Origin of the sequence: Streptomyces sp. T12 (assembly GCF_028736035.1) — a bacterium.
In the GTDB taxonomy this organism is placed as follows: Bacteria; Actinomycetota; Actinomycetes; order Streptomycetales; family Streptomycetaceae; genus Streptomyces.
Genome location: NZ_CP117866.1, coordinates 9462711 through 9576733, shown reverse-complemented (window position 1 = coordinate 9576733; position 114023 = coordinate 9462711). Strand labels below are relative to the sequence as shown.

Genomic DNA, 114023 nt, shown 5'->3' with positions numbered 1-114023 from the left:
TCTGGTGCGGTACCGCTGGGTGGACCATGATCTGCCGAGCCTGCTGGACGCGCTGATCATCACCGCGGGGCTCGCCCTGCCGGTCTGGGTGTATCTGGTGCAGCCGCTCGCCCGGCTGGAGGGCCTCACCTGGGAGCAGCGCGCGATCAGCATCGCCTACCCACTCGGGGACATCCTGGTGCTGGCGCTCCTCGCGCGGCTGCTCGCCCCCAGCCCCGTGTCCGGCTCCAACCGCGCCGTCCAGCTGCTCGTGCTGGGCACGCTCACGCTGCTCTGCTTCGACATCGCGTACGGGATCCTCCAGCTCAACGGCACATGGCAGGCCGGCACGGTGCTGGACTCGGGCTGGATCGTCTTCTACACGGCGTGGGGACTGGCCGCGCTGCACCCCTCGATGGCGGAGCTGACCGCGTCGGAATCGCAGCCGCAGTCTCTGCTGCCGCCCTGGCGCCGGCTTGTGCTGCTCACGGCGGCCACGCTGATCCCGCCCACGGTCCTGGTGTACGAGGAGCTCGCGGGCCGCGTGCGTGACGCGGCGGTACTGGGCGCGTTCTCCAGCGTGATGTTCCTCCTGGTGATCCTGCGGCTGGCGGTGATGGTCGTGGCGCACCGCAAGGCCATGGCGCGGGAGCAGGCACTGCGCACCGCGGCCGCCTCACTGGTGGCCGCGTTCTGGCCGGAGGAGATCGCCCGGACCTGCGACACCGCGGTCGCCACGCTGTTCGGGCCGAAGGCCCGGCATGTGGCCATGCTCCTGTCGGCCCGGGACGCCCAGAACCTGTACACGCGCCTTGCGCGGTCCCCCGTCCGGATCGGCGGGCGATGGATCACGGATCGTGCCGTGCCCTCGGGGGACGGGCCGGCCGATCCCGTCCGCCACCACACCCTCGTTCTTCCCAGTGACGTGTTGGGGCCGGTCATCGCCGCCCGGCTCGGGGATCTGCCGACGGCCCTGGTCTGCCCCATGGTCCAGCGCGACCGCCCGGGCGGCGGCGAGCTTCGGGGCGCCCTGGTGGCGGCCGGCCCCGACCGTCAGCTCGCCGAGATCCGCGGCTCACTGGAGATCCTGGCCTCGCACGCGGGGCTGGCGACGGAGCGCGTCACGCTGCGGCGGGAGATCATCCGCACGGAGAGCGAGGCGTACTTCCGCACCCTGGTGCACAACGCCACGGACGTCATCCTCATCGTCAACGACGACGCAACCGTCCGCTACGCCACTCCGTCCGCACAGGCCGTGTTCGGCAGCGGCGTCGAGCTGCCCGGGAGACAGCTGCCGGAACTGCTCGATCCGCGGGACCGGGACCGGGTGACCCGGACCCTGACGGCCCTGCTGAACAGCGGGCGCCAGGAGGCGCACGACCACTGGTGGGTGGCGCGGGGAACGCGCCGCATCGAGGTGGAGGCGCGCTGCCGTGACCTGCGGCAGGACCGGACCGTGGGCGGTCTGGTGGTGACGCTGCGGGACGTCACCGAGCAGCGTCAGTTGGAGCATGAGCTCACCCAGCGGGCCTTCCACGACTCGCTGACCGGTCTGCCCAACCGGACCCTGCTGCTGGAGCGGACGGAGCGCGCACTGCTGCGCAGCCGCCGGGAATCGACGATCACCTGTCTGCTCTTCATCGACCTGGACGACTTCAAGATCGTCAACGACACGCTGGGCCACTCGGTCGGCGACCGGCTGCTGCGCGCCGTGGGAGAGCGCCTGTCGGGGACACTGCGCCGTACCGACACGGCGGCCCGGCTCGGCGGCGACGAGTTCGCCGTGCTGATGGAGGACGCGAAACAGCCTCTCGACGCCGAACTCCTGGCCGCGCAGGTGATCCAGACGCTCAACCGGCAGTTCCAGCTGGCCGATGAATCGGTGAGCATCTCCGCCAGCGTGGGGGTGGCCACGGCCAGGGACAGCGCGGACGCCGAGGAACTGCTGGCCCTCGCCGATCTGGCCCTGTACGCGGCCAAGGCCTCCGGGAAGCGCCAGTGGCGCCGCTTCCAGCCGCAGCAGCGCGCCCGCGTGATGGAACGCCAAGACCTCCAGGCGCGCCTCAACAGTGCGATCGCCCACCAGGAGTTCACTCTGCGCTACCAGCCGGTCGTGGACATCACCGCGAACGAGGTCGTGGGCTTCGAGGCGCTGGCCCGCTGGCCGCGCATGGGAGGCGATCCGGTGCCACCGGGGCAGTTCATTCCGCTCGCCGAGGAGACCGGCCACATCTCGGAGCTGGGCACCTGGGTGCTGCACCACGCCACGGCCGACATCGCCCGGCTGCAGCACCGCGCCGGACTGGCCAGGGCGCCGTACCTCAGCGTCAATGTCTCCGCGCGGCAGTGGCGGGACACGGGCTTCCTGCACGAGGTGTGCGGGGCCCTGGACACCGCTGCCCTGGTCCCGGGCACGCTGCTGCTGGAGCTCACCGAGTCGGTACTCATGCAGCGGACCGAGCAGATCGACACGCTCATCCGGGCACTGAAGGACCTCGGTGTGCGCATCGCGGTGGACGACTTCGGCACCGGATACTCCTCGCTGCGCTATCTACGGGACTTCCCCATCGACGTACTGAAGATCGACAAGACGTTCATCGACGACGTACCGCAGGACCCCCGACAGGTCGCCCTCGTCGAGGGCATCATCCGCCTCGCCGACACGCTCGGGCTTCAGGTGATCGCCGAGGGTATCGAGAAGCAGCAGCAGTGGGAGCTGCTGGCGGACATCGGCTGCCGGTACGGGCAGGGCTACCTGTTCGCACGGCCGATGACGGTGGAGCAGTCAGAGGCCGTCCTGCAACAACACGGCGGTGTCCGGCCGTCTCCGCAGACCTGAACGCGAGGGAGCGCCACCATGCGCACGATCGGCACCCACGTCGAAGTCCCGGGAGACCGGCGTGACCCACGGTTGGACGACCTCGACCACCTGCGGCGGACCTGCCCCATGAGCGACGCCGTGCTGGACGAGGTGCGCGGCCGGCACATCCGCAGCGGCGACCACTGGCTGATCGACTTCGCGTCCTGCAACTACCTGGGCTTCGACTGGGATCCCGAGATCATGGACCAGATCGAGCCGGCCGTACGGCGGTGGGGGACGCACCCCAGCTGGTCGCGGCTGCTGGGCAGCCCACGGCTCTACACGGACATCGAGGAACGGCTCGCCGCACTGCTCGGCGCACCGGACACGCTGCTGCTGCCCACCGCCACCCTCATCCACGCCTCGGTGATCCCGGTCCTCGCCGGTGCGGGCCACGTCTTCGTCGAGGCCAGGGCGCACAAAACGGTGTACGACGGCTGTGTGTCGGCCCGGGGCCAGGGCGCGCGTGTGCAGCGCTTCAGCGCCGAGCGGCCCGAGGAGTTGGACGCTGCGCTGCGGGCCCTGCCGTGCGACGGGCCCCGGCTGGTCTGCCTGGACGGTGTCGACAGCATGAGCGGGAACATTCCCGACCTTCCGGTACTGGCCGGGATCTGCCGGGACCGTGGCGCGACGCTGTACGTGGACGACACTCACGGTTTCGGTGTCATCGGGGAGCGGACAGCAGCCGAGCCCTGCCCGTACGGATCGCGCGGCAACAGCGTCGTCCGGCACACGGGTGAGACCTACGACGGCATCGTCCTCGTCGGCGGTTTCTCCAAGGCGTACTCGTCGCTGCTGGCCTTCCTCGCCCTGCCCTCCCGGCTCAAGGACCACCTGAAGACCGCCGCCGGCCCCTATCTCTACTCCGGTCCCTCGCCGACGGCGTCCCTGGCCACGGCGCTCGCCGGTCTGACGGTCAACGACCGCCGTGGGGACGCGATCCGCGCCGACCTGTACCGCAAGACCGCGTGGGTCCTCCGGCATGTGCGCGGCCTCGGCCTGGCCACCCCGAGTGTCCGCGAGTTCCCGATCGTGGAGATCCCGCTCGCCGACGCGGCCGATCTGGAAGCGGTCGCCCGCTTCCTGTGGGATCGCGGCATCTACGTGACCCTCGCGGCCTATCCCCTTGTCCCCCGCGACCGGGTCGGCTTCCGGATCCAGGTCACGGCGCTCAACTCCGACGAGGACATCGACCGGCTCAACGACACGCTGAGTCTGCTGGCCGAGCACCGCGTCCTGAGGCGCAGGAGGTGAGCCAGGCATGCCTACGTCCAAGGCCCCGGGTGCCGTGCCGGTCCGCAACGACGACGTGGACTGGGACAGCTGGCCCGTCCAGGACTACCTCGCCGAGAACTACCGCGAGCTGCACCCGTCCGACGCGGCGGTCATCGCCCACCACGCGGGGCTGTTCCGGGAGTTGGTGCCCGGGAGCATCGCACGGTCCGTGGAGTTCGGTGCCGGACCCAACCTGTACCCGCTCATGCTGGCCGCCTCCGCCGGCCGCCGCGTCGACGCCGTGGAGGCGGGTGCGGCCAACGTCGCCTATCTGACCGGGCAGCTCCACCTCGGCCCCGACGCCAGCTGGCAGCCCTTCTACGCGCTGTGCAGGCGGAATGTCCCGAGCCTTCCGGCTTCCCTCCCGGAGGCACTGTCTCGGGTACGTGTCGTGCACGGTGACGTCCGGGCCCTGCCGCCCGGCATGTACGGTCTCGCCTCGATGCACTTCGTGGCCGAGGGCGCGACCGAGGACTTCACGGAGTTCACCGAGTTCTGCCGCCTCTTCGCCCACTGCGTCGTCCCGGGCGGGTATCTCGTGGCCGCGTTCATGGAGAACATGCCCACGTACCGCATCGGCCGTGCCTCACGCTGGCCGGGCTGCCCGGTGGACCCGGACGCCGTCCGGGAGGTGTTCGCGCCGCTGACCGAGCGGCTCTCGGTGACCCGGATCAACGCCGACCCGACTCTCCCGGACTACGGCGACTCGGGGATGGTCCTGATGACAGGGCGAACGCCGTCTCCACCAAGGCGATGTGGCTGAACGCCTGTGGTGCGTTGCCCAGTTGGCGGCCTGCGTCCGGGTCCCACTGCTCGGCGAGCAGACCGACGTCGTTACGGATGGCGAGGGCCCGTTCGAAGACCTCCCGGGCCTGCCGGGGATGCCCGATGGCGGCGAGGGCGTCTGCATACCACAGGGTGCACGCGACGAACGTGCCCTCGGGGCCGCGCATGCCGTCCACATCGTGCACGCCGTGGCCGGCTGGGCCGTACCGCCGGACGAACCCGCCGTGGTTCAGCCGCTGTACGGCCCGAACGGTGCCGCGCACTCGCTCGTCCCGGGCCGACAGGAAGCCGAGCCTGGGCATCAGCAGGGTCGAGGCGTCCAGGGCCGAGGAGCCGTAGGACTGCACGAAGGAGCCCTGCCGCGCGTCCCACCCCTCCCGGCAGACCTCCCGGTGCACCTCGTCCCGCAGAGCCCGCCACTGGCCCGAGGATCCATTGCGGCCGAGCGACTCCCCCATGCGCAGCGCCCGGTCGGCGGCCACCCAGGCCATGACCTTGGAATGGACGAACTGCCGCCCCGGACCACGTACCTGCCACAGTCCCTGATCGGGTTCGCGCCAGTGCCGGACAAGGTGGCTCATCAGCGCCTCCACCACGCTCCACACCCGGGCGGGCATGGGTATCCCCGCCCGCAGCGACAGGCAGAGAGCGTCCAGGACCTCGCCGTACACGTCGAGCTGGAACTGGCTCTCCGCCGAGTTCCCGAACCGGACCGGCTGCGATCGCTCGTAGCCGGGCAACCAGGGTGCCTCGGTCTCGTGCAGGAGCCGCTGTCCCCCGACGCCGTACACGGTCTGGAGGTGGGCGGGGTCGCCCGCGATGGCCCGCATCAGCCAGTTCAGCCATGCCGTGGCCTCGTCGCGGTAGCCGCTGCGCAGCAGGCAGGAAAGGGTCAGGGTGGAGTCGCGCAGCCAGCAGAACCGGTGGTCCCAGTTGCGTTCCCCTCCGATGCACCCGGGGAGCGAGGTGGTCGGTGCCGCGACGATGCCGCCCGTCGGGGCGTAGGTGAGCGCCTTGAGGGTGATGAGCGACCGCACGACCGCGTCCCGCCAGGGTCCCTCGTAGCGGCACCGGGCGGTCCAGGCCCGCCAGAAGTCACTCGTCTCCTTCAGCGCGGTCTCCGCCGGAACGGACAGTGATGCGGGCGCCCCGGGCAGGTGCGAAGGCGACCACACGAGCGTGAGGGCCAGCCGCTGACCGGCGGGGACCGTGAAGTCGAGCACGGTGGGGTCCTGCCGATCGGGTACGCACACCGGCCCGTCGGCGTGCAGCCAGACGGCGTCCGGGCCGGCGACCGCGACCGTACCGGCCTCGGCGTCCCGGACCCACGGCACGACCCGGCCCTGGTGGAACCGCAGCCGCAGTTCACTGCGCATGGGCACGGAACCCGACACGCCCTCGACGACGCGGACCACGCACGGCAACTGCGTACGCGGAGGCATGAAGTCCGTGACCCGAACCGTGTCGCCCCCGCTGCGCCACTCGGTTTCCAGGGCCAGTGTGTCCTGCCGGTAGGCCCGGCGCGTACAGCGCCCGCCCGTACGCGGAGCCACCCGCCAGAAACCGTTGGCTTGAGTGCCCAGCAAGGCGGCCAGGCACGCGGGAGAGTCGAACCGAGGCAGGCACAACCAGTCGATGGACCCGTCCCTGCCCACCATGGCGGCGGTTTCCAGGTCACTGAGGAGGGCGTAATCCTCGATGGGGGAACTCATGATCGGGATTACGCCGTCGTGCGCTTTGCCGCACTTCCAGGATACAGCGCATACGTTTACGTTGTATACGGATGGCGTCACCCGCAAGTCATCGGGTCGAGCGGTAAGCGGTAAGCGGTAAGCGGTAAGGAGAAGGCCCATGGAGAAGGACCCCGAAACCGGCCCGGCCAGGCGTGCGAGTGACCGCGGGCGGCACGGCAGGCTCAGTCGGGAGCGGGTGCTTGCCGCCGCCCTGGATCTGGTTGATCGCGAAGGTCTCTCCGCCTTGAGCATGCGTCGCCTGGGATCCGAACTCGGCGTCGAGGCCATGGCCCTGTACCGCTACGCGTCCAGCAAGGACGCGCTCCTGGACGGGCTGGTCGAGGCCCTCTACCTGGAACTGGAGGACCGTCTCGCCCCGGCGTCCCCCGAAAGTGCGGCACTGGCCGAGGGCTCTGGTGCCCAGGGACCCGAGTGGCGGGCCGACCTTCACCGCATCGCCCTGATCACTTACGAGGTCTGCTTCGCTCACCCTCAGGTTGTGCCGCTGATCGCCACGCGCATGATGGCGGTTCCGCTGGCCCGCAGGCCGGCGGCGGTCCTCAGAGACCATGAGCGGGTGCTCGCGCTGCTCCGTGGGGCAGGGCTCGACGAGGAGCGTACCGTCGCCGTCTTCCACGCCTTCACCGCGTGGGTCCTCGGATACGTGGCCGTGGAACTGCGGGCCATGGTCGACAACCCCGACGAGCCGGATCCCGCCTTCCGTCTCGGCCTGCACCGCATGCCGCCCCAGGAGCTGCCCACGCTCCGAGCGATCGCCCCGGCCCTCGCCGAGCGGGGCGGGCCGGAGGGCCTGGCCGCCGGGGTGGACGCGGTGATCGACCGTTTCGTCGACGCGGAGTGAGAAAGCGGGGGCGTTCGGCGGGAAGCGGTCAGCCGGCGAACGGGCCCTCCAGCGCCGCCCATTGCAGCAGCATGATCGTCTTGGCGTCGGCGATCTCCCCGGTGCGGATCATCGCCAGGGCCCGGCGGAAGGGCAGTTCGACGATCTCGATGTCCTCGCCCTCCTCGTCCAGGCCGCCGCCCTCGTGGGTGCGGGTCGAGGGGCCGTAGGCGGCGGCGTAGAAGCTGACGCGTTCGGTGACCGAGCCCGGGCTCATATAGACGTCGAAGACGTGCCGGACCTCGCCGATGGTGTGCCCGGTCTCCTCCACCACCTCACGCCGCACCGCGATCTCCGGGTGCTCGTCCTCGTCGTCGAGCAGCCCGCCCGGCGTCTCGACGAGCATCCCGTCGGGGTGGCCGTTGACGTACACCGGGAAGCGGAACTGGCGGGTGAGCAGGACGGTTTCGCGTTCGGCGTCGTACAGCAGCATGGTCGCCCCGTTGCCGCGGTCGTGCGTCTCGCGCTGCTGGGTGCTCCAGGTTCCGTCGGCTTGCTGGAAGTCGAAGGTCGTCGTGCGCTCGACGTACCAGTGGCTGGACAGGAGCTGCACGTCCCGCACCTTGACCCGGGGGTTGCCGGTCAGGTCCCGGCCGGCCTGGTCGAGTCCGGTGCGGCCACGGCGGTCGGGGGTGTCGATGCCGGCGGTCATCGGGCACCGGCCTGATGGATGGGCGAGTTGGTCATGGTCCGCTTCTACCATCCTTCAGTCCTCGATGTCGGCCTCGTCCACCATCTGCGCCGACGCGGGCGGCCGGACGTCCAACGGCTCGTCGAAGGCACTGAACGACCTGGTGGTGACGTTCCCGCCGCCCTTGTAGACGGTCCTCAGGCGCGAGGTGACCGTGCCGTCGTGGTCGTTGTCCGGGGTGTTGCAGACCCAGCAGTGCCTTCGTCATGGGAATCGTTCGCATCGCCCCCCCGGCGTCCCCCGAGACTCTCCGCTTGGTCCCCCGCATGGCCAGCCGGATCCAAGTCGCAGGTGACCGACTGCCAGGCGTTCGACGTGACTACCGTTCAGGGTTCGTGCGGCTCAGAGCCACGGTCCTCCGCGCCGCTTGTGCGGTGGCCATTGCCTAGGAAGACTGCCTGCCCCGCAGCGGGACCTCCCGGATCAGCCAGGACACCGCGAACGCCACAGCGCCCAGTGCTGCCGTGCCGAGCGCGACACCGTGCAGGCCGTCGACGACGCCGGCCCGGAACGCGTCCTGGACCGGGCCGGGCAGGTCCCGCAGCAGCGCGGGAGTGAGCTCCCCGCCGGTCAGTCGCTGCCCGTCGGCGCCGAGCCGGTCCGTGACGGCGGCGGCGAGACGGTTCGTATAGACGGAACCGAGGACTGCGACGCCGAGCGAGCCGCCGATGGTGCGCAGCAGTGTCTGGGTGCCGCTGGCCGCGCCCATGTCGCGCGGTTCGGCGCTGTTCATCGTGATCAGCATCGTCGGCTGCATCAGGCAGCCGATCCCCACGCCGAGCACGAACGCCAGGCCGGAGGCCGCACTCGCGGTCGTGCCGGTGCGGAGCGTCAGCAGGGCCAGGGCACCCACCGTGGTCAGCGCGCCGCCCGCGATCGGGTAGCGGCGGTAGCGGCCGCCGTCGCTCACCCGCCGCCCGATGGCGAGCTGCGCGCCGATCATGCCGAGCATCAGCGGGATGAGCAGCAGTCCGCTCTCCGTGGACGACATGCCCTGCACGAACTGCATGTACTGCGGCAGATAGCTCGCGGCCGCCAGCATGGCCGCACCCGTGACGAAGCTGAGGACCTGCGCCACCGTGAAGTTGCGGTCGCGGAACAGCCGGGGCGGGATCACCGGCTCCGGGGCGCTCCGCTCCACACGTACGAAGGCGGCGAGCGTCGCCACGGACACCAGGCCGAGTCCGATGATCTGCGGTGATGTCCAGGCGTACGTCGTTCCTGCCCAGCTCGCTAGCAGTGTCAGGGCGAGGATCGCAACGGTCAGCAGCCCCGCGCCGGCGAGGTCGATCCGCGCCCTGACGCGTTCGCCGCGCAGTCGCACCCCGAAGCCGATCAGGGCGAGCGCCATGACGCCGACCGGCACATTGACGTAGAACACCCATCGCCAGTCCCACTGGTCGGTGAGGAAGCCGCCGATCAGCGGCCCGCCGATCGTCGCGGCAGGCAGCAGCACCCCGATGAGCGACTGGGCGCGCCCGGCCTCCGCCGGAGCGAGCAGCGTGCCGATGAGTGAGAGAGCTCCCACGAACAGGCCGCCTGCGCCGACGCCCTGCAGCGCGCGGAAGGCGATCAACTGCCCCATGTCCTGGGCGAGTCCGCACAGTACGGAGCCGACGAGGAAGACCGTGATGGATGCGAGGTAGCTGCCCTTGCGGCCGTACAGATCGCCGAGCTTGCCCCATATCGGTGTGGAGACGGCCATGGTGAGCAGATAGGCGGTGAGCACCCAGGACAGCTGGTCGAGACCGCCCAGGTCGCCGACGATGGTGGGCAGTGCGGTGCCGACGACGGTGCCGTCGAGCGTGGCGAGCACGATGCCGAGCAGCAGGCCGAGGATGACGAGTTGGGAAGGCGGGGCATCGCTCTCGTCCGGTGTGGTGGTTCCGGGGTGCTTGTCGTCCGCACGTTGCTTCATGAAGTCGAAGTCCCTGACGGTTTCGGGGCCGGCTCAGGCGACGTACGAGCGAAGGGCCTTGGCGGCACGCAAGGCGTGGCCCCACCAGGCCAGCTGATCGAGCAGCGCCTTCGCGGCGGTGTCGGCGGCCGGGTCCCTGACAGCGCCGGACTCGTCGAATCGGCTCCAGGCTTCGTGGAAGCTGACCGTGTTGCGGATGGTCGTGGCATTCAGCTCGGCCATGACGACCCGCAGATGCTCCACCGCGCGCAGACCGCCCGACAGACCCCCGTACGAGACGAACGCGACCGGCTTGCCGTGCCACTGCTCGTTGTGCCAGTCAATGGCGTTCTTGAGGGGTGCCGGATAGCTGTGGTTGTACTCGGGCGTGACGAACACGAACGCATCGGCGGCGGCGAGCCGCGGCGTCACCAGGGCAAGCGCCTCCTCGGTGCCGGGCGGCGACTGCTGGCCGAAGGCCGGGAACACCGTCGGCAGCGGGGTCTCCGCGAGGTCGACGACATCGGCGCGCATGTCGTGGCGCTGCTCCAGGTGGCCGCTGAGCCACTTCGTCACGACGGGCCCGAAGCGGCCCTCGCGGGTGGAGCCGACGAGTACGGCGACGCGGAGTGGCGCGATTGTGGCAGGCATGGCGGACCCCCTGGTTGTGTACGTTGTATCCGAATGAGTACAACGTACACATCGATGTGTACACCGTCTACTGGAGATACGCTGTACGCGACATCGGCGATGAGGAGCTGTGCCATGGCGGCGCGGAAGCAGGACGAGAGCAAGGGTGTGGAGCCCTCTGTCTGGGAGCGCATGGAGCGGCCCGCCTCCGCACCCCGAGCCTCACTGAGCCTGGAGCGGATCGCCGCCGCCGCAGTCGAGATCGCCGACGAGGAAGGCGCCGCCGCCGTCACCATGCGCCGTCTCGCCACGAAGCTCGGCGTCGCCCCCATGGCGGCCTACCGGCATGTGGCAGGCAAGGACGACCTCTGGGCGCTCATGATCGACCGGGTCTCCCGGCAGCTGGCCGTGCCGGACGACGCGGCAGGCTGGCGGGAGGTGCTGCGCTCCTTCGCCCTGCAGACGCGGGAGTTGATGCTGGCGCACCCATGGATGGGATCCATTCCGCTGATCTCGCTCACGCCGTCGCGGATGGCCGTGGCCGAACGGCAGTTGGCGGCGCTCGCCGCGTGCGACCTGGATGCCGACTCGATGATGGCTGCCTTTAGGACCGTCAACTCCTACGTGCACGGCTCGACCCAGGCCGAGATCGTCCTGCGCGAGTACCAGGAGCGGCACGGCTGGGCCGGCGGTGACGAGACCCGACAGGCGCTCGCCCCGCAGATGAACTACCTGATGAGCACGGGCCGTTACCCGACCTACGAGCGTTACGCCGTGGGGGCGGCGCGCAAGGACGACCACACCTGGGCGTTCGAGTTCGGCCTCGACTGCGTGCTCGAAGGCATCGCGGAGCGCCTCGGCATCTGAACTTCCCCGCGCCCGGATGAGGGGATCCAACGGGGGCGGGGCCCTCCGCCGCATGATGTTCTGTCGCCAAGACAAGACCCCCCTCGGACGAGCGTTCCGAGGAGGGCAAGCCTGCACTGACCCTCGGCCTGGCGCCCTGACCTGCGCCCTGGCAGTGAGTGCGAGTGGGGCAATGAGCCGGTATGACCGGGCGCCAACCGGCGGTCTCTCCCCTCTACCTGAGTGTTCTCATTACCGAGTACTGCGGCGGGAGGGGCGAATCAGTCGGCTCAGTCGGCTCAGACGGTGTCGTTGAGGTCTTGGGCGTATGTCTCGATGGCCCGCCGGTACTGGCGCACGTAAGGGTCCTCGCTGGTGGTGGCGAGTAGCTTGAGCAGGATTTGCATGGCTTCGTGGTGCTGGTTGGTGTTGAACAGGGCCATGGCGAGGAAGGTCTGCAGGGCACCGTCATCGGGAAACTCGGCCGCGCCTTGGCGGAGGGTGTCGACCGCCTGGGTGTGCCGGCCGAGTGTCCGGTAGGTGCTGCCGAGGCCGAGGAGAGCTCCGCGGCGGTCCTCTTGCGACAGCCCTGATTTACCGAGACTGCCTACATAGAAGGGGACAGCCTCCGCCTCCAGGCCGAGCACGTCATGGACCCAGGCAGTCTGGTAAGCCACCTCGGCGTCCTTGATCTCAGCGGAACAACGTGAGCCGTTCATTGTCCGGCCGACCACCGAACAGAGGCAGGCGATCAGCGAACGGACCAGCTCAGGTTTGACGAAGGACATAGAGGCACCCCCCAACCCCGCTCCATCCCCGTTCACCGACTGACCATGCTCATGATCGGAGGCGAGAGCCTGGCTGCCCGCTGCTCCCACTGCCTCGCCTGGGCCACCTGAACGGCTCAGCGCTGCTGGTCCGGAGGAGGCGCGGGTCTGTTAGCGATGTGACCTTGGTGGAAGGGATGGGCGCGCAAACGGATCCGAGGAGGCGGAATGTCGGACGGCCTGATCGAGGGCTGCGCGCCGTGTGCTGTCCCGAGGGGCGGCGAGGACCTGCCACCGGACCTGTCCCGCAGCGGCTTCCAGCAGCTGAGCGCCGTCGCCGACGCCGTCCTCTACGAGGGCTACCTCCTCTACCCCTACCGTCGGTCGTCGACCAAGAACCGCGTCAGGTGGCAGTTCGGGGTGCTCTTCCCCCGCGACTGGGTGGAGGCGGCCGGCCCCGTGGTCCCGGGCGTGTCCGGCTCCGCGGACTCCTGGTACCAGCAGACCGAGTGTCTGCTGCGCGTCCGAGGGCCCGGCGCTGTCGTACGGGTGAGGGTGCGGTACCTGCAGATGCAGCACAAGCAGGTGGAGGCGGCCGGCCGGGACGGCGGCCACCGTGCGGTCGCGTCGCTTCGGACGGACGACGGCGTGGCCCATCTGACCTTCGACGAGGCGGTACCGCGCGAGGTCGACCTCGCCGTCCCCCTGGACGACCTGCTGACGGGTGAACGCACCGCCGCGGTGGGAGCGGCAGCCGGCACGGACATCGAGCCGTTGCCCCGGGGCGCCGGACGGGTCGTACGGCGGCGCGAGGAGGTACGGGCGCACACCACGCTCACGGCCGAGCGGCACTCGGAGGGCGTGTACCGGCTCCGGGTCCTCACCGCGAACACGGGGCCCGCGCCCGAGCCGCACACCCCCCGCGACGAGGCCCTGCGCGGTGCCCTCATCGCCACGCACACGCTCATCGCCGGTCAGGGCGTGGAGTTCGTCTCGCTGATCGATCCGCCCGCACCGCTGGAGGAGCACGCGCGCGCGTGCCGGAACGAGTTCGCCTTTCCCGTTCTCGGTGGGGAACCGCCCGCTGAGGAGACCGGCGCCGGCGCCACCGGAGACCTTCTGCTCGCCTCGCCGATCATCCTCCCCGACCATCCGCAGGTGGCCCCGGAGAGCCCGGGGGATCTCCACGACGCGGCGGAGATCGACGAGATCCTCACGCTGCGCACGATGCTGCTGACGGACGAGGAGAAGAGCGAAGCGCGCGCCACCGACCCGCGGGCCGCCGCGATCCTCGACCGCGTCGACACCATGCCCCCGGAGGTCTTCGCGCGCCTGCACGGCGCCGTCCGCTCCCTGACGCCAGTCACCCCGGCCGCCGAAGGTCCTCCCTCACCTGCCGCCCCGGCCGCCGAAGGACCCCCCTCGTCTGTCCCCCCGGCCGCCGAAGGCCCCCTCCCACCTTCCACCCCCGCCGCCCAACACCCCGACCCACCTGTCACCCCCACCCCCGAACGACCCGCCTGGTGGCACGAGGGCGCCGACGCCGGGCTGTGCCCGAGCACCGACACCGTGCTCGTCGGCGGCGTGCCCGTCGCAGGAGGCAGCCGCGTGCGGCTGCGCCCCCGGGGCCGGGGGGCCGACGCCCAGGACATGTTCCTGGTCGGCCGGACCGCCCAGGTGGCCGCCGTCTTCCACGACGTGGACGGGAGCACGCACCTCGCCGTCACCGTCGACGACGACCCCGCGACCGAACTGCACGCCTGGTACGGCCGCTTCCACTACTTCCGGCCCGACGAACTCGAACCACTGGAGCCGACCGACTCCGACACCCCCCACAGCGGAGGCCGATGACATGACAACCCACAGCGGCACCACCGAGGTCAGCGGCGAACCCAGCCGCGGCGAGGACCGGCAGGGCTTCGACGAGATCCACATCCTCTGGATCTCCGAGGGCATGAGCTGCGACGGCGACACCGTCTCCCTGACGGCCGCCGACCAGCCCTCCATTGAGGATCTGGTGCTCGGTCTGATCCCGGGCCTGCCGAAGGTGAACCTGGTCAACAAGGTGCTCTCCCCGAGCCTGGGCGGCGAGGACTTCCTCGCTCCCTACCGGGCGGCGGCCCGCGGTGACCTGGCCCCGTTCATCCTCGTCATCGAGGGTTCGGTCCCCAACCAGAACGTCATCGAGGGCGACGGCTACTGGACGTCCTTCGGCAACGACCCGGAGACCGGTGAGCCGCAGACCCTGAACCACTGGATCGACGAACTGGCCCCCAAGGCCTGGGCGGTGGTGGCCGCCGGCACCTGCGCCACCTTCGGCGGCATCCACGCGATGGCCGGCAACCCGACCGGATGCATGGGCCTCGCCGACTATCTGGGCTGGGACTTCAGGTCACAGGGCGGGCTGCCCGTGGTGAACGTGCCGGGCTGCCCGATCCAGCCCGAGAACTTCATGGAGACCCTGATCTGGGTCCTCTACCACGCGGCCGGCTCCGCTCCCCCGCCGCCGCTGGACCACATGCTGCGCCCGCAGTGGCTGTTCGGGAAGACGGTCCACGAGGGCTGCGACCGTGGCTCGTACTACGAGCAGGCCAGCTTCGCCGGTGACTACAACTCCCCCAAGTGCCTGGTCAAGACGGGCTGTTGGGGTCCGGTGGTCAACTGCAACGTGCCCAAGCGCGGCTGGATGGCCGGCATCGGCGGCTGCCCGAACGTCGGCGGCATCTGCATCGGCTGCACCATGCCCGGCTTCCCCGACGCGTTCATGCCGTTCATGGACGAGCCGCCCGGCGGAACGCTGTCGTCGATCGCCATCAAGCCGTACGGCGCCGTCATCCGCCGCCTGCGCGGCTTCACCAACGAGCTGGTCAACCACGAGCCCAGATGGCGCCACAACAAGCGGAAGCTCACCAGCGGTTACGACCCGCACTGGCGGCCCTGAACCGCGCGACACCCACCCCACCGGGGACCTACGGACACCGACCGACAGCGAGGGGCAGTAACAGCGATGACCACAACCGAGGCCCGGCCCACGGGACGCAAGCCGGCGCAGATCGTGGACATGTCCTGGGATCCGATCACCCGGATCATCGGCAACCTGGGCATCTACACGAAGATCGACTTCGCCAACCGGGAAGTCGTGGAGTGCCACAGCACCTCGTCGCTCTTCCGCGGCTACTCGGTGTTCATGAAGGGCAAGGACCCCCGGGACGCGGGCTTCATCACCTCGCGCATCTGCGGCATCTGCGGCGACAACCACACCACCTGCTCCGACTACGCCCAGCAGATGGCCTACGGCGTCAAGCCGCCCCGGCTGGCCGAGCACATCGTCAACCTCGGCGAAGCGGCCGAGTACATGTTCGACCACACGATCTTCCAGGACAACCTGGTGTTCGTGGACTTCTGCGAGGCGATGGTCAAGGCCACCAACCCCGGTCTGCTGGCCCGCGCCGAACGCACCGACGCGCCCCGCGGGGACATCCACGGCTACCGCACGATCGCCGACATCATGAAGGCGTTCAACCCGTTCGAGGGCGAGGTCTACAAGGAGGCCCTGAAGGTCAGCCGGGTCACCCGTGAGATGTTCTGCCTGATGGAGGGGCGGCACGTCCACCCCTCCACGCTCTACCCCGGTGGCGTCGGCACGCTGCCGCAGCCGACCGTCTTCACCGACTACCTCAGCCGGCTCATGCGGGTCATCGACTTCGTCAAGAAGGCCGTCGCGATGAACGACGACGTCTTCGACTTCTTCTACGAGGCGCTGCCCGGCTACGAGGAGGTCGGCCGGCGCCGCATCCTGCTGGGCTGCTGGGGCGCCTTCCAGGACCCCGACGTCGTCGACTACCGCTACGAGAACATGAACCGGTGGGGCAGGGCGATGTACGTCACCCCGGGCGTCGTCGTCGACGGCGAGCTGGTCACCAACGACCTCGTCGACATCAACCTCGGCCTGCGCATCATGCTGGGCAGCTCCTACTACGAGGACTGGGTGGGCGAGGAGCCCTTCGTCACCCACGACCCGCTCGGCAACCCGGTCGACATGCGCCACCCGTGGAACCAGACCACCGTCCCGGTGCCGCAGAAGCGCGACTTCGACGGCAAGTACAGCTGGGTGATGAGCCCGCGCTGGCTCGACGGGCGCACCGGGGACCACCTCGCCCTGGACACCGGCGGCGGCCCGCTCGCCCGGCTGTGGTCGACCGCGCTGAGCGGCCTGGTCGAAACCCCGTACATCAAGGCCACCGGCCACAGCGTGCGCATCTCGCTGCCCAAGGGCGAGACGCTGCCGGAGACCACCCTGGAGTGGCGCATCCCGAAGTGGAGCAACACCATCGAACGGGACCGCGCCCGGCCGTACTTCGTCGCCTACGCGGCCGCCATGGCCCTGCAGTTCCTGGAAGAGGCCATGGGGCTGGTGCGGGCCGGCGACACCAAGGTGTTCGAGAACTTCGAGGTGCCGGACGAGGCGATCGGCTGCGGCTTCCACGAGGCGGTGCGCGGTGTCCTCTCCCACCACCTGGTGATCAAGGACAAGAAGATCGCCAACTACCACCCGTACCCGCCCACCCCGTGGAACGCCAGCCCCCGCGACAAGTTCGGCACCCCCGGCCCGTACGAGGACGCCGTCCAGGGGCAGCCGATCTTCGAGGAGAACGGCCCGGACGACTTCAAGGGCGTCGACATCATGCGCACCGTCCGCAGCTTCGACCCGTGTCTGCCGTGCGGGGTGCACATGTACGTCGGCAAGGGCAGGACGCTGACCACCCTGCACTCGCCGACGTACGGAGCGAACCATGGCTGAGGCCGGGGCCCCCGCCGGGCGGCTCGCGGACCCGGCCGTCGAGGCCCGGCTGGCCCGGCTCGACGAGCTGCTGGAAGGCCTCGAGGCCGCCCCGGGCCCCATCACCCGCTCCGCCGTGGAGTCCGTACGGCTGCTCACCGAGGTCTACGGCGAGGCGCTGGCCCGGGTCATGGACCTCGCGGACGGGCAGCTGGCCGAACGCCTCGCCGACGACGAGCTGTTGGGGCATCTGCTGGTGCTGCACGCCATCCACCCGGAGCCCGTCGAGCGCCGGGCGGCCCGCGCGGTCGAACGGCTGCGGCCCGCGGTGCGGGAACGCGGCGGCGACGTGGAGTGGGCGGGCGTGCAGGGTGAAGTGGGCCAGGTCCGGCTGACGGCGGGCGGCGGTTGCGGTTCCGGGTGCGGCGGAGGGTCGGCCGACGTCACCGCCGTGGTCCGGGAGGCAGTGCTCGCCGTCGCGCCGGAGCTCACCGCCGTGGAGCCGGTGCAGAGCGCCGCTCCGGCATTCGTACCCCTGACCACGCTGACCCGCCGAGGTGCGCGGTGACCATGGACGGAGCCCTGGCCCGCCTCATCCGCTCCTCGGCCGACCTGACCGTGGCGGCCGACGCGGAGCGGTGCGACCTGTGCGCCGCGCCGGTGCCCGACGAGCACGCTCACCTGTACGACACCGGGGAGGAGCAGGTGCGCTGTGCCTGCGGCCCCTGCTCGGTGCTGTTCGCCGACAGCGGTGCGGGCGAGGGGCGCCACCGGCTCGTTCCCCGCAGGCGGATCCGGCTCCCCCGGGTGGACACTGAGGTCCTGGGCGTGCCCGTGGGCCTGGTCTTCTTCGTGCCCCGGGCCGACGGCACGGTCACCGCCGAGGGCCCGAGCCCGGCCGGGGCCATGCGATGGGAGGTGGACGCGGCGGCCTGGCAGCGGATGGTCGCGGCGTGTCCGCAGCTGGCCTCCATCGCACCGGACGTGGAGGCCCTGCTCGTGAACACCGTGCACGGCCTCGACCACCACTGGATCGTGCCCGTCGACGACTGCTACCGGATGGTCGCCGTCGTACGCCGGGAATGGCAGGGCCTGTCCGGCGGCGGCCGGGTCTGGCCGGCCGTCGAGCGGTTCTTCGAGGACCTCACCGAGCGTCCGTGAACCCGAGCCCTCCGTGGCACGGAGGCGAGGAAGGAGAGCACCCCATGGGCAGCATCAGGGTCGGCCGACGGCAGGCCAAGCCCGACTCGACCGGGCATGTGCGCGGTATGCACCAGGGCAACAGAGGGCCGTACGAGCAGCAGAAAGGGCACCACAAGGACGGCACCGCCGACGCACGCCGCTCCACCGGGATCCATTGGAAGCGGCACGACGCTCTCCTGGACGTCATGCCGAACATCCCGCCGGGATGAGGAACGACAGGGAGTCGTCTGAATGAAGGTCCAACCAGCAGGGAGAACGGCTGTCGCGGAAGCCGGGAGGACGGGGCAACGGGTGCTGATGGCCGAGGCCGCTCTGGCGGGTGCCGTGGCCGTGGCACTGTTCGTCCGGGAGCTCCCGAGCCTGCGGCGCGAGATGCGGATCTGGCGGATGGCCGGCGGCCTGCGCGCGGGCCGCCGCTACCCGTGAGCCGGTCGTGCACGAGTTGTCGATCGCGACGGCGATCATCGAGCGGGCCGACGAACTCGCCCGGGCGGACGGGACGGACACCGTCTCGGCGGTGACCGTCCGGGTCGGCGAGCTGGCGGGAGTCGTCCCCGACGCGCTGGACTTCGCCTTCGAGGTGGCCCGTGACGGCACCCCTCTCGCTGCCGCCCGGCTCGTGGTCGAGGAGGTCCCCGCGCAGGCCTACTGCGGCCCGTGCGCCAAGGAGTTCCCGGTGGGCATGCCGCCGTTCTTCTGGTGCCCGCGCTGCGACCAGCCCTCCACCGAGCTGCGCAGTGGCCGGGAACTGGAGATCATCGGGATCGACTGACACGGCTGACACAGCGCAGGCCCCGCCGCAGCTCGCTGCTCCGGCGGGGCCCTGGTGTGCACGGATCAGCAGATCCGCGGTAGCTGCTCACCGAGCGGCAGGTCCACCACCCGGGTCCCGCCGAGGCCGGTGGCGACCACGACCATGCCGGGGTGCTCGGCGACGCACTCCCCGATCAGCGTGGCGCCGGTGCCCTGCGGGTGGGCGCGCATGGCCGCGAGGACCTCCTCCGCCGCCGAAGGGGGCACGAACGCGACGAGCCGGCCCTCGTTGGCGACGTAGAGGGGGTCGAGCCCCAGGAAGCCGCAGGCGTTCGCGACGGCGTCCGGCACCGGGATGGCCCGCTCGCGCAACCGGACGCCCGTTCCCGAGGCCCGGGCGATCTCGTTGAGGGACGCGGCCAGACCGCCCCGGGTGGGGTCGCGCAGCACATGGACGTCCGGGGTGACCGCGAGCATCGCCGCCACCAGGTCCGCCAGCGGCGCGGTGTCGCTGGCGATCTCGACGCCGAACTCCAGCCCCTCGCGCACGCTCATGATCGCCACGCCGTGCAGGCCGATCGGCCCGCTGACGATGACGGCGTCACCGGGCCGCGCACGCTGGGGCCGGATGTCCACGCCCTCGGGGACGAGTCCCACCCCGGCGGTGGTGACGTACACGCCGTCGCCGTGCCCGGATTCCACCACCTTGGTGTCGCCCGTGGCCACGACGACCCCGGCCGCCTCGGCCGCGGTCCCCATGGTGCGCGCGATCCGCTCGACGACGGTCAGCTCCACGCCCTCTTCCAGGACGAAGGCGGCGGACAGGTAGGCGGGCCGGGCACCGCTCATCGCCAGGTCGTTGACGGTGCCGTTGACCGCGAGGTCGCCGAGGCTGCCACCGGGGAAGAACAGCGGCCTGACCACGTAGGCGTCGGTGGAGAACGCCAGCCGGGCGCCGCCCAGTTCGAGGACGGCGGAGTCGGCGAGCGCGGCGAGGGTGGGGTTGCCGTAGGCGGGGGCGAAGATCTGCTCCATCAGCTCGGCGGACAGGGCGCCGCCTCCGCCGTGTCCCATCACCACGAGGGGCTGGTCGCGCAGCGGGGCGGGGCAGGTCCAGTTCGCGGGGTCGACGGTCGTGTCGGCGAGTTCAGGCAACGGGGTTCATCTCCTCGCGGGGGGCCTGGCCGGCCTGCGCCGTCGGGCCGTTCATCCGGCGGTACAGGTAGTAGGCGGCGCAGGCGCCCTCGCTGGAGACCATGGTCGCGCCGAGCGGGGTACGCGGGGTGCAGGTGGTGCCGAACGCGGCGCACTCGGTCGGCTTGATCAGCCCCTGCAGCACCTCGCCGGCGCGGCATTCGGCGGGCTCTTCGGTGCGGATGTCGGTGACGTCGAAGCGGTGCTCGGCGTCGTACGCGCGGAACGCCTCGGTCAGCCGCCAGCCGCTCAGCGGGATGAGCCCGATGCCGCGCCAGTTCCGGTCGGTGACCTCGAACACCTCCTCGATCATGCGTACGGCGGCCGGGTTGCCGTCCGCGCGTACGGCACGCTCGTACGCGTTCTCCACCCGGTGCTCACCGCGCTCCAGTTGGCGCACCGCCCGGCGGATGCCCTCGAGGATGTCCAGCGGTTCGAAGCCGGTCACCACGAGCGGTACGCGGAAGCGCTCGGCGAGTTCGGGGTACTCGGCCGTGCCCATCACGCTGCACACATGTCCGGCGGCCAGGAAGCCCTGCACCCGGCAGGCGGGGGCCGTCATGATGGCCTCGATGGCCGGGGGCACCCGCACATGGGACACCAGCAGGCTGAAGTTGGTCAGGCTCAGGCGGCGGGCCTGGTGCACGGCCATCGCGTTGGCGGGGGCGGTGGTCTCGAAGCCGATGGCGAAGAACACCACTTCTCGGTCCGGGTTGCGGCGGGCCAGCTCCAGGGCGTCGAGCGGTGAGTAGACCACGCGTACGTCGCCGCCCTCGCCCTTGACCCGGAACAGGTCGCGGTCGGTGCCCGGGACGCGGAGCATGTCGCCGAAGGAGCAGAAGATCACCCCGGGTCGCGCGGCGATCTCCAGTGCCTTGTCGATGACCTCCAGCGGGGTGACGCAGACGGGGCAGCCGGGGCCGTGGATCAACTCCACCTGTTCGGGCAGCAGTTGGTCGATGCCGTGCCGGATGATGGAGTGGGTCTGGCCGCCGCACACCTCCATCAGGGCCCATGGCCGGGTGGCAGTGGCGCTGATCTCGTCCAGCAGCCGCCGGGCCAGATCCGGGTCGTTGAACTCGTCGATGTATTTCATGCGGTTCCCGCCTCCTTCGCCGCCTGCTCCCAGGCGTCCCCGAACTCCTCCTCCAGCAGCCCCAGTTCCTCGAAGAGCTTCAGGGAGGCCAGAGCCGACTCCTCGTCCAGACGCTGGAGCGCGAACCCGACGTGCACGATGACGTACTCGCCCACCCGCACCTCGGGCACGTACTCCAGACATGCCTGCTTCTGCACACCACCGAAGTCGATCAGCCCGGTGAGCGGATCCGCGCTGTCATCGATGGCCACGACCTTGCCGGGCACTGCCAGACACATGGGTCACTCCTTCTGTCGTTCGTGTGCCGCGACCATCAGCTGGCCGAGGGCCAACCCGCCGTCGTTCGGGGGTACTTCGCCGTGGCGCAGGACCGCGAAGCCGTCGCGGGCGAGCAGCGCCGCGCACTCCTCCTCCAGCAGCGCGTTGGCGAAGACACCGCCGCTCAGGGCCGCGGTGGTCAGGCCGGTGGCCCGGCGTGCGTGCCGGCAGATCTCCGCGACGGCGCGGGCGACGCCGCGGTGGAAGCGCGCGGCCATCACCGGTGCCGGGGTGCCGCGCCGCAGGTCGGCGACGATCGCGCTCAGCACGGGCGCCGGATCGCACGCGCCCGCGGTGACACCGAAGGCGTACGCCGAGGCGTCGGCACCCCAGGCGGAAGCGGCCGCGGCCTCCAGCTCCAGGGCGGCCTGGGCCTCGTATCCGGCACGGTGGCAGACGCCCACGAGGGACGACACGGCGTCGAAGAGCCGACCCATGCTGGAGGTCGGCACGCAGACCAGGCCGCGGTTCAACTGCCGTTCCAGGAGCGCCAGTTCCTGCGGCACGCAGGCGGCGACGCAGGGCAGGTCCGGGTCCCACCGCACGCCTGCGGCCCACAGCCGCGCCAGCGCCAGACGGTACGGGTTGGCCACCCCCGCGTCACCGCCGGGCAGCGGGGCGGGGGTCAGGTGGGCGAAGCGCCGGTAGCCGGTGTAGTCGGCGATCAGGATCTCGCCGCCCCACACGGTGCCGTCGTCGCCGTAACCGGTGCCGTCGAACGCGACGCCGATCACGGGTGTACTGCCGTCGAGGCCGTGCTCGGCCATGGTGGAGGCGAGGTGCGCGTGGTGGTGCTGGACGAACACGGGCGTGGCCGGGGGGAGTTGGAGAGCGCGCTGCCGGGCCCACCGCGACGAGTGGTAGCCCGGGTGCCGGTCGGCGGCGACGAGTTCGGGGCTCACGCCGGTCAGACGCCGCAGGTGCGACTCCGCCCGCCGCGCGGCCTCCAGGGTGGTCAGGTCTCCCATGTCGCCGATGTGCGGGCCGAACCAGGCGTGATCGCCCTCGCCGACGCACGGCGCGTTCTTCAGGTCGCCGCCCACCGCGAGGGCGGGGCGTACCGCAACGGGCAGACGCAGCGGTCGGGGTACGTACCCGCGTGAGCGGCGCAGCACCTGTTCGGTTCCGTCGGGGCGGACGCGCAGCAGGGAGTCGTCGCACGGCGAGGCGACGGCACGGTCGTGGGCGAGCCAGGCGTCGGCCAGTCCGGCCAGCCGCGTGAGCGCCTCTTCGTCATCCGTGACGATCGGCTCCCCCGAGCGGTTGCCGCTGGTCATGACCAGCACCCACGGGCCCGGACGATCGCCGGGCAGCCCGAACAGCAGAGTGTGTACGGGGGTGTAGGGCAGCATCACGCCGAGGTGGGGGCTGCCGGGGCACACGCCGGAGGCGAGGTTCGACGAACGTCGGCGCAACAGGACGATGGGGCGCCGGGGACCGGTGAGGGCGGCGCGCTCGGCCGCGGAGACCACGGCGAGCCGCTCCGCGTGGGCAAGGTCCGCGCACATCACCGCGAAGGGCTTGCCGCCCCGGGCCTTGCGGGTGCGCAGTGCGTCGACGGCCCGTGCGTCGGTGGCGTCGCACGCCAGGTGGTAGCCGCCGAGGCCCTTCACGGCGACGATCCGTCCGGCGGCCAGCAGCTCCCGGGCCGCCGTCAGCGCGCCGGCGTCACGGGCGGGGCGGATGCCGCTGCCGGCCGCGGGCACCAGGCGCAGCCGGGGACCGCAGTCGGGGCACGCCACGGGCTGGGCGTGGAAGCGGCGGTCGCCGGGATCGCCGTACTCCCGGGCGCAGGCGGGACACATCGGGAAGCCGGTCATGGTCGTGACCGCCCGGTCGTACGGCATCCCGGTGGCGATGGTGAAGCGGGGCCCGCAGTGGGTGCAGGTGACGAAGGGGTGCCGGTGCCGGCGGTCGCCCGGGTCGGCCAGCTCACGCAGGCAGTCGGCGCAGGTCGCGGTGTCGGGTGGGAGCAGGGTGCGCCCCGGGGACTGCTCGGTGGAGCGGATCGTGAAGGCGTCGTCGGCGCCCGTGACGGGCACGTCCTCGACGCCGATGCCGGTGACGGCGGCCAGCGGCGGAGGCTCGGCGGCCAGCCGGTCGCAGAAGCGGCCCACGCCGTCATCCGTGCCCTCCACCTCGATGAGCACGCCGTACGCCGTGTTGCTCACGAACCCGGCCAGCATCAAGTCGGTGGCCAGGCGGTGCACGTACGGGCGGAAGCCCACGCCCTGCACCGTGCCGCGCACGGTGACGCGGCGGCGCACCGCCCGTGTGGTGGTGGGCGCTGTCACGCGACGGGGCCGGCCGCCAGGCCGGAATCCGCCGGCGCGTGCTCATGGACGTGGCCGTGGGGGTGCGGCGCGAGGGGCGGCCGGTGGACGGGGGCTCCGTCCCGCGCGGCGAGCACCCGTTCCAGGACGGTGTCGACGCCGTCGCCGGTGCGGGCGCACGACCGTACGATCTCCACCCCGGGGTTGACCCGCTGCACGTGCGCGCCGAAGGCCGCCTCGTCGAAGCCGGCGGGCTCGGTCAGATCGGTCTTGGTGAGCACCACCAGATGGGCGGAGCCGAAGGCGGTGGGGTACTTCAGCGGCTTGTCCTCGCCTTCGGTCACCGCCATGAGCACGATCCGCAGGCTCTCGCCGAGGTCGTAGGAGGCCGGGCAGACGAGGTTGCCGACGTTCTCCACGAAGAGCAGCGCGGTGTCCTCGGGCAGCCAGTTCTCCACGTGGCCGCGCAGTTGCCGGGCCTCCAGGTGGCACAGCCCGTCGGTCAGCAGCTGTTTCACCGGTGCTCCGGAACGGGCGAGTCGGCGGGCGTCGTTCTCCGTCGCCAGGTCGGCGGTGAGCGCGGCCACCGGGATGCCCCGCTCCACCGCACGGGCCAGCACCCGTCCGAGGAGTTCCGTCTTGCCGCTGCCCGGGCTGGACAGCAGGTTGACGACGCTCACCGCGCGCCGGGCCATTTCGGCGCGCAGGCTCGCGGCCAGGCCGTCGTTCTTCGCCAGGACGGCCTTGGTGACGTCCACGGACTCGCACATGGGCGTTGCTCCTCGCGGCGGGCTCGGCTGTGCATCGGGAGCAAACCGCGCAAACCGGTCTGCGGCTATCGATCCTCGACGCCGTGGACCATCGGGCAGGCGAGCCCGGCCGCGGAGGGGGCCGCGGATTCCTCCGGGCGGCTCAACGGGGGTGTGGACGCGGGATCGGCGAGCAGCGCGGGGACCATGGCGTGCAGGGCCTCCACGGCACGGCCGACCGCCTTCCTGACCGGTGCGCTGAGGCCCGGGACGATGTCCTCGTCGGCGCGCGGCCTCACCTGAGGTTCGCAGGCGAGCACGAGGACGCGCGGCAGCGGTCCGTCGCCCAGGTGGGCGGCCAGGGCGAGGACCTTCGCCGGGTCCATGCCGTGCGCCTCGGGCGGGGCCGCGGCCCGGGCGCCGTCGGGGAGTTCCGGCTCGATCAGGGACAGCGTGCCGGGTGGGTGGCCCCGTTCGGCCGCGTCGATGAGGACGGCGGTGACGTAGCCGTCCAGCAGTTCGTAGGCGAGGTCCAGGCCGCGGATGCCGAAGTCCCGCACCCGCACCTCGGGCGGCAGCGGGCGCGGCTCCAGGGCGCGGACGACCTCGGGGCCGAAGGCGTCGTCCGCGAGGAAGATGTTGCCGACGCCCGCCACCAGCAGACGCGCACCGCGGCGGGTCATCGCGCGTCACCGCTCAGCGGCCGGTCGGAGCCGCCCGGCTGCTTGCGGACGAAGGCCGACCGCAGGGCGTGGTACGGAGCCTGCGGGTCGAAGAAGATGGCGCGCATCCGGGCGAGTTCGGCCCGCCGGTAGTCCGCGAGGGGTCGCTGTTCCTCGTCCGCCTGCCGTGTCGAGGCCTTCGCGGCGATCCGGCGCGCGAGGTCCGGGGCGGCGGCGAGGGCGGCCGCCCTGCGCTCTGTCTCGGCGGCGAACTCCTGTGCCGCGACGGGTACCAGCCGGTCCACCAGTCCGATCCGCGCGGCCGTGGCGGCGCTCATGGGCAGCGCCTCGCGCGCCAGCCGCCGGGCCGTCTCGGCTCCGACGCGGCGCGGCAGCGTGTACGTCCAGTACTCCGAGCCGTACAGGCCCATCCGCCGGTAGTGCGGGTTGAGGACGGCGCCCGCGCGGCACCACACCTCGTCGGCGGCCAGGGCGAGCATCAGGCCGCCGGCCGCCGCGTTGCCGCCGAGCGCCGCCACCACCAGCCGGTCGGTGGTGCGCAGGACCGCGTCGACCAGGTCGTCCATGGCGTTGAGATTCGCCCAGGACTCACCGGCCGGGTCGGCGGCCGCCTCGATGACGTTCAGATGGATGCCGTTGGAGAAGAAGTCCCGCGCTCCGCCGAGGACCAGCACCGAGGTGGGGCGGGCGAGGGCGTACCGGTAGGCGGCGAGCAGCCTGCGGCACTGGTCGGTATTCATCGCGCCACCGGGGAAGGAGAAGGCCAGGAAGCCGATGTCGCCCTGCTGCCGGTAGCGGATGTCGGTCCAGGTGCGCCGGTCGGCGGGCAGTTCGAGCGGGGCCTTGTCCTCCGGCAGCCGGTGCGGGCCGCCACCGCTGAGGGCGCCGTCGGCCGCGAAGGACGCGAGCACGGAGACCGCCGGGCGGCGGAACGGCGCGGGATCGCCGGAGCTCTTGCGAGGGCGCAGTTCCGGGATCCACACCGCGCCGTCCCGGGTGGCCCGGCAGACCGCCCCGGCCCGCGTGGCGAGCAGCTCACCGGGCCGTCCGCGCAGCCGGTCCTCGGGATGCCCGCCGTGCAGGAACACCTCCCGGCCGAGGATCTCGTCCAGCACGCCGGGCTGCGAGTCGCCCCCGCGCAGCTTGCGCAGCACCGCCTCGGTACTGTCCCTCCCCCAGTCGATCCTCCGCTGCTCCTGCCGGAAGAAGTCGCGCCACACCACCGCGACCTGGGGATCGCTCTGCGGGCGCGGCTTGAACGAACCGTCGGCGTACCGCCGCACGGCCAGCAGGACGGCGGCCGCGGCGGCGTCGGAGGCCTCGCCCCGGTACAGGTCGCTCTTGCCCACCGGCGGCACCGGGAACGACTCGGACGCCCAGATGTCGCCCGCGTCCATCGCCGCCTCGGCCTGGAGCACCGTCACTCCCCAGCGCGGCGCCTCCTCGGCGATCGCCCAGTCCAGGGAGGAGGGGCCGCGGTCGCCGGGCGGCCCCGGGTGCACGACGAGACAGGTGTGCTCCCGCCATACGTCCTCGGGGAGCGCCGACTTCAGCATCGGAGCGATGATCAGCTCCGGGCGCGTCTGGTGTACGGCGGCGCGGACCGCGTCGGGGCCGTGTGAGGCGAGGACGACGTCCACCCGGTGCCCGAGGTCCGCCAGTTCGGCGTACACACGCTGGGACAGGCTGTTGAACGCGCTGGCGACGAGCAAAATGTTCATGACATGGCATACTCGCCGGTTTCCGGGGGCCCGGAAAGGATCACGGCGGCGTTTCGCCCGCGTCGGTCAGGTCTCTTCCTCCATCCGGATCGCATCCCGCAGCCTGTCGACGGCCTCGCTCTGCTCGCCCTTGTACACGTCCACCAGGGCCTCGGCGATCGCGTCGAGCTTGCGCTGGATCGCGTGTTCGGCGCGCATCTCGGCATTCTTCAGCAGGGCCAGGAGCAGCAGGGTCACCGATGTCATGGCCCCGCCCGCGAGCAGGAGCACCTCGATCGCCATGTGCGCCGCGCTGGAGGCGATGAAGAAGCCGACGAGGATCAGGCAGACCAGGAAGAACAGCGGCGAGCTGGTGAAGTTGGAGGCGTACTGCGCGAACTGGTCGAACCGCCCGCGCCCCGGGCCACCCCGCTGAACAGGACTCTTGAAGGTCATGAGCGAGCCTTACCCCACCGTCACCGCGGACGGCGGGCGCCCCGGCCGACCCCACACGAAAAGGGGGCCCTCACAGGCTCTCGCCCGCGAAGACCCTTCGCACCGTCGGGACGACTGCATCGGTTGCGTTACCTCGACAACGTCGCTGCCATGCGTTGGCCGTCTGCCTACGCAGACGGCCAACCCGACACAACGACACCTCTTAAGGCACGCCCTAGAAGACGCTGCTGTTGCAGCCCATGGTCGAGCCGAGGTGGGTGTCCTGCCCACCGGCGTTGCCCTCGCCGTTGAGCGCGTTGCCCAGCAGGCCGTTGAGAATGCCGACCTGGCCGAGGACGTCGAGGTTGAGGTCGTGCGACTTGCAGCTGGAGCTCTGCAGGACGCTGAACTGGTCCCCGCCCTTCTTGCCGCCGTGGCCGTCGAGACCCTGGGCGGTGGCAGTGCCGGCGCTCAGGAGACCGGCACTGCCGAGAGCGACGACCACGACGGCAGCCTTGCGAAGCTTGTGCATATGTCATCTCCGGTGAAGTGAGTGGGTGCGATCTGTGAGGGATCGACTTCGTACGATTACGGGAAGTTAATGTGAAAAAATCCCATATGTCGTGGCGACGCGCCGAAGTTCGTCATCTTGTAGTCGGCTGCGGCTGGTGCGCCCAGGCGCACGACCGGACTCGATGACCTTCGGCAACTACACCCAGGACATCGCTTTCTGACTGTTGGTCGAGGAAACTCGTCGGGTGGCAGGGACTCGACTGACAGGGAGTCCCCACCGCAGGCGTCTTTTGCACCGTTGCCACAACGTGACGCATTGCGCGGGCTCGTGCCGCGCAATGCGCCGACAGGACAGGAAACCAACAAGGCTCCTGCCCCGGCGAGTTGAGACTCAGGGGAGTCTCGAATACCTCCGAATCGGGATCTCTTACCGACCATTCAGGGGCTGGCTGCGAAGCGCACCGGCAGTCGCCCCGGAGGGCGCACCTGGCGGATACCGCGTAGGTTGGTGATGAAAGCGGTCGCGCTCGTAAAGATCGGCAGGGCACGCGCGTGACGCCAGCGGAGATCGATTTCGAGGAGCTGTTCGACGCCGCGCCGAACCCGTATCTGGTGCTGGACGCCGACCTGGTGGTCCGCTACGCCAACCGGGCCTATCTCCAGGTCACCGGCAGGACCCTTGAAGAACTGGCCGGGCAGTACATCCTGGCGGCGTTTCCGGACACTCCTGCCGCGCCGGCCGCGGCGCGTGACTTCGGCGCCTCACTCCAGCGCGTGCTGGATTCCCGCGAGCCCGATGTGGTGGCACCGAAGCGATTCGACATTCCCGTATCCGACCGCCCGGGTGAACTCGAGGAGCGGTGGTGGTGCGGGATGGCCAGTCCCGTCCTGGGGCCGGACGGCACGGTGAAGTGGATCATTGCGCAGGCCGACGATGTCACCGAGTTTCATGTATTCCCCCGTCATTCGTGGCCTCACCCGGCCGCTGAGCACGCAGGCAACAGGGATCGCGGCCCTGATGTATGCCCGGTCGCACGATCTGGAACAACTGAATGAGCAGCTACGCCAGGCGCATGCCCGCGAACGTGAAATCGCGGTCACCCTGCAGGAGGTCACTCCGCTCGCCCGACTTGGACAGGCACCGGGACATCGCTGTGCGCTACCTGCCTGCCTTCGGGTCACTCAACGTGTGCGGCGACTGGTATGACGTGGTCGATCTGCCGCCCGACCGCTACTCCATCGCCGTCGGGGACGTTGTCGGCCACGGCCTTGAGGCCGCCGCCGTCATGGGCATGCTGCGCAGTGCCCTGAGCGCGGCCATCCGGGCCGTTCCCAGCCCCGTACAGGCCCTGGAGGTACTGGGCCTGTACGCCCGGGCGGTCGACGGCGCGCTGGCCACCACCGTGGTCAAGGTGCTCATCGCCCCGCGCAGCCGACTGATCATCTACAGCAACGCCGGCCACCCTCCGCCGGTACTGCTCCATCCAGACGGCAGTTGGCAGCTGCTGGACCAGGCCACCGACCCACCGCTGGGCGCCCGTCCGGAACATGTCCCGCGCCCTCAGGCCGGCCTGTCCTACGCCCGCGGGGACACCCTCGTGCTCTACACCGACGGCCTCATCGAACGGCGCGGCGAAGACATCGATACTGGCCTGGCCCGGCTGACCGACACCCTCATCATGTGATCCAAGGCCCTGACCTGTGACAACCAATCCCCTAGTTGTCGGGACGACAGGATTTGATCCGGCGGACGTACTACAACGACCAGGGGCGGCCCGTGGAGACCGCGGACATCGTGGTGCCCGCCGCTCATTGCGAGATCGTCTACGAGATCCCGATCAATCGCCACTAGCCGTCCTTTGGGAGCCCGCGCGCGCCGGCCCGCTTTGCACCCTGCAATTCCGCGCCGGTCAGCTTGGCACCACGGAAGTCCGCGTTGGTCAGGTCCGCGCGACGCAGATCTGCGTGACGCAGATCCGCACCCGCCAAGGTCGCCTCACGAAGGTCCGCATTGCTCATCTTGGCATTCCGAAGATCCGTGTCGTCCAGCCAGGCGTACTGCAGGTCCACGCAGAATGCCGGCTCGGTCTCCCCCGTCTCCGAAGAAATGCCGCCCCCACAAGTCATGTCTGCTTCGCGAAGGGTCGCGCCTGTGAAAGTCGCGCCGCCGAGGCTCGCCCCCGCCAGATCCGCGGCCCTGAGGTTGGCCTCATCAAGGTAGGCACGCTCCAGGTTCGCGTAGCTCAGGGACGCCTTGCGGAGGTCTGCGCCGCTCAGAGTGACCCAGCGGAGATCGGCATCGGACAGGTCGACCTCCGGGAGGTTGATGGAGGCCTTGCCGGTGAAACGGAGGCCGCGTAGGTCGGTATGAGTCAGGTCGATGATCGTCCCGCTGTCCCGTTCGGGCCGGCGTCTTGCCAGGGTGGCGATCGCCGCCTCGACGTCAGCCTTCAGTCTGTGATCGTCGCGGCCGGCAGCCAGTGGTTCCTTGAGGCTTTTGATACTCGATCCGGCGTGCCGCTGCGCGAAGGCGGCCAGAACGGAGACGACCGTGGGGTGGTCGCGGACGGAGTCCTGCATGATGCGTTGCAGGGCGTAGACGCCTCCCAGCCGGGCGTCCAGAGACTGCGATCCCAGATTGTTGACCGCGGCATTGAACCGGCTGGTGATCTGTCCATGTTCGGAGATCCGCAGTTCCTTGCTGGCCTGTCCGACCTGCATCCAAGTGAACAGCAGCGCGCCCAGAGCGGCGAGCCCCGGCAGGCTGACCGCGACCAGAGAGACCATTTGCATCCGGTCCCGGCCCTCGGACGCGGGCCCCGCCGAACGGCCATGGTGTCGACGCCGGCTAACGCGACGGCGCCGACGAGCGCTACGACGAAGCTCATCGACGCTCAGATTCCTAGCCACCCGCCCATCGCATCCCGCATGCCGAGCGGCAGCAACACTTACTACTCCGGGGAGGCGGAAGCTAAAGTCTGCCCGTTGATCCAAACAAGACGCCCTAGCCGTAGCCCTGCCCCCTGTCGAAGTCGAATGCGTGTCGAAGGCGCATCGATGAGAGGCTCAACGCCGCAAGAGAAGCAGGTCAGCAGGGGTGTAAGACTCGTCCGGCCAAGCGACTTCCAAGCACTTGACCGCAGGTTCGAGCCCTGCCGAGGGCGCCCAGTCTCGGCTCGCCTCCAGGTGGGCGTTGCTGATCACAGCAGGCGTTCGCACGCAGGAGACCGCCGAGCCGGTCCCCAAGGAGCGCATAGAGGGACGGCGATGACTAAACGTTGAAGCGGAACTCCACCACGTCGTCGGACAGGTACTGCCCCAGGGCGATTGCAAAGTATTGATGATCTCGTAGGTGTGCGGGTCAAGGACGTGCGGCAGGCGGGTCAGCTCAGGTGAGGAGTTTCGCGAGCTGGGCCATCTCTGTGGGCGGGTCGATCACCGGCTGGATGAGGAGTTCGTCGACGCCGGCCTGTTCCAGGGTGGTGATGCGGGCGAGGAGGTCGTCGCGGGTGCCGACCAGGGCCAGGGTGTTCATCAGCGAGGGCAGAACCAGGTCCCGGTCCTGCGGGGCGATGCGTCCGAGGTAGTTGGGGTAGAGCTTGGTGTGCCGGTCCGGCGCGGTGGCGGTAGTGCCGCGCCGGTCGAGGAGCCGCCGCACCGCCTCGCGTTCCTCGGGGCCGAGTTGCCCGGCGAAGGCAGGTGTGTCGGCGGCTGTGTCGGCGGCGAAGGCCAGCAGCGACAGGACGAGGTGGCCCGTCGCGTCCCGGGCCGCGTCGCCGTGGGGGTCCTCGTCCTCGTCGAGTAGGTGGAGCGAGGTGACCACGTAGGAGTCCGTGTGGGAGTCGGGGTCGCGGGGTGTGCCCTGGGCGGCGTGGTGGCGGGCGTCGTGCAGCGCGTGCCAGGCGGTGGGGTCCAGCAGGCCGAAGGAGATGAGGCCGGTGCCGCGGCGGCCGGCGACGGCGGCGGCCTTCGGTCCGCCCAGCGCGGCCACGACGAACTCGATCGGGGCGGCGGTGTTCACGTGCGCCCCGGCGTGCAGGAACCGGATGTCGCGGACTCGGTCACCTTCGCGGTACTCGGTCGAACGTCCGGCGCACAGGTCCTGCAGTGCGACGGCGAAGTTCTCCAGCCCGGCCGCCGTGGTCGGCCGCATGCCCAGGGTGCGCCGGGCGGTGTTTCCGGTGCCGACTCCGCAGATGATCCGGCCCGGTGCCAGAGCGTTGAGGCTGGCGAGCCCGCTCGCGGCGGCCGGAGCCGAGCGCAGCGCCGGTGAGGTCACGCCGATGCCGAGCCTGATGCGGCTGGTGGCCTTCGCGCACAGGCTCAAGGCGACGAAGGGATCGCCGTGGACCATCGGGGTGTCGTTGACCCAGAAGCTGTGCAAGCCCAACTCCTCGGCCCGCACGGCGAGGTCCTCCACACCGGGCTGCGCGGCGACAACGACGCCTGCACGCATCAAAACCTCCAAGGGGTGAGGATCGAATCGAACCTGCTCGCAGGGCCGTTGCGGAGTCGCGTGATCTTGTAGCGTCAACGCCCTCGTACCGTCTTCCGGTCGAGGGCATCGAGGCCCCTGTGACAGGCCCCATTCCCGAGGCGAGCGACGGCCACACTCAGCCCGCTAGCCTCGCTGTTTCGATTGGTGTGATGAGACGTCGCTGATCGTCAGCTGTCGGATGAGTGAGGCGCTTTCGGTGCTCGGGCATGGTGGAGTCCCGGCGCAGTGGTCGAGTTCTCCAGGTCGTTCGGTTCGTGGTGGTCAGGTGGTATTGCCGGTCAGCCGGCCGGGCGGGGCAGCGTGGCGAGGCGATGAAACGCCGTGACCAGCTCGTTTCTCCAGGGGTCGATCGCTGTGAGGCTGAGTTCGAGCCAGGCGGCGTTGACGTTGAAGTCGCGGGAGGGGAAGCGGCCGAAGCCGGTGGTCTTGCCGCACCGGATGTGGTCCTCGACGGTGGCATGCCCGCGGGGACGGACCTCCAGGAACTGGGCGGAGCCGCCACAGGAGTAGAGGGTGTCGGTGAGGAACACCTGATGACGCTGGCCCTCGTCCTGGTCGAACAGGGACAGCTTGGCTCCGGGGTGCGGCCGCTCCCGGCGCACGATGATGCGTGTGGCGGACGGATAGCCGTCCAGATCGATCATGCCGGTCAGCTCGGCGGCCTCGGCGCCATCACGCAGCGTCCCGTCCTGGTCCAGGGCGGGATGCCAAAGGCGGTCGGGCATGGCCCGAATGGCGCGGCGGACCGTTCCGGTGATGGCGTATCCGACTGAGAAGTAGGTACGGATTCCTCGTTTCCGCAGGGCGCGGACGTGGGCGAGGAAGGCTCTCGCGGATCCGGCGCCGTCGGTGCGGATGAGGATGTCGGTGCCGTGCCGGTGGGCGTCGGGGATCTGCGCGAGTGCCTGGTCGAGCACGGTGATGTGGTCGCTCGCGGTGTTGGCGCCGGCGTTGCCGGGCCGCAGCCGGCCGGACCGTGCCTCGCCGGTGTTGGCCAGGAAGCACAGCAGCGGGTGGAAACCGAAGCCGCCCTTGTATGTGGGTGCGGCCTGCTGTTTTTCGGAGTGGCAGGTGACCAGCGTGGCGTCGAGGTCCAGGACCAGCCCGGGCAGCATGCGTCCCGCGGCCCGGGCTGCGGGGATGCCCTCACCGTGCTCGGCGGCCTGCAGCCAGGCGACTTCCCGGGCCTGGGCGCGGGCAGAAGCCAGCGAGGTGAGGGAGATGTCATCAATATCGGCGAGCAGCCGCCAGGCCGTCGGCGTCGAAGCGACAGAGCCGAAGACTGCTGCCTGGTCCCGCAGTACGGCCAGGTCCGCGATGGCCGCGCCGCCGTCGGCAAGCATCACCGCCAGGTCGGTGGCGATCCGGCCCGGATCATGCCGCCAGCAACCGTGCCCCAGCATGACCGACCATCCCCGAACCATCGGCACTGACCTGGACCTTGGGACGCAACCCGATCGCCTGCACGTAGAGCGTGCCCTCCGCCTGAACCGGCGGAACCCCGCAGCAAGGCTCACCGTCCCCGGTCAGGAAGCACTTTCGCGTTTCCGCCTCAACAGCCGCCGTACCCAAGCGAAACGGCGAGGCTAGGGCTCCCCTTTCGGGGCTACCCCGAGGAGGATGCCCGGGCGGTACGTTCACGTGTCGGCTCCCGCCGCATGGTCCCGGCCTTCGCCCAGCAGCCGCAGTGGGCTACGACTGCCTTCCAGACCGCCCGCGCCGGGCGTCGCTCCGCACCCGCCGCCTCGCATGATCCACATGCACGGCATGGGCACGTGTGCCCTACTGGTAAAGGGTCCCGATATGCGTCAATCGACGCGACCGAGCTATTTGTTGACGAATCAAACGATGGCTGCTTTTCACGCGCCCCCACATCCATGACTCACCAACCCTGGAGAGGGACGATCTCGTGATCAGAGGCGACGGCATACGACGCAACATTGCCCAGGTCGACGCAGACGAGGTGTCGGCGTTCATCGACGCCATCAAGCAGCTGCAGACTCGCCACTACCCGGGAAACCGGGATGACTTCCCCGTCGGGGGTGTCAGTCAGTGGTACAAGCAGGACGAGATCCACCAGGCGACGCATGTCCACGGCGGTCCGGAGTTCATCCCATGGCACCGGGAGCTCTGCAACCGGTTCGAGCAGCTGATCCGCTCCGTAGACCCAAGGCTGTCGCTGCACTACTGGGACTGGACGACGGATCCCAGCCCGCTCTTCACGCCCAGCGTGATGGGGTCGAAATCAGGAGAGGCGGGAGAGCCCTGGCTCAGCGCCGGTTTCTACAACCCGACCGCCGACCCCTACCGCGGCGATGCCTTCGACCCCGAGCACGCCAACCCCTTCGACCCGCCGCGCAGCATCACCCGCGCGGTACCGGGCGAGGCGCCTCAGCCGCCCTTCTCCGATGCCGACATCATCGGCTCGCCGGATTACCGGAGTATGCGGATCAAGCTCGAAGGCAGCCACAACAGCGCCCACGGTTACATCGGCGGCACCATCAGCGATGGCCACACGGCCTTCCGTGACCCGTTCGTCTTCCTGCTCCACGCAAACGTCGACCGGCTTTACGCGATGTGGCAGTACGCCGAACCGGTCACACGGCTTGATCCGACGACCGTGTACGGCGTCGATCCCGCAGAGCCCATGTGGTACGCGCGCACACTCCAGCCCTGGGACGGCAACGGGAACATCCGCCCCTGGACGGCACCGGAGAACGAGCAGGTGGTGAAGGATTACCAGCACCCCAGCGTCGTCACGCCGCCGCAGTACGACACGCTCCCGGCCATCGCCGACGGTTACGCCATCGCGCAGAAACTGGACGACCTGCGGCACTTGCTCGAAGATCCGGCTGTGCTCCAAGCGGTCAGGACCCTCCTCCCCGCCTAAAAGACTGATGGAGATGTTGGCTTCTGGCTCCGCCGCGTCAGTGGTGGAGCCAGACTCGTTCTGCGGTTCAAGGGGAGTGAGTTGGGGAGACAGTCGGCCCGGACTGTTCGCGGACATGCATCCGTCGTGAACGGCACCAGCGTTCCAGGGCCGCAGTCGCCCGGACATGCCCTCGCCGGTGTTCGCCGGCAGACACACCAGTGGAAGCCGAAGCCGCCCTTGTACGTGGGTGCGGCCTGGTCCTTCTCGGAGTGGCAGGTCACCGGTGTGGCGTCGATGTCCAGGACCAGGCCGGGCGCTTCCTGTCCACCGGGTTTCGCCGCCGGCATGCCGGAACGGGTCTCAGATGCCTGCAGCCAGGCCACTTCCCGTGCCTGAGCGCGGGCCGAACGCAGACGGTCCAGTACGTGCCGGCAGGGCGCCAGTCGGTGTCGAGACGACCGGGCCGAACACCTGGCCCCCTGGTCCCGCAGCACGGCCGGATCCGTAATGGCCGGCCGGCATCACCGCGAGGTCGGTGGCGATCCGGCCCGGGTCATGACCAGTGCCCAACCACTCCCGAACCGTCGGCGGAGACATGGAGCTTGGGACGCGAACCGATACCCTGCACGCAGAAAGTGTCTTCCGCCTGGACCGACAGACCCCCTCGACAAGGTTCATCGTCCCAGGTCAGGAGGGCACTTTTGCGCTACGGCACAGAACCCGGCCCTGCCCCGCCAGTCCGGGAAGGGCCTGGGTGCAACGACGGTTCCGTGCAGGGCGATCAGTCCCAGGGAGTCTTGGGCAGCGAAGGCAACCACCGCCCAGCCGAACTTCCTGGTGCGCCGGTGCTTCTTGGCAAGGAACCCGCCGATCCGCATCCGCGCGTACGAGCCGATCTGGTCACAGACATGGGCCGAGTTCCCGAACCGGAAATACGCAGCCCATCCGCGCAGAAACGCGTTCACGTCCTCCACGATCACCTTGACCGGCCGCAACAGCCTGCGTCGGTCCGTGAGTTCACGGATCCGGTCGCGGGCATGCTGCATCGCCCTTGCCGAGGGCCAGCGGGCGAGGAAGGCAACCGGGCGCCGGTTGCCGTGCGGCCGGGACAACGCCACCCACCGGTGGTGGAAGCCAAGGAAGTCGAACCCCTCGCCGCTCACCGGCAGGTGCTCGATCCTGGTCTTGGCCGCCTTCGGCTCCAGGTCGAGTTGAGCCAGCAGGCTCCGCAGCCGCTCCAGGGCGGCCTCAGCCTGCTCGCGGCTGGCGCACATCACCACCGCATCGTCGGCATAGCGCACCAGCACCCCGTGTTCCCGTGTCGACCACGCCCGGTCCGGCCGGTGCACATAGACATTGGCCAGCAGCGGGGAGATGACCCCGGCCCGCAGCATCGCGCGCAGGAGCTTGAGAGGACCGACCGGTCCACGACAAGCAGTTGGCGATGTCCGTCTCCACCACCCAACGCCTGTCCCGCCACGCCTCATCCACGAGGACCTGGAGGGCATCGTGCGCTCCGCGCTCCGGCCGGAACCCGAACGAGCACGGGAGCATGCCGGCCTCGAAGACCGGCTCGAGCACGATCTTCAACGCGGCCTGCACGATCCGGTCGCGAACCGAGGGAATCGACAATGGCCTCTGCTCCGCCACCCCGGGCTTCGGAATGAACACCCAGCGCGCCATTGTTGCGACGCACCGTCACCCACGCGCGCCTCAGGACGTCCCTGCGGTGGACCTTGCCCCCCAGCGCGTGGAACCGCCGTCCGGGATCGGCCTTGGCCGCCCGGTAGAGCGCATGCTGCAAGGCTCGGACCGGATCCAGCTTCAGGGATCCCGACGTGGTGGAACTAGCCGAAACGGCACTCACCAAGCCCCTCCACACAACCTGCGCATCGACGAAGCAGCAGCCCTTCCCGGCGGCCGTAATACCGCGATGAGCCGACGGACAACACAACCGCCGGCCAGGGAAGCCGCAGTCGAGCACGGTGTCGAACAACTCGTCGAGCACGGCCAGTTGCCGGGCGTCGTGCCGGAGGAAGCGCACCGAACGGTCTCGGGCTCGCGCCTTTTCCTCAGCCGTGCGCAAGGCGTTTGCGGCCAGGTCCGCGCCGGTCGCATCGAGGCCGAGTCTGCCGCCATGATCGCGTGCTCACCGGTGGCGCAGCCGGCGTCCAGGACCCGCCCCCGGAGGACACCGGCTTCGGCGAGGTCCTCGAACGCCGGTTGGGGGCGGCCGATGCCCCAGGGCGGCCGGGTGACGTACAAACCCTCGGGCCTGATCGTCCGGTTCCGGTGACGCTCCCAGCTTTATCGAGACACATTGTCACTGTCAATTCATGATGTTACGACGTCGCCGGACCGTATGCTGGGGCCGTGCCCAAGCTGTGGACCGAGACCATCGACGCGCACCGCGCCGCAGTACGCGCCGCGGTCCTGGAAACCACCGCGGCGCTGGTCGCCGAGTACGGGCTGACGTCGGTGACGATGTCACGGATCGCCAAGGACTCCGGGATCGGCCGTGCGACGCTGTACAAGTACTTCCCGGACGTCGAGTCGATCCTGCTCGCCTGGCACGAGCAGCAGATCAGCCACCACCTCGACCACCTGGCCTCGGTCCGGGACCGGATCGAGGAGCCGGGTGAGCGCCTCGAAGCCGTGCTGCGGGCCTTCGCCCTCATCTCCCGCGAATCGCGGGGCCACCACGACAACGACCTCGCGGCGTTCCTGCACCGGGACCAGCAGGTCACCGAGGCACAGCGGCGGCTGCACGGCATGATCGAGGACCTGCTGGCCGACGCTGTACGGACCGGTGCGGTCCGGGACGACATCCCGCCCGGCGAGCTCGCGAGCTACTGTCTGCACGCCCTGACCGCGGCCGGCGCCCTGCCGTCAAAAGCTGCGGTCCACCGGCTTGTCACGGTCACCCTGGCCGGGGTGCGGCCCTGTCCCGCCGACACCTCGGAGGGCACCCGGCACGTCGACGCCACCGCGCACCCGCCACACCACCACGGGCACAACTCCGCCCGCGACCATCACTCGCCCGGTTCATGACCGGGGTCGCGCTGCTGGACTGAAACCCTCCGGAGCCGCGCGCACGGCTCAGTGGCTGTGCCCGTCGTCGGCGTGCCCGGCATCCTCGGTGCCCGCAGGAATTCCCGTCCGCGAGGGCTCGGAAGCCGGCGTCTCGTTGCCCGGCTCTTCATGATGCCCCGGCTCCTGATTACCCGGCTCCGCCTCCTCCGGCGTCCCCGTCTCCCCGGTCGTCTCCTCGCCGTGACTGTGCCCACCACCACCCGCATCCGCGGCCATGCCGTCGGCGATGCCGCGCAGACCGACGAATGCGACAGCCGCGGTCACCAGGACCAGCACCCCCGCGGGGCCGGCGATGCTGCGCCACCGCGCCGGCTCGTGCCGAAGTACGTAGGCGATGAAGGACAGGCTCAGCCCGAAGGGGATCAGCATCGCGGCGCGTTCGGGAAAGTCCTCGAAGTGCTACAGTCCGCCGCTGAGCATGCCGATGCCCAAGGACAGCGCGAGTGAGGCAGCCACGACGCCGAACACTCTGCGCGCGCCCGGTCGCCGCTTGGTGAGCACGAACTCGTTGAGGACGATGGCGAAGAGGAAGACCGCCGCGCCGACGACGGCAATGAGGGTGTAGCGGGCGGGGTCCAGCGGGTGGTGCACGATGGCGCCGCTGATCAGTCCGGCGCCGACGAACGTGGCGGCGTAGCCGAGATAGTTACCGAGCAGGGGCGTGCGCTTCGGGGCGCGCCGACGGATCGCATCGGCGCGGTTCGCTGCTGGATGACATGGGGGTACGGCTCGTACGCCTGCGGTGCTCGTCGAGGCGTGGGTACGGCGGTGCTGTCGGTGAGGTGCTGCTGGGACACGAAGGACGCCTTTCAGCGCGGGCCGGCACGCGGGTGCACTGGACCGGCCCGTGGGAGCGCAGACGGTGAACGGGGGGAGAAGCGCAGGCCGGGCCAAGAAGGCCCGGCACGCCGAGGCGCGGCACCTTCGGGTGCGCGCGTCAGATCACCGTCGGCCTAGATCCGCAGCACCGACAACCGGGACAGCGGCGGACCCCCGCCGGCGTCCTGAAGCGCATCGGCCCTGAGTGCACCGAGGTCCACGGCACCGCTCCACGTCGCCGCGCAGGGCGGCGGAAGCAGCCACGATCCGCTCGGGGTCAGCGCGAAGCAGTCGGACGCGGGCGTTCCCTCCGCTTGGGCACTGTGCTGCGAATCGTCGACGAGGGCGGCGGCGTGCGCCTGATGGGCGTGCGGAGCCGAGCCGACTGCCGACAGGCCGCCATGCGCCCCGGCGTGGCTCAAGGTGTGCAGAACCCCGACGCCGAGCAGCAACAGAGCGAGCAATACGAGACGCAGGGCCACGCAGCCTGCCTTCATACCGTCGCTCTCCACTGTCTCCGCCGCCCGTGCGGGCACTGATCATTGCCCCTTGGCCGCATCGCCCTACTCGGGGTACACAACTCCGCAAGGTCGGGCCTGCCGGTGCACGCACAGCGGCGATATCGATACAGCATGGATTGACAGAGACACACTGTCTCTATAAATGTGGTCAGCTCAACCACATCCCGCCCCCACGCCCACGCCCGACAGAAGGACACCCACCCACATGACCGATTCATCGTCCGACCCGGCCACCGGCACGGGACCCGCCGAGGCGCCTGCCCCCGGCGCTCCGCGCTGGGTGAAAGTGTCCGGCGCTGTCGCGATAGCGCTGATCGCCCTGTTCCTCGTGCTGCATCTCACGGGCGGCGGGTTCGGACCCGGCATGCACTCGGGCAGCGGTCACTGATGGCGATGCCGCCCGCCCTTCGCAGACTCGCGCTCACCGCACACATCGCATCCTCGGTGGGCTGGCTCGGCTCGGTCGCCGCCTTCCTGGCACTCGCTATCGCCGGCCTCACCGGCGGCCAGGACCCGCAAAGGGCACAGGGCGTCTATCTGGCCATGGAGCTGACCGGCTGGTACGTCATCGTCCCGCTGGCGTTCACCTCACTGCTGACCGGGCTGGTCCAGTCCCTGGGGACCACGTGGGGGTTGTTCCGCCACTACTGGGTTCTGATGAAGCTCGCCCTGACCGTGGCCGCCACCTTCCTTCTGCTGCTGCACATGCAGGTGGCCGGCCACGTGGCGGACGCGGTGGCGGAGCCGGGCGGCCCCGGCTCCGGCCTGGACGGGCTCCGGATTCAGCTGGTGGCCGACGCCGCAGCCGCCGTGCTCGTGCTGCTGGTGACGACGGGGCTGTCGGTGTACAAGCCCCGCGGTGTGACCCGGTACGGGTGGCGCAGACAGCAGGAGCAGCGGGCGGGCACAGCGACGGCGGGCGCGTCGGCCCCGGCGCGGGCCCGGTGACGGCGAGCGCTCATCGGGCAGCCCCGGCCACCAGATACCGCCGAGGGGTATATTGGGCCGCACGCTCGCAGGAGGTATGGACGCTCGCGATGACGGTACGAGAGATGCATTGGCCGCTGAACGGCGCCGCCGTCCGTTGGATACGCGGAATGCTCGTCACCCTGTGCGCCGTGCTCGCCGTACTCCTGCACCACGAGCTGCCCGCCGCGCCAACCACAGCCGCGCCGGCAGCCGCAGTGCACGCCATATCCGGGCCCGCCTCAACGACTGCCGCGCACACCACCCACGCAGGCTCAGCAGGTCCGGGTAGCGCGGCACACGGCACCGACGGTGCCGCGTGCCCCTCCATGGCCATGCAGCTCTGCTCCGCCGCCGGCGTCACCGCCGTACAGCTCGCGGCACCGTCCGAGTCACCGAACCCAGCCGTTCCGACTCACTGCACGACGATCGCGGGCGTGGACATCGCGGGCTCGACGAATCGTGCGCCACCCGATCTGTCCGTCCTCTCTCAACTGCGCCTATAGGCCGCTCCCCACGGCTCCCCGCGTCCTCGCGACGCGCGCAAGCCGTGCCCGGACACAGCCCGAAGGCCGCATCGCGCATCGCGCATCGAGAAGAGGACCTCTTTGTGAACAGCATCAACCGTCGCTCCGTCCTGCTCGCCGGACTGGGCGCTGCAGGCGCCGGCGTGCTCGCCGCCTGCAGCAACGACAGCTCCAACAACCCTTCCCTCCTCAGCCCGTCCGGTTCCCAGGTCGCCCGCGCGGAGAAGAAGCGGGTCGGCACGGGCAGGGTGCAGCGCCTCAACCTGACCGCCGCCCCCGGCATGCTCGACCTGGGCGGCGGCACCACGGCCAAGTCCTGGGCCTTCAGCGGTCAGGCTCCCGGCAAGGAGATCCGGATCTCGGCCGGCGACACCCTTGCGGCCGAGCTGTCCAACCAACTGCCCGGCAAGACCGCCACGTCCATCCACTGGCACGGCCTCGCGCTGCGCAGCGACATGGACGGCGTACCGCCCCTCACGCAGACCGCGGTGCGGGCCGGGTCCTCCTTCACGTACCGGTTCATCGCCGACACCCCCGGCACCTACTTCTTCCACCCCCACGTCGGCGTACAGCTCGACCGCGGCCTGTACGCCCCACTGATCGTCGAGGACCCCAAGGAGCCGCTCTCGTACGACGACGAGTGGGTCGTCGTCCTCGACGACTGGCTGGACGGGGTGACCGGCACGCCCGACGACGCCTTCGCCGAACTCAGGCAGGGCATGGGCGGCATGGGCATGGGCGGTTCCGACGGCTCGTCCGGCTCGTCCGGTCACGACATGGGGCACATGAGCGGGATGGACATGAGCGGCGCAAGCGCACAGGGGACGAGCGCCTCACCGTCCGCATCCGCTTCCGCCTCATCCGGCGGCGGCATGTCGATGAAGTTCATGCTCATGGGCGCGGAGAGCGACCTGCTCGGCGGCGACGCCGGAGACGTGAAGTACCCGTACCACCTGGTCAACGGACGCATGCCGACCGACCCGGCCGTCTACACCAGCAAGCCGGGCAAGCGCGTCCGCCTGCGCATCATCAACGCCGGTGGCGACACCGCGTACCGGGTGGCGCTCGGCGGCCACAAGCTGACCATCACCCACACCGACGGCTTCCCCGTCGAGCACCAGCAGGCCGACGCGCTGCTCATCGGCATGGGCGAGCGGTACGACGTCCTGGTCAACCTCGGCGAGGGCGTCTTCCCGCTCGTGGCCCTCGCCGAGGGCAAGGACGCCGGCGGCATGGCCGTGATGCGTACCGGATCGGGCAACACGCCCAAGCCGACCGTGCGGCCGAAGGAACTCGACGGCATGATCATGGCGGCCTCGCAGCTGCGCGCTGCCGATGACGCACGGCTGGAGACGAAGGTGCCCGACCGGGTACACCGCATCGAGCTGACCGGCGGTATGGACAAGTACGACTGGGCCATCAACGGCAAGCAGTTCGACATGAGCGACCCGACCGCGAACCCCCTCGCGGTAGAGCAGGGTGAGCGTGTCCGCCTCGACTTCGTCAACACCACCGACATGTGGCACCCGATGCACCTGCACGGCCACACCTACCAACTCGGCAGCACCGGCCCGCGCAAGGACACCACCATCGTGCTGCCCAAGAAGAAGGTGTCCGTCGCCTTCGACGCGGACAACCCCGGCCAGTGGATGCTGCACTGCCACAACGCCTACCACGGCGAAGCCGGAATGATGGCACTCGTGGCCTACCAAGCTTGACCATGGGCGTTTGAGGACCGAGGCCCCTTGCGCAGGCGCACCGGGCCCCAGGCCCGTAGGGAGCCCGTCGTCTGCTCCGAAACGCAGCCCCAAGTCCGCGACCTGCGGGCTTGGGGCTGCTCACGGCTAGGTTCTCGCGGGAAACCGTCCAGCGCCGGCGACGCGGACGTACCCACGCGGGCCTAGCCTGCCCCTCACTTCTGGGCGCCTGCCTGGTTCTGCGAGCCGTAGTACCCCCGGAACATGTCCACGCCGCTGACGATGAGGCGGTCGGTGAGGCCCTCGTCGATGCGGGTGCCGTAGGTGCTGAAGACCATCTGGGGGAAGACCAGCAGCGCGTACAGCTGGATGATCGCGGCCTCCAGGTCGGGGATGACCAGCCGGCCCTGGTCCGCGAGTGCGCAGGGCGATGACGTCCTTGTTCGTCCTGACGGCGTGCACCCAGGTGCGGGCGGCGTCGATGAAGGCCGTCCTCAGGTCCTCGGCCGCGGCAAGCCCTTCCAGCGCGGCCGATGAGGCGTGGCCGAGGGGCTCGTCGAGCGCGCTCGTGATGACTGCGGTGAACAGTGCTTGCTTGCTCCCGAAGTGGTTGTAGACGGTCACCTTGGACACGCCCGCCTCAGCGGCGATGGCGTCCATGCCACGCCGAAGCCGTCCCGCAGGAAGCGTTCGCGCGCCGCTCGGACGACGGCCTGCTCGGTCTACCTCCAGCACGTCCGGGGCTTCAGCGCGCTCAAGACCGGTCTGCTGTTCCTGCCAGTGGCCGTGGGCGGTATGGCGATCGCCGCCGCCGGATCCGCGACGCTGACCCGGCTGTCCGCCGACGGCGGCGTGTACTCGGGCCTGCTGCCCGGCTTCGTCGTGGCCTCCTTCGGCCTCGGCACGGTCTTCGTCACCGCCACCACCATCGCGCTGGGCATGGTGGATCACCACGAGGCGGGCCTCGCGTCCGGAGTCGTCAACACCTTCCATGAGGTGGGCGGTTCGATCGGCGTGGCGGTCGTCTCCACGGTCGCCCGCAAGAAGGCGCACGCCTGGGCGAAATACCCCGGGGGGGTATATGGTTCGTAGCTGTGAGGCTCGGGAACCCGGGCCACTCCGGACGAATTGGGGGAAGAGGTCATGGACCACAGCGCTCACCACACCGGCACCGCACACGACCACGCCACCCACGAGGACCACCACAGTCACGCCCAGCACGGCGGGCAGGCGGGGGCGTCCTGGGGAACGGCTGCGAAGGCGACGCTGCACTGCCTGACCGGCTGTGCCATCGGCGAGATCCTCGGCATGGTCATCGGCACCGCCCTACTGTGGGGCAACGTGCCCACCATGGTCCTGGCGATCACGCTCGCGTTCCTCTTCGGCTACTCCTTCACGCTGATCGCGGTGCGCCGGGCGGGCCTGGACTTCAAGACAGCGGTCAAGGTCGCGCTCGCCGCCGACACCGTCTCCATCGCCGTGATGGAACTGGTCGACAACGCCATCATCGCCCTCACCCCCGGCGCGATGGACGCCCACCTGTCCGACGGCCTGTTCTGGTCCGCCCTGCTCGGCGGCTTCGCGGTCGCCTTCCTGATCACCACCCCGGTCAACAAGTGGATGATCGGCCGCGGTAAGGGCCACGCGGTGGTCCACGCCTACCACTGACTATCAGCCGGACCGGCACAAAAGGGTCGGGCCAGAAGACGTGTGGCCGACCGGCCCGCCGGCCTCCGGCAGAGAAAGGAGGCGCGATGACCACGGTCAAGGACATGTTCGCCGTCTACCCGGCCGACCCGGGCGACGTCGACCGCGAGAAGCTCGCCTGCTGCATCGAGGAAGGCATCGCCGGCGTGCAGTCGTGTACGGCCTTCGCCGACGCCTGCCTGTCCGAACCTGCGGCATGCGAGGTACAGCCAGGGCCCGACGTGCACCGTCGTCGGACAGTCACAACGCCGGACGTTGCAGGACCGCCCAGCTTTGCCGGTCAAAACAGTCTGCGCGTCAGACGTGTGGCCACTGCCCCGTACGCCACGCCGAACACCAGCGAGACCAGCAAGGCCAATACCGGGGAGTGGTCCCGTAGGTAGGGGTAGACGTGGAAGTGCGTCAGGTAGATGTACAGCGAGCTGCCCGCCAAGATGCCCGCGATCCGGTTGAGCGGGTCGACGCTGGGCAGGGCCGGAATCCACAGCAGCAGGCCCAGGCCGCCCACGACGATCGAGCTGCGCAGGGTCTGCCCCTCGGGGAACAGTCCTGGCACCGCGACCAGAAGAACGGCGGTCAGCAGCAGCCGTTGTGCCGCCGTGCGTGCCCGCGCCGCGGCCCAGCCCAGCGCGAACAGGAAGAAGACGACGGTCGGGCTGAGGTGGTGGCGGATGTGCGCGAGGCCCCAGGGGTCGTAGCGCCCGACAAGTCCCAGGGCGACCAGTGCCAGGGAGAAGCCGAACGGGCTGTGCCGCTCCGCACGGTCGAGCAACGGCATCGCCAGCAGCACCGTCAGTCCGGTCAGGAAGTAGACCAGCGCCTCGACGAACCAGTACCGCCACTCCGGATCGGAGTTGTCCTGCGCGAAGAGGCTGTTGGCCAACACGACGTTGGCCAGGTCGTATTCACGGGTCAGTAGCAGCGCAAAGGTGATCCACACGATGCTCGGTACGGCGATGCGCGCGATGCTGCGCCGCAGCCGCCGCAGGCGCTCCTGGCGCTCGTGCGCGGTGAGATGGAAGCGGGCAAAGTTGAAGCCGGCGACACCAAGCAGTACATGGGCACCGCCCTGCACGGTGAACACGGGGATGTGCGAACCCACGACCAGGACGATGCCCATCGCGCGCAGCGCGATGCCGGTCTCCAGGGTGCGCCGTAGCGGGCGCCTCGGACCGGTACTGCCATCCCTGCGGCGTGCGGCGTCCGGGTCGCGTAGGTCCCTGATCGGTGTGGTGTGCCAGTCGGTGGGCAGCTCGCCCAGCGTCTCTTCCAGCCGCAAAGACATCTCGACGTAGGACAGCGAGTCGCCGCCCAGGCTCACGAAGCTGCTGTCCTCGGTGACGTCGGCTCGGTCAAGTATCTCGGCGTAGAGAGCACACAGGTCGTCGGTCTTGCCACCGTGCCGGGTGGGTGGTGCTTCCGGCTCGCGCGCCAGCCGTCGTACGGCCTCGTAGTCGGGCTTGCCCGAGGCGAGCCGCGGGAGTTCGGGCACCGTCCGCGCCTGTATCGCGCGAGGTGGCAGACCACAACTGTCCGCCACCAGACGCCGGATGTGTGCCGCGTCGACTCGGCCGGCGGAGATCGTGACCACGGCCAGCGTGTCGTCGTCGCCCGCGCAGAAGGCATGGATGCCGTGCTCCTCCAGGATGGCCTCGACGCGCTGCGGGTCTATTCGCAGGCCCAGGATCTTGGTGAACCGGGTCCGGCGTCCCACGATCTCGTACAGCCCGTCGGGGGCGCGCCGGGCGATGTCACCGGTGCGCAGTTCCTCGACGGTGCGTCCCAGGGCGAGGTCTGCCGGGGTCTCGGCGTAGCCGAGCATGACGTTCGGGCCGGAGTAGACCAGCTCGCCGGTGTCGGGCTCGTCGATGCCGTCCACTGGTCGGAGTCGGAAGGAGCCGCCGGGGATCGGCACTCCGACGGCCTGCGGACGCTCGACCGCGCGGGCCGGAGGCAGATACGCCATGCGGGCCGTCGCCTCGGTCTGCCCGTACATCACGAACAGGTCCCAGCCCGCGCGGCGGCCCAACTCGGCGTAGTGACCGACCCGTTCGGGCGCCAGGCGCCCGCCGGCCTGGGTGACGTACCGCAGGTGGGGCAGTCGCATCCGCTCGAAGCCGATTCGGTCGAACAGGTCGAAGGTGTACGGCACCCCGGCGAGCGAGGTGCCACGGGCGGCGCGGAACTCCTCCCAGAAGTCGGCGTCGGCAACGGACCGTTCGGTGAGGATCAGACCGGCGCCGCGCAGCAGGTGGCTGTGGATGACGGACAGGCCGTAGCAGTAGTGCATGGGCAGGGTCGTGGCCGCGCGGTCGGTGTCGCGGATGTCCAGGTACGTGGCGATGGACTCGGCGTTGGCCTGGAGGTTGTCGGCGGTGAGCCGGACCAGCTTCGGCGAGCCGGTCGAACCGGAGGTGCTGAGCAGCAGCGCCAGATCCGGGTGGAGGGTGTGGGCGCTCTCGGGCCGCCGTTCGTCGAGCGTCCAGGAGCCGTGGCCGTCCGGCCGTGCGACCACATCCGGGTCGTACGCGGCGGTCAGGGCGTCGAGGGTGCCGGTGCTGTCGCCGGGGACGAGCAGGACGGGGTGGCCGGCGGCAAGGGCTGCGAGGTGGACGACGAGAGCGTCGGCGCGGTTCGCCCCGGCCAGCAGGACAAGGCGGCGTGTGGTGCCGAGGCGTTCGGCGGTGGCGGCGACCCGTTCGGCGAGCGCGCGGTAGCTGACCTCGCCCGATGGCGTGATCAGTGCGGTTCGCTCGCCGTACGAGGCGAGGTCCCGCGCGAACGGCACGCCGCGCCGCCGTACGGGCGGTGAGGGGAAGGAAGTCGAGGCGGTGCGCGGCGTCGGGAGGGTGAGCGGGGCCGAGAGAGGTCTGGACGGGTCTAGCACGGGCGCGCGACCTTTCTGCGGCAGCGTCCGCAATTAACACGGGTCCCTTGACGGTTAGGCAAGCTTTACCTTATTCATAGCATGTTCACAGTTGGCTTGAAAGCATCGTTCCGCCGCTCGCTGACCGACGACGCGACCCGCGGCGTATCGGCGAGCCACGCAGGAAGGCACACCACATGCGACGCCCCTCGGCTCGCCGGATCACCGCGCTCCTCGCGGCCGGCCTGCTCGTCCCTGCCCTCGCCGCCTGCGGCTCCGACAACGACAAGGGCGGCTCGGCGGACGGCAGCGACTCCGCCCTCGTCATCTACTCCGGGCGCAACGAGAAGCTGGTCAAGCCGATCCTCGACAAGCTGGAGAAGGCCGTCGGCAGCAAGGTCGAGGTGCGCTATGGCGACAGCGCCGAACTGGCCGCGCAGATCCTGGAGGAGGGCGAGCGCACCAAGGCCGGGCTGTTCTTCTCGCAGGACGCGGGCGCACTCGGCGCCCTCTCCAAGGAGGGCATGCTGGCGAAGCTGCCGCAGTCCAGCCTCGACGAGGTGGACCCGGCCTACCGCGGCAACGCCGGCGACTGGGTGGGACTGTCGGGCCGCGTCCGCGTCATCGCGTACAACCCGGACAAGGTCGCCGAGGACAAGGTCCCGGACAGTGTCCGCGACGTGGTGAAGCCCGAGTGGAAGGGCAAGGTCGGCTTCGCCCCCACCAACGCCTCCTTCCAGGCGTTCGTCACCGGCATGCGCGTTCTGGAGGGCGACGACGCCACGCGCGAGTGGCTCAAGGACCTGAAGGCCAATGGCAAGACGTACGCCCACAACCTCGCCACCCTCGACGCCATCGAGGCCGGTGAGGTCGAAATCGGCCTGGTCAACCACTACTACTGGTACGAGCGGGTCGCCGAGAAGGGCGAGGACAAGGTCAACGCCAAGCTCCACTTCCTGCCCGGCAAGGACCCCGGCGCGCTGATCAACGTGGCCGGAGTCGGCATCCTGAAGGACAGCGGCCAGACCGAGACCGCCCAGAAGGCCGTCGACTACCTGCTGTCCAAGGAGGCGCAGACCTACTTCGCCGACACGACGAAGGAGTACCCGCTGGCCGCCGGTGTCACCAACAACGTCGAGGGATTGCCGCCGTTCGACTCCCTCGAGTCGCCTGACATCGACCTCGGCAAGCTGGAGTCCCTCCAGGAGACGCTGGCCATGCTCCAGGATGTCGGGCTGGTCTGAGGACCGTGAGCCCGACGGAAACCGTGAGTACAAGGTGACCACAGCTCAATCCGCGGCACCCCCGGCCGGAGCACCCGCTCCGCCCGGGCGCCGGCGCGTCGGCCTGACCCACCGGGCCGGCGTCGGCTCGGGCCGCAGACCCCCGCTGGTCCTGCTCGTCCCCGCCTGCGTTGCCGCCCTGTTCGCCCTGCTGCCGCTCGGCTACCTCGCCGTCCGCGCACTCGAACGCGGGCCGGGCTACGCCTGGGACGTCATCGCCGACGAACGCACCCTCCAACTCCTGGGCCGCAGCCTCGCCTTGACGACGGTCGTCGTGGCGGCCTGCCTGGTACTCGGCGTCTCCCTGGCGTGGCTGACCGCGCGCACCTCCCTGCCCGGGGCCCGCGCCTGGTCGGTGCTGGCCACCCTGCCGCTCGCGGTGCCCAGTTACGTGGCCGCCTTCGCCTGGCTCTCCGCCGCACCGCAGACCACCGGGCTCGCCGGTGCGGCCCTGGCCCTGACGCTGGTCAGCTTCCCCTACGTCCTCCTGCCGGTCGCCGCAGCGCTGCGCGGCATCGACCCCGCACAGGAGGAGGCCGCCCGCTCCCTCGGCCACGGACCACTGCGCACCTTCTGGCGGGTCACGCTGCCCCAACTCCGCCCGGCCGCCGCGGGCGGGGCGCTACTCGTCGCGCTGTACGTGCTCTCCGACTTCGGCGCCGTATCGCTGATGCGGTACGACACGTTCACCCGGGCCATCCACACCTCCTACCGCGCCTCCTTCGACCGCACCCCGGCCGCCGCGCTCAGCGTCGTACTGGTCGTGCTGACGATGGCGCTGGTCGCCGCCGAGGCCCGCACCCGGGGCCGCGCGGGACATACCAGGACCGGCGGCGGGACAGCACGCCCGGCCATCCCGATGCCGCTGGGGCGCTGGCGGATCCCCGCCCTCGCCTGGTGCACGGCGGTGGTGGCCGCCGCGGTCGCCTTCCCCCTCGGCACCCTCGGCTACTGGCTCGCCGTCGGCACCTCCGCGACCTGGGACCTCGGCGCCCTCACCGAAGCCGCCTCGGCCACCCTCGGTGTCGCCGCCGCCGGAGCTGCCCTCACGACCCTGCTCGCGCTTCCCGTCGGAGTGATCGCCGCACGGCACCGGGGACGCGGCGCCCGACTGCTGGAGCAGGCCGCCTACGCGGGGCACGCTCTGCCCGGCATCACGGTCGCCCTCTCCCTGGTCTTCTTCGCGGTCCGCTACGCCTATCCGCTCTACCAGCAACTCCCGCTGCTGGTCTGCGCGTACGCGGTCCTCTTCCTGCCGGTCACGGTGGCCGCCACCCGGGCCGCCGTCCTGCAGGCGCCGCCCGTGCTGGAGGACGTGGCCCGCTCGCTCGGCCGGTCGCCCCTACGGGTCCTGCGCGAGGTGACCGTGCCGCTGGCCGCGCCGGGCGTGGCGGCCGGTGCCGCCCTCACCTTCGTCGTCTGCATGAAGGAACTACCCGCCACGCTGCTACTGCGCCCCACCGGCATGGACACCCTGGCCACCCGTCTGTGGACCGAGACCGGAGCCGGGTCCTTCGCGGCCGCCGCGCCCTACGCCGCCGCCCTCATCCTGCTCGCCGCCGTCCCCTCCTACCTCCTGGGCAGGCACCGCACATGAACGACCTCCACATCGAGCAACTCACCAAGTCCTACGGCCCCCAAGCCCCCGTCCTGCAACGGCTGGACCTCTCGGTGCCGGGCGGGTCGCTGGCCGCCGTGCTCGGGCCCTCCGGCTGCGGCAAGACCACCCTCTTGCGCATCGTCGCCGGATTCCTGCGCGCCGACGCGGGCACGGTCACCGTCGGCGGACGCGCCTTGACCGGCCCTGGTCTCCATCTACCGCCGGAGCGGCGCCGCATCGGCATCGTCCCGCAGGAAGGCGCGCTCTTCCCGCATCTGAACGTGGCCCGCAATGTGGCTTTCGGTCTGACAGGACTCAACCGCGGGGAGCGGCGCCGCCGTACGGAGGAAATGCTCGACCTGGTCGGCCTCGCCGGGTACGGCGACCGGATGCCGCACGAGCTGTCCGGCGGACAGCAACAGCGCATCGCCCTGGCCAGGGCACTCGCCCCACGCCCCGCACTCGTCCTGCTCGACGAGCCGTTCAACGCCCTCGACAGCGCGCTGCGCACCGGGGTCCGGGCCGATGTACGGGCCGCCCTGCGGGCGACCGGGGCCACGGCACTGCTGGTCACCCACGACCAGCAGGAGGCTCTCTCCACCGCCGACCTCGTGGCCGTCGTGCGGCAGGGCCGGATCGCCCAGTGCGACACCCCGCAGGACCTCTACCGGCGACCCACCGACCCATGGACCGCCAGTTTCGTGGGCGACGCCGTACTCCTCCAGGGCACGGTCGGCAACAGCGGCTCCACGGCCACCACGCCGCTGGGCACCGTGCCATTGGCCGCACCACCGACGGACCGGCACACCGGCACGGTCGTACTGCGCCCCGAACAGCTGCGACTGACCGACGCGGACACGGCCGGGGCAGTGCGGGGCACCGTGACCGACGTGTGTTTCTACGGCCACGACGCCAAGGTGACCGTCTCCGTACAGGGCCTCGACGGCACGGTGGATGTCCGTGTAGCGGGCCCGCTGCCGGTCGGCCCCGGCCAGGAGACCGGCATCCGCGTGACGGGCGAGGCCACCTTCCACCCCTAGGGACCGCTCGACGCGACAACTCCGTCCCGGACCCAGCGGTGGCAGACCCTGTGCCGCGGAGCCCACATGTCCGGGAGAGGGACTCGGCGGAGGGGACAGGTGGTGGATGTGTAGCGCCCGCGAGGCAAACCAGCTAACTGTCCGCCCGGCCATACACGGATCCGGTATCGAACCGCCCCGCTGGAAGCGGTCATGGCCGGCACAGCCGCCCCCCGGTCGTCACGTCTATGCGGTCAGCCCATGCCATGGCCCTCTGCCACAATCAGAGCCGGACGCAGACCACCCATTCCTCCTCCGACGGCAAGAGAGTCGCCGTCTCCCTCAGCCTTCACCTCCGCCTTGCAGGTGACCTGCCCAGCCCAGCAACTCACCTGTCCGCATTGCCGTGTTGGGCAAGGCGACGTTCCAGAGCATCGCAGTACGCACCAAGCAGGGCGGCCTCCCGCCAGCGTCCGGCCTGTTCGCGCAGCACCTGTCTTCGCCGCGTGCACCGCCGCGCGGAGCGGCGAGGTCTCAGGCTGCCGCGTCGGAGACATCGACACCACCCAGTGGATCTGGACCGTGCGGCGTCAGACCACACCCGCGCCCGGCGGGCTGACCGACAAGGGCACCAAGGGCAAGCGGGCCCGCAGGGTTCCCATCGTCGAGGAGATCCGCCCCCTCATCGCCCAGCGCGTCCTGTCCGCCGGCCCCAATCCCGACGCCCGCCTGTTCACCGGCCCGCGCGGCGGACGCATCTCCACCGCCGTTTTGCGCGACGCCACACACTGGGACGACGCGGTCGCCAAGCTCGGCTACGAGCACCTGCGCCGCCATGACCTCCGGCACACCGGACTGACCTGGTTCGCCGACGCCGGAGTCCAAGTACACGTCCTACGCAGGATCGCCGGCCACGGGTCACTGACCACCACCCAGCGCTACCTGCACCCGGACGTACGCAAAATCACGGCCGTCGGGGCGGCGCTCTCCGCACACTTCAGCGCGCTGCGCGCACCGCGCTCGCTGCCGAGCCCGATCGTCATGACCCGCTGACCTCGGTCAAGGACGCCGGTCCCCAACTGGTCCCCAAGAATGACCAGGGGCCGGTTTCGGATACCTCCGAAACCGGCCCTGACCTGCGACTGTCTCCAGTCGGGACGACAGGATTTGAACCTGCGACCCCTTGACCCCCAGTCAAGTGCGCTACCAAGCTGCGCCACGTCCCGGCGTATGTCGCGCGGCGAACCGCGTGATCACGCATGCAGAACTTTACCTCACGCGGGGGACCGAGCCGAAAAGGGCGTCCCGCGGGGGCCAGACAGCGCGATGGACAATCGGTGTATGGCCACCACACCGTCAGGACGGCAGACCGACGCACGGGACCGGGACAGCGAGGGCCGGGCACGCAACGCGCGCCCCCGGGACGGTCTCGGGCGCCCCCTCCCCTACGGCGCGGACGGCGTCGCCCGCCAGCCCGAGGGCGTCGTACGCACTCCGGAGCAGAGCCTCGCCGAGGCGCAGCAGCTGCTGGACGCGGGGAAACCGTTCCATGCGCACGAGGTCTTCGAGGACGCCTGGAAGACGGGCCCGCCGCAGGAGCAGGCCCTGTGGCGCGGGCTGGCCCAGCTCGCGGTGGGCCTCACCCACTCGGCCCGCGGGAACGTGACGGGCGGGGCGAGGTTGCTGCGCCGCGGGGCCGACGCTGTGGAGGAGTGGGCGTCGGCTGCCGGGCGGCAGCGGCCGCACGGGATGGATCTCGCGGGGCTGGTCGCGTGGGCGCGGGAGCTGGCGGGAGTCGTGGAGGCGGGCGACGAGACCGTGGATGCGCGGGGGCGGGCGCCGAGGCTGCGCGGGCAGTCGTAGAGGGGGGCGGGAATGCGGGGGGGATGCAGGGGGCGGGTGGCTCTGCCGATCGGGGCGTGCAGCACGCGCGGGCGCACATCGCATGGGTCCGTCCGCCGCGCAGCGCACCGCAGCTGCACGTCCCGCCCACGCCCCCACCCCCCACTCACTCTCGAGCCCTCGACGCCGACGGCATGGATGCGGTGTCCGCGTTGTCAGTGGCGTGCGGCAGACTCGGGGCGTGCGAAAGATTCAGGTCATCGGTATCGGCGCGGGCGACCCGGAGCAGCTGACGCTGCAGGCGGTCAGGGCGCTGCGGAGTACGGACGTGTTCTTCATCCTCGACAAGGGCGAGGTGAAGTCCGACCTCACGCAGCTGCGCCGGGACATGCTGGACGCGCACATACCTGAGGGGACGTATCGGGTCGTCGAGGCGCGGGATCCGGATCGGGACCGGTCGGCGGGGGGTGCCGCGTACTCCCCGGCCGTCGGGGACTGGCGCAGTGCCCGCGCCGGGATCTACGAGCGGCTGATCGCCGAGGAGCTGGGCGAGGACGAGACCGGCGCGTTTCTGGTGTGGGGTGATCCCGCGCTGTACGACAGCACGATCGGGATCCTCAAGGAGGTCCTGGACAAGGGCGCTCTAGACTTCGAGTACGACGTGGTGCCCGGCATCAGCAGCGTCTCCGCTCTCGTCGCCCGGCATCGGACGGGGCTCAACCGGGTCGCCCGGCCCGTGCAGATCACCACCGGCCGGCGGCTGGCCGAGGGCTTCCCGGACGGCGTGGACGACGTGGTCGTGATGCTCGACGCCCACCAGGTCTTCCGGAAGTACGCCGACCAGGACATCGACATCTACTGGGGCGCGTACATAGGCACCCCGGACGAGATCCTCGCCTCCGGCCCGATCGCCGAGGCCGCGCCCCGCATCGAGCGGCTGCGCGCCGAGGCCCGGGAGCGCAAGGGCTGGATCATGGACACCTATCTGCTTCGCCGGAATCGGACGGAACACAAGGAGCAGTAGGGGCGGGCGGCGCAGTAAGGGGTGCCTGAGGGGCCGGCATCCGTACGGCACCCGAGCGGACCGTCCCCGCATGCGCCCCCGGCCCGCCGCTGTGATCGTGGCCCCGTGACGCTCGCCGAGGAAACCGCGCCGCCCGCCGCCTCACAGCCGCCCGTCCTGGATGCGCGGCGGCGCAATGTCGTCTTCGTGACGATCATGCTGGGGATGCTGCTCGCGGCCCTCGACCAGACGATCGTGGGCACGGCGCTGCCGACGATCGTGTCGGATCTGGGCGGCGCCGAACACATGTCGTGGGTGGTGACGTCGTACCTGCTCGCGGAGACCGTCGCGACGGTCCTGGTCGGGAAGTTCGGCGACCAGTTCGGCCGCAAGGTGGTCTTCCAGGTCTCCGCGATCGTGTTCATCACGGGCTCGTTCCTGTGCGGGCTGGCCTCCAACATGTCGCTGCTGATCGCCTGGCGGGCGATGCAGGGCGTCGGGGCCGGCGGTCTGATGGTGACGGCGATGGCGTTGATCGCGGACGTCATCCCGCTCAGGGAGCGCGGCAAGTACCAGGGCGCGATCGGTGCCGTGTTCGGTGTGGCGACGGTGATCGGGCCGCTGCTCGGCGGCCTGTTCACCGACCATCTGACCTGGCGCTGGGCGTTCTACGTCAACGTGCCGATCGCGATCCTCGTCGTCGTCGCGGCCGCCCGGACGATCCCCGTGGTGAAGTCGGCGTCGCGGCCCGTCATCGACTACCTGGGCATCGCGCTCGTCGCGGTCGGTGCCAGCGCGCTGATCCTGGCGACGAGTTGGGGCGGCACCGAGTACGCGTGGAGCTCCGGCGTCATCATCGGCCTCTTCGTCGGTGGCGTGATCGCGCTGGGGCTGTTCTGCTGGGCGGAGACCCGGGCGGCAGAACCGATGCTGCCCATGCGGCTGTTCGCCAACCCCGTCTTCACGGTCTGCTCCGTCCTCAGCTTCATCGTGGGCTTCGCGATGCTCGGCGCGATGACGTACCTGCCGACCTACCTGCAGTACGTCGACGGCGACTCGGCCACGGTCTCGGGTGTGCGGACGCTGCCGATGGTGGTCGGGCTGCTCATCGCGTCGGTGTTCAGCGGCAACGTGGTCAGCAAGACGGGGAAGTACCGGATCTTCCCGGTCGTCGGCTCCCTGGTGATGGGGGCCGGGCTGTTCCTGATGTCCCTCATGGGGCCGTCGTCCGGTACCTGGCTGGAGTCGCTGTACATGTTCGTGCTGGGCACCGGCATCGGCCTGTGCATGCAGGTCCTGACGATCGCCGTGCAGAACACCGTCGAGTACGCCGACCTCGGCACCGCGACCTCCGGCGTCACCTTCTTCCGCACGCTGGGCAGTTCGTTCGGCACCGCCGTCTTCGGAACGATCTACACCAACACCCTCACGCCCCACCTCACCGACGGGGTCGCGGCCGCCGCGAGGGCGGGCAGCGGCCTCGATCCGGCCGCCATCGGCCAGGCCGCGACCAGCCCCGAGGGCCTGCACCGGCTGCCGACTGCCGTCGCCGCCCCGATCATCGACGCCTACGCCGACACGCTCCAGACCGTCTTCCTGTGGACGGTGCCGGTCGCGGCGCTCGGCTTCGTGGTCTCCCTGTTCCTCCAACAGGTGCCGCTGCGCGACAGTGCGCGCATGGGGTCGACCGACATGGGCGAGGGGTTCGCGTCGCCGCACGACGCCAACGCCCAGCGAGTGCTGGAGGCGTCCGTCGGGAAGATCATCGGCGGTCTGACGCCTGACACCGCCCGCCGGATCATCGCGGACTCCGACACCCGTCTCGACGTGGCCGGCGCCTGGGCGGTGATCCAGGTCGAGCTGCTGACCCGGCTGGTCGGCCACGCCGGCCTCGGCCTGATCGCGGCCCGCCGCCACATGCCTGAGGAAGTGCTTCTGCCGGTCTTCGACCGGATGGTCGACGAGGGCTACCTCACCCGCGACGGTTCCCTCCTCTCCCACACCGAGGCGGGCGCCCGCGAGGCCGAGGTCATCGGCACTGCGTGGGGCACATGGCTCGAGGGCCGGGTGCATGAGGACATCGGCCGTCCCCCGGGCACGGAGCTGCGCGCCGCGGTCCACACGATCGCCAAGCGGCTGCTGGTGGAGGACCTGAGCGCGGGGTTGCCCGGCCGCGCCAAGGAGCCGGCGCTGAGCAAGTCGCGCTGAACGGCGGCGTGACGTTCTGCGGACCCTCCGGCCCGGTGGCCGTCACGGGCCGAGGCCCAGCCGCTCCAGCACCCCCGCCACATCGGGCACCGCGTCCACGCCCTCCGGGAGCGGGGGGCGTCGTACGACCACGACCGGGAGAGCGAGTTCGCGGGCGGCCGTGAGTTTGGCCGATGTCGCCTCTCCGCCGCTGTCCTTGGTCACCAGGACGTCGATGCGGTGCTCCCGCAACAGTGCCGACTCGTCGGCCGTCGTGAACGGGCCGCGGGCCAGCAGGACTTCGGTGTGCGGGGGCATCGGCGGCTCGGGCGGGTCGACGGAGCGTACGACGAAGTGCAGGTCCGTCAGGTGGGCGAAGGCCGCCAGGCCCAGGCGGCCGGTGGTCAGGAACACGCGGCGGGCCAGGCTCGGCAGCAGGGCCGCGGCCTCGTCGAGCGACGCGACCTCGTGCCAGCGGTCCTCGGGGCCCGGTCGCCACCCCGGGCGGCGCAGGACCACGGCCGGCGCCCCGGTCGCCGTCGCGGCACGGACCGCGTTGGCCGTGATCGACTCGGCGAACGGGTGAGTGGCGTCGACGACGGTGTCGACCTGCTCGGCGCGCAGCCAGTCGGCCAGGCCCTGCGCTCCGCCGAAGCCCCCGACGCGTACGTCGCCCTCGACCGCGCCCGGCCGTGACACGCGCCCCGCGAGCGAGGTGGTGACGCGGACGCCGGGGTGCGCGGTGAGCGCGGCGGCGAGTTCACGGGCCTCGGTGGTGCCGCCGAGGATCAGGACGTGGCGGGGGGACATGGGGGGAGCGTACGAGGTGCCGTCCGGCGGGCGGCACCTCGGGTCCGCGCCTGAACCGGCGTCTTTTCGGGCGAACACTATGAACACAACGATCAGATCGTGGTCCCTCACCCCCTCGCTCCCTAGCATCGCGGCGCACGGCTCGACGACGCGCCGACGAGAACGAGGAGCAGCGGTGTTGGACTGGACGAGAACGCACTCACTGATCCGCAGGTCTGTCCCCTCGCCCGTACAGCGGCGGACGACGCTGACCGCTGTGCTGGCCGGTGCCCTCGCCGTCGGCATCCTCGTCGGCGCCTCGAACGCCCGGGGGGAGACGGCGGGACCCGCGCGCGCCGCATGCCCCGCCGATCTGGCCGGTCAGGCCGCCTGCTACACCGGCCGCGACTCAGGCGGCGCGTACTACGCGATCGCCGTGCCCGCCGACTGGAACGGCTCCCTCGTCGTGCACGCCCACGGCGGCCCCGACCTCGGTGCGGAATCCGACCCCACCCGCAGCCTCGACGATCTGGGCCGCTGGTCGGTGATGGTGAAGGAGGGCTACGCCTGGGCGGGCTCGTCGTACCGCCGGGGCGGCTACGGGACGCGGATGGCCGCCGCCGACATCGAGAGCGTGCGCCGGCTGTTCACCGAGGAGTTCGGCACACCACGGCGGACGTACGTGCACGGCCAGTCGTGGGGCGGGAACGTCGCCGCGAAGGTCGTGGAGACCTACGGCAAGCGCAAGGGGGCGTACGACGGGGCGCTGCTCACCAACGGCGTCCTCGCCGGTGGCTCGCGCGGCTACGACTACCGCGTCGACCTGCGCGTCGTCTACCAGTACTACTGCCGCAACCATCCCCGCCCGAACGAGCCGCGGTACCCGCTGTGGCAAGGACTGCGCGCCGACTCGACCATGACGACCGCCGGGCTGCGCGCCCGGCTGCAGGAGTGCACCGGGTACGCGTCGGCGCCCGAGGAGCGGACCGCCCTGCAGCAGCGCAATCTCGACGACATCCTGGCCGTCACGAAGGTCCCGGAGCGCACGCTGGAGTCGCATCTGCGGTGGGCGACCTTCACGTTCCGCGACATCGTGCACCACCGTCTCGGGGGCCGGAATCCGTTCGGAAACCGGGGCGTTCGGTACTCCGGGTCGCATGACGACGAGGCGCTCAACGCCGGCGTCGAGCGGTTCTCCCCAGACCCGACGGCCGTACGCGATCTGTCCTACGACAGCGATCTCACGGGCAAGGTCTCGATCCCGGTGCTCACCCTGCGCGCAATCGACGACCCGACGGCGTTCGTCGAGCACGAGTCGGCCTACCGGGACACGCTGCGCGGAGCCGGTCGGTCCGGGCGACTGGTGCAGACGTTCACGCGGGAGCACGAGCACAGCGAGATGAGCGACGCCGAGTACGCCACCTCCCTCGCGGCCCTGGACCACTGGGTGCGGACGGATGAGCGGCCGACGGCCCGGTCGATCGCGGCTTCGTGCGCGGCGTTCGACCGTACGTACGCCACCGGCTGCTTCTACGACCCGGCGTTCCACCCGTCGCCGTACGCCTCGCGCGTCGAGCCGCGCCCGGGCGGGCTGCGGTGGCCCGCCATGACGGCGGCTCAGGAGCGGGCCTGGAGCAGGATCGAGGGTGTCGGGATCGCTCCTTGAGCGGCCCGGCGCCGGTCGATGACTATCGTCCTGGCATGAGATCCGTACGTGCCGTCCTCATCGACATCGACGGGGTCCTCACCGTCTCGTGGCAGCCGCTGCCCGGTGCGGTCGAGGCGTTGCGGGAGATCCGCGAGGCCGGGCTCGGCGTGGCGCTGGTCACGAACACGACCTCGCGGACGCGGGCGTCGATCGCCCGGACGCTGGCGGACGCGGGGTTCCCGGTGTCCGCGCAGGACATCCTGACCGCGCCCGCCGTCACCGCCGCGTATCTCGCCGAGCACTGTCCGGGGGCGCGGTGTGCGCTGCTGAACAGCGGGGACATCGCGGAGGACCTGGGCGGGGTCACCGTCGTCGGCGAGGACGAGGGCGACGGTTCCGCTCCGGATGTGGTGGTCGTCGGTGGTGCCGGGCCCGAGTTCGACTACGCGGCGCTCAACCGGGCCTTCGGGCAGCTGCAGGGCGGGGCGCGGCTGGTCGCCATGCACCGGAATCTGTACTGGCGTACCGAGCAGGGGTTGCGGCTGGACACCGGCGCGTTCCTGGTGGGCCTGGAGAAGGCCGCGCGGGTCGAGGCGGAGATCACGGGCAAGCCGTCGGCCGCGTTCTTCGAGGCGGCACTGGCGCATGTGGGGGTCGGTGCCGAGGAGGCGGTGATGGTGGGCGACGACATCGAGTCCGATGTGCTCGCGGCTCAGCGGGCCGGTGTCACGGGCGTGCTGGTCAAGACCGGCAAGTACCTCCCGGAGACCCATAGGGCCGCGAGCGGTACGCCCGACCATGTGATCGACTCCTTCGCCGATCTGCCGGCGCTGCTGGCGGGACTGCGGGAGTCAGCGGAGCAGTAGCCCGCACACCAACGGCTACCCGTTTGTTCACCTTTAGTTCGTTTGCCCTTGACCTGACAGATGCCGACTCGCAGAATGGTCGTACATTTACAACGTAAACGTACTGGGGAGAGCGCAGCGTACGTATACGTGCAATGGGAGCATCTCCCCAGGTCAGGAGGCCGTGCTGATGACCGGCACCGACACCCGCCCCCTCACCACCTCACCGTGCGTGGACCTCAACGGACCGCCGGGAGCCAGTACGCCGCGGCTCACCGTTGTCGTGCCGACCCGGAACGAGCAGGAGGTGATCCCTCTGCTGCTGCAGTCCCTGGGTGACGCCTTCATGCGCCTGCCCATCGAGGTCCTGTTCGTCGATGACAGCGACGACGACACCCCCGCCACCGCCGCGGCTCACGCCGCGCTGTGTCCAAAACGCGTTCGGATGCTGCATCGCGCGCCCGGGGCGCGGTCGGCGGGGCTGGCCGGCGCGGTACTCGCCGGAGCACGGGAGGCACGCGGCGCGTGGGTGCTGGTGATGGACGCCGACCTGCAGCATCCTCCGGAAGCGGCGGCGGCAATCGCCCGAACTGCCCTGGGGCACGAGGCCGAGATCGTGATCGGGACCCGCCACGCCGGATCGGGCTCCAGCGCAGGCCTGGGCGGCGCCGGGCGGTCTGTCGCCTCCAACGGCAGCCGCCTTCTCGCGAAAGCGTTCTTCCCACGCTGCCTGGCCACGGTCTCCGACCCGATGAGCGGGCTGTTCGCCTTCCGCAAGGACGCCGTCGACCTGGACCGGCTCAATCCGCTCGGGTTCAAGATCCTCCTTGAGATCCTCGTCCGCAACCCGTCGGCGCGGGTCGCCGAGGTGGCCTACACCTTCGCGCCGCGCGCCGCGGGCAGGTCCAAGGCCTCACTCCGCGAGGGAATCACCTACCTGCGCCATCTCGCGCGGCTGCGCGCGGGACGCCGGCAGAGCGGCGGGCGCTCAGCCGAACTCGGCCGGCTCCTCGGCTTCGGCCTCGTCGGAGTGAGCGGGATCGGGGTGAACACGGCCGCCCTGTGGTTCTTCTACAGCCTCCTGCACATGCCGGCCCTGCTGGGCGCGGCCCTGGCGACCCAGGTGTCCACGGCCTGGAACTTCGCCCTCATCGAAGCCCTGGTCTACCGGGGCACCGGCCGTGGCACCCGCCCTGGCCGCGGCGTCCGCTTCTTCGCGCTGAACAACCTGCTCCTGCTCGGCCGCCTGCCGGTCCTGGCCTGGCTGGTGAGCATCGGGGTCGGAGTTCTCACGTCCAACGTCATCACGCTCGTGCTGCTGTTCCTGCTGCGCTTCCTGTTCAGCGACCGGATCATCTACGGGACCGGCGACCGTCCCACGGGGAAGCGTGACCCGGCGCGCACGCTGGTCGATCCCGCGGCTTCGGCCACCACTCCGTCCACGACGCACGGCGCGCACAAGCGGACGCGGTACCTGTCCCACCGCTACGACATCGCCGGCCAGGTCACCATCGGGTCCCAAGTACCCCTGCCCGAGCTGGAGTTCTTCCGCGCCCAATGGCTGTCGCCGGCCGGCTGCGACATCGTCGTCCGGGTCAGCGACATCGGGCGCCGCACGCCGCATCACCGCGTCGCCCTGACCGAACTCGCCCGCGAGGTCGACGGCTGCCCCGCAAGCCTGCGGTACGAGGAGCAACTCGGGCGCGTGGGCGCCAACTTCCGGGTCGATCTGGGCCACCCGATCTCCGTGGAGGTCAGCCCACTGCTGGCGCATTCACCGCACGTCGTCTACACCAATGTGATCGAGGCGCTGCTGCGCTTCGTCCTCGTGCCCCGCGGCTGGATGCTGCTGCACTCCGCGTGCCTCGATCTGGGCGGAACGGGCGTGATGCTCTCCGCCCTGACCGACACCGGCAAGACCGCCACCGTCCTCAGACTCCTGCGCGAGCACGGCGGACGTTTCCTCTCCGACGACATGACCTTGATCGACGCTGGCGGACACGCGCTGTGCTTCCCCAAACCGCTCACCATCAGCGCCCACACCCTGCGCGCGGTCCACGCCGACGACCTGACCAGAACGGAATGGATGAAGCTGATGGTGCAGAGTCGGCTGCATTCCAAGGAAGGCCGCTCGTTCGCTCTCACTCTCGCCCGCCTCAACCTGCCCATCATGGCCATCAATGCCCTCACTCAGATCGTCGTGCCACCGCCCAAGTACGCCGTCGACCGGCTCGTTCCCTGCGCCATCGGCACCGCCACCGCCGTACGGGACCTGTTCGTCATCGAGCGGGGCGCCCCCCGACTGGCCGACGTGCCCTACGACGAGGCGCTCCGGCGGCTGCTGGGCAACACCGAGGACGCGTACGGCTTCCCACCCTTCCGCTACTTCGCGCCGGCCCTCACTATCGACGGCCTCGACCACGCCCAACTGCGCGTCCGTGAACGGGAGATCCTCGCCGGATTCCTGTCCGGAGTCCGGGTCAGGGCACTGGCCTCCGACTCCTTCGGCTGGGCCGACGAGATCCCCCGCCTGCTGGCGCTGGAACCGAGAGATACGGCTCCCGTCGCCCACGTCAACGGCGTCGAACGACCCCACTGGATGTGGCAGTTCGACTCCCCCTTCGCGGTGCCCGGCACCGCCCGCTCGGCGAGTTCCGGAGGACCGCCGTGACCCGGGCCGCCCGCCTTCCGCCCTTCGAGGCCTGCCCACCGGGGGCCAGCCGGACCCGCGTCGGCGGAGGACCCTCCGTAGGCGACGCCCGCGCCGGACCCGCGCGGCCCGCAGCCGCCCTCCGTATCCGACCCGCCCACCGCAGGCACCGATCCCGCGCACGGCGCCGCCCGCCCACACTGACCGCTCTGCGTTCGCAGATCCCCCTCGCCGCGATCCTCGCCCTGGCCGCCGCCCTGCGGTTCTGGGCGCTGGACGCGACCGGCTTCAACAGCGACGAGGCCGTCTACACGGGCACGGCCGCCTCCCTGGCCGGTGATCCGACGCTCCAGCAGTACTTCCCGGTCTTCCGGGCCCACCCGCTGTTGCTGGCCACCCTCCTGTCGAGCACCCTGGGACGCGGCATCGACGACTCATCGGCCCGCGTCGTGATGGCGGTCATCGGAGTGCTGTGCGTCGCCCTCACCTACCTGCTGGGCCGGCGGCTGTACGGACGCGGCGCCGGACTGGCCGCCGCGCTGCTACTCGCCGTCATGCCGTACCACGTCGTCGTCAGCCGCCAGGTGCTCCTGGACGGGCTGCTGACCCTGTGCGCCACAGGCACGTTGTACTGCGTCGTCCGGTACGTACAGAGCGAGCACCTGCCCTGGCTGCTCGCGGCCGGGGCCGCCATGGGCGCCACCGTCCTGGCCAAGGAGACGGGCGTGGTGTTCGTCGGTGCGTTGTACGGGTTCTTCGCGCTCACCAAGGGCGTCCCCCTGAGGCTGCGACACCTGCTGTACGCCGCCGGGACCATGGCCGCGGTGGCGGCGGCGTTCCCGCTCGCAGTGCTCATGGCGGGACACCACAGCACCGGCAAGAACTACGTGCTGTGGCAGCTGTTCCGCCGTGCCAACCACGATCCGTGGTTCTACGCCGTCACGGTGCCCGGCGCGGTCGGCTGGGCCACCCTGGCCGTCGCGCTGTGCGGCCTGGTGTGGCTGCGTCAGCGGAACACCTGGCGCGAGCCCCTGCTTCTGTGGTGGATCGTAGTGCCGGTGGTCTTCTTCGATCTGTGGCCGGTCAAGGGCTATCAGTACCTCCTGCCCGTGGCTCCCGCGCTGGCCGTGCTCGCCGGGCGGCCCTTGGCCGCCGTCGCCAGGCTGCACCTGCCCCGGCGTTGGCCCGCACCGGTGGCATCGACGGCATCCGTGCTGCTCAGCCTCGCGGTCGCGACATCTCTGGCAGTGCCCGCCGCCGCACGGATCGACCCGGCGCCCACCGGAACCCTGCTCGCCGGCACGGGAGGGCTGCCCGGCGGACGGGAGGCCGGCCACTGGGTGCGCGCCAACATCCCCGAGGGGGCGAGGCTGTTGGCGGCCGGACCCTCGCTGGCGAACGTGCTGCAGTTCTACGGTCACCGCAAGGTGGCGGCGCTGTCGGTCAGCGGCAGCACCCTGCACCACAACCCGGCCTACCAACCCGTGCCCAATCCCGACCGAGCCCTGCGCACCGGCGAGTTCCAGTACGTCGTATGGGACTCGTACACCGCGGCCCGTTCCTCGTTCTACGGCGACAAGGTCCGCGACCTCGCCGCCAAGTACCACGGCATCGTCGTCTACACCGGCGTCGAGCGGATCCGCAGCGGCTCCGACGGCACCCCCGCGGACCGGGAGACCATCGTGATCTACAAGGTGCGCGCGTCATGAGGGCCGCCCGACTGCTCGCCGTGTTCGCCGTGGTCGCCGCGCTGCTGGGCGCGGTCGGCCCTGTGGGGATCGCCCGGGCCCAGACAGAGCCCGAGCCCACGACGCCGATCCGCCACTTCGTCTTCCTGATGCAGGGCGGGCGGACGTTCGACAACTACTTCGGCACCTTCCCGGGAGCCGACGGCCTGCCCCCGGGAGCCTGTCAGCCCCGCTCCACCGACGACCCTTCCCAGGGCTGCGTACGACCTTTCGCCCTCCACGGCACCACCCCGACACCCCTCTCCCCCACCCGCTCGATCATCGCCGCCCAGCTCGACCGGGGCCGGATGAACGGCTTCGTGTCCGCCTACACCGCGCAAGGCCGCGACGGCTCCACGGCCATGGGTCACTACGACGACCGGGACCTCCCCTTCAGCTGGGCGGCCGCACGCCACGGGGTGCTGTTCGACCGCTTCTTCTCGGCCGTCCCCTACGGCATCGCGGCCGAGCGGTCGTACTGGGTGTCCGGCGCGCCCGTCCGCGGCGGAGACACCGTTCCACCGGGCGGCTACGGCAATCGGCCCACCATCTTCGACCGGCTCCAACAGGCCGGAATCAGCTGGAAGTTCTACGTCGAGGGCTACCGGCCGCACGAGACCTTCCGCACCCCGGGCAGCACCCAGCCGATCCGCGCCCCCCTGCTCGGCTACGCCCGGTTCGTCGACGACCCGGCCCTGCGCGGCCGTATCGCCGACCTCGGCCAGTACTACCGCGACCTGGACAACGGCACCCTGCCGTCGGTCGCCTACATCGCGACGAACGGCTCGGCCGAGCGCTCCGCCCGCTCCCTGCCGGCCGGTCAGAAACTCATCCGCTCCCTCGCCACCCAGCTGGCGGTCAGCCGCTACTGGGACAGTTCCGCACTGCTGTGGAGCTACGACAGCTCCGGCGGCTGGTACGACCACGTCCGCCCGCCGCGGGCCGCCGACGGTCCCCGCGGACTGCGCGTTCCGGCCGTGCTGATCAGCCCGTACGCCCGGCAGGGTCACATCGACCACACGGTGCTCGACTCCACCGCCGCGCTGCGTTTCATCGAGGACAACTGGCGGCTGAAGCCCCTCGCCCGGCGGGACGCCACCTCCGCGAGCATCGTCGGCGCGTTCGACTTCGGCAGCGGGCCGCGCGCCCCCGAAGTTCTCCCCGTCCAGCCACCCCGGCGCCCGGTGGGGCAGGTCGACTCGGCGGCCGTCTACGGGGTGTACGGCACCGCGGCGGGTGCCGCCCTGCTCCTGGTGACCGTGGCCGCCGTCCGCTCCACGCGCAGCCGCCGCGCCGTTCGGGAAGGAACGAACCGGTGAACGCCCCACGCCCCCGCCGGCCCCTGACCACCGCGCTGGCGGTACTGGCCGCACTCGTCCTCACTTCGACGGCAGCGTCGGCCGGAACGGCCAACCCGCCGCCCGCATCCACCGGGACCACTGCGGCACCGGCCCCGCAGCGCATCGACCGGCAGGTCACGGTCAGCTTCCGCACCGTGCCCGCGGTGCCGGGCGTCCGCCTGAGGTTCGGCGCCGAGATCGTCACCACCGATACGAGGGGCCGGGCAAGCTACACCGCATCGCACACGCTTGCCCAGCAGACGCTGCGGCTGCTGGACACCACCGTCGACACGGGCCAGCGCCGCTACCGCTTCGCCCGCTGGTCCGGCCAGCGCGACCCCGACCAGGCGTTCCGCCCCGTCGTGCACGGCCTCCCGCTGCGTGCCGACTACACCGTCACGGCGGCGTTCACCGTGGCGTACCCCGTGAGCCCCCGCTTCACCGACCAGCACGGCACACCACTCGACCTGCGCCATATCTCCCAGGTCACGGTGAAGAGTTCCACCGGACGGCTGACGGATCTGCCGGTGCGCGGCACCACTTGGCTCGACGGCGCGATCCCCGTCTACCGCAGCAGCCGGCTGGATGTCACACCGGTCACGTATTCCCTGCAGAGCCTCGTCTACGACGGGGCCCAACTGGCCGACGCCGGGCGACAGCGCTTCAGCCCGAACACCCGGCGGACCGTGACCTTCACCGGCCCCTTCCACAACCTGAGGATCACCGCGCACGACGCCGTCTTCGGCGGCGGCACAGGCCGCAGGGCCGAGGTCACCGGGCCCGACAAGAAGACGCACAGCGTACGGCTGGACGACCACCACTCCGCCGTCCTCACCCACCTGCCGCGCGGCGAGTACCGGGTCACGGTGAAGGAGCCCGGCGGGATCTCGCAGACCCAATCACTCCAGCTGTCGCGCTCCACGACCACGAACGTCCCGGTGATCAGTCGCCTCGACACACTCGTCGTGGCAGTGCCGCTGCTCGTCCTGGGCACCGGAGTCGTGCTGCTTCACAGAAGCCGTCGGAAGCGGCCGGGGCCCGGTCCCCGACGGCTGCGGCGAGGCCCATCGTCCGATGACGCGGGCACCACCCCGAGGACGCCGCCGCGTGCGGACGCCTCCGCCAGGACGGGGCCGCCATGAAGCGCTGGTTCGTGCTCCTGGCCGCCGTCATGCTGTGCTGCGTCCCCTCCCTCGGAATAGGGCACGCAGCGGCCCCCATCGCATCCGAGCAGCCGGACCCTCCGCTGATGGCGTACTACTACCAGTGGTTCGACGCGGGCTCATGGCGGCGCGGCAAGATCGACCTGCCCGTCCTCGGCCCCTACTCCAGCGACGACCACCGGGTGGTCCGGCAGCACATCCGCCAGGCGAAGGCCGCCGGGATCGACGGCTTCATCACGAGCTGGAAGGACACCCCGAAGAACGACCGCCGGCTGGAACTGCTCATGCGCGTCGCCAAGTCCGAGGACTTCAGACTCGCCATGATCTACCAGGGCCTCGACTTCGGACGCCGTCCGCTGCCCACCGACCGCGTCCTGGCTGACTTCCGCACCTTCCGTGACCGCTACGCGAGCGACCCCGTCTTCCTGCGGCTGGGCGGAAGGCCGCTCACCATCCTCAGCGGCACCTGGAGGTTCTCCCACCGGGACGTCGCCCGCGTCACCTCGGCCGTCCGCCGCGACCTGCTGGTACTCGCGACCGAGAGGAACGTCGACGGCTACCGGCGGATCGCCAACGTCACCGACGGCGACGCCTATTACTGGTCGTCCCTCAACCCCGAGACCTATCCGGACAGCGAGGGCAAACTCTGCGACATGGCGCGCGCCGTCCACGCCGACGGCAAATACTGGATCGCGCCCTTCGCCCCGGGCTTCGACGCCCGCCGCGTCGGGGGCCGCAGTTCGGTCCCGCGCCGGGACGGCCGTACGCTGCGCACCGAGTACACCGCGGCCGTCGCCTCGGCGCCCGACGTACTGGGCCTGATCAGCTGGAACGAGTTCAGCGAGAACACCCACGTCGAACCCAGCAGGAGCTTCGGCACCCGTTATCTGCAGGTGCTGCGCGAGCTGCACGGCGGCCCGAACCTCCCGCCCACGGCCCGGGTCGGCGACTCCAGTGACGGAACGGGTGCGCCCAGCGTCGAGCGCGTCGTCCTCGTGACCGCGGGCATCGGGGTGCCTGTCGTACTAATTGCCTGCGCCGCCGCACGACGGCGCAAGCAATCACGTGGGGTCAGCGGTTGAGGGAGACGCGGGAGCCGGCCCTGTTGCCGGCCAGGTCACCGGCCACCACCCGATAGGTGTGCCCCTCCTCGCAGTTGGCCTCCTGGTCGCGGTAGCTGACCTGCGTGGGCGACACCGTGCACAGGTAACTGCCGTCGCGGTACACGTCGTACGCCGCCGCGGCCTTGCCAGTCGTAGGTCTGCCGGCGTGTTTTCTTCGGGTTGGTCGGGCGCCGTTTCCGGTGAGTTCGGGCCGTCGGAGTTTCCCGGCGGGATCGGGCTCCACCTGGTGTGAGGCCTCCGACATGCCGCCTTCGGCGTAATCGGCCGTTGTGGGTCGATTGGCGGTCACGCTATGCCTGTTGATCACGGTCCAGGTCGGGGAGACCGGTGGTGCACAGGTCGCGTGAGGTCTTGTTCGAACGGATCCGGCAGGCGCTCGAGTCGCCGGCACCACTGACCTGCTGAGTGGTCACCAGCCCATGGAGCGGACGTCTGACAGAAACACCGGTCGTCGTGTACGAGGCGACCGTGAATGCACGGCCGTTGACACCGGCCGGCCGAGAGAGGAAATGACCATGGCTCTGAGCCGCCGCGCGTTCGTCGCACGTGCCCTCGCTGCCGGACTCGCGCTGCACATCGGCGATGTCGTCGTCTCACCACCTGCGGCAAGCGCCGCACCGGCTCCACCGACGTTGCTCGCCGGCCAGGCGCTGACCTCGTCGACCGTACGACTGCTGTGGACTGCAGTGGCCGAAGCCGATGCCTACCGGGTCTACCGGGACGACCAGTTGATCGTCGAACAGCCGGGCACCTTGCTGGAGGACAACTCGCTGGCACCGACGACGACATATCGCTATGAGGTCGCATCCGTGTCCGCCGGGATCGAGTCGCCGCGCTCGGCTCCGGTCGTCGTGGTCACCCAGCAGCAAGACCCCACAACGCCGCCGACGGCGCCGACAAACCTCAGGGCGAGTTCGATCACGTCGTCGAGCGTGAGGCTCACCTGGACCCGGTCCACGAGCGTAGCCAAGATCACCGGCTACCGGATCCTCCGTGGCCCCGCCGGGGCGCCGCTCGGGGACCTGGTCCAGATCGCCACGACCGACGGAGGCACCAGCTACACCGCAAGCAAACTGTTCGCCAACCGCACCTACCAGTTCGCAGTTCGCGCCGTCGACGTCGCGGGGCACCTCGGCCCGGCGGCCTCCATCGTCATCACGACCCGTACCTCGAATGACACAGGCGTCCCTTCGGCACCGTCGAGCTCCAGTGTGACGGTGCGGAATTACTGCAGCAATCGGCTCGATGTCACCTGGGGCTCGTCGAACTCCAGCGACGTCGCCGGCTACCGGGTCTACCGCAACGACGCCCTCATCGCCACGGTGGAGGAGCCGCTGCGCAAGACGTACTCCGACAACGGACTCACCCCGTCGACGGCGTATACATACAAGATCGCGGCAGTAGACTCCGCCGGCAACGTCTCAGCACTCACGTCCGGGAGGACCGGGACCACCTCAGCGGAGGGGACCATCCTGGTCACCCGTGGCCCCTACGTCGTCCAGACCGACCGGACGAGCGCACGCGTGCTGTGGTGGACCAATACTCCGGCTCCGAGCACCGTCGACTACGGGATCGGAACAATCAGCGCCAGCGTCTACGATCCCACTCCGCGGCTGCAGCACGCCATGCTGCTCGGCGGGCTCGCTCCTGGAACCGAGTACGGCTATCAGGTGCGGTCTGGAAACGCCATGTTCGGAGGGTGCCGATTTACGACCGCAGCCTCGCCGGGCACCGCCTTCACCTTCGCGGCGGTCGGCGACTTCGGGGGTGGCTCGGGGCAAGAGACGAGAATCGCGAACCTGATCGCCGCATCATCGGCTCAATTCGTGCAGACGGTCGGCGACAACGTGTATCCGGATGCCCAGGACCCGGATCCGGAGCACTTCTACTCCGACTTCGACAACCGCTTCTACAAACAGTACGGCCCGGTTATTCGTACCCGGACCTTTTTTGCGGCGAACGGGAACAAGGAGTACTACGGCGACGGCGCGGCAGCGCGGAACCTCTGGACGCCGAACAACCAGCGCTGGTACAGCTATGAGTGGGGCGACGTCCACGTCCTCGTAGTCGACAGCGAGCAGCCCTTGGGGGCCGGCTCCCCGCAACGCGCGTTCGTGAACGCCGATCTCGCCGCCGCGACCACGGCGTGGAAGATCTGCGTCGTGCACCGCCCGCCTTACAGCTCGACGACCAGCAGCTCCAGCTCGCAGACGGTCCTCACCAATCTCACTCCGCTCCTGGAGCAGTACGGAGTCACACTCTGCCTCTCCGGCAACTCCCACAACTACGAACGGAGCTATCCGCTGCGCGCGGGCGCGATCGATCAGACGGGAGTGACGTACGTCGTCACCGGCGGTGGCGGCAACGGGCTCAACACCTTCCAAATGAGCCAGCCGTTCTGGAGCGCGTACAGGGAAGCGCGTTTCGAGTACGTGCAGTGCTCGGTCAGTCCGACCCAACTCGTGTTCAATGCGTACAGCGAATACGGGGAACTCTTCGACAGCACGACGTGGGCCAAGTGAACCGACTGGCATGACGCGACCAATCGAGACGCTTGCGGCGACCGCCACATTGCACCATCCGTTTCACGACACCGTGAGCCGCTACCCGGACGTCGGCGCGGGCGCGGAGGCCGTCCCGGTCGGCGCCGGGCCCGACAACGTGGCCCTGGCCGTCGGCCGCGGGTGAGGTGAGGCCTCCTCCGCGAAAAGACTGCAAGCCGGTGAAGACCATGCTGCGCGCCGTCGACGACCTCGGCTCGCTGCGCGACGCGGACAGAATCCGGTCCTGGCTGATGGCGACAGCCATGCGTCGGATACAGGACCGGGCGACGCAAGTCGCCGCAGCAGCCGGCTCGACGACGAGGACGGGCAGCTGCTGTCGCTGTGGTGGCGCGCGCTGGATGGGGCCTCCCCCGAACTGCGGGAGCTGACCGCCCGCTGGGACGGGCGGCCCGACTCGGTGTGGCGCAAGCGGCCGGCCCGGCACATCTGGGGCTGCGGCCACTGCGGCCATACCCGCGAGTCCGTCGTGCCCGCGGAGCGCCTCCAGGCCGGCATCGCACTCGTCCCGCCCCCTTCGGCTTCACGCACTCTCCGGCCTTCGGCGGCAAGACGGCGGTAGCCGCAACCTCAGCCGACTGGTCCGCCAAGATCCTCGGTGTCCTGACCAAGCCCGCGGGCGCACTGTCCCCACGGCCTCCGGCTCCCCTTCCCACTCCCCTGCGCGGGTCAGCGCAGCAGTAGCTGTACGCCCCCCACGACCGTCGCCGCGATCACGAGTTGCTCGAAGAGTCGCTGGTTGATCCGGTTCACAGCCCATTTGCCGAACAGCGCACCGGGCACGACGAACACCGCGAGCGCGGCGTCAAGGAGCAGCGAGGGACCGTCGATCAGGCCGAGGCCGGCGCTGAAGGGGACCTTGGACACATTGACGATCAGGAAGAAGAAGGCGGAGGTCCCGAGGAAGCCGAGCTTTCGGAAGCCGGCCGAGAGCAGGTACATCGACATCACCGGGCCGCCCGCATTGGCGACCATCGTGGTGAAGCCGCCGAGGACACCGTAGGACCGGGCCTTGATCCGGCCGGCCCGGCTGGTGACCGAGTCCGGTTCGTCCTCCTTCTCGGCCGTACGGCGGCGCCACACCGTCACCGCGGCCATCAGCAGCAGGATCGCGCCGATCGACGTGCGGACGATCCCGTCGTCCGCCCACATGAGGAACAGCGTGCCGAAGACGACGCCCGCCGCGACCGCGGGGAAAAGCCGCCACAGGGTGGGCCAGTGGGCATGCCTCCGGTAGGTGAGGACAGCGAGGATGTCCCCGGCAATCAGAACCGGCAGCAGGACGCCGGTGGAGGCGCGGGCGGGCAGTACGGCCGCGAAGATGGCGAGGCTGACCGTGTTGGCCCCGCTCACGGCCGTCTTGGAGAAGCCGACGAGGAGGGCCGCGAAGGCGAGCGCGGCGAACTCCCAACCGGTTATGTGCCAGAGATTCATCGTGTCCATGCGGAGACCGATGCTATGTGCAGACAACGGATGCCGGTAAGGACCGTCTCGCCAGTTGGGAGATTGCTAGTGCCGTTCGACCAGGAGCGCGCTCCCCTGACCGACCCCCACGCACATCGTCGCCAGTCCCCGCTCCGCGCCCGTCCGCCGCATCCGGTGCAGCAGCGTCGTCAGGATCCGTGCGCCCGAGCAGCCCAGCGGATGGCCGAGCGCGATCGCGCCCCCGCTCGGATTCACCAGGTCGGGGTCGATGCCCAGTTGGTCCACGCACGCCAGCGCCTGCGCCGCGAACGCCTCGTTGAACTCGGCCTCCTGGATGTCGGCGATGCTCCATTCGGCGCGTGCCAGGACCTTGCGGGTGGCGGGGACCGGGCCGATGCCCATCACATCGGGGTGCACGCCCGCCGAGGCTCCGGCGACGTAGCGGCCGAGGGATTCCAGGCCGAGTTCGTTCAGGGCCTCCTCGCTGACGAGGAGCAGTCCGGCCGCGCCGTCGTTCATCGGCGAGGCGTTGCCCGCGGTGACGGTGCCGCCCTCGCGGAAGACCGGCTTCAGGCGGGACAGCTTCTCGTACGAGGTGTCCTCGCGGATGCACTCGTCGGTGTCGACGGTGCTGCCGTCCGGGCGCTCCACGGGCAGGAGTTCGTCGTCGAAGTGGCCGTTCTTGCGGGCCTCGGCGGCGAGGTGATGGCTGCGCAGGGCGAACTCGTCCTGCCGCTCGCGCGACACCCCGTACCGGTCGGCGACCTCCTCGGCGGTCTCGCCCATGGACAGCAAGCCGTGCAGGTCCTTCATCGCCGGGTTGACCAGGCGCCAGCCGAGGCGGGTGTCGGCGGTCTCGATGCGGTGCGGCAGCGCCTCGTCGGGGCGGGGCAGGACGAAGGGGGCGCGGCTCATGGACTCGGAGCCGCCGGCGAGCACGATGTCGGCCTCGCCCGCGGCGATGGTGCGGGCGGCCGTGGTGACCGCTTCGAGGCCGGAGGCGCACAGGCGGTTGACCGTGGCGCCCGGGACCGACTCCGGCAGGCCGGCGAGCAGCGCGGCCATGCGGGCGACGTTGCGGTTGTCCTCGCCGGCCTGGTTGGCGGCGCCCCAGTAGACGTCGTCGATGCGTGCCGGGTCGAGTGCGGGCACCTGCGCGACGAGACCCCGGATCACGGTCGCGGCGAGGTCGTCGGGCCGTACCGACGACAGTGCTCCGCGCAGTTTGCCGATGGGGGTGCGGCGGGCGGCCGCGAAGTGGACGGGACGCACGACAGTCTCCTGACCGGGCAGTATGAATCGGCACCCATTTAATTAGCACCGCTAGTTTTGGACTATAGACCGACCCGCCGCGCCCTGGGAAGATCCCCGGGCACCTTCACCGACGCAGCCGGAGGAGACGAGGAGACATGGCCGACACTCACGAGCATGTCCTTGCTGGAAGCCGGGGAGCGATCGTCGTCCGCGCCTGGCCGAACCCTCGGCCCCGCTACGTCGCGCTCGTGGTCCACGGCTACGGGGAGCACGTCGGCCGGTACGACGAGGTGGCGGACGTCCTCGTCGAGCACGGTGCGGCCGTGTTCGGGCCCGATCACCTCGGTCATGGGAGGTCGGCGGGCGAGCGTGTGGTGATCGAGGACTTCGAGGACGTGGTCGCCGATGTGCACGCCGTCGCCGACCTGGCCCGGGCCACGCATCCGGACCTGCCCGTGGTCCTGATCGGGCACTCCATGGGCGGCCTGATCGCGGCCCGCTACGCACAGCTCCACGGCGGCGACCTCGCCGCCCTGGTGCTGTCCGGGCCCGTGATCGGCGACTGGGCCCTGCCCCGGCGGCTGCTCGCCCTCGACGAGATCCCCGACACCCCCATCAGCCCCGCCGCCCTCTCCCGCGATCCCGACGTGGGCGCGGCGTACGCGGTGGATCCGCTGGTCTGGCACGGCCCGATGAAGCGGCCGACGGTGAAGGCGTTCACCCGGATGCTGGAGACCGTGTCGAAGGGCGGCGACCTCGGGCGCCTGCCCCTGCTGTGGCTGCACGGCGACGAGGACCGCCTGGTCCCGCTCCCCGGCAGCCGCGTCGGCATCGAGGAGCTGCGCGGGGACGAGCTGACCGAGCGCGTCTACCCCGGGGCCCGGCACGAGGTCTTCCACGAGACGAACAGGGCGGATGTGTTCGCGGACCTCGTCCGCTTCCTGGACGGCGTGTTCGCGCACTGAGACACGTCGCGTTTTGCACCGGTACGCCCTGGGCACCCGCGCCCGCATGGAGGGGTCGCGGCGCCTGGAGCGGTGCGGCGCCGCACCGCTCCGTACCGCCCAGGACACAGCCAGCAGGACACAGCCAGAAGGAGGAGCTCGGTATGACTGTCGTCAAGAGCACGCTTCCCGAACCGGCTCGCCGGGTCGCCGGGGAGGCCCTGCAGAGCACTCTCGTCGATCTTCTCGGACTCTCGCTGATCGGGAAGCAGGCGCACTGGAACATCGTGGGACCGCGGTTCCGCTCGATCCATCTGCAGCTCGACGACGTGGTGTCGGTGGCCCGCTCGTTCTCCGACACGGTCGCCGAACGCTCCGCGGCGCTGGGCCTGCCGCCCGACGGCCGGCCGGAGACCATCGCCGCGGCCTACACGCTGCCCGGCCCCAAGGAGGGCTGGCTGCGCGACACGGAGGTCGTCCAGCTGGTCGTGGACGCCCTGGGGGCGGCCATAGAGCGGCTGCGCGAACGCATCGACGCGACCGCCGAGCCGGACCCGGTGACCCAGGACCTGCTGATCGGCATCACGAGCGAGCTGGAGAAGCAGCGCTGGATGTTCGACGCCGAGAACCGGCCGCGCGACGAGTGACACGACCGTAGGGGGAACGCCGTACGGGAAGAGCCGCACACCGGACGTGAAGAGCCGTACTCGCCAAGGAGCCAAGGAGGGGCACCATGACCGACGCCCTCGAACTCGACACACTGTGGCAGGACTTCCACCGCGTGGTGAACATGACCTCGCAGGAGCTGGCCGCCTGGCTGCGGGTCAGTGACGCGGACGAGGAGACCGAGCCGCTGCCGGACCAGGCCGGCACACCGACCGGGCAGCACGTCCTCGCGATCCTCCAGAAGCGGCGCACCGATCTCACGGACGACGACATCCAGGTGATGTACGACGTCGTGGACACCGTCAGCACCGAGGCGGACCTGGAGAACGAGCCCGAGCCGGAACAGACGCGCCGTCGGCATCAGTTGATGACGATCGGCCACGATCCGCTGCGGCCATGAGCGACGACGAGCGCGTGGTACGGGAACTCGTGCGCGCGCACGGGCAGACGTTCGCCGAGGAAGCGGGCATCCCGCTGAAGGACACCCCGCAGCCGCTGTACCGGCTGCTGGTGCTGGCGCTCCTGCTCAGTGCCCGCATCCGTGGCTCGATCGCCCTCGACACCGCCCGCGCCGTGTACGAGGCGGGGCTGCGCGATCCGCGCCGCATGGCCGACGCCGACTGGCAGGCGCGGGTGGACGCACTGGGCCGGGGCGGCTACCGGCGCTACGACGAGCGCACCGCCACCCAACTCGGCGACGGTGCCGAGCTGTTGACCGAGCGCTGGGGCGGCGATCTGCGGCGGCTGCGCGAGGAGGCGGACGGCGACATCGCCGAACTGCGCCGTCTGCTCCAGGAGTTCCCCGGCATGGGTCCGGCCGGCGCCGACATCTTCCTGCGCGAGGCCCAGCGGGTCTGGCCGGAAGTGGCCCCCTACCTGGACGGCAAGGCGCTCTCGGGCGCGCAGCGGCTCGGCCTGCCCAAGGACCCGGACCGGCTGGCCGACCTCGCCGGAAACACCACCGAACCGGCCGTGCTCGCGGCCGCGTTGGTGCGTGCGGCCGTCGACAAGGAGGTGGCCGAAGACAGCCTCCGCCGGGCCGCGTGATCGTGAAAGACTGCTCGGACACGCCGTTGTCGAGCACAGTCGAGCACAGGAGGCCTGCGTGACGGGGACCGAGCCGGCCGTCTCACGTATCGACACGAGCAGGCCGCATCCGGCCCGGGTGTACGACTGGTTCCTCGGCGGCAAGGACAACTACCCCGTCGACGAGGAACTCGGACGGCAGATCACCGCGATGCAGGGGGACGCTCCGCGACAAGCGCGGGCCAACCGGCGGTTCATGGAGCGGGCCACCCGGGCGGTCGTCCGGGAAACGGGGATCCGCCAGTTCCTCGATGTCGGTTCCGGCATCCCGACCGAGCCCAATCTGCACCAGATCGCCCAGTCCGTCGTCCCGGACGCACGGGTGGTGTACGTCGACAACGACCCGATCGTGCTCGCTCACGCGGCGGCCCTGCTGCGCGGCACTGCGGAGGGTGTGACCGAGTATGTGCAGGCCGACGCGCGTGAGCCGGAGCGGATTCTCGAACAGGCCGCGTCCGTCCTCGACTTCGACCGGCCCGTCGCGCTGTCCCTGATCGCGCTGCTGCACTTCATCGCGGACGACGACGGCGCCCATCAGCTCGTGGACACGCTGGTCGGCGCGCTGGCGCCGGGCAGCTGTCTGGTGCTGTCGGCGATGACGGCGGACTTCGATCCGGAGAACGTCCGACGGGGCATCGAGGCCTACACCGCGAGCGGGGTGACGCTCGTGGCCCGTTCGCACGCCGAAGTGGGCCGACTCTTCAAGGGACTTGAACTGCTGGAACCGGGGATCGTCTCCCTGTCGGACTGGCGGCCCGTCGCGGGCGGGAACGCCGGCGAGAACGGGGGGAAGGAAGAACCCGTCTCGCTGTACGGCGCGGTCGGCTTCAAGCGCTGATCCCCCACCCGCCCCGCGCCCTCGCACCCCTCGCCCTCGCCCCACGCTCTCGCTCTCATTCTCGCTCTCGCTCTCGCTCTCGCTCTCGCTCTCGCTCTCGCTCAGCCGAGCAACCACCCTCCGTCCACGCTCAGTTCGACCGCGTTGACCGACCCGTTGCGCAGCAGGAAGTCCACGGCGTCGACCACGTCGGCCATGGAGGCGAGCCGCCCCGTGGGGGTCTCGGTGCGCAGGGCGGCGAGCACCTTCTCCGGCTTGTCCCGCCAGTAGGGGCTGTCACCGACGACGCCCGGGTGGACGGCGTTCACCCGGATCGGGGCGAGTTCGACGGCGAGGGTGTTCATCAGTCCGCGCACGCCCGCGTTGACCGTCGCGACCGTCGTCGCGCCCGGGTAGGGCCGCTCCTTGGCCTGTCCGCCGAACAGCACGATCGCGCTGTCGTCGTGCAGCCGGGACACCAGGGTGTGCACGACCTCGGTGTAGCCGACGAGTTTGAGGGTGACGAGCCGCAGGGCGGCGTCGATGTCGTACTCGGTGACCTTGTTGTCGTCGCGGGAGACGCCCGCGAGGACCAGGTGGTCGACGCGCCCGACGTCGGCCAGCGCGGCGGCGATCTCCCCCGGCCGGCCGAGGTCGAGGGCGCTTCCGCGGGCGCCGAACTCCTTGGCGATGGTGTCGGCGCGATGGCCGTCGCGGCCGGTCAGGACGACCTCGTCCCCGCGTCCGGCCCGCATCCGGGCGAACTCCAGGCCGATCCCGGACGTACCGCCCACAACGAGAACGCTGTTCATGACTCCAGGGCCTCCCTCAGGTACTCCCAGTCCCGCGTGAACCGGTAGGAGTGGCGCGGCGGCGGTTGCGGCGCCTGTGTCTCCAGCCAACGCAGCGGCCCCTGACCGGCGTTGGCGAAGCCGTGCACACAACCGGCCCCCGCCCAGGCGCAGTCGCCGGGACCGAGCCGGTACCGCTCGCCGTCGAACACCGCGTCCGCCTCCCCTTCGAGGAACAGGTACGTCTCCTCGAAGGGGTGGTCGTGCGTGCCGGCGACGCCGTCGGGCGCGTACTGCACCATGAACATCGTCGAGGCGACCGCGCCCAGGTCGCTGTCGACCATCATCTTCACGGTGATGCCGCTGTACACGAGCAGCGCGGTGCGCATGCTCGCCGACACCGCGAGCAGGTCCTGCGCCTGCTTGCCGGGATCCATCTGCACGGGCTCGAAGTGGCCGAAGGACCGGGTACGCGGGTCCCGGACGTCGATGCGGACGGGGTCGAGCTCGGGCAGCGCGGGCACCGCCTGGGTGTCGTACCCGTAGCGGGCCCGCGGCACGGGGGCGAGCATGTCGGCCCAGCGGCCGGCGATGTCCCCGGCGCCGCGCCAGGCGTGCGGGACGCCGGTCGGGAGGAGGCCGTAGTCGCCCTCTTCGAGAAGGTACGACCCTTCGGGCACATCGAGGATCACAGCCCCGTAGAGCACATGGAAGCTCTCCTCGTACGAGTGCACATGGGCCGCGACCCGGCCGTCGGGCCGTATCCCGCACAGACCGAAGCCGGTGTGCACGCTTCCGTCGCCATCGCCCACCAACTCCCGCCGCCGGTATCCGAGTTCGTCGTACGGCGGCGGCTCCGGGACGTCGGCGGCCCGGCGCACCAGGTGTCGGGTCATGCCGCGCTCCTCGCCTCCTTCGCCGCCAGGAGCCGGTCGCGGGACTCCTGGACCAGGCGCCGGGCCCGGTCGAGGTCGGCCAGGAGCCTGCCGTCGCGCTTGCGGATCACGCCGTCGACGATGACCGTGTCGACATTGGAGACGTCGGCCGACAGGGTCACGGCCGCTGCCGCGTCGTGCACGGGGGCGACGTTCAGCGCGGTGGCGTCGATCGCGACGACGTCGGCGCGCTTGCCGGGGGTCAGGGAGCCGGTGCGGTGCTCGAGGCCCGCCACGTGGGCGCCGTTGCGGGTCGCGATCTCCAGCATCTGACGTGCCGTCAACATGGTGTCGGGCACGGGCATGTTGGCCTTCCAGCAGTCGGCGTTGACACGGGCGCGTTCGGCGCCGAAGGCCGCGCGGATCTGGGTGAACATGTCGCCGGGCACGGTGGTGACGACGTCGATGCTCAAGGACGGCCGCAGTCCGTGCTCGATGGCCTTCATCACGGGCGGCCAGCCGTGCCCCATCTGCATCTCGACCTGCGGTGCGATCGAGACCGTGCCACCGCTGTCGGCGACCATCTGCCACTCCTCCTCGCTGAAGTAGCAGCAGTGGACGTAGGTGGTGTCGGAGCCGAGGAGCCCCAGCCCGTGGAGCTGTTTGACCATGCCGAAGCGGCCCGCCAGGCGGCCCATCGCCACATGCACGGTGATCGGGATGCCCAGGTCGCGGGCGAGGGCCCACTCGGCGGTGACGACGTCGTCGGTGCAGAAACCGGGGCCACGGGTGGCCAGTGCCATGGTGAGCAGGCCGTCGTCGGAGGCGAAGCAGGTGCTGCGGATCCGCCGTACGTCGTCGCCCGGTACCGCGATCTTGCTCTCGAACCAGTAGTCGGCGAGCGAGGTGTTGGCGCTGCCGTACGCGTACTGGGCACGGATGCCGGTCTCCGTGAGCGCCTGGATCGCGGCGTCCGGGTGGGCGGGCGTGTTGTTGATGTGCGACCAGTCGACGAGGGTGGTGATACCGGCGTTCAGGCACTCCAGCGATCCCGCGAGGTTGCCGGCGTACACGTCCTCGGGGGTGTACAGCGGGGCGAAGGTGTCGAGGATGTCGACGAAGTAGTCGTCCAGGGTGGCGTCGGGGGCGACGCCCCGGATCGGCGCCTCCCAGGTGTGGCGGTGGGTGTCCACGAAGCCGGGGATCACGATCCGGCCGGTCATGTCGAGCACTTCGGCGTCGGCGCTGATCTCCGGCCGCACCGCCGCGATCTTCCCGTCCTCGATGAGGACGTCCCCTTGTGGGAGGTCCCCGATGTCGGGGTCCATCGACAGCACGTGTCCTGCGCGCAGCAGTATCCGATGGGGCATCGTTCTTCCTCCCATGGGGTGTTCAGTAGGCGGCGAGGCCGCGTACGGCCGCCACGACCTTGTCGACGGTGGGGATGACCTCCTCTTCGAGTGCGTCGGCGAACGGCAGGGGCACGCACTCCCCCGCCACCCGCCTGACCGGCGCGTCCAGCAGAGCGAACCCCTCGTCGGCGACGACCGAGACGACCGTCGCGCCCCAGCCGCCCTGGTACGGGTTTTCCTCCACGGTGACGAGCCGCGAGGTCCTGCCGAGCGAGGCGAGCACGGTACTCATGTCCAGCGGCACCAGACAGCGCAGGTCCACGACCTCGGCCTCGATGCCCTCGCGGGCCAGGACATCGGCGGCCTTCAGTGCGACCGGCACCATCGAGGCCAGGGCGACGAGCGTGACGTCGGCGCCCGCACGGACGACGGCGGCGCGGCCCAGCTCGACGACGTGGTCCGGCGGCGGGGTCGCTCCCTTGGTGGCGAGCAGCGCCTTGTGCTCGAAGAAGACGACCGGGTCGTCGCTGCGGATCGCCGCCGCCATCATGCCGATCACGTCGGCGGGGGTCGCAGGTGCCGCGATCTTCAGGCCGGGGATCGTGAACGCCCAGTTCTCGGTGGCCTGGGAGTGCTGGGCGCCGAAGCCGAGCCCGCCGCCGTTGGCGGTGCGCACGACGAGCGGGACGGTGACCTGACCGCCCGTCATGTACCGCACCTTCGGGATCTCGTTGGCGAGGTAGTCCCAGCAGCAGGCCAGGAAGTCGGAGAACATGATCTCGGCGACCGGCCGCATCCCGGTCATCGCGGCACCCATGGCGGCCCCCACGATGGCCTGCTCGGATATGGGCGTGTCCCACACCCGCTCGGGCCCGAACTCCTTGCGCAGCCCGACGGTCGTCTTGAACACCCCACCCGCCTCGCCGATGTCCTCACCCAGGCATACGACCGTGGGATCGCGCCGCATCTCCCGCGCGATGCCCTCGGCGACCGCCTCCCGGTAGCTGATCACGTCCGCCACGCCGCACCTCCGTCGGCCCATACGTCGCTCAGCGCCTCGCGCGGATCGGGCGCGGGCCCGGCCTTCGCGGCCTCAACGGCCTTCTGCACGACGGCCGTTGCCCGGTCGTCCGCCTCACTGACCACGGCCTGGGACACGCCCATCGCGACAAGCCGCCCGCGCGCCAGGTCCAACGGATCGCGCTTCAGCCACCGTTCGACCTCCTCGGCCGGACGGTAGGTGGCCGGGTCGGCGCGGCTGTGCCCGAAGTGCCGGTAGGTCTCCGCCTCCAGCAGCGCGGGCCCGTCCCCCGCCCGGGCCCGCCCCGCGAACCGGGCCACCGCCTCCTGTACGGCGACGACGTCGTTGCCGTCCACCACCTCGCCCGGGATGCCGTACGCGGGCGCCCGGTCGGCCGCGGGCCGGGGCACCGCCGTGACGTCGGCGATCGGGGTGTACTCCATGTACAGGTTGTTCTCGCAGACGAACAGCACGGGCAGCTTCCATACGGCGGCCAGGTTGAGGGCCTCGTGGAAGGCGCCGATGTTGGTGGCGCCGTCGCCGAAGAAGGCGACCGCGATCTGCTCGGTGCCGCGCAGCCGGGCCGACCAGGCGGCGCCGGCCGCCATCGGGAGGTGGGCGCCGACGATGGCGTAGGAGCCGAGCATGCCGGTGGCCGCCTTGGTCAGGTGCATGGAGCCGCCCTTGGCCTTGCACAACCCCGTGGCCCGGCTCATGAGTTCGGCGAGGCACTCCTCGGGGGTGGCGCCGCGTGCCATGGCGTGGTGGTGGCCCCGGTAGGTCGCGAAGACGTAGTCGTCGGGGCGCAGGGCGGCGCTCGCGCCGACGGCGATGGCCTCGTGTCCGGCGGCGAGGTGGGTGGTGCCCTTGACGAGGCCCTGCAGGAACAGGTCGTGGGCGGCCTTCTCCGTACGGCGGATGACGGCCATCTGCTCGTAGGCGGCGAGGAGTTCGGCCGGATCCATCAGCGCGTCCCGTCGCCGCGAGAGGTGTTGAGGTGGGACTGCGCCTCACGGCGGGTGTTGAGCTCGCCGCCCACCGTCCAGTACTTGCGGCCCGCCACCAGCAGTTCCTCCGCCGGGAACTTGGTGATGACCTCGCAGCCGTCGGCGGTGACGACCAGTTCCTCCTCGATCCGGGCGGCGGACCAGCCGTCGGCGGCGGGCCAGTAGGTCTCCAGGGCGAACACCATGCCTTCTTCGAGGACCTCGGGGTGGTCCAGGGAGACCAGTCGGCTGAAGATCGGCTTCTCCCAGATCGACAGGCCGACGCCGTGGCCGTACTGGAGGGCGAACGCGGCGGTCTCGTCGGCGAAGCCGAACTCCTCGGCGCGCGGCCAGACTTCGACGATGTCGGCCGTCGTGGCACCGGGGCGGACCAGGGCGATGGCCTGGTCCATGTACTCGCGGCAGCGGACGTAGGCGTCGCGCTGGGCGCTGGAGGCGCTGCCGACGGCGAACGTGCGGTAGTAGCAGGTGCGGTAGCCGAGGTGGCTGTGCAGGATGTCGAAGAAGGCGGGGTCGCCGGGGCGGATGAGGCGGTCGCTGTAGACGTGCGGGTGGGGTGAACAGCGCTCGCCGGAGATCGCGTTGACCCCTTCGACGTACTCACTGCCCAGGTCGTACAGGACCTTGCTGACCACCCCGACGCACTCGTTCTCGCGCACGCCGGGCCGCAGATAGCCGTACAGCTCCTCGTACGCCGCGTCGACCATGGCGCAGGCCTGGGTGAGCAGGGAGATCTCGTCCGGTGTCTTGATACGGCGGGCCTCCAGGAAGACCTGCTGTCCGTCGACCACCTCGATGCCCTCGGCGCGCAGGGCGGTGAGGACCGGCATCTCGGCGACGTCGATGCCGAGCGGCTCGCCCGCCAGGCCGTGTTCGCGCAGCTCGGTGGCGATCTTCGCGGCGACGTCCTGGGCTATACCCGCGTCCGGGTGGAAGGCGCCGCGCAGCGTGGAGATGCCGGCACGGGCGCCGGTCGGCGGGCCGCCCTCCTTGCCGTCGCTGTAGTCGAGCCACGGGTTGTAGAGCTGGTGGTGCCGGGCGGCGGAGCCGAAGTCCCAGACGATCGGTTCGCCGCCACGCACCAGCAGGGCGAAGCGGATCAGCTTGTCCATCGCCCAGGTACCGATGTGCGTGGCGGTCATGTAGCGGATGTTGGCGAAGTCGAAGCTGAGCACCGCGCCCAGCTCGGAACGGTTCAGGGTCTCGTTGAGTCGGGCCAGCCGCTGCCCTCGCAGCCGGTCCAGGTCGACGCGCTCTTCCCAGTCGACGGCGTTGGGTCCGAATGTGCGGATCGCCATGGCGAACACCCCCGCTTCGGAGTGAACGACCGCACGCGGCGAGTGTCAAGTGTCACTGAACACGAACCAGACGCCCACGGCCGGTACGTCACCATCATTGCGGTAGCGGTGCGGGGTCGTCGACTCGAAGCAGACCGCGTCACCGGGGCGCAGCGTGTACTCGTCGAAACCGAGGGTGAGGATCAGCTCGCCCGAGGTCAGCCAGCCGTACTCGGTGCCCGCGTGGCGCATGAGGCCGCCGGAGCTGGAGGAGGCGCCGCCGGGGCGGTAGGTCACCTGCAGGAAGTCGACATCGGTGCCGGGAACATGGCCGAGACGCTCCCACACGACACCCGAGTCCAGCTCCAGCACCTCCCGCTCGTCCGGGGTGACCAGGGGGCCGATGCGGCGGTGGGGGTCGGCGGCGAAGGCGGCCAGGGCGTGCAGGACGGTGCCGGGCGCAGCTGCCGCCGAGGGCACGGCCGCGGCCTCGCCCGCCTCGAAGAGGGACTCGACGGAGATGCCGAGGGCGGTCGTGATGGCGTACAGCGTGCTGACCGAGGGCTGGCTCTTGCCGTTCTCGATCTGCGAGATCAGGCTCGCCGAGACGCCGACCTCGCGGGCGAGCCCGCGCAGGCTGAGCCCTCGCGCGAGGCGCGCCTGCCGGATCCGTGCACCGAGCGACGGCACGGCGGCAGGTGACACGGACGGTCTCCTCTCCCGTACCCGGAGTGTGCAGCACCATTGAACAACCGAGGCGGGCCCGGACGCCAGATACGTGCGGACGTCTGCGGTAGGCGCGCGCACGTCGTCCACAGAGAAGTGAGTGCGGGTCGGCCGGCCGAAGATCAGCCGGATCCTCGGCTGCGCGCCGACATCGTCACCCTTCAGCCCTACGGCCGTCTTCGCCCGTCGCCCGTCAGGACTTCCCCGCCGGAAACACCGCCCGCACCTCCCACCCCACGCCGCCGCGCGGCCCGGCGTGCAGTTCGCCGCCCAGTGCGGTCACCCGCTCTTTCAGGCCGACGAGGCCGAAGCCGCCGCCGTGCGCGGCCGCCGGGAGTTGGGTGCCGCCCCGTCCGTCGTCCGCGACCGACACCTCCAGGCGTCCGGTGTCGTCCCGCAGGCGGACCTCGATGTGCGCGGCGTCGGCCGCGTGGCGCCGGATGTTGGTCAGCGCCTCCTGCACGACCCGGAAGGCCGCGGCCTGCACCTCGTGGGGCAGGTCGTCGGAGACGGCGGGGTCGCGGCGCAGGGTGACCTGCTGGACCGGGCTGGCGAAGCCGTCGGTCAGGTCGGCGATGCCCGCCAGGTCGCCGACCGGACGGCGTTCGGCCGCCTCCTCATCGGTGTCGCGCAGCACGCCGACCGTGCGGCGCATCGAGGCGAGGGCCTCGGTGGCGGCGCGTTCGATACCGGCCAGAACGGGGTCGAGGTCCTGCGGCTGGGGCTGCGCCATCATGCGGGCCATCTGCGTCTGCACGAGGATCCCGGTGACATGGTGGGCGACGAAGTCGTGCAGGTCGGCGGCGATGGCGACGCGTTCGGCGCGCCGGGTCTCGCTGACGGCGAGGGTCCGCCGGTAGTCCATCGTGCGCAGGTACACGGCGAGCCCGGCGAAGAGGCCGATCAGCACCAGGCCGGCCACCACGAAGCCCAGCACGGCGGGGTCCAACGGCCCGAGCGACCGAACCGGCAGCAGCAACAGTGCGCCCACGTCGAGGGCGCCGCACCACCAGGCCGCACGCGGCGGGCACTGCCGTACCGCGATGAACAACAGGCACAGCAGGATCACGGCCTCACCGGGACCGAAGACGTTCGCCTTCAGGGTCACCAGCGACCCCACCGAGTACAGGGCGGAGACGAGGGCGGGCACGGCGGTGCGCACCTGGGGCGTGAGCCAGTCCGGCCGCCGCCCCTCCGGCCACAGCACTGCGGCCAGGCCCACCAGCAGAACACCCAGGGTCGGCCAGACCGGGCTCGCCGTCGGCAGGACGCTCGTCCCGTCGGAGCCGGCGGAGAGGACGTCGACGACACACGCGGCCAGCAGGACGCCCACGGCGAAGCCCCGGGCGCAGCCGCGGGGGGAAACGGACTTCATGCCGATCACGGTAGGCGAGGCCGTGCTCGGCGGGATCGGCCGATCGGCCGAGGGGCCGGTCGCTGACGCCGACCTTATGGCCGAGGCGCGCGCCCGGGCGCGGGGGCGAAGGTGGAGCCGCATCCTCACCACGGACATCAGGAGTACGCGATGCAGCGCAGCAAGTTCCTCGTCGGCGTCGTCGGCGGCGTGACCGCTGTGGTCGCGCTGGGCGGCCTCGGTACCTATCTGCTCTCCGGCACGGAGTCGACCAGCAGCCTGGACGAGTACAGCACGGTGTCGGTGGACGGCCACCGGGCGCTCGCGGCGAAGGTGGTCGCGGGCCGCACCGAGAGCAAGATCCACCCGCTGCCCTGGGTCGGCGACAAGGTTTCCGGCATCACCTGCCCGACCGGCCTGAAGGCCGTGGCCGGAGCCACCATCACCTGCACCGGCAAGAAGAGCGACGGCGCGACCGTCGACATCCCCGTCCGTGTGACCCAGGCCGACGCGAAGAGCGTCACCTGGAAGTTCGAGCGCTGAGAAGGGCCACGACACACCATGAGCACCGTTCTGGCCGGGTACGGCCTCGTCAAGAAGTACGGCTCCACCACCGCCCTGGACGGTGTGGACGTGGAGGTCCGTGAGCGCAACTCGCTGGCGATCATGGGCCCGTCGGGGTCCGGCAAGTCCACCCTGCTGCACACCCTCGCCGGGATCATCCGGCCCGACGAAGGCCGAGTGCTGCTGCGCGGCGAGCGCCTTGACGACTTGGGCGAGAACCGGCTGAGCGCGCTGCGCCGCAAGCGGTTCGGGTTCGTCTTCCAGTTCGGCCAGTTGCTGCCGGAGCTGCCCGCCGAGGAGAACGTCGCCCTGCCGCTGATGCTGGAGGGCATGCCGCGCAAGCGGGCTGTGGCCCGGGCCCGCCGCTGGTTCGCGCCGCTGGGCCTGGACGGGCTTGAGCAGCGCCGCCCCGGGCAGCTCTCCGGCGGACAGGCGCAGCGCGTCGCCATCGCCCGCGCGCTGGCCGTCGAGCCGGACGTCGTCTTCGCCGACGAGCCCACCGGCGCGCTGGACCAGCGCACCAGCACCGAAGTGATCCAGCTCCTGACCTTCGCGACCCGGGACACGGGCGCCGCCCTGGTGATGGTCACTCATGACGCCGACGTCGCCGCCCACTGCGACCGCGTCCTCCAGGTCCGGGACGGCCGGATCAGCAACTACAGCCAGTTCACGGTCGCCTGACCCCGCCTTCCCCCCCCCCGGAGCCCGCCATGCGTTCCCCCGTCCTGCCCCTGACCTGGCACCTGACCAGATCCTCCGGCCGCCGCGGCCTGCAGAGCCACCTCCTGGCGGCCGGGGCCGCGGCCGTCGGCGCGTTCGTGATGCTGGTGATCATCGCCGCCACTCTCGGCGCCGGCACCCGCGCCGGCCACACCACCTGGCGCACCCCGGACGCCGTACCGGCCGAGCGGGCCACCGCGGTCCAGGCACTCGCCACGACGTACGTCCGCCAGGAGCCCGTCACGGTCGTCTCCCTGGCCCAGCTCTCCGGCCGCAAGCAGACGCCCGCGCCGCCCGGCCTGAGCTCCTTCCCGAAGCAGGGCGAGGTGTACGTGTCCCCCTCCCTGGCCGAGCTGCTGCACAAGCTGCCGACGAACCAACTCGCCGACCGTTTCCCGAAGGTGACGTCCTACGGCACCATCGGCACCGCCGGTCTCGCCTCCCCCGACGAACTCGTCGCCGTCGTCGGACGGGCGCCGACCGACCCGGCCGTCTCGAAGGCCGCCGGGGACACCTCCTCCTGGTTCGACATCGCGCAGACGGAGCACGCGGAGATATCCGGGTTCGGCGGCGACACGGCGAGTGTGTTCACCGCCGCGGACCAGGGAATCGCCGTCATGGGTGTCGTCCTGCTCGCGATGCCCGTCGTCGTGCTGTCGGCGGCTGCCGGACGCCTCGGCGCGGCCCGGCGCGAGCAGCGGCTCGCCGCCCTGCGGCTGGCCGGCGCGACCCCGCGCCAGATCATCGCCATGACCGCCCTGGAAGCGGTGGCACTCGGCGCGGCCGGGGCGCTGACCGGGGCGCTCGCGTACGTGCTGTCGCTGCCCGCGCTCGCTCAGGTGCCGTTCGGTGTCGGCACCTGGTACGTCGGCACGTTGTGGGTCGGACTGCCCTGGCTGGCGACGGTCGTGGTCGCGGTCACCGCCCTCATCACCGTCAGCGCGGTCTCGATGCTGCGCCAGGTCGCCACCTCGCCCCTCGGCGTCGCCCAGCAGGCCGACCCCCGGCGCACCCGCATGATCCGCCTCGCCTTCTTCGCGGCGGCGCTGGCCGTCATCTTCATGTTCAGCGGCGGGGGCCTGCAGGCGAAGCAGGCCGTCGCCCTGCTCCTGCTGTTCTACGGCGCGTTCTGGCTGTTCGGCCCCTGGGTGGTGGACCGGCTCGGCCGCCTGGTGAGCCGGTTCGCCAAGCGTCCGGCGACCTTGCTGGCCGGCCGCCGGCTCAGCGACGACCCGCGCGGCGCCTGGCGAACCGTCAGCGGACTGGTGCTGGCCGGGTTCGCCGCCGGGTTCTTCGCCGTCAGCCTCCTCGGCGCCGACACCTCCCAGTACCGGGGCCAGGTCGCCGTGACCACGGCCCACGCCTCCGAAGCCCGGCACACCGCGGCCCAGGCGCGCACCCTGCTGCACCGGGCGGGCGTGACCGCGACTGTCACCACCGGCCGCGCCGACGCCTACGACAACCTCCTCGGCGGCGGCCCGGGCGTCATCGCCCACGTCGAGGGCGGCCAGGAGCAGCTGGACACGGCCGTCACCGCCCTCACCCCGCTCGGGGCGGGCCGGCTCCCCTACGGCCAGGACTACGCCGGCGGCTCGGACAAGGCCACTTTCGACCGCCTGGACGCCGTCACCATCGGCACCCTGGCGCTGAGCTTCCTCGTCGCCGCCACCTCCGCCGGTCTGACCGCCGCGGCGAACGTCCTGGACCGGCGCCGCGTCTACGGTCTGCTGCGGCTGGCGGGAACCCCGTTGAAGGTGCTGGACAAGGCACGGGTCCGGGAGACCGTCATCCCCCTGGCCGTCCTGGCCGGCGGCACCACCGCCATGGGGGCCTACGGCTCCTACCAGCTCAACAAGGCGGCCGGCGCCACGATCAACACCACCGGGGCGATCGAACTCGTCGTCTGTGTCGTCGTCGGCGCGCTCGCCATGTTCGCCGCGATCTCCGGCAGCCGACCGCTGCTGCGGAAGGTGACCGCCGACCCCGCACAGACCGCCGACTGAGACCCGACCGACCGCCGAGGGGCCTGCCCGCAGCTGGGGGCCAGCCCCTGCGTGAACCCCGTAGGGCATGATCGAGCCATGACCGTCCCGACCCCGCCCGGCGCGCCCATCCGCGTCCTCATCGCCGACGACCAGGAGATGGTCCGCACCGGCTTCCGCTTCTTCCTCAACGCCCAGCCCGACATCACCGTGGTCGCCGAGGCCGCCGACGGCGAGGAGGCGGTGGCGCTGGCCCGGCGGGAGCGGCCGGACGTGTGTCTGCTGGACATCCGGATGCCGAAGCTGGACGGCCTGGAGGCGACCCGGCTGCTGGCGGGTCCCGACGTGGCGGACCCGATGCGGGTGGTCGTGGTGACGACGTTCGACCTCGACGAGTACGTGTACGGGGCGCTGCGCGGCGGCGCGTGCGGGTTCCTGCTCAAGGACTCGGGGCCTACTCTCCTCGCGGAGGCGGTCCGCGCCGCCGCGGCCGGCGACTCGCTGGTCTCGCCGTCGGTCACGGTCCGCCTGCTCAAGCACGTCACCGCCCCGCAGACCGTCTCCGCCGCCCCGGCGAAGCCCGCCCCGCCCACCGAGCCCCTGACCGACCGCGAGCTCGACGTCGTCCGGCTGGTCGCCCTCGGCCGGACGAACGCCGAGATCGCCGCCGAGCTGTACGTCTCCCTGTCCACGGTCAAGACGCACCTGTCCAGCGTCCAGCTCAAACTGTCCGCCCGGAACCGCGTCGAGATCGCGGCCTGGGCCTGGCAGCACGGATACGGGCAGCCCGGCACGTGACGCGTCGGGCCTGCCGGCCGCGCTCACCCGAACGGGCCGGTGCCACTGGTGGGCCGAGAGGGCCGGTGGTGCGCTGAGGGCACGTGTCCCGTGTCCTCTCACGTACCCCGCGTCCTCAGGAGACCCGCAATGAGCCGTCGTCCTTCCCGCCCCGTCCGTGTCGTCGCCTCGGCTCTGGCGGCAGGCGCGCTGCTGACCACCGCGGCCTGCTCGGACGACGGCGCCGGAACCGGAACCGGATCACGGGCCTCGGACGTCTCCGCGTCACCGCTCGCCCGCAAGCAGCCGACCTCCTCTCCCAGCCCCGTCCTCACCGAGGCCGGCGCACAGGCGGCGCTGATCACCGAGGCGGACATCGAGGACGAGTGGACGCAGGTCAAGGACACCGAGGCCGAGAACTGGCACGACAGCCTGCTCATCGGCACGGTCGACGTCTCGGACTTCCTCACCGCCAAGGCCGACGCCGCCGACTGTCAGCGGCTCATGGACTCGCTCTACGACGACGACCTGCTGGGCAAGCCGTCGGGAGCGAACGCGCTGCGCGGCTTCACGCAGGACGACTCACGTCTGCTGTACCAGGTCGCCTCCTACGACCGGAGCGACCCGCAGGACTCCTTGAACTGGATGGCGAAGCTGCCGGACGAGTGCGACCAGTTCACGATGACCGAGGACGGCGAGGAGCGCACCGTCCAGGTCATCGAGACCACGCTGCCCGACGTGGGCGACGCCCGTGAGGGCCTGCGCCTGACGGTGCAGGGCAGGACCGGCGGCGAGGAGGCCACGCTCACCCTGGACGTGGCCGCCGTGCGCGTCGGCAACGACGCGATCACCGTCACGGCGGGCGGGCTCGACGGGGACGAGCACGACTCCGTCGAGCAGGCGGTGAAACTCGGCACCCAGCGCCTCGAGGACGTCCTGGCCGGGAAGACGCCCGCCGCGAGCCCCAGTGAGATCGAATAGCACGGCCGGCGGCTCTCTCCCACCCGCCGACAACCGCACGCCAACAGCCCTGCCGGCTCTGCCGATTCCCAGGACAGCGTGATCAACCGAAAGGCACAATGGCGGCGATGGCCGGTTTCGGTCGTTCGTGCGAGGAGAGGACGAGTCGTGAGTGATGGCCACACCCCGTCGGGCGGGTCGGCGAGGCTGAACACCGGTGTGGCGCACAACGCGCGCGTGTGGAACTACTGGATCGGCGGCAAGGACAACTACGAGGTCGACCAGCAGGTCGGCGAGCATGTCGCCGGGATGTTCCCGATCATCCGGGACATCGCCCGCGCCGACCGCGAGTTCCTCGGCCGTGCGGTGCGCTTCGTGGCCGAGGAGCGGGGCGTACGGCAGTTCCTGGACATCGGCACCGGACTGCCGACGGCGGAGAACACCCACGAGATCGCCCAGCTGGTCGCGCCCGACTCCCGGATCGTGTACGTCGACAACGACCCGATCGTCCTCGTGCACGCCCGTACGCTGCTGACCGGCACCCGCGAGGGCGTCACCGCCTACATCGACGCCGATGTGCACGACCCGGACGCCATCATCGAACGCGCCGGGCAGACCCTGGACTTCACCCAGCCGGTCGCCGTGATGATGCTGGGCATCCTCAACTTCGTCCTGGACTACGACAAGGCCCGCGAGATCGTGCGGCGCGTCCTGGCCGCGGTCCCCTCCGGCAGCCTCCTGGTCCTGACGCACCCGACCTTCGACTCCGAGCTCGGCGGCGAGGGCCAGATCCCGGCGATGAAGTTCTGGAACGAGAACGCCACGCCGCCGATCACCGCCCGCAGCGGCACGGACATCGCCGCCTTCTTCGACGGGCTGGAGCTGCTGGAGCCGGGCATGGTGGCCTGCTCGCAGTGGCGCGCCTCGGGCTCGCCCGCCCCGGTGCCGCAGTACGGCGCGGTGGCCGTGAAACCCTGACGCCCAGCGGGGACCGCCCGGACCGGCGCGGACCGGCCGAGCTCGAGGAGAGCGTATGACCACCCTTGCCGACCCCGTCCCGGGAGGACGCCCCGGTGACGTCGAACGGGCCGGTGCGCTCAGCGGCGAGCTGTCCGGGCGGGGCGTGCACGGGATCGTCCTGGCCTACGTCGACACGGCGGGCATCGGCCGGGTGAAGACGATCCCGACGGCGAAGCTCGCCTCGGCGGCGGCCTGGGGCGTCGGGATGTCGCCGGTCTTCGACACCTTCCTGGCGAACGACTCGATCGTCACCACCGACGTCCTCGGCTCCCCGGACGGCGATCTGCGCCTCTACCCCGACCTGGACCTGCTGGCGGAGCTGTCCGGTCAGCCCGGCTGGGCGTGGGCGCCGGTCGACCGGATCACCCAGGAGGGCGAGCGGCATCCCGCGTGCAGCCGTACCTTCCTGCGGCACACCGTCCAGAAGGCCGTCGACCGCCACGGCGTCACCTTCCAGGCGAGCATCGAGATCGAGTGGGCCGTCGGCCGACCGCCCGGTGCCGACGGCGAGTTCGTGCCGGCGGTGTCCGGCCCGGCGTACGGCGCCACCCGCCAGGTCGAGTTGAGCGACTGCGCGGCCGATCTGCTGGCGGCGCTCGCGCGGCAGGGCGTGGAGGTCGAACAGTTCCATCCCGAGTACGCGGCCGGGCAGTTCGAACTCTCCGTGGCCGCGCTCGACCCGGTGGCGGCGGCCGACCGCAGCGTGCTGGTGCGGCAGACGATCCGCGCGGTCGCCCAGCGCCACGGGTTCGCGGTGTCCTTCGCCCCGGCGGTCCACGGGCAGGGCGTCGGCAACGGCGGCCATGTCCACCTCTCCGCCTGGCGCGACGGCGTGAACCTGCACGCGGGCGGCGACCGCCGCCACGGCATGCGCCCCGAAGCCGAGTCGCTCGCGGCCGGCATCCTCACCCACCTCCCCGCCCTCACCGCGGTGACCGCGCCGAGCCCGGCCAGCTATCTGCGCCTGCGCCCCTCCCAGTGGGCCGGGGTGTTCACGGCCTGGGGCCACGAGACACGGGAGGCCGGGCTGCGCGTCGTCACCGGCACGGCGGGCCATCGCGCCCAAGCCGCCAACCTGGAGATCAAGCCGGTGGACCTGGCCGCCAACCCGTACCTCGCCCTCGGCTGCCTGATCGCCGCCGGGCTGGACGTGCTGACGTCGGGGGCGCGGTTGCCCCAGGAGATCACCGGGGATCCGGCACATCTGGGCGCGGACGAGGCGACGGCCCGTGGTGTCCGCAGGCTGCCGACCTCGCTGGGCGAGGCCGTCGAGGAGTTCCGCACGAACGAGCCGCTGCGTGCCGCGCTGGGCCCGGTCCTCACCGACGCCGTGATCGCCGTACGACAGGGCGAACTGAGCGCCGTCGCCGGGCTGGACGACGACCAGGTGGCGGCGACGTACCGCTGGAAGTACTGACATGAGCGCCACAGGGCCGGTCCACGAGACGCTCGCCGCGCTGCCGCTGGTGGACCATCACTGCCACGGGGTCGTCACCGCCGACCTGGACAGGGACGGCTTCGAGTCCCTGCTCACCGAGGGCGGGCCCTGGCCCGGCATCTCGCCCTTCGACACCCCGGCCGGCGTGGCCGTACGCCGCCACTGCGCACCCCTGCTCGATCTGCCGCGCCACGCCCCCGCCGACGCCTACCTGACCCGGCGCGCGGAGCTCGGCGCGCACGAGGTGAACCGCCGGTTCCTGACCGCCACCGGAACCGGGACGTTCTGCGTCGACACCGGGTACACCCCGCACCGCATCACCACACCCGCGGAACTGGCGGAGACCGCCGACGCGACCGCGTACGAGGTGGTGCGACTGGAAACGGTCGCCGAAGCGGTAGTGGCCGAGGGAGTCGAGCCGGACGCCTACGCCACCGCCTTCCGCACGGCCGCCGAGGAGGCCGTACGACGTCCGGGCGTGGTGGCCGTGAAGTCGGTGGCCGCCTACCGCACCGGCTTCGACCTGGACCCGGCACCCCCCTCGGCGGCGGAGGTCACCGAGGCGGCCCGGCACTGGCCGGCGAACGGCGGCCGGCTGGCCGACCCGGTCCTCGTACGGCACCTGCTGTGGACGGCGGTCGACCTGGGACTCCCCCTGCAGCTGCACACCGGATTCGGCGACAACGACATCCGCCTGCACCGGGTGGACCCCACCCACCTGACGGACTGGCTGCACCTCACCAAGGGCACGGTCCCCGTCCTGCTCCTGCACTGCTGGCCGTACCAGCGCCAGGCCGCCTACCTGGCAGCGGTCTTCGAGCAGGTGTACCTGGACGTGGGCCTCACCCTGCACCACGTCGGCCCCGCCCGGTCCGGGGCGATCCTGGCGGAGGCGCTGGAGATCACGCCGTTCCGCAAGCTGTTGTACAGCTCCGACGCGTATGGTCTGGCCGAGTTCTACCGGCTCGGCGCACTGGCGTTCCGCCGCGGCCTGGGCGACCTGCTCCAGGACCGGGTGGACGCCGACGAACTGAGCCTGCCGGACGCGCTGCGGATCGCGGCGTGGACGGCCGGCGACAACGCCCGCCGCCTCTACGGACTTCCCGCCCCCGAACCCGTCCCCACGCCCACCCCTGCCACAGAACCCCGTCAGCCCCGCGACTGAGCGTTCGCAATTCCCGGAAAGTATGATCAAGCAATGTCTGACATGACCGAAACCACGCCCGGCTGGCTGTCCCCCGACGAGCTGGAGATGGCACGCGCGCGCATGCCGATCCTGTACGTCGAGGCCGTACCCGTGCGCGTCGACGACAGCGGCGAGGTCACCAGCATCGGCCTCCTGCTGCGCATCGGAGCGGACGGAACGGTCAGCCGGACCCTGGTCTCCGGCCGCGTGCTGCACCACGAGCGCGTCCGTGACGCCCTCCTGCGCCACCTGGAGAAGGACCTCGGCCCGATGGCGCTCCCGCGCGTCCCGACCTCCCTGCAGCCGTTCACCGTCGCGGAGTACTTCCCGACGCAGGGCATGACGCCGTACCACGACCCGCGCCAGCACGCGGTGTCCCTCGCCTACGTCGTCCCGGTCACCGGCGACTGCCGCCCCCGCCAGGACGCCCTCGACCTGGTCTGGTTCAGCCCGCAGGAGGCCCTGTCACCGGCGGTGCAGAGCGAGATGCCGGGCGGCCACGGGGTGCTGCTGAAGCAGGCGCTGGCGCATGTGGGCTGCGTGATCTGACCGCCGAGGGGACGTGGGGCGAGGCTCAGGTGGGGCCGGAATTGGGCGAAGGCCCGGTACCGGCCGACGGCTCACTGCTGGGCCCGCCCACCCCGGACGGGAGGATCGGCGTCTGAAGAGGCGGTGCGACAGGGCGCCCGAGCGGGGCGATCCGTGCCGAAGCCGCGACCGACGCCACAAAAGCAACCAGCGGGTCTGCCATGATTGGCAAACCCGCTGGTCGACACCGTCGGGACGACAGGATTTGAACCTGCGACCCCTTGACCCCCAGTCAAGTGCGCTACCAAGCTGCGCCACGTCCCGGTGCCGTCTGACCTGGGGTTTCCCCCGGCCGAACGCGCATGGAAACAATACCGCACTCGGGTCGGTGGTCGCGCACTCCTTTATCCGGGCAGGCCCAACTCGGGGTGCGCATCCAGCAGGCGCGACGGTGCGGCCTGGCGCCAGGAGTCGGCGAGGATGTCGCGCAGTTCGTCCTCGTCCTCGATGGCGGCGAGCCGGGCCCGCACCCAGGCGAACTGCGCCTCGTGGTCGGCGATCCAGAACTTCTCCGGCTCGGCCAGGACGAGTTCGTCGCGCTCCTCCTTGGGACAGCGCACCGCGAGGGAGGTCTCGTCCTCGGGCAGCGTGGCGAACATCTTGCCCGCGACCCGGAACGTGGGCATGCTCCAGGCGATCTTCTCCGTCGTGTCCGGCAGAGAAAGGGCGATACGGCGTACGTCTTCGGCATCCGGCATGAGACGCACGGTAGCGGCCGACACTGACAATCACCTGGTGAGAGAGGCCGGTCCACCCCCCGCCCCCACGAAACGGGCCCTGAAGCTGAAGTTCATGAACGAAATACTCACGCCCAGGCCAGGCAATCCCCCTTGGCGTACCGCTTGTTCGACCCGGTGTCGATCAACGACGGCGAGTGTTCCAGGCGGCACTGACAATCGGGCGACCGGTCACAGGTACTTGTAGTAGATCGTCGTGGGCCGCAGAACTCCGGCCGGGCTCGCCGCGTAGTCGGGGATCACCCCGGCCCGGGTCCAGCCGGCCGAGTCGTACAGGCGCTCGGCGAGGCTGTCGGTCTCGGTGTCCAGGTGGAGGAGGGTGACACCGGCGCCGATCGCCGCCTCTTCGGCGGTCGTCAGGAGTCTGCGGCCGAGGCCCTGTCCCCGCGCGTCCCGGCGCACCATCAGCTTGACCAGTTCGGCCCGGTGGCGGCTGTTCGGTTTGTCGGGGAAGTCCAGGCTGACCGTGCCGACGGTTCGCCCGCCCTCCTGCGCCACCCACACGGCCAGCCGCCCGGCGCCGACGCCGGCCGCGCGCTCCTTCCACCAGGCCATGGCCGCCGTACGGTCGAGAGGGGCGAGGAAGCCGACGGAGGCACCGTCCTGCACGGTGTCCACCAGCAGGTCGGCCAACTCCTCGATCCGGTCCAGCAGTTGGGCCTCGTCCAGTCGCGTCACGATCATGGCAGCACCACCGCCAGCACGTACCGCACCGCTTCGGGCCCCGCGCACCGGAACCGCGTCGGCCCCCACACCCGCATCCGCAGACAGTCCCCGGCTCCGAGGCGGTGCTCGGCCTCCTGAACCGTCACGCCGAGCTCCCCTTCCAGCACCCAGATGTGCTGTTCCAACCCCGGTACGGGCGGCCGGTCGTAGGCGATGTCGGCGCCCCCGATGAGCCGCCCCTCGACGAGTTCGGCGCGCAGCCCGGCGTGCGGCGGCGACACGGACCGTCGTACGAATCCGGAGGCGCGGTCCTCCCACACCGGCTGTTCGGCCGTCCGCACCAGCAGCGCGGGCTCGGACTCGACCTCGCTGAGCAGTTGGGACATGGTGCGGCCGTAGACGTGGCACAGGCGGTTCAGGAGCGAGGCGGTGGGGCTGATCTCCGCCCGCTCGGCCCGGGACAGGGTCGAGCGGCTGATGCCGGTGCGTTCCGCCAACTCGCCGAGGGACCAGCCGTGTTCGGCCCGCAACTCGGCCAAGCGGGCGCCGAGGCGGGTGTCGACCGCGCTCGGGTCTGCATCATCGTCCGCGTGTTTCATATTCGGGACGGTATCCCACATATGAAACGGTGACGTTACGGCAGGCTCACTCCCCCGCCACCTCCTCGAGCGCCTCCAGCACCGGCCGGATCAGCGGGTGCTCCTCGGCACCTCGCCGTACGGCCGCGAAGACTCGGCGCGTGGGCGCCACCCCGTCCACGGGCCGGACGACGACGCCCGTGAGGTCCATGCCGCGCAGCGCCGAGCGCGGTACGAGCGCCACTCCCGCGTCGGCCGAGGCGAGGGCGACGACGGCGCGGAAGTCGTCCGAGGAGTGTTCGAGGCGGGGCAGGAATCCGGCGTTCTCGCAGGCCAGGACGACCACGTCGTGGCAGGGGTTACCGGGGTACGGGCCGATCCACGAGTCCTTGGCCAGCTCGGAGAGCGGGACCTCGGCCGCGTCGGCCAACCGGTGGCTCACCGGGACGACCGCGTCGAAGGGCTCGGCGTACAGCGGTACGTGGGCCAGGCGTGGGTCGTCGGCGGGCGGTGCCCCCCGGTACTCGACGGCCACCGCGATGTCGACCTGCCGGTCCAGCACCATCGGCAGGCTGGCGTCGCCCTCGGCGTCCTGGACGCGGATGCGGATACCGGGGGACGTCCCGGCGAGGCGGGCCACCGCCGGTGCGACGACCAGGGCGATGCCGGTCGCGAAGGAGGCGACCGTGACCGTGCCGGCCGCGCCCGAGCTGTACGCCGCGAGCTCGGCCTCCGCGCGCTCCAGCTGGGCGAGGACCGCGTTGGTGTGGCTGAGCAGGATCTCGCCGGCGGGGGTGAGCCGTACGCCCTTGGCGCCGCGCTCCACCAGGCGGTGGCCCGTCTCCTGTTCGAGGGCCGTGAGCTGCTGGGAGACCGCCGACGGGGTCAGATACAGCGCGGCGGCAGCCGCCGTCACCGTACGGTGGTCGGCCACCGCACGGAGGATGTGGAGCCGCCGCGCTTCGATCATGGGATCGATTATCGCAATATGTCCGGGCCGGCCGGACGTCAGGCTTCCAGTTCCGCCCGGGCCGCGACGAAGGCGTCGACGGCACGGTTGACGTCGTCCGTCGAGTGCGCGGCGGACAGCTGGACACGGATGCGGGCCTGGCCCTGCGGCACGACCGGGTACGAGAAGCCGATCACGTACACACCCCGCTCCAGCAGCAGCTCCGCCAGTCGGCCCGCCTTGGCCGCGTCGCCGATCATCACGGGCGCGATGGCGTGCTCGCCGGGGAGGATCTCGAAGCCCTCCTCGGTCATCCGGCGGCGGAACAGCGCGGTGTTCTCGTTCAGCCGCACGCGCAGGTCGTCCGCGGACTCCAGCAGGTCGAGAACCTTGAGCGAGGCCGCCGCGATCACCGGGGCCAGCGTGTTCGAGAAGAGGTACGGCCGCGAGCGCTGGCGGAGCAGGGCGACGATCTCGGCCCGGGCCGCCACGTAGCCGCCGGACGCGCCGCCGAGTGCCTTGCCGAGGGTGCCGGTGATGATGTCGACGCGGTCCATGACGCCGTGCAGCTCGGGCGTGCCGCGGCCGCCGGGGCCGACGAAGCCGACGGCGTGCGAGTCGTCGACCATGACCATGGCGTCGTAGCGGTCGGCGAGGTCGCAGATCTCGCGCAGCGGGGCCACATAGCCGTCCATGGAGAAGACACCGTCGGTGACGATCAGCCGGCGCCTCGCGGACTGCGCCTCCTTCAACTGGCTTTCCAGGTCGGCCAGATCGCGGTTGGCGTAGCGCAAGCGGCGGGCCTTGGACAGGCGGATGCCGTCGATGATCGACGCGTGGTTCAGCGCGTCGGAGATCACCGCGTCCTCCGGGCCGAGCAGCGTCTCGAACACGCCGCCGTTGGCATCGAAGCAGGAGGAGTACAGGATCGTGTCCTCCTGGCCGAGGAAGGCGGACAGCCGCGCCTCCAGCTCCTTGTGCACCTCCTGCGTGCCGCAGATGAAGCGGACCGAGGCCATGCCGTAGCCCCAGCGGTCCAGTGCCTCGTGGGCGGCGGCGATCACCTCGGGGTGGTCGGCGAGGCCGAGGTAGTTGTTGGCACAGAAGTTGAGGACCTCGCCCGGGCGGCCGCCCGCGGTGACGCCGACGGTCGCGGACTGCGGGGTGCCGATCACACGCTCGGGCTTGTGCAGGCCGGCGGAGCGGATCTCGTCGAGGGTGGCGCGCAGGTCGTCGCGCACGGAGTCGAACATCGGAAAGCTCCTGAAGGTGCTTGCGGGTGAGGGCAGTTACGTGGTGAGTTACGCGGTCCAGTCGAGGATGACCTTGCCGCCGCGGCCGCTCGCCGCGTCGGCGAACGCCGCCTCGAAGTCGCGGTAGCCGTACCGGCCGGTGATCACGGGGGCCAGGTCGAGGCCGCCCTCCAGCAGGACGGACATCGCGTACCAGGTCTCGAACATCTCGCGGCCGTAGATGCCCTTGACAGTGATCATCGAGGTGACGATCCGGGCCCAGTCGACCGGGAACTCCTGCGCGGACAGGCCGAGCATGGCGATACGGCCGCCGTGCGTCATGTTGGCGATCATGTCGCGCATGGCCTCGGCGCGGCCGGACATCTCCAGGCCGATGTCGAAGCCCTCGCGCAGGCCGAGTTCACGCTGTCCGTCGGCGATGCTCGCCTGCGACACGTTCAGCGCGAGGCTCACGCCGATCTTGCGGGCCAGCTCCAGCCGTTCCTCGCTCACGTCGGTGATCACGACATGGCGCGCACCCGCGTGCCGGGCCACCGCCGCCGCCATCAGGCCGATCGGACCGGCGCCCGTGATCAGGACGTCCTCGCCGACCAGCGGGAACGACAGCGCGGTGTGCACGGCGTTGCCGAACGGGTCGAAGATCGCTGCGACGTCGAGGTCGACCGGCACGCGGTGCACCCAGACGTTGGCGGCGGGCAGAGCGACGTACTCGGCGAAGGCACCGTCGCGGCCGACGCCGAGGCCTATGGTGGCCCGGCACAGGTGGCGCCGTCCGGCGAGGCAGTTGCGGCACTTGCCGCAGACGAGATGGCCCTCACCGCTCACCCGGTCACCCACGGCGATGTCCGCGACGTCACGGCCGGTCTCCACGACCTCGCCGACGAACTCGTGCCCGACCACGAGCGGGGTGCGGATCGCCTTCTGGGCCCAGCCGTCCCACGCCTGGATGTGCAGATCGGTGCCGCAGATGCCGGTGCGCAGCACCTTGATCAGTACATCACCGGGGCCGACGGCCGGTTCCGGGACGTCCGCGAGCCGGAGCCCGGGCTCCGCTTTCTCCTTGACCAGCGCCTTCAACGCAACGGCTCCTGTGCGTGAGTCCCGGCTGCGGGCATGCCTAGGGAGCCCGCAGCGTGGGAGGAGGGTGGAATCGCAAAGGAATCTGCCGTACGGCGGCGCCCAGGTCCATCGAGGATTTCTTAAGCGGCGCCACAGCTTTCCTTCACGCCCTCCCGCGCGCCCCTCTCACCCCCGCTGCCCGCCCTCGAAGTACGCGATCAGCTCGGGGTCCAGCGGTGGCACCTCGCATACGACTCCTCCCGTCCGCAGCGACTCGGTCGCCCCGAACCCGGCCGCCACCGCCATCCGGGCGGCCACCGGCGAGGTGTCGGTGCGCCCTCCCTCCCGTACGAACCGCAGGAACTCGTCGATGATCAGCGGATCGGCGCCGCCGTGCCCGGTGTCCGTGTCCTGCACGGCATCCGCCACCGGATACTCCGCATCGGCCTGTGCGCGGTGGACGGAGCGCCGGGAGTTCCACACCCGCACCACTGCCCCGTGCCCGTCCCCGAAGTTCTCCAGACGGCCCGCGTCACCGATGACGGTGTAGTTGCGCCAGTAGTCGGGGGTGAAGTGACACTGCTGGTAGGCGGCCAACACCCCGTTGTCCAGGCACATGTTGACCAGCGACACATCCTCGACGTCGATGGTGGGGTTGAGCGCCCGCTGGGTGTGCGGCGGCCAGTGGCCGTCCTCCGTGTACCAGTCGGCCGCCTTCGGCTCGCCCGGCGCCCGTCGGTGTGGGTTGTCGCCGTACACCATGAGGTCGCCGAACGCCTGCACGCGGCGCGTGTACCCGCCCGCGAGCCAGTGCAGTACGTCGATGTCGTGGGCGCCCTTCTGCAGCAACAGGCCGGTGGTGTACCGGCGTTCGGCGTGCCAGTCCTTGAAGTACCAGTCGCCGCCGTAGCCGACGAAGTGGCGCACCCAGACTGTCTTGACCTCGCCGATCTCGCCGCGTTCGACGATGTGGCGCATCAGCCGGACCACCGGCATGTGCCGCATGTTGTGCCCGACGTACAGCCGCGTCCCGGTCTCGTGCGCGGTGCGCAGGATGCGGTCGCAGCGCTCGACGGTGATGTCCAGGGGCTTCTCGACGAACACGGGCTTGCCCGCACGCAGGGCCTCGCAGGCGAGGTCGGCGTGGGTGTGGTCCGGAGTGAGGACGAGCACGGCGTCCACGTCCGGTGCGTCGATCACCTTGCGATGGTCGTCGACCGTGTGCACGCCGGGAATACGGGCCGCGGCGTCGTCCCGTCGCGCCGGGTCGGGGTCGGCGACGACGGTCACGCGAGAGCCGTGGCCGGGGCGGTGCGCGGTATGGGCGAGGGAGCCGCGCAGGCCGAAGCCGAGGGCGCCGAGACGCAGGTCGGTCATGGTGTCCCTCCTCTGTGAGAGATCCGAGGCGGTCCGAGCCATCAATTCCCCCGGCCGGCAGCGAACTTGCCGCTTACAGCGGCAGCCCGTCCACCGCCCGCCGCTCCAGCCGCACCGCCAGCTCCGCCGCCGATGCCTTGATCGTCTCCAGCCCGGCCTTCCCCCACGGCCGCGGCTCCACGTCGACGACGCCCACCGTGCCCAGCGCCATACCCATGGAGTCGATGAGCGGGGCGCCCAGATAGGAGCGGATACCGAACTCGTCGACGATCGGGTTCCCCGCGAACCGCGGATAGTCGCGGACGTCTTCCAGGACCAGCGCCTTGCGTCGGACGACCACATGGGGGCAGAACCCATGGTCGCGCCCCATATGGCGGCCCAGCTGCGGCTTGCTGTCATCGGCCTGCGCAAGGCTCACGGCGTGCCGCACATGCAGGCCGGCGAAGAACTGCCGGTTCTCGCCGATGAAGTTGACCATGGCGTACGGCGCCCCGGTGAGTGCGGCCAGATGGTCCGCGAAGACGTCGAGGGCCGGGTCCGCCTGCTCTCCCAGGCCCAGTCTCAGCAGTCGCTGTGCGCGGGCGGGGGCCTCCTTGTCCTCGGGGGTGAGCAGCAGGCGAGCGACCGGGCGGGGTGGGCCGTAGCTCATGGGCGGATTCCGTCGCTGTGGGCGTGGATCATATGCGGCTCCGTCCTGGTGTGCGGGTGTCACATGTGGGCGCCGTGGCTCGGCGCGTGTGCCGGCGTGTGGGCGATGAGGTGCCGGACGAGGGTCAGCAGGGTCTGGACACCGGAGCTGGAGATCCTGGCGTCGCAGCGGACGATGGGGATCTCCGGGTCGAGGTCGATGGCGGCGCGGACCTCCTCGGGGTCGTATCGGTAGGCGCCGTCGAACTCGTTGATCGCGACGATGAAGCCGAGACCGCGCTGCTCGAAGAAGTCGACGGCCGCGAAACAGTCCTCCAGGCGCCGGGTGTCGGCGAGGATGACCGCGCCGAGCGCGCCCTCCGAGAGTTCGTCCCACATGAACCAGAAGCGTTCCTGTCCGGGCGTGCCGAACAGATAGAGCACGTGTTCCGGGTCGAGCGTGATGCGGCCGAAGTCCATGGCGACCGTCGTCTCGACCTTGTTCTCGACACCCTCCAGACTGTCGGTCGCGGCGCTGACCGTAGTGAGCAGTTCCTCCGTGCTGAGTGGCGCGATCTCGCTCACCGCGCCCACGAAGGTCGTCTTGCCGACTCCGAACCCTCCCGCCACCAAGATCTTCAGCGCGGTGGGGAACGGGTCAGAGCTGTCGTCGTAGTCCATCGAGCACTGCCTCCAGAAGAGCCCGGTCTGTCGGGTTGTGGTGGAACTCGGGGGGCTTGGTGGTGAGCGCCCCGCCGTCGACGAGGTCCGACAGCAGCACCTTGGTGACCACCGCCGGCAGCTTCAGGTGGGCGGCGACCTCGGCGACCGAGACGGGGGCGCGGCACAGGTCCAGCGCCTGCTCGTGCTCAGGGCCGAGGTAGCCGAGGGGGGTCGCCCCGGTGGCCATCACCTGCGACATGAGGTCGAGCGCGATGGTGGGCCGGGTACGGCCGTTGCTGACCGTGAAAGGGCGCACCAGCCGTCCGGCCGCGTCGTCGAGCCAAGGCCCGTCGCCGGCCGCCGTCACGTTCAAGGCCTCATCGCCGGCGGTTCGACGGAGTGCTGCCGCGGGGCGGTGACCAGGTAGGGGCGGACGCTCTTGACCAGCATCGCCATCTCGTAGCCCAGCACCGCCGCGTCGGCCTCGCGGCCGGCCAGCACGGCGAGACAGGTGCCGGAGCCGGCCGTGGTCACGAAGAGCAGGCTCGAGTCGAGTTCGACGACGACCTGGCGCACGTCCCCGCCGTCGCCGAAACGGACCCCGGCGCTGCGGCCGAGGGAGTACAGGCCTGAGGCCAGGGCGGCCATGTGGTCGGCACTGTCCGGGTCGAGGCCGTGAACCGACTTCACGAGCCCGTCGCAGGAGAGGAGCACCGCACTGGTGGTGTGAGGTACGCGCTGCACGAGGCCGCTCATCAGCCAGTCGAGATCGGACACATGGGCGGTCGGCGCTTCGCTCGCCATGATGGATCGACTCCTTGAGGTACGAAGGTCTGCGGGAGCGCTGGGGGTGGGGGTGGTCTTCCAGGCGGACTTCGAGCTGGTCAGGGGCGTGGTCATCCGGCTGGTGCGCTCCCGTCATGCCGGGTGGTGTGGTCGGCGCCGGGCGCGGACCTGCGGTGTGTCTCGGTTGTGTGGGCCGGGTCCATGGGCGATACGTCCATGGGCGGCCGGGGGGCCATGGGGGTCACGTCTGTGTGGAGTGCATCCAGGGAGGTCGGCCGCAGGTGTGTGGGCTGCGGTCGACCCGTGTCGAGGCTCGTCGGCTCCAGACGGATCGACGCCGAACGCACGGACTCCAGGTGGATGGGCTCGGTCGGCGTGGGGTGCAGGCCTGTCGGCTGCGGGTCGGGCGACCTCGTGTCAGGGGTCGTGTGCGGTGAGCGCGTGTATGCGGATGCCGATGTGGTCGGCTGCGCGGTGGGCGTGTGTGCCGAGTCCGTGTAGCTCGCGTCCATGTGACCCGAGCCAACGTCCATGTGACCCGGGACCATGTGCAGCCCCGCCACCATGTGGCCAGACGTCGTGTGGCCCGACACCGTGCGGCCTGACGCCGTGTACGGGGCGTCCATGTGGCCTGCCCTCATATGCCGCTCATCCATGCGCCCTACATCCGTATGCAGCGCATCCATGTGCCCGCCGCCCTGCCCCGGTTCCCCGCGTCCGGATTCCCCGCGCCCCAACTCCACGGACCCGTCGGACATGTGCCCGCCACCCATGTGCCCGCCGCCCATGTGCTCGGCATCCATATGTCCGGCATCCATATGTCCGGCCCCCACGTGCCCGGCGTCCATCCGGCCGGTCTCCATGTGCCCGGCATCTACGTGCCCGACCTCCACATGCCCGGTCTCCACGTGCGCCGCATCCATATGCGCCGCCTCCATCTGCTGCTGCGTCTCCGCAAGCCCGACCCCCCGTTGGAAGGCCGCCATCAACCCAGGGTCGTGCCCGGCGAGGTGGTCGGATTCCTGGCGCGGGGTGGGGGCTTCACGGAGTTGGGGGGCGATGTGTTCCTGGGCCCGGCGACGGGGCAGTTGGGGCTTGCCCATGGTGCCGCGGACGGTGCTGTTGCGCGGAGTCGGCGGTGTGACGGTGTTCTCCTCGAGGCGCCGACGTTCGTCGGGCCGCAGGCCGGGCACGGCCTCCGCCGGGTTGGCACGCCCCTCGGCGGCGCCGCGCACGGGCAACGGTGCCGGTCCGCCGCCGCTCGTCCTGGGGGCCGCACCCCTTCCACGGGCCTGCGGCTCCTGCCGACCCGGCGTTCCCGGCGCCGCCTCTGTGGCACCCCGCAGCCCGCCCTGCTGCCCAGCCCGCTGCCCGCCCTCCGACGCGGCCGATGCCGCCGACGCAGCCGAGGCGGGCTGCCGCTGCTGCTGGGGCGGCACGGGCACCGACGCCTGCTGCGGACGGGGCTGCGCCGGGTAGTGCGGCGGTACGGACGTTCCCACCGCCCCTTGCGTCTGGGCCGACGGAGGCGCCTGCTCCTGCGCCCGCGTCACACCTCCACGCGCCCCCGGTTCCGTCCCCAACAATCCCTGCGGCACCACGAGAACGGCCTGGACACCGCCGTAGATATTGGTCTGCAGGCGCACATGGATGCCGTGCCGCTTGGCGAGCTGCGACACGACGAACAGCCCGATACGCCCGTCCGCCAGCAGGCTGGCGACGTTGACCTGGTCGGGGTCGGCGAGCAGGGCGTTCATACGGTTCTGCTCGCCGACGGGCATGCCGAGGCCGCGGTCCTCGACCTCGACGGCGAGCCCGGAGGTCACGAGGTTGGCCCGGAGCAGCACTTGGGTGTGCGGGGCGGAGAACACCGTGGCGTTCTCGACGAGTTCGGCCAGCAGGTGGATGACGTCGGCGACGGCGTGCCCGCGCAGGGTGCCGTCGATCGGAGGTACGAGCTTGACCCTGGAGTACTGCTCGACCTCGGCGATGGCCGAGCGCAGCACCTCGGTCATGGAGACCGGGTTGCTCCACTGCCGACGGGAGACGGCGCCGCCGAGCACGGCGAGGTTCTCGGCGTGGCGGCGGATGCGGGTGGCGAGGTGGTCGACGTGGAAGAGGCCCTTGAGCAGGTCGGGGTCCTCGATCTCGTTCTCCAGCTCGTCGAGGATCGAGATCTCCCGGTGCACGAGCGACTGAAGCCGCCGGGCGAGGTTGACGAAGACCTCGAGCTTCTGTTCGCTGCCCGCCTGGCTGGAGAGCTGGGAGGCCTGGACGACGGCGGTGACGGCCCCGTCGTGGGCGCGGGCCAGGTCGGCGGCGAGCAGTTCGAAGTCGTCGGCGTCCTCGGGCGGACCGCTGCGCGTCTTGCGATTCGGCGGCCCGTCGCCGCGCCGCAGTGCGTCGACAAGGGCCCGCAGATCGGCCTCGCCGCGCGCGCTGCTGCGCCGCAGGGCGCCGATGCGCTCGCTCACGGATCTGGCGGTGCGGTTGGCGGCCACCGCGGCGATCAGGATGCCCGCGACGGTCACCGAGACCGCGCCGGCCAGAACGCCCCACAGGGTGAGGCTCGGCCGCGCTCCGGTGGTGCGCACGACGAACAGCACGGCCGCGCAGGCGCTGAGCGCCACCGCGATGGGCGGCAGCACGGCCAGACGCAGCAGTTGGGGCCGTATGTGGGTCTCGGGCAGCGCGGGTGCGGTGCGGGCAGCCGGGCGCCCGTGCCGCCCGCCCTCACGGCGGTCTGCGCGTGCGGCCGGGGCGCGGAGTTGAGACATCGGGGTCCTCGTACTGGTCCGTCGGTCGGGGCCTTGGAGTGCGCGCTGGTCTGCGCGGCCCGGGGCATGCGCCATCGCGATGTCGGTCGACGGAGCCGATGCGTTCGGCTCCGTGTCGCCCGACGGACACTGACAGTAGTCGCCTCTGCATCATGTGCGGTGGGCAGTTGACAAAGTCCGGCAGGCAGCGTCCCGCTCTGGTATGAGGTCTCGTACGACAGACCGATAACCCGCTCCACCGTTCGCCCACGAGGAGCAACCGAGCGATCAGACCTGGTCAGAAGTGGTCACGAAGAAAAGTCGAGGGGCGAGGCACTTCATACGCCCCACCCCTCACAGCCGCGCCGTTCTCTCGCCCCTGACGGCCCCGGCCGGGACGATTCAGCACCCCGCGCGCCCGGCCCTCCGACCCCCAGAACGTCACCCGCCGTATCGGCGCACATGGCCCCGCGGGCGCCCAGACGCACCCCCACGCGCCCGGCGCGAACCGCCCCACAGGGGCGCGCCGAGCCGACGACCGCGCGCACTGCCGTGCTTTCCGCCAGGACGGAAATCAGGCGCCGACGGAAACCCGTCGCCCCGCCCTGACAGGAGTGGGCATCACCCCCGCGCGGAACCGCCCACCCACGCCTCTCCACGGAGGCGTGCCTCTGCCACGGCCGCGCGTCTCTTCCCGGGCACACGTCTCTTCCCGTACGCATGCCCCTTCCCGTACGCGTGCCTCTTCCCTCACACACACGCCCCTTCGCGCACACGTCCCTTCGCGCCCGCGCCCGGGCACACCGCCCCAGTCCGGCCGAACGTCCCACGGCCACCGCGCCAGGACGAGTCAGCCCACGCGCGAGGCCCAGACCGTGCCCTAGGCGACCACCACAGTGTCCGGCTCCGGCGCGACCGGCGGCCACGCCGGCCAGCCCTCGGCGGGCGCCTCGGCCGCCTCACGCCACCACGGCGTCACCGGCGGCACCGAGGCCGGTTCGAAGGGCTCGCCGCAGAGCGGAGCCGCCATGGTGACCCCGGCCTTGTGCGTGGCCCGCATCGTCCACTCCCCCGGCTCCGCCCAGGGATGCGTCGCCAGGTTGAAGGTGCCCCAGTGGATCGGCAGCATGACGCCCACGGACGGATCGCCGCCCTGAAGGTCGAGGTGGGCCCGGACGCCCTCGTCCGGCGTCATGTGGATGTCGGGCCAGAAGTCCGAGTAGGCGCCGAGCTGGATCATCGTGGAGTCGAACGGGCCGTGGTCGGCGCCGATGTCCTTGAAGCCGTCGAAGTAGCCGGTGTCACCGCTGTGGTAGATCCGGTGTTCGTCCGAGGCGACGACCCAGGACGCCCAGAGTGTGTGCTGCGTGTTGCGCAGTCCGCGACCGCAGAAGTGGCGGGCCGGGGTGGCGGTCAGGGTGAGTCCGCCGACCTTCGTCGCCTCGTGCCAGTCCAGCTCGCGCAGCCGGTCGGCGGAGACACCCCAGTGTTCGAGGTGGGCGCCCACGCCGAGCGGTACGGCGAAGAGCGTGTCCGTGCCGGCCAGTGCCTTGATCGTGGGCAGGTCGAGGTGGTCGTAGTGGTCGTGCGAGATGACGACGACGTCGACCGGCCCGAGCGCGGCGAGCGGCAGCGGCACCGGATGCAGCCGCTTGGGCCCGGCGAAGGGGAAGGGGGAGCAGCGCTCGCCCCACACGGGGTCGAAGAGCACCCGGTGGCCGTCGATCTCCGCGAGGACGCTCGAGTGTCCCATCCAGGTCAGGCGGAGCCCGCCGACGGGAGGCTTCGCGAGGTCGGCGTAGGTGGTGGGGTGAACCGGCACGGTGCCCTTCGGGGCACGGCGGGGCCGGGTGTCCTTGTCGAAGAAGACCTTCGCGAACTCCGTCATCGAGCCCGAGGGTCTGGTCCGGGCGGCACCTCCGGGGTTCTGGAAGACCCCGTCCCGGAAGTGCGGCGAATTACGGATGCGCGCCATGCGCTCACCGCTCGGGTCCACGCCGAAGGCCTCGGGCCGCAGGGCGCTGAGCCCGGAGCTCGGGAAACGAAAACCGGCCACGGTACCTCCAGGTGGAGTCGGTGCGAAAGTCCATTATGGGCAGCCCCTCCGACAACCCCGTACGCCCCCTGATCCATTCCGTACGTTGACATGTCCTCGCCCCACTTCGATACTGACCCATCGTTCAGTAACCGTGCGCGGCACGCGTCCCTCGCCCCCTCCGGAGACCCCATGACCACCCCCCTGCTGTCGCTCACCTGGACCGACCACGTCACCGGCCGCCAGGGCTTCCTGGTCGTCGACCGGCTGGTGCGCGGCGTGTCCAGCGGCGGGCTGCGGATGCGGCCGGGCTGCACGCTGGACGAGGTCACCGGGCTCGCCCGCGGCATGAGCATGAAGGAAGCCCTGCACTACGACCCCGAGGCGCGGTACGTCCCCCTGGGCGGCGCCAAGGGCGGCATCGACTGCGATCCCCGCGATCCGGAGGCGTACGGGCTCCTGGTGCGCTACCTGCGGACCATGCGGCCGTACATCGAGAGCTTCTGGACCACGGGCGAGGACCTCGGTCTCACCCAGGACGTGGTCGACCGGGCGGCCGCCGAGGTGGGGCTCGTCTCGTCCGTCCAGGCCGTGTATCCGCTGCTCGACGACGAGGCAGGCGCCCGTCGGCGGCTCGCGGACGCGTTCGCGGTCGCGGTGGACGGCATCGGGCTCGACGAGCTGGTCGGCGGCTGCGGGGTCGCCGAGTCGGTGCTCACGGCGCTGGACCGGGCCGGTGTGCCGTACTGGAGGACGCGCGTCGCCGTACAGGGGCTCGGAACCATGGGCGGGGCCACGGCGCGCTTCCTCACGCGCGCGGGGCTCACGGTCGTGGCCGTCGCCGACATCAAGGGCACGATCGCCAACCCGGCGGGCCTCGACATCGAGACCCTGCTCGCGGCACGGGACGCGTACGGCACGGTCGACCGCGCCGCGCTGCGCCCCGGCGACCGTGAACTGCCGGGCGACGCCTGGCTGTCGGTCGAGGCGGAGGTGCTGGTGCCGGCGGCCGTCTCGTACGCGATCGATGCCGCGAACCAAGGGCGGATCACCGCCCGCTGGATCGCCGAGGCGGCCAACATGCCCGTACGGCCCGAGGCGGAGGAACTGCTGGCCGCGCGGGGCATCACCGTGCTGCCGGACATCGTGGTCAACTCGGCCACGAACGCCTGGTGGTGGTGGACGCTGTTCGGCGACATCGGCCCGGACGCGGACGAGGCGTTCGCCCGCACGCAACGCTCGCTGCGCGCCCTGACCGACCACATCCTGGCCCGCGCGGAGGCCTACGGGACGACACCCCGGGCCGCCGCGTACGCCATCGCGGCCGATCGGCTGCCGGTGATCGCGGAGCGCTTCGGCCTGCACCGGTGACGGCGGGGGGAAAGGCCCCTCGACCGCGGCTGCGCGAACGGCTCGTGGCGAGGCTTTAGGGTGACCGAGTGGCAAGAGTGCGGTTGAGCGTGGCCGAGCGGCGTGAGGAGTTGCTGCGGGCCGCCGTCGAGCAGATAGAGGCGCGGGGCGTGTCGGCGGTCAGGATCGCCGACGTGGCCTCGGTGCTCGGGGTGAGCAACGCGCTGGTGCTCTATCACTTCGCCACGAAGGAGAAGCTGGTCGCGGCCGCGTTCGCCCACGCGGCGGAGAGCGACCTGGCCCGTCTGCGCAGGCTGCTGGGCCGCCGTACAACGGCGCTGCGACGGCTGCGGGCGGCGGTGCGCTGGTACGCGCCGACCGGCCAGGCCAAGGGCTGGCGGCTGTGGATCGAGGGCTGGGCGGCGGCGCTGCGCGAGCCCGCGTTGCAGGAGGTCACACGGGACCTGGACCGGCAGTGGAAGGCGGCCATCGCCGAGGTCATCGCGCAGGGCGTGGCCGCGGACGAGTTCCGCTGCCCGGACCCCACCGGCACGGCACTGCGTCTGACGGCCCTCCTGGACGGACTCGCCGTGCAGCTGACGTCGTACCGCGGCGCGGTGTCACGCGCGCGTGCCCAGGAGTGGGTGGACGAGGCGCTCGCCCGTGAACTGGGGCTGGAGCGGGAGGCGTTGACGGCGTCGGTGCGGTGAGGTCGTCGATCGCCGAGCGGTCGGTGCACCACGGCCACGACAGCCGTGTGGGCCGTGCCCCCGAACAGGGCCCGGCCCACACCGCCCAGGCGCCGCCTCAAGCCACCGATTCGATCCGCATCTTGATGTCGTCCGGGGACAGCGCGCCCTTGGCCGTCACATGGTCCCCCGACGACTCACCGCGCAGGCGCCGTCCGATCCACGGCACCAGGTACTCCCGCGCCCAGTGGACGTCGTCCCTGCGGATCTCGAGAGTGCCGCGGGGCGGGAGCGGCGGCCAGGGCTGATCCGGGTCGGCCGGCACCTCCAGGCCGAGGACCTGGCCCGCGCGCAGCGCCACGCGTGTGTGCCCCTCGGGAGACAGGTGGAGCCGGTCGCCGTCCCAGGCCCTGCGGTCCTGAACGGTCTTCAGGGACCACAGGTCGAGCACCGGACAGCCGTACCGGTCGGCGATGGCCCGCACATGACCGTTGTAGGTGGCGATCTTGCCGCGCAGATGCTTCAGCACGGGCACGCCACGGGTGTCGAAGCCGGTCGTCACCATGACGGTGCCGACGGCGGAGGTGAGCCGGATGATCGCCCGCTCGAAGCGCTCGGCCACCTCGTCGGGGTCGGTTCCGGGTCGGATGATGTCGTTGCCGCCCGCGCAGAACGAGACCAGGTCCGGGGCCAGTTCGACGGCCTTCGGAAGCTGGTCCTCGACGATCTGGTCGAGCAGTTTGCCGCGTACGGCGAGGTTCGTGTAGTTGAAGGCGCCCTCGGGCCGCCGGTCCGCGAGCAGTACCGCGAACCGGTCGGCCCAGCCGACGAACGCCCCGTCGGGACCGGGGTCGCCGACGCCCTCGGTGAAGCTGTCCCCCACCGCAACGTACGACCCGATCACTGATCTGCTGTCACTCTTCGAATCGTCTGCCACATCGGCACATGATTCACCTTCGAATGTGACCTACGCGACCGTAAGGAGGGGTTGACGGTCGGTGAGATAAGCCACTTGTAAAGTGTTGGCCAAACCTGGAATAAGCCTCTGATCAGGGGCGTTGTGGGCTCAACCGCCACACCCGGAAGTCGCTGATCCGGAAGTGGCTCCAGGTGGTCCGGAAGGCGAAGTGGCCACCGGTATAGGGCTCCTGGTCGGTGTAGTCGAAGACGAGCCGCCCGTTGTTCCACCACCGCACGGTCGAGCCGTCGGAGACGATCCGGACGCGGTTGGGCTCGTTCGCCACGAGCAGCGGCTCCGTGTAGTCGTAGATCAGTGGGCGGACCCCGGCCTGGCCGACGTACCGGCGCAGCCTCGTCGTGGTGTTGGTGTTGGCGCCGTAGCCGACGTAGTACGTCTTGAGGTAGTCGTACTCCGCCAGTGCCCCGCCGCGCGAGGTGGCGAAGATGTCGCCAGGGGAGCGGACGTCGGTCGCGTTCCAGAAGTTGTTCAGGTCGGAGACGCGGTCGTTGACACCGCCTGCCGATATGGGCGTGGCCGTGTACTCGATGACATACGGCCCTTCCAGCCGCTTCTTGAACCAGACCGTCGCTCCGGCGGGTACGTCGACCTCCAGGACCCCGCGGGAGGCGGTGACGGTGCCGCCCTTCTCGAGTTCCACCGCCCATTGCCCCAGGCCGTGACGGAAGTCGTCGTGGGCGATGAGGCGACGGTGGCGGGGCGTGGCGCTCGCCGTCCCCGCCGGAGCGAGGGCTGCGAGGGCGGCGCCGGCGGCCAGGGCTCCGAAGGCTCTACGCGTGGTCGTCATGGGAGACGTCCCCTTCCGGGAGAGTGATCGTGGGCTTCGGCACGCGACGGGTCTCGGTGCCGAGGTAGTAGTCCGTGTACGTCGACTGCAGGTAGCCCCGCACGGTCCAGCCGAGGCGGTACTCGGGGTTCTGGGCGAGGGTGTAGAGGCGCGTCCTCGTGGGCTCGATGGTGGTGCAGAGGCGCAGTGCGGTGTGGTCGGCGGTCTCGGCGAGGATCTCCTCGCGCCAGTCGCCGAGGATGTCGCCGTAGAACGGGGTCGCGTTGCGGGGACCCGACACGACACCCGAGGGCTCGAAGATCTTCGCGCTGGTCCGGGTCGCCGGGTCCCACTTCTCGACGTGCGTGTGGTCGAGGAGCTCTGACGCCTTGTCACCGTCCCACCAGATACGGAAGTTGATGCTGGGCGTGGTCGTGGAGACCTTGCCGTCCTGGACGTTGTAGACGCCCGCGCCCGGTGCGGTGACGTCGGCGGTGGAGGTCCAGTACTCGTAGCCGGGGTGGTTCGGGTCGATGTCGCCGGTGCTGCCGCGGCCGACGTCGATGTCGGTGTCGTTCTCCCAGTCGGCGGGGTGCCGGCCGGTCACCAGGCGCTCGCCCGTGTCGGCGTCGTAGTAGTACCAGGGGAACTTCGGTACGACTCCCAGCTCCGCCTGCTGGATCGCGAAGCCCTCCAGGCCGGGGCGGTCGGGGTCGAGGTCTGCGATGTGGAAGCGGTCCCCGTGTCCGGCGCCGTCGACGACGTACCGGAGGGTGCCGTCGCTGTTGACGACGTAGTTGCCGTCGGCGATCTCGTCCGTGCCGTCCTGGTCGACGTCGACCGTGCGGATCTGGTGGAAGCTGGTCGCGCCGCTGTCGGCAGGCACGACGTACTTCCAACGGCGGGTCAGGTCGGTGCCGTTGAAGTCCCAGGTCTGGAAGAGGATGCGGAAGGCTCCGCGCCGGGCGCCGACGCGCGTGACCAGCTTCGTGACGAGGCTGGGGTGTGCGCCGTCGAGGTAGGCGATGCCGAAGTGGCCGCCGGACGGGCCGTCGGTCGCGAAGTCGTCGGGTACGGGCTGCCGGGTGAGCTCGGTGCCGGTCGCGCCGTCGATCACGGAGACGAACTGGTTCGCGGGCGAGGCGACGGTGACCTTCGAACCGTCGGCGAAGGTGGTGCCGTCGGCGGTGTGCACCAGCACCTCGGCCCTGCCGTCGCCGTCGAGGTCGTACACCGTGACGTTGTCGTCGTTGCGGTAGCCGCCGATCGCCGACGAACCGCTGATCGCGGCGGGCGCGGGGTCGTTGGCGCCGTTGCCGCCGACCTGCGTGTACGAGCCGGGGCCGAGGTCCACGCGCCAGAGCCGCTCGTCGGTGAGGGTGTACGCCTCCAGCAGATCGGGCTTGTCGCGGGTCTGCGAGAGGCGGCTGACGACGAGTTCGTAGCGTCCGTCGCCGTCGAGGTCGCCGGGCCAGGCGTGCTGCACGGTGTAGCCGTCGGCGGCGGCGAGCGGGATCTCGGCGTAGCCCTGCGCGAGGTCGAGAGCGGCCGGGCTCGGCCGCTGCTCACGTCCGCTCACGATCGCGCGCACGGTGTACGTGCCCGTGCCGGGGGTGTTGTCCTGGTATGTCGTCGACTTGGTCACCGGGGCGCGGTTCAGTCGCCGCCCGTTCTTGTACACGTTGAAGGCGAGGGCGTCGCCGTACCGCGCGTACTCGGTGCCGAGGAGCCGCCAGCTGAGGAAGGTTCCTCCGCCGGAGGGGACGGCGACCAGGCCGCGGTCCAGGTTCTCCACGATCCGGTGCGGTTTCTCCGCGGAGTGGCCGGCGGGCGCGGAGAACAGGCCGGCCAGCAGGGTCGCGGCGGCGACGGCACCGATTCTTCGGCGTCGGTCGAGGCCCACTAGAGCTCCTTTGCGAGCAGGGCGATCAGTCGGTCGGCCACCCTGCGATGGCCTTGGGCGCTGGGGTGGACGGTGCCGTTGAAGTCACCGTCCGCCGGGGAGAGCCAGTCGGTCGTGTCGACGAACTCGGTGCGCGGGTCGGCGAGTTCACCGACCACGGCGGCGATGTCGTCGGCGTGTGCGCCGTTGAACGGGCGCAGCGCGAGGATGCGGGCGTGCGGCGCGGCGGCCCGCAGCTGGTCGAGGTAGGCACGATAGGCCGCCCGGAATGCGTCCGAGCCGTACGTCGCGTCGTTGGTGCCCTGGTTCACCACGATCACGTCGGCCCGGCGGTCGGAATCGGCCCGGGAGCCCACGTGGTTCCAGCCGTACGCGTCCGCCGCGGCCGGCACTCCCCCGTTGCCGGTCTGGATCACACCCTGGCGACCGAAGCCGACCTGAGTGAGCGAGGCGCGCAGGGCGTCGGCGACGAGTGTGGGGTAGGCCGCTGTCCCGTCGGCGCAGTCGGAGGTGTTCACCTCGCACAGAGCCATGACGCCCTGCGTGATGGAGTCGCCGTAGAAGACCAACTTCCGGGCGCTGCGAGCAGGTTGATGCAGCAGGTGTCCGCC

General features: G+C 70.8%; 105 protein-coding genes, 2 tRNA genes and 5 pseudogenes (2 of these 112 cut by a window edge). 57 read left to right on the top strand and 55 right to left on the bottom strand.

Annotated elements, in window-relative coordinates; genetic code table 11:
* The 3 genes in view from PBV52_RS42975 to PBV52_RS42970 are tightly spaced (at most 18 nt apart) and all read left to right on the top strand, a layout consistent with a single transcriptional unit that may run on beyond the window.
* On the top strand, positions 1-2818 hold the 3' portion of the coding sequence (locus PBV52_RS42975; RefSeq protein ID WP_306801468.1) for a bifunctional diguanylate cyclase/phosphodiesterase. It extends 335 nt beyond the left edge of the window; the window shows 2818 of its 3153 coding nt (coding positions 336-3153); its start codon lies beyond the left edge, outside the window; its stop codon occupies positions 2816-2818.
* Between the two features lie 18 nt (positions 2819-2836).
* The gene (locus tag PBV52_RS51490; RefSeq protein WP_306801467.1) at positions 2837-4093 is read left to right on the top strand and encodes a pyridoxal phosphate-dependent aminotransferase family protein; all 1257 of its coding nucleotides are present in this window, start codon (positions 2837-2839) and stop codon (positions 4091-4093) included.
* Between the two features lie 7 nt (positions 4094-4100).
* On the top strand, positions 4101-4877 hold the full coding sequence (locus PBV52_RS42970; RefSeq protein ID WP_274246570.1) for a class I SAM-dependent methyltransferase: 777 nt from the start codon (positions 4101-4103) through the stop codon (positions 4875-4877).
* On the opposite strand, the gene PBV52_RS42965 is transcribed toward PBV52_RS42970, so the two are convergent.
* Positions 4786-6612, bottom strand: coding sequence for a glycoside hydrolase family 15 protein (locus PBV52_RS42965; protein ID WP_274246568.1), 1827 nt, complete (start codon positions 6610-6612; stop codon positions 4786-4788). The genes PBV52_RS42970 and PBV52_RS42965 overlap by 92 nt on opposite strands.
* Positions 6613-6751: 139 nt before the next feature.
* On the opposite strand from PBV52_RS42965, the gene PBV52_RS42960 reads away from it, so the two are divergent.
* Complete coding sequence (locus PBV52_RS42960; RefSeq protein WP_274246566.1) at positions 6752-7495, top strand: TetR/AcrR family transcriptional regulator; 744 nt, start codon at positions 6752-6754, stop codon at positions 7493-7495.
* Positions 7496-7523: 28 nt separating this feature from the next.
* On the opposite strand, the gene PBV52_RS42955 is transcribed toward PBV52_RS42960, so the two are convergent.
* The 3 genes from PBV52_RS42955 to PBV52_RS42945 all read right to left on the bottom strand — a co-directional run bounded on the left by PBV52_RS42955 (position 7524) and on the right by PBV52_RS42945 (position 10773).
* Positions 7524-8186, bottom strand: a complete 663-nt coding sequence (locus tag PBV52_RS42955; RefSeq protein WP_274246565.1) for an NUDIX domain-containing protein — start codon at positions 8184-8186, stop codon at positions 7524-7526.
* A gap of 424 nt (positions 8187-8610) precedes the next feature.
* Positions 8611-10143: an MDR family MFS transporter gene (locus PBV52_RS42950; protein ID WP_274246564.1), complete on the bottom strand. Its 1533-nt coding sequence runs from the start codon at positions 10141-10143 to the stop codon at positions 8611-8613.
* A gap of 33 nt (positions 10144-10176) precedes the next feature.
* The gene (locus tag PBV52_RS42945; RefSeq protein WP_274246562.1) at positions 10177-10773 is read right to left on the bottom strand and encodes an NADPH-dependent FMN reductase; all 597 of its coding nucleotides are present in this window, start codon (positions 10771-10773) and stop codon (positions 10177-10179) included.
* A 114-nt stretch (positions 10774-10887) separates the two neighbouring features.
* On the opposite strand from PBV52_RS42945, the gene PBV52_RS42940 reads away from it, so the two are divergent.
* Positions 10888-11619 carry a TetR/AcrR family transcriptional regulator gene (locus PBV52_RS42940; protein ID WP_274246561.1) on the top strand — a complete coding sequence of 244 codons (732 nt, stop codon included), beginning with the start codon at positions 10888-10890 and terminating at the stop codon, positions 11617-11619.
* Positions 11620-11897: 278 nt separating this feature from the next.
* On the opposite strand, the gene PBV52_RS42935 is transcribed toward PBV52_RS42940, so the two are convergent.
* Positions 11898-12386 (bottom strand): tetratricopeptide repeat protein, encoded by a 489-nt coding sequence (locus PBV52_RS42935; RefSeq protein ID WP_274246559.1) that lies wholly within the window; start codon positions 12384-12386, stop codon positions 11898-11900.
* Positions 12387-12593: 207 nt separating this feature from the next.
* On the opposite strand from PBV52_RS42935, the gene PBV52_RS42930 reads away from it, so the two are divergent.
* From PBV52_RS42930 to hypA, 8 genes are all read left to right on the top strand, one after another.
* Entirely contained in the window at positions 12594-14216 is a 1623-nt protein-coding gene (locus PBV52_RS42930) for a hypothetical protein (protein WP_274246557.1), read from the top strand.
* 1 nt (position 14217) lies between these two features.
* Positions 14218-15306 carry a hydrogenase expression protein HypE gene (locus tag PBV52_RS42925; RefSeq protein ID WP_274246555.1) on the top strand — a complete coding sequence of 363 codons (1089 nt, stop codon included), beginning with the start codon at positions 14218-14220 and terminating at the stop codon, positions 15304-15306.
* A gap of 66 nt (positions 15307-15372) precedes the next feature.
* Positions 15373-17166, top strand: coding sequence for a nickel-dependent hydrogenase large subunit (locus PBV52_RS42920; RefSeq protein WP_274246552.1), 1794 nt, complete (start codon positions 15373-15375; stop codon positions 17164-17166).
* Positions 17159-17713 carry a NifU family protein gene (locus PBV52_RS42915; protein ID WP_274246550.1) on the top strand — a complete coding sequence of 185 codons (555 nt, stop codon included), beginning with the start codon at positions 17159-17161 and terminating at the stop codon, positions 17711-17713. The genes PBV52_RS42920 and PBV52_RS42915 overlap by 8 nt, the downstream gene beginning before the upstream one ends.
* Positions 17710-18306: a DUF5947 family protein gene (locus PBV52_RS42910; protein ID WP_274246548.1), complete on the top strand. Its 597-nt coding sequence runs from the start codon at positions 17710-17712 to the stop codon at positions 18304-18306. The genes PBV52_RS42915 and PBV52_RS42910 overlap by 4 nt, the downstream gene beginning before the upstream one ends.
* Positions 18307-18350: 44 nt before the next feature.
* Complete coding sequence (locus PBV52_RS42905) at positions 18351-18557, top strand: hypothetical protein (RefSeq protein ID WP_274246546.1); 207 nt, start codon at positions 18351-18353, stop codon at positions 18555-18557.
* A gap of 88 nt (positions 18558-18645) precedes the next feature.
* Positions 18646-18774, top strand: coding sequence for a hypothetical protein (locus PBV52_RS42900; protein ID WP_274246544.1), 129 nt, complete (start codon positions 18646-18648; stop codon positions 18772-18774).
* A gap of 7 nt (positions 18775-18781) precedes the next feature.
* Positions 18782-19120: a hydrogenase maturation nickel metallochaperone HypA gene (hypA, locus tag PBV52_RS42895; protein WP_274246541.1), complete on the top strand. Its 339-nt coding sequence runs from the start codon at positions 18782-18784 to the stop codon at positions 19118-19120.
* Positions 19121-19185: 65 nt separating this feature from the next.
* Here the strand turns inward: hypA and hypE are convergent, their stop codons facing one another.
* The 9 genes from hypE to PBV52_RS42850 all read right to left on the bottom strand — a co-directional run bounded on the left by hypE (position 19186) and on the right by PBV52_RS42850 (position 28081).
* Positions 19186-20256, bottom strand: coding sequence for a hydrogenase expression/formation protein HypE (gene hypE, locus PBV52_RS42890; protein ID WP_274246539.1), 1071 nt, complete (start codon positions 20254-20256; stop codon positions 19186-19188).
* Entirely contained in the window at positions 20249-21391 is a 1143-nt protein-coding gene (gene hypD / locus PBV52_RS42885) for a hydrogenase formation protein HypD (protein ID WP_274246537.1), read from the bottom strand. The genes hypE and hypD overlap by 8 nt, the downstream gene beginning before the upstream one ends.
* Positions 21388-21669, bottom strand: a complete 282-nt coding sequence (locus PBV52_RS42880) for a HypC/HybG/HupF family hydrogenase formation chaperone (RefSeq protein ID WP_037671093.1) — start codon at positions 21667-21669, stop codon at positions 21388-21390. Before PBV52_RS42880 ends, hypD begins: the two co-directional genes overlap by 4 nt.
* Before the next feature lie 3 nt (positions 21670-21672).
* Positions 21673-24003 carry a carbamoyltransferase HypF gene (hypF, locus tag PBV52_RS42875; RefSeq protein ID WP_274246534.1) on the bottom strand — a complete coding sequence of 777 codons (2331 nt, stop codon included), beginning with the start codon at positions 24001-24003 and terminating at the stop codon, positions 21673-21675.
* The gene (hypB, locus tag PBV52_RS42870) at positions 24000-24752 is read right to left on the bottom strand and encodes a hydrogenase nickel incorporation protein HypB (protein ID WP_274246532.1); all 753 of its coding nucleotides are present in this window, start codon (positions 24750-24752) and stop codon (positions 24000-24002) included. Before hypB ends, hypF begins: the two co-directional genes overlap by 4 nt.
* Positions 24753-24817: 65 nt before the next feature.
* Positions 24818-25414, bottom strand: a complete 597-nt coding sequence (locus PBV52_RS42865) for a hydrogenase maturation protease (RefSeq protein ID WP_274246529.1) — start codon at positions 25412-25414, stop codon at positions 24818-24820.
* A complete protein-coding gene (locus PBV52_RS42860; protein WP_274246527.1) occupies positions 25411-27135 on the bottom strand; it encodes a hydrogenase maturation protein in 1725 nt (574 codons plus the stop codon). The genes PBV52_RS42865 and PBV52_RS42860 overlap by 4 nt, the downstream gene beginning before the upstream one ends.
* A 66-nt stretch (positions 27136-27201) precedes the next feature.
* Positions 27202-27570, bottom strand: coding sequence for a low affinity iron permease family protein (locus PBV52_RS42855; RefSeq protein ID WP_274246525.1), 369 nt, complete (start codon positions 27568-27570; stop codon positions 27202-27204).
* Positions 27571-27784: 214 nt separating this feature from the next.
* Positions 27785-28081, bottom strand: a complete 297-nt coding sequence (locus PBV52_RS42850; RefSeq protein WP_274246523.1) for a hypothetical protein — start codon at positions 28079-28081, stop codon at positions 27785-27787.
* A 533-nt stretch (positions 28082-28614) separates the two neighbouring features.
* Here PBV52_RS42850 and PBV52_RS51485 point away from each other — a divergent pair.
* The 3 genes and pseudogenes from PBV52_RS51485 to PBV52_RS42840 form a co-directional block, all read left to right on the top strand.
* Entirely contained in the window at positions 28615-29118 is a 504-nt protein-coding gene (locus PBV52_RS51485) for a PAS domain-containing protein (protein WP_306801466.1), read from the top strand.
* 74 nt (positions 29119-29192) lie between these two features.
* Positions 29193-29747, top strand: coding sequence for a PP2C family protein-serine/threonine phosphatase (locus tag PBV52_RS51480; protein WP_306801465.1), 555 nt, complete (start codon positions 29193-29195; stop codon positions 29745-29747).
* A gap of 56 nt (positions 29748-29803) precedes the next feature.
* Positions 29804-29914: pseudogene (locus PBV52_RS42840) on the top strand (GntR family transcriptional regulator); the annotation flags it as partial.
* Here the strand turns inward: PBV52_RS42840 and PBV52_RS42835 are convergent.
* The 3 genes and pseudogenes from PBV52_RS42835 to PBV52_RS42825 all read right to left on the bottom strand — a co-directional run bounded on the left by PBV52_RS42835 (position 29911) and on the right by PBV52_RS42825 (position 34027).
* Positions 29911-30849, bottom strand: coding sequence for a pentapeptide repeat-containing protein (locus PBV52_RS42835; RefSeq protein ID WP_274246522.1), 939 nt, complete (start codon positions 30847-30849; stop codon positions 29911-29913). The pseudogene PBV52_RS42840 and the gene PBV52_RS42835 sit on opposite strands and share 4 nt — an antisense overlap.
* A 601-nt stretch (positions 30850-31450) precedes the next feature.
* Positions 31451-32518: an LLM class flavin-dependent oxidoreductase gene (locus tag PBV52_RS42830; RefSeq protein WP_274246520.1), complete on the bottom strand. Its 1068-nt coding sequence runs from the start codon at positions 32516-32518 to the stop codon at positions 31451-31453.
* 320 nt (positions 32519-32838) lie between these two features.
* Positions 32839-34027 (bottom strand): annotated as a pseudogene (locus tag PBV52_RS42825) (IS1380 family transposase).
* Positions 34028-34469: 442 nt separating this feature from the next.
* Between PBV52_RS42825 and PBV52_RS42820 the strand changes: the two are divergent.
* Positions 34470-35450, top strand: a complete 981-nt coding sequence (locus tag PBV52_RS42820) for a tyrosinase family protein (protein ID WP_274246519.1) — start codon at positions 34470-34472, stop codon at positions 35448-35450.
* Between the two features lie 656 nt (positions 35451-36106).
* Here PBV52_RS42820 and PBV52_RS42810 read toward each other — a convergent pair.
* Together PBV52_RS42810 and PBV52_RS42805 are read right to left on the bottom strand one after the other, a co-directional pair.
* Entirely contained in the window at positions 36107-36826 is a 720-nt protein-coding gene (locus tag PBV52_RS42810) for a group II intron maturase-specific domain-containing protein (protein ID WP_274246517.1), read from the bottom strand.
* Between the two features lie 100 nt (positions 36827-36926).
* Positions 36927-37037 (bottom strand): annotated as a pseudogene (locus tag PBV52_RS42805) (hypothetical protein); the annotation flags it as partial.
* Here PBV52_RS42805 and PBV52_RS42800 point away from each other — a divergent pair.
* Positions 36985-37728, top strand: a complete 744-nt coding sequence (locus PBV52_RS42800) for a hypothetical protein (protein ID WP_274250031.1) — start codon at positions 36985-36987, stop codon at positions 37726-37728. The pseudogene PBV52_RS42805 and the gene PBV52_RS42800 sit on opposite strands and share 53 nt — an antisense overlap.
* A gap of 77 nt (positions 37729-37805) precedes the next feature.
* Positions 37806-38483: a TetR/AcrR family transcriptional regulator gene (locus PBV52_RS42795; RefSeq protein WP_274246515.1), complete on the top strand. Its 678-nt coding sequence runs from the start codon at positions 37806-37808 to the stop codon at positions 38481-38483.
* Positions 38484-38531: 48 nt separating this feature from the next.
* On the opposite strand, the gene PBV52_RS42790 is transcribed toward PBV52_RS42795, so the two are convergent.
* From PBV52_RS42790 to PBV52_RS42780, 3 genes are all read right to left on the bottom strand, one after another.
* Entirely contained in the window at positions 38532-38894 is a 363-nt protein-coding gene (locus PBV52_RS42790; RefSeq protein ID WP_274246513.1) for a hypothetical protein, read from the bottom strand.
* Positions 38895-38924: 30 nt separating this feature from the next.
* Positions 38925-39116 (bottom strand): hypothetical protein, encoded by a 192-nt coding sequence (locus PBV52_RS42785; RefSeq protein WP_274246511.1) that lies wholly within the window; start codon positions 39114-39116, stop codon positions 38925-38927.
* 362 nt (positions 39117-39478) lie between these two features.
* Positions 39479-39841 carry a hypothetical protein gene (locus tag PBV52_RS42780; RefSeq protein WP_274246509.1) on the bottom strand — a complete coding sequence of 121 codons (363 nt, stop codon included), beginning with the start codon at positions 39839-39841 and terminating at the stop codon, positions 39479-39481.
* A gap of 229 nt (positions 39842-40070) precedes the next feature.
* Here PBV52_RS42780 and PBV52_RS42775 point away from each other — a divergent pair, with 229 nt between their 5' ends.
* The 4 genes from PBV52_RS42775 to PBV52_RS42760 all read left to right on the top strand — a co-directional run bounded on the left by PBV52_RS42775 (position 40071) and on the right by PBV52_RS42760 (position 43076).
* Positions 40071-40253 carry a hypothetical protein gene (locus PBV52_RS42775; RefSeq protein WP_274246508.1) on the top strand — a complete coding sequence of 61 codons (183 nt, stop codon included), beginning with the start codon at positions 40071-40073 and terminating at the stop codon, positions 40251-40253.
* Positions 40254-40258: 5 nt separating this feature from the next.
* Positions 40259-40813 carry a hypothetical protein gene (locus PBV52_RS42770; RefSeq protein ID WP_274246506.1) on the top strand — a complete coding sequence of 185 codons (555 nt, stop codon included), beginning with the start codon at positions 40259-40261 and terminating at the stop codon, positions 40811-40813.
* Between the two features lie 89 nt (positions 40814-40902).
* The gene (locus PBV52_RS42765) at positions 40903-41337 is read left to right on the top strand and encodes a DUF6153 family protein (protein WP_274246504.1); all 435 of its coding nucleotides are present in this window, start codon (positions 40903-40905) and stop codon (positions 41335-41337) included.
* Positions 41338-41441: 104 nt separating this feature from the next.
* A complete protein-coding gene (locus PBV52_RS42760) occupies positions 41442-43076 on the top strand; it encodes a multicopper oxidase family protein (RefSeq protein ID WP_274246503.1) in 1635 nt (544 codons plus the stop codon).
* Between the two features lie 126 nt (positions 43077-43202).
* Here PBV52_RS42760 and PBV52_RS42755 read toward each other — a convergent pair whose 3' ends face one another.
* Entirely contained in the window at positions 43203-43715 is a 513-nt protein-coding gene (locus tag PBV52_RS42755; protein WP_274246501.1) for a TetR/AcrR family transcriptional regulator, read from the bottom strand.
* Between PBV52_RS42755 and PBV52_RS42750 the strand changes: the two genes are divergently transcribed.
* Both PBV52_RS42750 and PBV52_RS42745 read left to right on the top strand, forming a co-directional pair.
* Positions 43662-44147, top strand: coding sequence for a hypothetical protein (locus tag PBV52_RS42750; protein WP_274250030.1), 486 nt, complete (start codon positions 43662-43664; stop codon positions 44145-44147). The two genes, PBV52_RS42755 and PBV52_RS42750, sit on opposite strands and share 54 nt — an antisense overlap.
* 51 nt (positions 44148-44198) lie before the next feature.
* Complete coding sequence (locus tag PBV52_RS42745) at positions 44199-44723, top strand: DUF4396 domain-containing protein (RefSeq protein WP_274246499.1); 525 nt, start codon at positions 44199-44201, stop codon at positions 44721-44723.
* A gap of 319 nt (positions 44724-45042) precedes the next feature.
* Here PBV52_RS42745 and PBV52_RS42735 read toward each other — a convergent pair whose 3' ends face one another.
* Positions 45043-47649, bottom strand: coding sequence for an AMP-binding protein (locus PBV52_RS42735; RefSeq protein ID WP_274246496.1), 2607 nt, complete (start codon positions 47647-47649; stop codon positions 45043-45045).
* A gap of 176 nt (positions 47650-47825) precedes the next feature.
* On the opposite strand from PBV52_RS42735, the gene PBV52_RS42730 reads away from it, so the two are divergent.
* From PBV52_RS42730 to PBV52_RS42715, 4 genes and pseudogenes are all read left to right on the top strand, one after another.
* Complete coding sequence (locus PBV52_RS42730; RefSeq protein WP_274246494.1) at positions 47826-48872, top strand: iron ABC transporter substrate-binding protein; 1047 nt, start codon at positions 47826-47828, stop codon at positions 48870-48872.
* Between the two features lie 34 nt (positions 48873-48906).
* Positions 48907-50508: an ABC transporter permease gene (locus PBV52_RS42725; protein WP_373921976.1), complete on the top strand. Its 1602-nt coding sequence runs from the start codon at positions 48907-48909 to the stop codon at positions 50506-50508.
* A complete protein-coding gene (locus PBV52_RS42720; protein WP_274246493.1) occupies positions 50505-51551 on the top strand; it encodes an ABC transporter ATP-binding protein in 1047 nt (348 codons plus the stop codon). Before PBV52_RS42725 ends, PBV52_RS42720 begins: the two co-directional genes overlap by 4 nt.
* Before the next feature lie 474 nt (positions 51552-52025).
* Positions 52026-52583: pseudogene (locus PBV52_RS42715) on the top strand (tyrosine-type recombinase/integrase); the annotation flags it as partial.
* A 99-nt stretch (positions 52584-52682) separates the two neighbouring features.
* Here the strand turns inward: PBV52_RS42715 and PBV52_RS42710 are convergent.
* Positions 52683-52756: transfer RNA gene (locus tag PBV52_RS42710), tRNA-Pro, on the bottom strand.
* Between the two features lie 115 nt (positions 52757-52871).
* Here PBV52_RS42710 and PBV52_RS42705 point away from each other — a divergent pair.
* From PBV52_RS42705 to PBV52_RS42695, 3 genes are all read left to right on the top strand, one after another.
* Positions 52872-53393, top strand: coding sequence for a DUF309 domain-containing protein (locus tag PBV52_RS42705; RefSeq protein ID WP_274246489.1), 522 nt, complete (start codon positions 52872-52874; stop codon positions 53391-53393).
* Positions 53394-53613: 220 nt separating this feature from the next.
* A complete protein-coding gene (cobF, locus tag PBV52_RS42700) occupies positions 53614-54396 on the top strand; it encodes a precorrin-6A synthase (deacetylating) (RefSeq protein WP_274246487.1) in 783 nt (260 codons plus the stop codon).
* Between the two features lie 105 nt (positions 54397-54501).
* Entirely contained in the window at positions 54502-56583 is a 2082-nt protein-coding gene (locus PBV52_RS42695) for an MDR family MFS transporter (protein ID WP_274246486.1), read from the top strand.
* Between the two features lie 42 nt (positions 56584-56625).
* Here PBV52_RS42695 and PBV52_RS42690 read toward each other — a convergent pair whose 3' ends face one another.
* Positions 56626-57372, bottom strand: coding sequence for a cobalt-precorrin-6A reductase (locus PBV52_RS42690; RefSeq protein WP_274246484.1), 747 nt, complete (start codon positions 57370-57372; stop codon positions 56626-56628).
* 178 nt (positions 57373-57550) lie between these two features.
* On the opposite strand from PBV52_RS42690, the gene PBV52_RS42685 reads away from it, so the two are divergent.
* The 7 genes from PBV52_RS42685 (at position 57551) to PBV52_RS42655 (ending at position 67806) form a co-directional block, all read left to right on the top strand.
* Positions 57551-59017: a hypothetical protein gene (locus tag PBV52_RS42685; RefSeq protein ID WP_373921975.1), complete on the top strand. Its 1467-nt coding sequence runs from the start codon at positions 57551-57553 to the stop codon at positions 59015-59017.
* 35 nt (positions 59018-59052) lie between these two features.
* Entirely contained in the window at positions 59053-59865 is an 813-nt protein-coding gene (locus tag PBV52_RS42680; RefSeq protein ID WP_274246483.1) for a TIGR01458 family HAD-type hydrolase, read from the top strand.
* Positions 59866-60034: 169 nt separating this feature from the next.
* A complete protein-coding gene (locus PBV52_RS42675; RefSeq protein WP_274246481.1) occupies positions 60035-62515 on the top strand; it encodes a glycosyltransferase in 2481 nt (826 codons plus the stop codon).
* Positions 62512-64203, top strand: a complete 1692-nt coding sequence (locus tag PBV52_RS42670; RefSeq protein ID WP_274246480.1) for a glycosyltransferase family 39 protein — start codon at positions 62512-62514, stop codon at positions 64201-64203. Before PBV52_RS42675 ends, PBV52_RS42670 begins: the two co-directional genes overlap by 4 nt.
* On the top strand, positions 64200-65540 hold the full coding sequence (locus tag PBV52_RS42665) for an alkaline phosphatase family protein (RefSeq protein WP_274246477.1): 1341 nt from the start codon (positions 64200-64202) through the stop codon (positions 65538-65540). The genes PBV52_RS42670 and PBV52_RS42665 overlap by 4 nt, the downstream gene beginning before the upstream one ends.
* The gene (locus PBV52_RS42660) at positions 65537-66703 is read left to right on the top strand and encodes a hypothetical protein (RefSeq protein ID WP_274246475.1); all 1167 of its coding nucleotides are present in this window, start codon (positions 65537-65539) and stop codon (positions 66701-66703) included. The genes PBV52_RS42665 and PBV52_RS42660 overlap by 4 nt, the downstream gene beginning before the upstream one ends.
* Positions 66700-67806 carry an endo-1,3-alpha-glucanase family glycosylhydrolase gene (locus PBV52_RS42655; RefSeq protein ID WP_274246473.1) on the top strand — a complete coding sequence of 369 codons (1107 nt, stop codon included), beginning with the start codon at positions 66700-66702 and terminating at the stop codon, positions 67804-67806. Before PBV52_RS42660 ends, PBV52_RS42655 begins: the two co-directional genes overlap by 4 nt.
* Here the strand turns inward: PBV52_RS42655 and PBV52_RS42650 are convergent.
* Positions 67796-68092 carry a hypothetical protein gene (locus PBV52_RS42650; protein WP_274246471.1) on the bottom strand — a complete coding sequence of 99 codons (297 nt, stop codon included), beginning with the start codon at positions 68090-68092 and terminating at the stop codon, positions 67796-67798. The two genes, PBV52_RS42655 and PBV52_RS42650, sit on opposite strands and share 11 nt — an antisense overlap.
* A 271-nt stretch (positions 68093-68363) precedes the next feature.
* Here PBV52_RS42650 and PBV52_RS42645 point away from each other — a divergent pair, with 271 nt between their 5' ends.
* Together PBV52_RS42645 and PBV52_RS42640 are read left to right on the top strand one after the other, a co-directional pair.
* Positions 68364-70370, top strand: coding sequence for a fibronectin type III domain-containing protein (locus tag PBV52_RS42645; RefSeq protein WP_274246469.1), 2007 nt, complete (start codon positions 68364-68366; stop codon positions 70368-70370).
* Between the two features lie 10 nt (positions 70371-70380).
* Positions 70381-70536: a hypothetical protein gene (locus tag PBV52_RS42640; RefSeq protein WP_274246467.1), complete on the top strand. Its 156-nt coding sequence runs from the start codon at positions 70381-70383 to the stop codon at positions 70534-70536.
* Between the two features lie 542 nt (positions 70537-71078).
* On the opposite strand, the gene PBV52_RS42630 is transcribed toward PBV52_RS42640, so the two are convergent.
* Together PBV52_RS42630 and PBV52_RS42625 are read right to left on the bottom strand one after the other, a co-directional pair.
* A complete protein-coding gene (locus PBV52_RS42630) occupies positions 71079-71852 on the bottom strand; it encodes a sulfite exporter TauE/SafE family protein (protein ID WP_274246465.1) in 774 nt (257 codons plus the stop codon).
* 66 nt (positions 71853-71918) lie between these two features.
* The gene (locus PBV52_RS42625; protein ID WP_274246463.1) at positions 71919-73106 is read right to left on the bottom strand and encodes a thiolase family protein; all 1188 of its coding nucleotides are present in this window, start codon (positions 73104-73106) and stop codon (positions 71919-71921) included.
* 137 nt (positions 73107-73243) lie between these two features.
* Between PBV52_RS42625 and PBV52_RS42620 the strand changes: the two genes are divergently transcribed.
* The 5 genes from PBV52_RS42620 to PBV52_RS42600 all read left to right on the top strand — a co-directional run bounded on the left by PBV52_RS42620 (position 73244) and on the right by PBV52_RS42600 (position 76622).
* Complete coding sequence (locus PBV52_RS42620) at positions 73244-74053, top strand: alpha/beta hydrolase (RefSeq protein WP_274246461.1); 810 nt, start codon at positions 73244-73246, stop codon at positions 74051-74053.
* Positions 74054-74196: 143 nt separating this feature from the next.
* Positions 74197-74679, top strand: coding sequence for a Dps family protein (locus tag PBV52_RS42615; RefSeq protein WP_274246460.1), 483 nt, complete (start codon positions 74197-74199; stop codon positions 74677-74679).
* An 86-nt stretch (positions 74680-74765) separates the two neighbouring features.
* Positions 74766-75098: a DUF3140 domain-containing protein gene (locus tag PBV52_RS42610; RefSeq protein ID WP_274246458.1), complete on the top strand. Its 333-nt coding sequence runs from the start codon at positions 74766-74768 to the stop codon at positions 75096-75098.
* Positions 75095-75745: an endonuclease gene (locus PBV52_RS42605; RefSeq protein ID WP_274246456.1), complete on the top strand. Its 651-nt coding sequence runs from the start codon at positions 75095-75097 to the stop codon at positions 75743-75745. The genes PBV52_RS42610 and PBV52_RS42605 overlap by 4 nt, the downstream gene beginning before the upstream one ends.
* 58 nt (positions 75746-75803) lie before the next feature.
* Complete coding sequence (locus tag PBV52_RS42600; RefSeq protein ID WP_274246454.1) at positions 75804-76622, top strand: SAM-dependent methyltransferase; 819 nt, start codon at positions 75804-75806, stop codon at positions 76620-76622.
* A 101-nt stretch (positions 76623-76723) separates the two neighbouring features.
* Here the strand turns inward: PBV52_RS42600 and PBV52_RS42595 are convergent, their stop codons facing one another.
* The 8 genes from PBV52_RS42595 to PBV52_RS42560 all read right to left on the bottom strand — a co-directional run bounded on the left by PBV52_RS42595 (position 76724) and on the right by PBV52_RS42560 (position 85025).
* Entirely contained in the window at positions 76724-77413 is a 690-nt protein-coding gene (locus tag PBV52_RS42595) for an SDR family oxidoreductase (RefSeq protein ID WP_274246452.1), read from the bottom strand.
* Positions 77410-78288: a cupin domain-containing protein gene (locus PBV52_RS42590; RefSeq protein ID WP_274246450.1), complete on the bottom strand. Its 879-nt coding sequence runs from the start codon at positions 78286-78288 to the stop codon at positions 77410-77412. Before PBV52_RS42590 ends, PBV52_RS42595 begins: the two co-directional genes overlap by 4 nt.
* A complete protein-coding gene (locus PBV52_RS42585; RefSeq protein WP_274246449.1) occupies positions 78285-79637 on the bottom strand; it encodes an amidohydrolase family protein in 1353 nt (450 codons plus the stop codon). The genes PBV52_RS42590 and PBV52_RS42585 overlap by 4 nt, the downstream gene beginning before the upstream one ends.
* Before the next feature lie 22 nt (positions 79638-79659).
* Positions 79660-80640: an alpha-ketoacid dehydrogenase subunit beta gene (locus tag PBV52_RS42580; RefSeq protein WP_274246447.1), complete on the bottom strand. Its 981-nt coding sequence runs from the start codon at positions 80638-80640 to the stop codon at positions 79660-79662.
* On the bottom strand, positions 80628-81605 hold the full coding sequence (locus tag PBV52_RS42575; protein WP_274246445.1) for a thiamine pyrophosphate-dependent dehydrogenase E1 component subunit alpha: 978 nt from the start codon (positions 81603-81605) through the stop codon (positions 80628-80630). The genes PBV52_RS42580 and PBV52_RS42575 overlap by 13 nt, the downstream gene beginning before the upstream one ends.
* A complete protein-coding gene (locus tag PBV52_RS42570; RefSeq protein ID WP_274246443.1) occupies positions 81605-82945 on the bottom strand; it encodes a Xaa-Pro peptidase family protein in 1341 nt (446 codons plus the stop codon). The genes PBV52_RS42575 and PBV52_RS42570 overlap by 1 nt, the downstream gene beginning before the upstream one ends.
* 45 nt (positions 82946-82990) lie before the next feature.
* Positions 82991-83629, bottom strand: coding sequence for a helix-turn-helix domain-containing protein (locus PBV52_RS42565; protein ID WP_274246441.1), 639 nt, complete (start codon positions 83627-83629; stop codon positions 82991-82993).
* 214 nt (positions 83630-83843) lie between these two features.
* A complete protein-coding gene (locus PBV52_RS42560) occupies positions 83844-85025 on the bottom strand; it encodes a sensor histidine kinase (RefSeq protein WP_274246439.1) in 1182 nt (393 codons plus the stop codon).
* Between the two features lie 150 nt (positions 85026-85175).
* On the opposite strand from PBV52_RS42560, the gene PBV52_RS42555 reads away from it, so the two are divergent.
* The 9 genes from PBV52_RS42555 to PBV52_RS42515 all read left to right on the top strand — a co-directional run bounded on the left by PBV52_RS42555 (position 85176) and on the right by PBV52_RS42515 (position 94200).
* Positions 85176-85547, top strand: coding sequence for a DUF4333 domain-containing protein (locus tag PBV52_RS42555; protein ID WP_274246437.1), 372 nt, complete (start codon positions 85176-85178; stop codon positions 85545-85547).
* Between the two features lie 18 nt (positions 85548-85565).
* The gene (locus PBV52_RS42550; RefSeq protein ID WP_274246434.1) at positions 85566-86249 is read left to right on the top strand and encodes an ABC transporter ATP-binding protein; all 684 of its coding nucleotides are present in this window, start codon (positions 85566-85568) and stop codon (positions 86247-86249) included.
* Between the two features lie 29 nt (positions 86250-86278).
* A complete protein-coding gene (locus tag PBV52_RS42545) occupies positions 86279-88291 on the top strand; it encodes an FtsX-like permease family protein (protein WP_274246433.1) in 2013 nt (670 codons plus the stop codon).
* 78 nt (positions 88292-88369) lie between these two features.
* Positions 88370-89068 (top strand): response regulator transcription factor, encoded by a 699-nt coding sequence (locus PBV52_RS42540; protein WP_274246431.1) that lies wholly within the window; start codon positions 88370-88372, stop codon positions 89066-89068.
* A gap of 129 nt (positions 89069-89197) precedes the next feature.
* Positions 89198-90028, top strand: a complete 831-nt coding sequence (locus PBV52_RS42535; protein ID WP_274246429.1) for a hypothetical protein — start codon at positions 89198-89200, stop codon at positions 90026-90028.
* 147 nt (positions 90029-90175) lie between these two features.
* The gene (locus PBV52_RS42530; RefSeq protein WP_274246427.1) at positions 90176-90985 is read left to right on the top strand and encodes an SAM-dependent methyltransferase; all 810 of its coding nucleotides are present in this window, start codon (positions 90176-90178) and stop codon (positions 90983-90985) included.
* A 55-nt stretch (positions 90986-91040) separates the two neighbouring features.
* Positions 91041-92444 (top strand): glutamine synthetase family protein, encoded by a 1404-nt coding sequence (locus PBV52_RS42525; protein ID WP_274246426.1) that lies wholly within the window; start codon positions 91041-91043, stop codon positions 92442-92444.
* 1 nt (position 92445) lies between these two features.
* Complete coding sequence (locus tag PBV52_RS42520) at positions 92446-93630, top strand: amidohydrolase family protein (protein WP_274246425.1); 1185 nt, start codon at positions 92446-92448, stop codon at positions 93628-93630.
* A 42-nt stretch (positions 93631-93672) separates the two neighbouring features.
* Positions 93673-94200, top strand: a complete 528-nt coding sequence (locus PBV52_RS42515; RefSeq protein WP_274249922.1) for an NUDIX hydrolase family protein — start codon at positions 93673-93675, stop codon at positions 94198-94200.
* A gap of 229 nt (positions 94201-94429) precedes the next feature.
* Here PBV52_RS42515 and PBV52_RS42510 read toward each other — a convergent pair.
* The 14 genes and pseudogenes from PBV52_RS42510 to PBV52_RS42445 form a co-directional block, all read right to left on the bottom strand.
* Positions 94430-94503 (bottom strand) — tRNA-Pro (locus PBV52_RS42510).
* Between the two features lie 80 nt (positions 94504-94583).
* A complete protein-coding gene (locus tag PBV52_RS42505) occupies positions 94584-94937 on the bottom strand; it encodes an MmcQ/YjbR family DNA-binding protein (protein ID WP_274246423.1) in 354 nt (117 codons plus the stop codon).
* Positions 94938-95147: 210 nt separating this feature from the next.
* Positions 95148-95660, bottom strand: a complete 513-nt coding sequence (locus PBV52_RS42500) for a GNAT family N-acetyltransferase (RefSeq protein ID WP_274246421.1) — start codon at positions 95658-95660, stop codon at positions 95148-95150.
* On the bottom strand, positions 95657-96241 hold the full coding sequence (locus tag PBV52_RS42495) for a helix-turn-helix domain-containing protein (protein WP_274246419.1): 585 nt from the start codon (positions 96239-96241) through the stop codon (positions 95657-95659). The genes PBV52_RS42500 and PBV52_RS42495 overlap by 4 nt, the downstream gene beginning before the upstream one ends.
* Positions 96242-96287: 46 nt before the next feature.
* Positions 96288-97190 (bottom strand): LysR family transcriptional regulator, encoded by a 903-nt coding sequence (locus tag PBV52_RS42490; protein WP_274246417.1) that lies wholly within the window; start codon positions 97188-97190, stop codon positions 96288-96290.
* Between the two features lie 38 nt (positions 97191-97228).
* Positions 97229-98422 carry a glycine C-acetyltransferase gene (locus tag PBV52_RS42485; protein WP_274246415.1) on the bottom strand — a complete coding sequence of 398 codons (1194 nt, stop codon included), beginning with the start codon at positions 98420-98422 and terminating at the stop codon, positions 97229-97231.
* Between the two features lie 48 nt (positions 98423-98470).
* Positions 98471-99499: an L-threonine 3-dehydrogenase gene (gene tdh, locus PBV52_RS42480; RefSeq protein WP_274246413.1), complete on the bottom strand. Its 1029-nt coding sequence runs from the start codon at positions 99497-99499 to the stop codon at positions 98471-98473.
* Between the two features lie 168 nt (positions 99500-99667).
* Entirely contained in the window at positions 99668-100858 is a 1191-nt protein-coding gene (locus tag PBV52_RS42475; protein ID WP_274246412.1) for a Gfo/Idh/MocA family protein, read from the bottom strand.
* Between the two features lie 73 nt (positions 100859-100931).
* On the bottom strand, positions 100932-101507 hold the full coding sequence (locus PBV52_RS42470) for a GAF domain-containing protein (RefSeq protein WP_274246409.1): 576 nt from the start codon (positions 101505-101507) through the stop codon (positions 100932-100934).
* 59 nt (positions 101508-101566) lie between these two features.
* Positions 101567-102166, bottom strand: coding sequence for an ATP/GTP-binding protein (locus PBV52_RS42465; RefSeq protein WP_274246407.1), 600 nt, complete (start codon positions 102164-102166; stop codon positions 101567-101569).
* Positions 102144-102515: a DUF742 domain-containing protein gene (locus tag PBV52_RS42460; protein ID WP_274246405.1), complete on the bottom strand. Its 372-nt coding sequence runs from the start codon at positions 102513-102515 to the stop codon at positions 102144-102146. Before PBV52_RS42460 ends, PBV52_RS42465 begins: the two co-directional genes overlap by 23 nt.
* 2 nt (positions 102516-102517) lie before the next feature.
* Positions 102518-102952 carry a roadblock/LC7 domain-containing protein gene (locus PBV52_RS42455; protein ID WP_274246404.1) on the bottom strand — a complete coding sequence of 145 codons (435 nt, stop codon included), beginning with the start codon at positions 102950-102952 and terminating at the stop codon, positions 102518-102520.
* A gap of 923 nt (positions 102953-103875) precedes the next feature.
* A pseudogene (locus tag PBV52_RS42450) lies at positions 103876-105711 on the bottom strand (ATP-binding protein); the annotation flags it as partial.
* 859 nt (positions 105712-106570) lie between these two features.
* Positions 106571-107746 carry an MBL fold metallo-hydrolase gene (locus PBV52_RS42445; protein WP_274246402.1) on the bottom strand — a complete coding sequence of 392 codons (1176 nt, stop codon included), beginning with the start codon at positions 107744-107746 and terminating at the stop codon, positions 106571-106573.
* A gap of 171 nt (positions 107747-107917) precedes the next feature.
* Between PBV52_RS42445 and PBV52_RS42440 the strand changes: the two genes are divergently transcribed.
* On the top strand, positions 107918-109096 hold the full coding sequence (locus PBV52_RS42440) for a Glu/Leu/Phe/Val dehydrogenase dimerization domain-containing protein (protein ID WP_274246400.1): 1179 nt from the start codon (positions 107918-107920) through the stop codon (positions 109094-109096).
* 68 nt (positions 109097-109164) lie between these two features.
* Positions 109165-109785: a TetR/AcrR family transcriptional regulator gene (locus PBV52_RS42435; RefSeq protein ID WP_274246399.1), complete on the top strand. Its 621-nt coding sequence runs from the start codon at positions 109165-109167 to the stop codon at positions 109783-109785.
* 97 nt (positions 109786-109882) lie between these two features.
* Here the strand turns inward: PBV52_RS42435 and PBV52_RS42430 are convergent, their stop codons facing one another.
* From PBV52_RS42430 to PBV52_RS42415, 4 genes are all read right to left on the bottom strand, one after another.
* On the bottom strand, positions 109883-110668 hold the full coding sequence (locus PBV52_RS42430) for an SGNH/GDSL hydrolase family protein (RefSeq protein ID WP_274249920.1): 786 nt from the start codon (positions 110666-110668) through the stop codon (positions 109883-109885).
* Positions 110669-110813: 145 nt separating this feature from the next.
* Complete coding sequence (locus PBV52_RS42425; protein ID WP_274246397.1) at positions 110814-111530, bottom strand: DUF6250 domain-containing protein; 717 nt, start codon at positions 111528-111530, stop codon at positions 110814-110816.
* On the bottom strand, positions 111514-113412 hold the full coding sequence (locus PBV52_RS42420) for a hypothetical protein (RefSeq protein ID WP_274246395.1): 1899 nt from the start codon (positions 113410-113412) through the stop codon (positions 111514-111516). The genes PBV52_RS42425 and PBV52_RS42420 overlap by 17 nt, the downstream gene beginning before the upstream one ends.
* On the bottom strand, positions 113412-114023 hold the 3' portion of the coding sequence (locus tag PBV52_RS42415; RefSeq protein ID WP_274246393.1) for a GDSL-type esterase/lipase family protein. The gene runs 450 nt beyond the window's last position; 612 of the gene's 1062 nt are visible here — the last part of the coding sequence; its start codon lies off the right edge, out of view — the gene reads right to left on this strand; it ends in the stop codon at positions 113412-113414. Before PBV52_RS42415 ends, PBV52_RS42420 begins: the two co-directional genes overlap by 1 nt.

What these genes read in the sequence shown, in the direction of transcription:
- PBV52_RS51490 (WP_306801467.1), top strand. Translation starts at nt 2,837, where the DNA reads ATGCGCACGATCGGCACCCACGTCGAAGTCCCGGGAGACCGGCGTGAC.
- PBV52_RS42970 (WP_274246570.1), top strand. Translation starts at nt 4,101, where the DNA reads ATGCCTACGTCCAAGGCCCCGGGTGCCGTGCCGGTCCGCAACGACGAC.
- PBV52_RS42965 (WP_274246568.1), bottom strand. Translation starts at nt 6,612, where the DNA reads ATGAGTTCCCCCATCGAGGATTACGCCCTCCTCAGTGACCTGGAAACC.
- PBV52_RS42960 (WP_274246566.1), top strand. Translation starts at nt 6,752, where the DNA reads ATGGAGAAGGACCCCGAAACCGGCCCGGCCAGGCGTGCGAGTGACCGC.
- PBV52_RS42955 (WP_274246565.1), bottom strand. Translation starts at nt 8,186, where the DNA reads ATGACCGCCGGCATCGACACCCCCGACCGCCGTGGCCGCACCGGACTC.
- PBV52_RS42950 (WP_274246564.1), bottom strand. Translation starts at nt 10,143, where the DNA reads ATGAAGCAACGTGCGGACGACAAGCACCCCGGAACCACCACACCGGAC.
- PBV52_RS42945 (WP_274246562.1), bottom strand. Translation starts at nt 10,773, where the DNA reads ATGCCTGCCACAATCGCGCCACTCCGCGTCGCCGTACTCGTCGGCTCC.
- PBV52_RS42940 (WP_274246561.1), top strand. Translation starts at nt 10,888, where the DNA reads ATGGCGGCGCGGAAGCAGGACGAGAGCAAGGGTGTGGAGCCCTCTGTC.
- PBV52_RS42935 (WP_274246559.1), bottom strand. Translation starts at nt 12,386, where the DNA reads ATGTCCTTCGTCAAACCTGAGCTGGTCCGTTCGCTGATCGCCTGCCTC.
- PBV52_RS42930 (WP_274246557.1), top strand. Translation starts at nt 12,594, where the DNA reads ATGTCGGACGGCCTGATCGAGGGCTGCGCGCCGTGTGCTGTCCCGAGG.
- PBV52_RS42925 (WP_274246555.1), top strand. Translation starts at nt 14,218, where the DNA reads ATGACAACCCACAGCGGCACCACCGAGGTCAGCGGCGAACCCAGCCGC.
- PBV52_RS42920 (WP_274246552.1), top strand. Translation starts at nt 15,373, where the DNA reads ATGACCACAACCGAGGCCCGGCCCACGGGACGCAAGCCGGCGCAGATC.
- PBV52_RS42915 (WP_274246550.1), top strand. Translation starts at nt 17,159, where the DNA reads ATGGCTGAGGCCGGGGCCCCCGCCGGGCGGCTCGCGGACCCGGCCGTC.
- PBV52_RS42905 (WP_274246546.1), top strand. Translation starts at nt 18,351, where the DNA reads ATGGGCAGCATCAGGGTCGGCCGACGGCAGGCCAAGCCCGACTCGACC.
- PBV52_RS42900 (WP_274246544.1), top strand. Translation starts at nt 18,646, where the DNA reads ATGGCCGAGGCCGCTCTGGCGGGTGCCGTGGCCGTGGCACTGTTCGTC.
- hypD (WP_274246537.1), bottom strand. Translation starts at nt 21,391, where the DNA reads ATGAAATACATCGACGAGTTCAACGACCCGGATCTGGCCCGGCGGCTG.
- PBV52_RS42880 (WP_037671093.1), bottom strand. Translation starts at nt 21,669, where the DNA reads ATGTGTCTGGCAGTGCCCGGCAAGGTCGTGGCCATCGATGACAGCGCG.
- hypB (WP_274246532.1), bottom strand. Translation starts at nt 24,752, where the DNA reads ATGTGCGAGTCCGTGGACGTCACCAAGGCCGTCCTGGCGAAGAACGAC.
- PBV52_RS42865 (WP_274246529.1), bottom strand. Translation starts at nt 25,414, where the DNA reads ATGACCCGCCGCGGTGCGCGTCTGCTGGTGGCGGGCGTCGGCAACATC.
- PBV52_RS42860 (WP_274246527.1), bottom strand. Translation starts at nt 27,135, where the DNA reads ATGAACATTTTGCTCGTCGCCAGCGCGTTCAACAGCCTGTCCCAGCGT.
- PBV52_RS42855 (WP_274246525.1), bottom strand. Translation starts at nt 27,570, where the DNA reads ATGACCTTCAAGAGTCCTGTTCAGCGGGGTGGCCCGGGGCGCGGGCGG.
- PBV52_RS42850 (WP_274246523.1), bottom strand. Translation starts at nt 28,081, where the DNA reads ATGCACAAGCTTCGCAAGGCTGCCGTCGTGGTCGTCGCTCTCGGCAGT.
- PBV52_RS42835 (WP_274246522.1), bottom strand. Translation starts at nt 30,849, where the DNA reads ATGGTCTCTCTGGTCGCGGTCAGCCTGCCGGGGCTCGCCGCTCTGGGC.
- PBV52_RS42830 (WP_274246520.1), bottom strand. Translation starts at nt 32,518, where the DNA reads ATGCGTGCAGGCGTCGTTGTCGCCGCGCAGCCCGGTGTGGAGGACCTC.
- PBV52_RS42810 (WP_274246517.1), bottom strand. Translation starts at nt 36,826, where the DNA reads ATGCTGCGGGCCGGGGTCATCTCCCCGCTGCTGGCCAATGTCTATGTG.
- PBV52_RS42800 (WP_274250031.1), top strand. Translation starts at nt 36,985, where the DNA reads ATGCCGGCCTCGAAGACCGGCTCGAGCACGATCTTCAACGCGGCCTGC.
- PBV52_RS42790 (WP_274246513.1), bottom strand. Translation starts at nt 38,894, where the DNA reads ATGCTGATCCCCTTCGGGCTGAGCCTGTCCTTCATCGCCTACGTACTT.
- PBV52_RS42780 (WP_274246509.1), bottom strand. Translation starts at nt 39,841, where the DNA reads ATGAAGGCAGGCTGCGTGGCCCTGCGTCTCGTATTGCTCGCTCTGTTG.
- PBV52_RS42775 (WP_274246508.1), top strand. Translation starts at nt 40,071, where the DNA reads ATGACCGATTCATCGTCCGACCCGGCCACCGGCACGGGACCCGCCGAG.
- PBV52_RS42770 (WP_274246506.1), top strand. Translation starts at nt 40,259, where the DNA reads ATGCCGCCCGCCCTTCGCAGACTCGCGCTCACCGCACACATCGCATCC.
- PBV52_RS42765 (WP_274246504.1), top strand. Translation starts at nt 40,903, where the DNA reads ATGACGGTACGAGAGATGCATTGGCCGCTGAACGGCGCCGCCGTCCGT.
- PBV52_RS42755 (WP_274246501.1), bottom strand. Translation starts at nt 43,715, where the DNA reads ATGGACGCCATCGCCGCTGAGGCGGGCGTGTCCAAGGTGACCGTCTAC.
- PBV52_RS42745 (WP_274246499.1), top strand. Translation starts at nt 44,199, where the DNA reads ATGGACCACAGCGCTCACCACACCGGCACCGCACACGACCACGCCACC.
- PBV52_RS42730 (WP_274246494.1), top strand. Translation starts at nt 47,826, where the DNA reads ATGCGACGCCCCTCGGCTCGCCGGATCACCGCGCTCCTCGCGGCCGGC.
- PBV52_RS42720 (WP_274246493.1), top strand. Translation starts at nt 50,505, where the DNA reads ATGAACGACCTCCACATCGAGCAACTCACCAAGTCCTACGGCCCCCAA.
- PBV52_RS42705 (WP_274246489.1), top strand. Translation starts at nt 52,872, where the DNA reads ATGGCCACCACACCGTCAGGACGGCAGACCGACGCACGGGACCGGGAC.
- PBV52_RS42690 (WP_274246484.1), bottom strand. Translation starts at nt 57,372, where the DNA reads ATGTCCCCCCGCCACGTCCTGATCCTCGGCGGCACCACCGAGGCCCGT.
- PBV52_RS42680 (WP_274246483.1), top strand. Translation starts at nt 59,053, where the DNA reads ATGAGATCCGTACGTGCCGTCCTCATCGACATCGACGGGGTCCTCACC.
- PBV52_RS42675 (WP_274246481.1), top strand. Translation starts at nt 60,035, where the DNA reads ATGACCGGCACCGACACCCGCCCCCTCACCACCTCACCGTGCGTGGAC.
- PBV52_RS42665 (WP_274246477.1), top strand. Translation starts at nt 64,200, where the DNA reads ATGAGGGCCGCCCGACTGCTCGCCGTGTTCGCCGTGGTCGCCGCGCTG.
- PBV52_RS42655 (WP_274246473.1), top strand. Translation starts at nt 66,700, where the DNA reads ATGAAGCGCTGGTTCGTGCTCCTGGCCGCCGTCATGCTGTGCTGCGTC.
- PBV52_RS42650 (WP_274246471.1), bottom strand. Translation starts at nt 68,092, where the DNA reads ATGTCGGAGGCCTCACACCAGGTGGAGCCCGATCCCGCCGGGAAACTC.
- PBV52_RS42645 (WP_274246469.1), top strand. Translation starts at nt 68,364, where the DNA reads ATGGCTCTGAGCCGCCGCGCGTTCGTCGCACGTGCCCTCGCTGCCGGA.
- PBV52_RS42640 (WP_274246467.1), top strand. Translation starts at nt 70,381, where the DNA reads ATGACGCGACCAATCGAGACGCTTGCGGCGACCGCCACATTGCACCAT.
- PBV52_RS42630 (WP_274246465.1), bottom strand. Translation starts at nt 71,852, where the DNA reads ATGGACACGATGAATCTCTGGCACATAACCGGTTGGGAGTTCGCCGCG.
- PBV52_RS42620 (WP_274246461.1), top strand. Translation starts at nt 73,244, where the DNA reads ATGGCCGACACTCACGAGCATGTCCTTGCTGGAAGCCGGGGAGCGATC.
- PBV52_RS42615 (WP_274246460.1), top strand. Translation starts at nt 74,197, where the DNA reads ATGACTGTCGTCAAGAGCACGCTTCCCGAACCGGCTCGCCGGGTCGCC.
- PBV52_RS42610 (WP_274246458.1), top strand. Translation starts at nt 74,766, where the DNA reads ATGACCGACGCCCTCGAACTCGACACACTGTGGCAGGACTTCCACCGC.
- PBV52_RS42605 (WP_274246456.1), top strand. Translation starts at nt 75,095, where the DNA reads ATGAGCGACGACGAGCGCGTGGTACGGGAACTCGTGCGCGCGCACGGG.
- PBV52_RS42595 (WP_274246452.1), bottom strand. Translation starts at nt 77,413, where the DNA reads ATGAACAGCGTTCTCGTTGTGGGCGGTACGTCCGGGATCGGCCTGGAG.
- PBV52_RS42590 (WP_274246450.1), bottom strand. Translation starts at nt 78,288, where the DNA reads ATGACCCGACACCTGGTGCGCCGGGCCGCCGACGTCCCGGAGCCGCCG.
- PBV52_RS42585 (WP_274246449.1), bottom strand. Translation starts at nt 79,637, where the DNA reads ATGCCCCATCGGATACTGCTGCGCGCAGGACACGTGCTGTCGATGGAC.
- PBV52_RS42575 (WP_274246445.1), bottom strand. Translation starts at nt 81,605, where the DNA reads ATGGATCCGGCCGAACTCCTCGCCGCCTACGAGCAGATGGCCGTCATC.
- PBV52_RS42570 (WP_274246443.1), bottom strand. Translation starts at nt 82,945, where the DNA reads ATGGCGATCCGCACATTCGGACCCAACGCCGTCGACTGGGAAGAGCGC.
- PBV52_RS42560 (WP_274246439.1), bottom strand. Translation starts at nt 85,025, where the DNA reads ATGAAGTCCGTTTCCCCCCGCGGCTGCGCCCGGGGCTTCGCCGTGGGC.
- PBV52_RS42555 (WP_274246437.1), top strand. Translation starts at nt 85,176, where the DNA reads ATGCAGCGCAGCAAGTTCCTCGTCGGCGTCGTCGGCGGCGTGACCGCT.
- PBV52_RS42550 (WP_274246434.1), top strand. Translation starts at nt 85,566, where the DNA reads ATGAGCACCGTTCTGGCCGGGTACGGCCTCGTCAAGAAGTACGGCTCC.
- PBV52_RS42545 (WP_274246433.1), top strand. Translation starts at nt 86,279, where the DNA reads ATGCGTTCCCCCGTCCTGCCCCTGACCTGGCACCTGACCAGATCCTCC.
- PBV52_RS42540 (WP_274246431.1), top strand. Translation starts at nt 88,370, where the DNA reads ATGACCGTCCCGACCCCGCCCGGCGCGCCCATCCGCGTCCTCATCGCC.
- PBV52_RS42535 (WP_274246429.1), top strand. Translation starts at nt 89,198, where the DNA reads ATGAGCCGTCGTCCTTCCCGCCCCGTCCGTGTCGTCGCCTCGGCTCTG.
- PBV52_RS42525 (WP_274246426.1), top strand. Translation starts at nt 91,041, where the DNA reads ATGACCACCCTTGCCGACCCCGTCCCGGGAGGACGCCCCGGTGACGTC.
- PBV52_RS42520 (WP_274246425.1), top strand. Translation starts at nt 92,446, where the DNA reads ATGAGCGCCACAGGGCCGGTCCACGAGACGCTCGCCGCGCTGCCGCTG.
- PBV52_RS42515 (WP_274249922.1), top strand. Translation starts at nt 93,673, where the DNA reads ATGACCGAAACCACGCCCGGCTGGCTGTCCCCCGACGAGCTGGAGATG.
- PBV52_RS42505 (WP_274246423.1), bottom strand. Translation starts at nt 94,937, where the DNA reads ATGCCGGATGCCGAAGACGTACGCCGTATCGCCCTTTCTCTGCCGGAC.
- PBV52_RS42500 (WP_274246421.1), bottom strand. Translation starts at nt 95,660, where the DNA reads ATGATCGTGACGCGACTGGACGAGGCCCAACTGCTGGACCGGATCGAG.
- PBV52_RS42495 (WP_274246419.1), bottom strand. Translation starts at nt 96,241, where the DNA reads ATGAAACACGCGGACGATGATGCAGACCCGAGCGCGGTCGACACCCGC.
- PBV52_RS42490 (WP_274246417.1), bottom strand. Translation starts at nt 97,190, where the DNA reads ATGATCGAAGCGCGGCGGCTCCACATCCTCCGTGCGGTGGCCGACCAC.
- PBV52_RS42485 (WP_274246415.1), bottom strand. Translation starts at nt 98,422, where the DNA reads ATGTTCGACTCCGTGCGCGACGACCTGCGCGCCACCCTCGACGAGATC.
- PBV52_RS42475 (WP_274246412.1), bottom strand. Translation starts at nt 100,858, where the DNA reads ATGACCGACCTGCGTCTCGGCGCCCTCGGCTTCGGCCTGCGCGGCTCC.
- PBV52_RS42470 (WP_274246409.1), bottom strand. Translation starts at nt 101,507, where the DNA reads ATGAGCTACGGCCCACCCCGCCCGGTCGCTCGCCTGCTGCTCACCCCC.
- PBV52_RS42465 (WP_274246407.1), bottom strand. Translation starts at nt 102,166, where the DNA reads ATGGACTACGACGACAGCTCTGACCCGTTCCCCACCGCGCTGAAGATC.
- PBV52_RS42455 (WP_274246404.1), bottom strand. Translation starts at nt 102,952, where the DNA reads ATGGCGAGCGAAGCGCCGACCGCCCATGTGTCCGATCTCGACTGGCTG.
- PBV52_RS42440 (WP_274246400.1), top strand. Translation starts at nt 107,918, where the DNA reads ATGACCACCCCCCTGCTGTCGCTCACCTGGACCGACCACGTCACCGGC.
- PBV52_RS42425 (WP_274246397.1), bottom strand. Translation starts at nt 111,530, where the DNA reads ATGACGACCACGCGTAGAGCCTTCGGAGCCCTGGCCGCCGGCGCCGCC.